The sequence below is a fragment of the Saccharopolyspora sp. ASAGF58 genome (genome assembly GCF_012277335.1).
Lineage (GTDB): Bacteria > Actinomycetota > Actinomycetes > Mycobacteriales > Pseudonocardiaceae > Saccharopolyspora > Saccharopolyspora hattusasensis.
Genome location: NZ_CP040605.1, coordinates 6,645,284 through 6,758,919, shown reverse-complemented (window position 1 = coordinate 6,758,919; position 113,636 = coordinate 6,645,284). Strand labels below are relative to the sequence as shown.

General features: G+C 69.4%; 103 protein-coding genes and 6 pseudogenes (1 of these 109 cut by a window edge). 67 read left to right on the top strand and 42 right to left on the bottom strand.

Annotated elements, in window-relative coordinates:
• Nucleotides 1-401, bottom strand: the start of a protein-coding gene (gene acnA / locus FDZ84_RS31750; protein WP_168588861.1) for an aconitate hydratase AcnA. It extends 2,416 nt beyond the left edge of the window; only the first 401 of its 2,817 coding nucleotides appear in the window; its start codon is at nt 399-401; the stop codon falls past the left edge of the window.
• 250 nt (nt 402-651) lie between these two features.
• On the opposite strand from acnA, the gene FDZ84_RS31745 reads away from it, so the two are divergent.
• The gene (locus tag FDZ84_RS31745; RefSeq protein ID WP_168588860.1) at nt 652-1,584 is read left to right on the top strand and encodes a DMT family transporter; all 933 of its coding nucleotides are present in this window, start codon (nt 652-654) and stop codon (nt 1,582-1,584) included.
• 723 nt (nt 1,585-2,307) lie between these two features.
• On the opposite strand, the gene FDZ84_RS39600 is transcribed toward FDZ84_RS31745, so the two are convergent.
• The 5 genes from FDZ84_RS39600 to nirB all read right to left on the bottom strand — a co-directional run bounded on the left by FDZ84_RS39600 (nt 2,308) and on the right by nirB (nt 7,440).
• Nucleotides 2,308-2,676 (bottom strand): hypothetical protein, encoded by a 369-nt coding sequence (locus FDZ84_RS39600; RefSeq protein WP_246868572.1) that lies wholly within the window; start codon nt 2,674-2,676, stop codon nt 2,308-2,310.
• Nucleotides 2,677-2,799: 123 nt separating this feature from the next.
• A complete protein-coding gene (locus FDZ84_RS31735) occupies nt 2,800-3,489 on the bottom strand; it encodes a sirohydrochlorin chelatase (protein WP_168588859.1) in 690 nt (229 codons plus the stop codon).
• Complete coding sequence (locus FDZ84_RS31730) at nt 3,468-4,610, bottom strand: uroporphyrinogen-III synthase (protein WP_168588858.1); 1,143 nt, start codon at nt 4,608-4,610, stop codon at nt 3,468-3,470. The genes FDZ84_RS31735 and FDZ84_RS31730 overlap by 22 nt, the downstream gene beginning before the upstream one ends.
• Nucleotides 4,607-4,930, bottom strand: coding sequence for a nitrite reductase small subunit NirD (gene nirD, locus FDZ84_RS31725; RefSeq protein WP_168588857.1), 324 nt, complete (start codon nt 4,928-4,930; stop codon nt 4,607-4,609). The genes FDZ84_RS31730 and nirD overlap by 4 nt, the downstream gene beginning before the upstream one ends.
• Nucleotides 4,927-7,440 (bottom strand): nitrite reductase large subunit NirB, encoded by a 2,514-nt coding sequence (nirB, locus tag FDZ84_RS31720; RefSeq protein WP_168588856.1) that lies wholly within the window; start codon nt 7,438-7,440, stop codon nt 4,927-4,929. The genes nirD and nirB overlap by 4 nt, the downstream gene beginning before the upstream one ends.
• Nucleotides 7,441-7,538: 98 nt before the next feature.
• Here nirB and FDZ84_RS31715 point away from each other — a divergent pair, with 98 nt between their 5' ends.
• Nucleotides 7,539-8,735: an RNA-guided endonuclease InsQ/TnpB family protein gene (locus FDZ84_RS31715; RefSeq protein ID WP_371812716.1), complete on the top strand. Its 1,197-nt coding sequence runs from the start codon at nt 7,539-7,541 to the stop codon at nt 8,733-8,735.
• Between the two features lie 47 nt (nt 8,736-8,782).
• Here FDZ84_RS31715 and FDZ84_RS31710 read toward each other — a convergent pair whose 3' ends face one another.
• The 3 genes from FDZ84_RS31710 to FDZ84_RS31700 are packed head-to-tail and all read right to left on the bottom strand — an operon-like array spanning nt 8,783 to nt 13,633.
• Complete coding sequence (locus tag FDZ84_RS31710) at nt 8,783-10,168, bottom strand: FAD-dependent oxidoreductase (protein WP_168588855.1); 1,386 nt, start codon at nt 10,166-10,168, stop codon at nt 8,783-8,785.
• A complete protein-coding gene (locus FDZ84_RS31705) occupies nt 10,165-12,240 on the bottom strand; it encodes a molybdopterin oxidoreductase family protein (RefSeq protein WP_168588854.1) in 2,076 nt (691 codons plus the stop codon). Before FDZ84_RS31705 ends, FDZ84_RS31710 begins: the two co-directional genes overlap by 4 nt.
• Nucleotides 12,233-13,633: a NarK/NasA family nitrate transporter gene (locus tag FDZ84_RS31700; protein ID WP_210435250.1), complete on the bottom strand. Its 1,401-nt coding sequence runs from the start codon at nt 13,631-13,633 to the stop codon at nt 12,233-12,235. The genes FDZ84_RS31705 and FDZ84_RS31700 overlap by 8 nt, the downstream gene beginning before the upstream one ends.
• A gap of 175 nt (nt 13,634-13,808) precedes the next feature.
• Here FDZ84_RS31700 and FDZ84_RS31695 point away from each other — a divergent pair, with 175 nt between their 5' ends.
• The 8 genes from FDZ84_RS31695 to FDZ84_RS31660 all read left to right on the top strand — a co-directional run bounded on the left by FDZ84_RS31695 (nt 13,809) and on the right by FDZ84_RS31660 (nt 21,475).
• The gene (locus FDZ84_RS31695; protein WP_210435249.1) at nt 13,809-14,636 is read left to right on the top strand and encodes a Sir2 family NAD-dependent protein deacetylase; all 828 of its coding nucleotides are present in this window, start codon (nt 13,809-13,811) and stop codon (nt 14,634-14,636) included.
• Nucleotides 14,637-14,807: 171 nt separating this feature from the next.
• Nucleotides 14,808-16,136: an NlpC/P60 family protein gene (locus FDZ84_RS31690; protein ID WP_168588853.1), complete on the top strand. Its 1,329-nt coding sequence runs from the start codon at nt 14,808-14,810 to the stop codon at nt 16,134-16,136.
• 57 nt (nt 16,137-16,193) lie between these two features.
• Nucleotides 16,194-16,778: a molybdenum cofactor guanylyltransferase gene (locus tag FDZ84_RS31685; protein ID WP_168588852.1), complete on the top strand. Its 585-nt coding sequence runs from the start codon at nt 16,194-16,196 to the stop codon at nt 16,776-16,778.
• A 232-nt stretch (nt 16,779-17,010) separates the two neighbouring features.
• A complete protein-coding gene (locus FDZ84_RS31680) occupies nt 17,011-18,150 on the top strand; it encodes a MoxR family ATPase (RefSeq protein WP_168588851.1) in 1,140 nt (379 codons plus the stop codon).
• A gap of 14 nt (nt 18,151-18,164) precedes the next feature.
• Entirely contained in the window at nt 18,165-19,118 is a 954-nt protein-coding gene (locus FDZ84_RS31675) for a DUF58 domain-containing protein (protein ID WP_168588850.1), read from the top strand.
• 2 nt (nt 19,119-19,120) lie between these two features.
• Entirely contained in the window at nt 19,121-20,101 is a 981-nt protein-coding gene (locus FDZ84_RS31670) for a VWA domain-containing protein (RefSeq protein WP_210435788.1), read from the top strand.
• A gap of 14 nt (nt 20,102-20,115) precedes the next feature.
• The gene (locus tag FDZ84_RS31665; protein WP_168588848.1) at nt 20,116-20,715 is read left to right on the top strand and encodes a class I SAM-dependent methyltransferase; all 600 of its coding nucleotides are present in this window, start codon (nt 20,116-20,118) and stop codon (nt 20,713-20,715) included.
• Between the two features lie 37 nt (nt 20,716-20,752).
• Nucleotides 20,753-21,475, top strand: coding sequence for an MgtC/SapB family protein (locus tag FDZ84_RS31660; protein ID WP_168588847.1), 723 nt, complete (start codon nt 20,753-20,755; stop codon nt 21,473-21,475).
• A gap of 211 nt (nt 21,476-21,686) precedes the next feature.
• On the opposite strand, the gene trxA is transcribed toward FDZ84_RS31660, so the two are convergent.
• A complete protein-coding gene (gene trxA, locus FDZ84_RS31655) occupies nt 21,687-22,037 on the bottom strand; it encodes a thioredoxin (RefSeq protein ID WP_168588846.1) in 351 nt (116 codons plus the stop codon).
• Nucleotides 22,038-22,130: 93 nt separating this feature from the next.
• Nucleotides 22,131-24,992 (bottom strand): FAD-binding and (Fe-S)-binding domain-containing protein, encoded by a 2,862-nt coding sequence (locus FDZ84_RS31650; RefSeq protein WP_168588845.1) that lies wholly within the window; start codon nt 24,990-24,992, stop codon nt 22,131-22,133.
• 176 nt (nt 24,993-25,168) lie between these two features.
• Here FDZ84_RS31650 and fabG point away from each other — a divergent pair, with 176 nt between their 5' ends.
• The 4 genes from fabG (at nt 25,169) to FDZ84_RS31630 (ending at nt 28,258) form a co-directional block, all read left to right on the top strand.
• On the top strand, nt 25,169-25,873 hold the full coding sequence (gene fabG / locus FDZ84_RS31645; protein WP_168588844.1) for a 3-oxoacyl-ACP reductase FabG: 705 nt from the start codon (nt 25,169-25,171) through the stop codon (nt 25,871-25,873).
• Nucleotides 25,848-26,369, top strand: a complete 522-nt coding sequence (locus tag FDZ84_RS41190) for a zinc ribbon domain-containing protein (RefSeq protein WP_168588843.1) — start codon at nt 25,848-25,850, stop codon at nt 26,367-26,369. The genes fabG and FDZ84_RS41190 overlap by 26 nt, the downstream gene beginning before the upstream one ends.
• 35 nt (nt 26,370-26,404) lie before the next feature.
• Entirely contained in the window at nt 26,405-27,172 is a 768-nt protein-coding gene (gene fabI, locus FDZ84_RS31635; RefSeq protein WP_168588842.1) for an enoyl-ACP reductase FabI, read from the top strand.
• 66 nt (nt 27,173-27,238) lie between these two features.
• On the top strand, nt 27,239-28,258 hold the full coding sequence (locus tag FDZ84_RS31630) for a ferrochelatase (protein WP_210435247.1): 1,020 nt from the start codon (nt 27,239-27,241) through the stop codon (nt 28,256-28,258).
• A gap of 227 nt (nt 28,259-28,485) precedes the next feature.
• Here the strand turns inward: FDZ84_RS31630 and FDZ84_RS31625 are convergent, their stop codons facing one another.
• A complete protein-coding gene (locus tag FDZ84_RS31625) occupies nt 28,486-29,259 on the bottom strand; it encodes a hypothetical protein (RefSeq protein ID WP_210435246.1) in 774 nt (257 codons plus the stop codon).
• 140 nt (nt 29,260-29,399) lie between these two features.
• On the opposite strand from FDZ84_RS31625, the gene FDZ84_RS31620 reads away from it, so the two are divergent.
• The 3 genes from FDZ84_RS31620 to FDZ84_RS31610 all read left to right on the top strand — a co-directional run bounded on the left by FDZ84_RS31620 (nt 29,400) and on the right by FDZ84_RS31610 (nt 31,878).
• Nucleotides 29,400-30,206, top strand: a complete 807-nt coding sequence (locus FDZ84_RS31620; RefSeq protein ID WP_168588840.1) for a DUF3097 domain-containing protein — start codon at nt 29,400-29,402, stop codon at nt 30,204-30,206.
• 75 nt (nt 30,207-30,281) lie between these two features.
• On the top strand, nt 30,282-30,713 hold the full coding sequence (locus FDZ84_RS31615; RefSeq protein WP_168588839.1) for an NfeD family protein: 432 nt from the start codon (nt 30,282-30,284) through the stop codon (nt 30,711-30,713).
• 16 nt (nt 30,714-30,729) lie between these two features.
• Complete coding sequence (locus FDZ84_RS31610) at nt 30,730-31,878, top strand: SPFH domain-containing protein (protein WP_168588838.1); 1,149 nt, start codon at nt 30,730-30,732, stop codon at nt 31,876-31,878.
• A gap of 265 nt (nt 31,879-32,143) precedes the next feature.
• Here FDZ84_RS31610 and FDZ84_RS31605 read toward each other — a convergent pair whose 3' ends face one another.
• The 4 genes from FDZ84_RS31605 to FDZ84_RS31590 form a co-directional block, all read right to left on the bottom strand.
• Nucleotides 32,144-33,385 carry an RNA polymerase sigma factor gene (locus tag FDZ84_RS31605; RefSeq protein WP_168588837.1) on the bottom strand — a complete coding sequence of 414 codons (1,242 nt, stop codon included), beginning with the start codon at nt 33,383-33,385 and terminating at the stop codon, nt 32,144-32,146.
• Complete coding sequence (locus FDZ84_RS31600; protein WP_168588836.1) at nt 33,382-33,705, bottom strand: YciI family protein; 324 nt, start codon at nt 33,703-33,705, stop codon at nt 33,382-33,384. The genes FDZ84_RS31605 and FDZ84_RS31600 overlap by 4 nt, the downstream gene beginning before the upstream one ends.
• Nucleotides 33,706-33,760: 55 nt before the next feature.
• A complete protein-coding gene (locus tag FDZ84_RS31595; protein WP_168588835.1) occupies nt 33,761-34,381 on the bottom strand; it encodes a dihydrofolate reductase family protein in 621 nt (206 codons plus the stop codon).
• Nucleotides 34,382-34,879: 498 nt separating this feature from the next.
• On the bottom strand, nt 34,880-35,590 hold the full coding sequence (locus FDZ84_RS31590; RefSeq protein WP_246868571.1) for a GntR family transcriptional regulator: 711 nt from the start codon (nt 35,588-35,590) through the stop codon (nt 34,880-34,882).
• An 83-nt stretch (nt 35,591-35,673) separates the two neighbouring features.
• On the opposite strand from FDZ84_RS31590, the pseudogene FDZ84_RS38235 reads away from it, so the two are divergent.
• From FDZ84_RS38235 to FDZ84_RS31580, 3 genes and pseudogenes are all read left to right on the top strand, one after another.
• Nucleotides 35,674-35,988: pseudogene (locus tag FDZ84_RS38235) on the top strand (MFS transporter); the annotation flags it as partial.
• Nucleotides 35,945-36,397 carry a hypothetical protein gene (locus tag FDZ84_RS31585; RefSeq protein WP_168584136.1) on the top strand — a complete coding sequence of 151 codons (453 nt, stop codon included), beginning with the start codon at nt 35,945-35,947 and terminating at the stop codon, nt 36,395-36,397. The pseudogene FDZ84_RS38235 and the gene FDZ84_RS31585, both read left to right, overlap by 44 nt.
• Nucleotides 36,398-36,472: 75 nt before the next feature.
• Nucleotides 36,473-37,903, top strand: coding sequence for an aldehyde dehydrogenase family protein (locus tag FDZ84_RS31580; protein ID WP_168590491.1), 1,431 nt, complete (start codon nt 36,473-36,475; stop codon nt 37,901-37,903).
• 6 nt (nt 37,904-37,909) lie between these two features.
• On the opposite strand, the gene FDZ84_RS31575 is transcribed toward FDZ84_RS31580, so the two are convergent.
• Nucleotides 37,910-38,824, bottom strand: coding sequence for a LysR family transcriptional regulator (locus FDZ84_RS31575; RefSeq protein ID WP_168590490.1), 915 nt, complete (start codon nt 38,822-38,824; stop codon nt 37,910-37,912).
• 181 nt (nt 38,825-39,005) lie between these two features.
• Between FDZ84_RS31575 and FDZ84_RS31570 the strand changes: the two genes are divergently transcribed.
• Nucleotides 39,006-39,971 (top strand): YeiH family protein, encoded by a 966-nt coding sequence (locus FDZ84_RS31570; RefSeq protein WP_168590489.1) that lies wholly within the window; start codon nt 39,006-39,008, stop codon nt 39,969-39,971.
• Nucleotides 39,972-39,982: 11 nt separating this feature from the next.
• Here the strand turns inward: FDZ84_RS31570 and FDZ84_RS31565 are convergent.
• Together FDZ84_RS31565 and FDZ84_RS31560 are read right to left on the bottom strand one after the other, a co-directional pair.
• Nucleotides 39,983-41,400, bottom strand: a pseudogene (locus FDZ84_RS31565) (amidase).
• On the bottom strand, nt 41,400-42,377 hold the full coding sequence (locus FDZ84_RS31560) for a D-2-hydroxyacid dehydrogenase (protein WP_168588834.1): 978 nt from the start codon (nt 42,375-42,377) through the stop codon (nt 41,400-41,402). The pseudogene FDZ84_RS31565 and the gene FDZ84_RS31560 overlap by 1 nt, the downstream one beginning before the upstream one ends.
• 268 nt (nt 42,378-42,645) lie before the next feature.
• On the opposite strand from FDZ84_RS31560, the gene FDZ84_RS31555 reads away from it, so the two are divergent.
• From FDZ84_RS31555 to FDZ84_RS31540, 4 genes are all read left to right on the top strand, one after another.
• Entirely contained in the window at nt 42,646-43,140 is a 495-nt protein-coding gene (locus FDZ84_RS31555) for a DUF3830 family protein (RefSeq protein ID WP_029535028.1), read from the top strand.
• A 4-nt stretch (nt 43,141-43,144) separates the two neighbouring features.
• The gene (locus tag FDZ84_RS31550) at nt 43,145-43,903 is read left to right on the top strand and encodes an Asp/Glu racemase (protein ID WP_168588833.1); all 759 of its coding nucleotides are present in this window, start codon (nt 43,145-43,147) and stop codon (nt 43,901-43,903) included.
• A gap of 138 nt (nt 43,904-44,041) precedes the next feature.
• Nucleotides 44,042-44,791 (top strand): maleate cis-trans isomerase, encoded by a 750-nt coding sequence (locus tag FDZ84_RS31545; protein WP_168588832.1) that lies wholly within the window; start codon nt 44,042-44,044, stop codon nt 44,789-44,791.
• Between the two features lie 14 nt (nt 44,792-44,805).
• The gene (locus tag FDZ84_RS31540; protein WP_246868570.1) at nt 44,806-45,498 is read left to right on the top strand and encodes a GntR family transcriptional regulator; all 693 of its coding nucleotides are present in this window, start codon (nt 44,806-44,808) and stop codon (nt 45,496-45,498) included.
• A gap of 63 nt (nt 45,499-45,561) precedes the next feature.
• Here FDZ84_RS31540 and FDZ84_RS31535 read toward each other — a convergent pair whose 3' ends face one another.
• Nucleotides 45,562-47,043, bottom strand: a complete 1,482-nt coding sequence (locus tag FDZ84_RS31535; protein ID WP_168588830.1) for an NAD-dependent succinate-semialdehyde dehydrogenase — start codon at nt 47,041-47,043, stop codon at nt 45,562-45,564.
• 116 nt (nt 47,044-47,159) lie between these two features.
• Between FDZ84_RS31535 and FDZ84_RS31530 the strand changes: the two genes are divergently transcribed.
• Together FDZ84_RS31530 and FDZ84_RS31525 are read left to right on the top strand one after the other, a co-directional pair.
• The gene (locus FDZ84_RS31530) at nt 47,160-48,416 is read left to right on the top strand and encodes an aspartate aminotransferase family protein (RefSeq protein WP_168588829.1); all 1,257 of its coding nucleotides are present in this window, start codon (nt 47,160-47,162) and stop codon (nt 48,414-48,416) included.
• Between the two features lie 175 nt (nt 48,417-48,591).
• Nucleotides 48,592-49,725 (top strand): LCP family protein, encoded by a 1,134-nt coding sequence (locus FDZ84_RS31525; protein WP_168588828.1) that lies wholly within the window; start codon nt 48,592-48,594, stop codon nt 49,723-49,725.
• Between the two features lie 68 nt (nt 49,726-49,793).
• On the opposite strand, the gene FDZ84_RS31520 is transcribed toward FDZ84_RS31525, so the two are convergent.
• Nucleotides 49,794-50,567, bottom strand: coding sequence for a lysozyme (locus FDZ84_RS31520; RefSeq protein ID WP_168590488.1), 774 nt, complete (start codon nt 50,565-50,567; stop codon nt 49,794-49,796).
• A gap of 375 nt (nt 50,568-50,942) precedes the next feature.
• On the opposite strand from FDZ84_RS31520, the gene FDZ84_RS31515 reads away from it, so the two are divergent.
• The 7 genes and pseudogenes from FDZ84_RS31515 to FDZ84_RS31485 all read left to right on the top strand — a co-directional run bounded on the left by FDZ84_RS31515 (nt 50,943) and on the right by FDZ84_RS31485 (nt 61,179).
• The gene (locus FDZ84_RS31515) at nt 50,943-52,700 is read left to right on the top strand and encodes an ABC-ATPase domain-containing protein (RefSeq protein WP_168588827.1); all 1,758 of its coding nucleotides are present in this window, start codon (nt 50,943-50,945) and stop codon (nt 52,698-52,700) included.
• A 104-nt stretch (nt 52,701-52,804) separates the two neighbouring features.
• Entirely contained in the window at nt 52,805-53,458 is a 654-nt protein-coding gene (locus FDZ84_RS31510) for a phosphoribosyltransferase (protein WP_168588826.1), read from the top strand.
• 397 nt (nt 53,459-53,855) lie between these two features.
• A complete protein-coding gene (locus tag FDZ84_RS31505) occupies nt 53,856-54,131 on the top strand; it encodes a hypothetical protein (RefSeq protein WP_246868569.1) in 276 nt (91 codons plus the stop codon).
• A 163-nt stretch (nt 54,132-54,294) separates the two neighbouring features.
• A pseudogene (locus FDZ84_RS31500) lies at nt 54,295-54,490 on the top strand (Tn3 family transposase); the annotation flags it as partial.
• Nucleotides 54,491-54,678: 188 nt separating this feature from the next.
• A complete protein-coding gene (locus tag FDZ84_RS31495) occupies nt 54,679-58,290 on the top strand; it encodes a DUF4132 domain-containing protein (protein WP_210435244.1) in 3,612 nt (1,203 codons plus the stop codon).
• 147 nt (nt 58,291-58,437) lie between these two features.
• A complete protein-coding gene (locus FDZ84_RS31490) occupies nt 58,438-58,680 on the top strand; it encodes a hypothetical protein (protein WP_246868568.1) in 243 nt (80 codons plus the stop codon).
• A gap of 111 nt (nt 58,681-58,791) precedes the next feature.
• Complete coding sequence (locus tag FDZ84_RS31485; protein ID WP_371812715.1) at nt 58,792-61,179, top strand: ATP-dependent Clp protease ATP-binding subunit; 2,388 nt, start codon at nt 58,792-58,794, stop codon at nt 61,177-61,179.
• 46 nt (nt 61,180-61,225) lie between these two features.
• Here the strand turns inward: FDZ84_RS31485 and FDZ84_RS31480 are convergent, their stop codons facing one another.
• The gene (locus FDZ84_RS31480) at nt 61,226-62,113 is read right to left on the bottom strand and encodes a nitroreductase/quinone reductase family protein (protein ID WP_168588824.1); all 888 of its coding nucleotides are present in this window, start codon (nt 62,111-62,113) and stop codon (nt 61,226-61,228) included.
• A gap of 414 nt (nt 62,114-62,527) precedes the next feature.
• On the opposite strand from FDZ84_RS31480, the gene FDZ84_RS38230 reads away from it, so the two are divergent.
• The 3 genes from FDZ84_RS38230 (at nt 62,528) to FDZ84_RS31460 (ending at nt 64,570) form a co-directional block, all read left to right on the top strand.
• The gene (locus FDZ84_RS38230; RefSeq protein ID WP_371812714.1) at nt 62,528-62,848 is read left to right on the top strand and encodes a transketolase C-terminal domain-containing protein; all 321 of its coding nucleotides are present in this window, start codon (nt 62,528-62,530) and stop codon (nt 62,846-62,848) included.
• Nucleotides 62,849-63,185: 337 nt separating this feature from the next.
• A complete protein-coding gene (locus FDZ84_RS31465; protein ID WP_168588823.1) occupies nt 63,186-63,647 on the top strand; it encodes an STAS domain-containing protein in 462 nt (153 codons plus the stop codon).
• Between the two features lie 377 nt (nt 63,648-64,024).
• The gene (locus tag FDZ84_RS31460; protein WP_168588822.1) at nt 64,025-64,570 is read left to right on the top strand and encodes a DUF1697 domain-containing protein; all 546 of its coding nucleotides are present in this window, start codon (nt 64,025-64,027) and stop codon (nt 64,568-64,570) included.
• 57 nt (nt 64,571-64,627) lie between these two features.
• On the opposite strand, the pseudogene FDZ84_RS31455 reads toward FDZ84_RS31460, so the two are convergent.
• Nucleotides 64,628-65,543, bottom strand: a pseudogene (locus tag FDZ84_RS31455) (aminoglycoside phosphotransferase family protein).
• Between the two features lie 160 nt (nt 65,544-65,703).
• Here FDZ84_RS31455 and FDZ84_RS31450 point away from each other — a divergent pair.
• On the top strand, nt 65,704-67,236 hold the full coding sequence (locus tag FDZ84_RS31450) for a Curculin domain-containing protein (mannose-binding) lectin (protein WP_168588821.1): 1,533 nt from the start codon (nt 65,704-65,706) through the stop codon (nt 67,234-67,236).
• Between the two features lie 80 nt (nt 67,237-67,316).
• Here FDZ84_RS31450 and FDZ84_RS31445 read toward each other — a convergent pair whose 3' ends face one another.
• Nucleotides 67,317-68,486 carry an NADH:flavin oxidoreductase/NADH oxidase gene (locus FDZ84_RS31445; RefSeq protein ID WP_168590485.1) on the bottom strand — a complete coding sequence of 390 codons (1,170 nt, stop codon included), beginning with the start codon at nt 68,484-68,486 and terminating at the stop codon, nt 67,317-67,319.
• A gap of 109 nt (nt 68,487-68,595) precedes the next feature.
• On the opposite strand from FDZ84_RS31445, the gene FDZ84_RS31440 reads away from it, so the two are divergent.
• The 3 genes from FDZ84_RS31440 (at nt 68,596) to FDZ84_RS31430 (ending at nt 70,358) form a co-directional block, all read left to right on the top strand.
• Entirely contained in the window at nt 68,596-69,249 is a 654-nt protein-coding gene (locus FDZ84_RS31440; protein ID WP_168588820.1) for a helix-turn-helix domain-containing protein, read from the top strand.
• Nucleotides 69,250-69,708: 459 nt separating this feature from the next.
• Entirely contained in the window at nt 69,709-69,831 is a 123-nt protein-coding gene (locus FDZ84_RS39595; protein WP_371812931.1) for a hypothetical protein, read from the top strand.
• Entirely contained in the window at nt 69,828-70,358 is a 531-nt protein-coding gene (locus FDZ84_RS31430) for a gamma carbonic anhydrase family protein (protein ID WP_168588819.1), read from the top strand. Before FDZ84_RS39595 ends, FDZ84_RS31430 begins: the two co-directional genes overlap by 4 nt.
• Before the next feature lie 61 nt (nt 70,359-70,419).
• On the opposite strand, the gene FDZ84_RS31425 is transcribed toward FDZ84_RS31430, so the two are convergent.
• Nucleotides 70,420-71,658 carry a DUF4241 domain-containing protein gene (locus FDZ84_RS31425; RefSeq protein ID WP_168588818.1) on the bottom strand — a complete coding sequence of 413 codons (1,239 nt, stop codon included), beginning with the start codon at nt 71,656-71,658 and terminating at the stop codon, nt 70,420-70,422.
• A 172-nt stretch (nt 71,659-71,830) separates the two neighbouring features.
• Here FDZ84_RS31425 and FDZ84_RS31420 point away from each other — a divergent pair, with 172 nt between their 5' ends.
• Entirely contained in the window at nt 71,831-71,989 is a 159-nt protein-coding gene (locus FDZ84_RS31420; protein ID WP_246868565.1) for a hypothetical protein, read from the top strand.
• 10 nt (nt 71,990-71,999) lie between these two features.
• Here FDZ84_RS31420 and FDZ84_RS31415 read toward each other — a convergent pair whose 3' ends face one another.
• From FDZ84_RS31415 to FDZ84_RS31405, 3 genes are all read right to left on the bottom strand, one after another.
• Complete coding sequence (locus tag FDZ84_RS31415) at nt 72,000-72,770, bottom strand: putative protein N(5)-glutamine methyltransferase (protein WP_168588817.1); 771 nt, start codon at nt 72,768-72,770, stop codon at nt 72,000-72,002.
• Between the two features lie 271 nt (nt 72,771-73,041).
• Nucleotides 73,042-73,503 carry a cupin domain-containing protein gene (locus tag FDZ84_RS31410; protein ID WP_246868564.1) on the bottom strand — a complete coding sequence of 154 codons (462 nt, stop codon included), beginning with the start codon at nt 73,501-73,503 and terminating at the stop codon, nt 73,042-73,044.
• Nucleotides 73,504-73,991: 488 nt separating this feature from the next.
• Nucleotides 73,992-74,252: a Prokaryotic metallothionein gene (locus tag FDZ84_RS31405; protein ID WP_168588816.1), complete on the bottom strand. Its 261-nt coding sequence runs from the start codon at nt 74,250-74,252 to the stop codon at nt 73,992-73,994.
• A 177-nt stretch (nt 74,253-74,429) separates the two neighbouring features.
• On the opposite strand from FDZ84_RS31405, the gene FDZ84_RS31400 reads away from it, so the two are divergent.
• Nucleotides 74,430-77,426 carry a glycoside hydrolase family 38 C-terminal domain-containing protein gene (locus FDZ84_RS31400; RefSeq protein ID WP_168588815.1) on the top strand — a complete coding sequence of 999 codons (2,997 nt, stop codon included), beginning with the start codon at nt 74,430-74,432 and terminating at the stop codon, nt 77,424-77,426.
• Nucleotides 77,423-78,388, top strand: coding sequence for a leucine-rich repeat domain-containing protein (locus FDZ84_RS31395; protein WP_246868563.1), 966 nt, complete (start codon nt 77,423-77,425; stop codon nt 78,386-78,388). Before FDZ84_RS31400 ends, FDZ84_RS31395 begins: the two co-directional genes overlap by 4 nt.
• 60 nt (nt 78,389-78,448) lie before the next feature.
• Here FDZ84_RS31395 and FDZ84_RS41185 read toward each other — a convergent pair.
• Nucleotides 78,449-78,538, bottom strand: a pseudogene (locus FDZ84_RS41185) (hypothetical protein); the annotation flags it as partial.
• A 542-nt stretch (nt 78,539-79,080) separates the two neighbouring features.
• On the opposite strand from FDZ84_RS41185, the gene FDZ84_RS31390 reads away from it, so the two are divergent.
• The 4 genes from FDZ84_RS31390 (at nt 79,081) to FDZ84_RS31375 (ending at nt 83,752) form a co-directional block, all read left to right on the top strand.
• Entirely contained in the window at nt 79,081-79,389 is a 309-nt protein-coding gene (locus tag FDZ84_RS31390; protein ID WP_168588814.1) for a DUF6221 family protein, read from the top strand.
• Between the two features lie 1,501 nt (nt 79,390-80,890).
• Nucleotides 80,891-81,997, top strand: a complete 1,107-nt coding sequence (locus FDZ84_RS31385; protein WP_168588813.1) for a type III polyketide synthase — start codon at nt 80,891-80,893, stop codon at nt 81,995-81,997.
• Nucleotides 81,997-83,205, top strand: coding sequence for a cytochrome P450 (locus tag FDZ84_RS31380; RefSeq protein WP_168588812.1), 1,209 nt, complete (start codon nt 81,997-81,999; stop codon nt 83,203-83,205). The genes FDZ84_RS31385 and FDZ84_RS31380 overlap by 1 nt, the downstream gene beginning before the upstream one ends.
• Nucleotides 83,206-83,236: 31 nt before the next feature.
• Nucleotides 83,237-83,752 (top strand): cupin domain-containing protein, encoded by a 516-nt coding sequence (locus FDZ84_RS31375; protein WP_168588811.1) that lies wholly within the window; start codon nt 83,237-83,239, stop codon nt 83,750-83,752.
• 203 nt (nt 83,753-83,955) lie between these two features.
• Here FDZ84_RS31375 and FDZ84_RS31370 read toward each other — a convergent pair whose 3' ends face one another.
• Both FDZ84_RS31370 and FDZ84_RS31365 read right to left on the bottom strand, forming a co-directional pair.
• Nucleotides 83,956-84,342: a VOC family protein gene (locus FDZ84_RS31370; protein ID WP_168588810.1), complete on the bottom strand. Its 387-nt coding sequence runs from the start codon at nt 84,340-84,342 to the stop codon at nt 83,956-83,958.
• Nucleotides 84,308-84,631 (bottom strand): helix-turn-helix transcriptional regulator, encoded by a 324-nt coding sequence (locus FDZ84_RS31365; protein WP_168588809.1) that lies wholly within the window; start codon nt 84,629-84,631, stop codon nt 84,308-84,310. The genes FDZ84_RS31370 and FDZ84_RS31365 overlap by 35 nt, the downstream gene beginning before the upstream one ends.
• 138 nt (nt 84,632-84,769) lie before the next feature.
• Between FDZ84_RS31365 and FDZ84_RS40205 the strand changes: the two genes are divergently transcribed.
• Nucleotides 84,770-84,892, top strand: a complete 123-nt coding sequence (locus tag FDZ84_RS40205; protein ID WP_256413592.1) for a hypothetical protein — start codon at nt 84,770-84,772, stop codon at nt 84,890-84,892.
• A 50-nt stretch (nt 84,893-84,942) separates the two neighbouring features.
• On the opposite strand, the gene FDZ84_RS31360 is transcribed toward FDZ84_RS40205, so the two are convergent.
• Nucleotides 84,943-85,272: a putative quinol monooxygenase gene (locus tag FDZ84_RS31360; RefSeq protein WP_168588808.1), complete on the bottom strand. Its 330-nt coding sequence runs from the start codon at nt 85,270-85,272 to the stop codon at nt 84,943-84,945.
• 864 nt (nt 85,273-86,136) lie between these two features.
• Here FDZ84_RS31360 and FDZ84_RS31355 point away from each other — a divergent pair.
• Together FDZ84_RS31355 and FDZ84_RS31350 are read left to right on the top strand one after the other, a co-directional pair.
• Entirely contained in the window at nt 86,137-87,819 is a 1,683-nt protein-coding gene (locus FDZ84_RS31355) for a DEAD/DEAH box helicase (RefSeq protein ID WP_168588807.1), read from the top strand.
• An 84-nt stretch (nt 87,820-87,903) separates the two neighbouring features.
• The gene (locus FDZ84_RS31350; protein WP_168588806.1) at nt 87,904-88,164 is read left to right on the top strand and encodes a hypothetical protein; all 261 of its coding nucleotides are present in this window, start codon (nt 87,904-87,906) and stop codon (nt 88,162-88,164) included.
• 83 nt (nt 88,165-88,247) lie between these two features.
• On the opposite strand, the gene FDZ84_RS31345 is transcribed toward FDZ84_RS31350, so the two are convergent.
• From FDZ84_RS31345 to FDZ84_RS31330, 4 genes are read right to left on the bottom strand one after another with little or no spacing between them, the layout of a single operon-like run.
• Nucleotides 88,248-89,189, bottom strand: a complete 942-nt coding sequence (locus FDZ84_RS31345; protein WP_168588805.1) for an SRPBCC family protein — start codon at nt 89,187-89,189, stop codon at nt 88,248-88,250.
• Nucleotides 89,186-89,512, bottom strand: a complete 327-nt coding sequence (locus tag FDZ84_RS31340) for a helix-turn-helix transcriptional regulator (RefSeq protein ID WP_168588804.1) — start codon at nt 89,510-89,512, stop codon at nt 89,186-89,188. Before FDZ84_RS31340 ends, FDZ84_RS31345 begins: the two co-directional genes overlap by 4 nt.
• A gap of 44 nt (nt 89,513-89,556) precedes the next feature.
• On the bottom strand, nt 89,557-89,922 hold the full coding sequence (locus FDZ84_RS31335) for a PaaI family thioesterase (RefSeq protein ID WP_168590482.1): 366 nt from the start codon (nt 89,920-89,922) through the stop codon (nt 89,557-89,559).
• A 32-nt stretch (nt 89,923-89,954) separates the two neighbouring features.
• Nucleotides 89,955-90,677 carry a 3-keto-5-aminohexanoate cleavage protein gene (locus FDZ84_RS31330; protein WP_168588803.1) on the bottom strand — a complete coding sequence of 241 codons (723 nt, stop codon included), beginning with the start codon at nt 90,675-90,677 and terminating at the stop codon, nt 89,955-89,957.
• A gap of 268 nt (nt 90,678-90,945) precedes the next feature.
• Between FDZ84_RS31330 and FDZ84_RS31325 the strand changes: the two genes are divergently transcribed.
• Nucleotides 90,946-91,401 (top strand): hypothetical protein, encoded by a 456-nt coding sequence (locus tag FDZ84_RS31325; RefSeq protein ID WP_246868561.1) that lies wholly within the window; start codon nt 90,946-90,948, stop codon nt 91,399-91,401.
• Between the two features lie 12 nt (nt 91,402-91,413).
• Complete coding sequence (locus tag FDZ84_RS31320) at nt 91,414-92,352, top strand: class I SAM-dependent methyltransferase (RefSeq protein WP_168588802.1); 939 nt, start codon at nt 91,414-91,416, stop codon at nt 92,350-92,352.
• On the opposite strand, the gene FDZ84_RS31315 is transcribed toward FDZ84_RS31320, so the two are convergent.
• Complete coding sequence (locus FDZ84_RS31315; RefSeq protein WP_168588801.1) at nt 92,336-92,968, bottom strand: response regulator transcription factor; 633 nt, start codon at nt 92,966-92,968, stop codon at nt 92,336-92,338. The genes FDZ84_RS31320 and FDZ84_RS31315 overlap by 17 nt on opposite strands.
• Nucleotides 92,968-94,185 (bottom strand): sensor histidine kinase, encoded by a 1,218-nt coding sequence (locus FDZ84_RS31310; protein ID WP_210435241.1) that lies wholly within the window; start codon nt 94,183-94,185, stop codon nt 92,968-92,970. Before FDZ84_RS31310 ends, FDZ84_RS31315 begins: the two co-directional genes overlap by 1 nt.
• Nucleotides 94,186-94,392: 207 nt before the next feature.
• Here FDZ84_RS31310 and FDZ84_RS31305 point away from each other — a divergent pair, with 207 nt between their 5' ends.
• Nucleotides 94,393-95,463 (top strand): ABC transporter permease, encoded by a 1,071-nt coding sequence (locus tag FDZ84_RS31305; RefSeq protein WP_168588800.1) that lies wholly within the window; start codon nt 94,393-94,395, stop codon nt 95,461-95,463.
• Complete coding sequence (locus tag FDZ84_RS31300; RefSeq protein WP_168588799.1) at nt 95,460-96,149, top strand: ABC transporter ATP-binding protein; 690 nt, start codon at nt 95,460-95,462, stop codon at nt 96,147-96,149. Before FDZ84_RS31305 ends, FDZ84_RS31300 begins: the two co-directional genes overlap by 4 nt.
• Here the strand turns inward: FDZ84_RS31300 and trpS are convergent.
• A complete protein-coding gene (gene trpS / locus FDZ84_RS31295; RefSeq protein WP_168588798.1) occupies nt 96,126-97,178 on the bottom strand; it encodes a tryptophan--tRNA ligase in 1,053 nt (350 codons plus the stop codon). The genes FDZ84_RS31300 and trpS overlap by 24 nt on opposite strands.
• 223 nt (nt 97,179-97,401) lie before the next feature.
• The gene (locus FDZ84_RS31290) at nt 97,402-98,145 is read right to left on the bottom strand and encodes an N-acetyltransferase (protein WP_168588797.1); all 744 of its coding nucleotides are present in this window, start codon (nt 98,143-98,145) and stop codon (nt 97,402-97,404) included.
• 224 nt (nt 98,146-98,369) lie between these two features.
• Here FDZ84_RS31290 and FDZ84_RS31285 point away from each other — a divergent pair, with 224 nt between their 5' ends.
• The 6 genes from FDZ84_RS31285 (at nt 98,370) to FDZ84_RS31255 (ending at nt 103,763) form a co-directional block, all read left to right on the top strand.
• The gene (locus FDZ84_RS31285; protein ID WP_210435240.1) at nt 98,370-98,786 is read left to right on the top strand and encodes a hypothetical protein; all 417 of its coding nucleotides are present in this window, start codon (nt 98,370-98,372) and stop codon (nt 98,784-98,786) included.
• A 16-nt stretch (nt 98,787-98,802) separates the two neighbouring features.
• The gene (locus tag FDZ84_RS31280; RefSeq protein ID WP_168588796.1) at nt 98,803-99,468 is read left to right on the top strand and encodes a CatB-related O-acetyltransferase; all 666 of its coding nucleotides are present in this window, start codon (nt 98,803-98,805) and stop codon (nt 99,466-99,468) included.
• Nucleotides 99,461-100,357, top strand: a complete 897-nt coding sequence (locus FDZ84_RS31275) for an alpha/beta fold hydrolase (protein WP_168588795.1) — start codon at nt 99,461-99,463, stop codon at nt 100,355-100,357. Before FDZ84_RS31280 ends, FDZ84_RS31275 begins: the two co-directional genes overlap by 8 nt.
• Complete coding sequence (locus FDZ84_RS31270; RefSeq protein WP_168588794.1) at nt 100,354-101,187, top strand: SDR family NAD(P)-dependent oxidoreductase; 834 nt, start codon at nt 100,354-100,356, stop codon at nt 101,185-101,187. The genes FDZ84_RS31275 and FDZ84_RS31270 overlap by 4 nt, the downstream gene beginning before the upstream one ends.
• A 928-nt stretch (nt 101,188-102,115) precedes the next feature.
• On the top strand, nt 102,116-103,102 hold the full coding sequence (locus FDZ84_RS31260) for a malate dehydrogenase (RefSeq protein ID WP_168588793.1): 987 nt from the start codon (nt 102,116-102,118) through the stop codon (nt 103,100-103,102).
• Between the two features lie 112 nt (nt 103,103-103,214).
• Nucleotides 103,215-103,763, top strand: a complete 549-nt coding sequence (locus FDZ84_RS31255; RefSeq protein ID WP_168588792.1) for a GNAT family N-acetyltransferase — start codon at nt 103,215-103,217, stop codon at nt 103,761-103,763.
• Nucleotides 103,764-103,951: 188 nt separating this feature from the next.
• Here FDZ84_RS31255 and FDZ84_RS31250 read toward each other — a convergent pair whose 3' ends face one another.
• Complete coding sequence (locus tag FDZ84_RS31250; RefSeq protein WP_210435239.1) at nt 103,952-105,298, bottom strand: sugar porter family MFS transporter; 1,347 nt, start codon at nt 105,296-105,298, stop codon at nt 103,952-103,954.
• A 20-nt stretch (nt 105,299-105,318) separates the two neighbouring features.
• Here FDZ84_RS31250 and FDZ84_RS31245 point away from each other — a divergent pair, with 20 nt between their 5' ends.
• Complete coding sequence (locus tag FDZ84_RS31245) at nt 105,319-107,184, top strand: LuxR C-terminal-related transcriptional regulator (RefSeq protein WP_210435238.1); 1,866 nt, start codon at nt 105,319-105,321, stop codon at nt 107,182-107,184.
• The gene (locus FDZ84_RS31240; RefSeq protein ID WP_168588790.1) at nt 107,181-107,357 is read left to right on the top strand and encodes a hypothetical protein; all 177 of its coding nucleotides are present in this window, start codon (nt 107,181-107,183) and stop codon (nt 107,355-107,357) included. The genes FDZ84_RS31245 and FDZ84_RS31240 overlap by 4 nt, the downstream gene beginning before the upstream one ends.
• Nucleotides 107,358-107,448: 91 nt before the next feature.
• Here FDZ84_RS31240 and FDZ84_RS31235 read toward each other — a convergent pair whose 3' ends face one another.
• A complete protein-coding gene (locus FDZ84_RS31235) occupies nt 107,449-108,588 on the bottom strand; it encodes a hypothetical protein (RefSeq protein WP_210435237.1) in 1,140 nt (379 codons plus the stop codon).
• A gap of 251 nt (nt 108,589-108,839) precedes the next feature.
• Here FDZ84_RS31235 and FDZ84_RS31230 point away from each other — a divergent pair, with 251 nt between their 5' ends.
• From FDZ84_RS31230 to FDZ84_RS39590, 4 genes and pseudogenes are all read left to right on the top strand, one after another.
• A complete protein-coding gene (locus FDZ84_RS31230; RefSeq protein ID WP_168588789.1) occupies nt 108,840-109,664 on the top strand; it encodes a pentapeptide repeat-containing protein in 825 nt (274 codons plus the stop codon).
• Nucleotides 109,665-109,863: 199 nt separating this feature from the next.
• The gene (locus FDZ84_RS31225; RefSeq protein ID WP_210435236.1) at nt 109,864-112,998 is read left to right on the top strand and encodes a UvrD-helicase domain-containing protein; all 3,135 of its coding nucleotides are present in this window, start codon (nt 109,864-109,866) and stop codon (nt 112,996-112,998) included.
• A gap of 34 nt (nt 112,999-113,032) precedes the next feature.
• Nucleotides 113,033-113,488, top strand: coding sequence for a DUF5753 domain-containing protein (locus FDZ84_RS31220; protein ID WP_168588788.1), 456 nt, complete (start codon nt 113,033-113,035; stop codon nt 113,486-113,488).
• Nucleotides 113,489-113,536: 48 nt separating this feature from the next.
• Nucleotides 113,537-113,593 (top strand): annotated as a pseudogene (locus FDZ84_RS39590) (DUF397 domain-containing protein); the annotation flags it as partial.
• Nucleotides 113,594-113,636: the final 43 nt, after the last annotated feature.

Sequence of the window (113,636 nt, the reverse complement as noted above, 5' to 3'; positions counted from 1 at the left end):
ACCGAGTGGTCGATCACCAGCTCGGCCGGGGCCAGCGGGTTGACCTTGGAGGTGTCGCCGCCGAGGTCGGACACCGCCTCGCGCATGGTGGCCAGGTCGACCACGCAGGGCACGCCGGTGAAGTCCTGCATGATCACCCGGGCCGGGGTGAACTGGATTTCGGTGGCGGGCTCGGCCTTGGCGTCCCAGTTGGCGAGGGCGCGCACGTGGTCGGCGGTGATGTTCGCGCCGTCCTCGGTGCGCAGTAGGTTTTCCAGGAGGATCTTGAGGCTGTAGGGCAGCCGCTGCGCGCCGTCGACCGCGCTGAGCCGGAACACCTCGTAAGAGGCGTCACCGACGTTCAGCGTGCCGCGGGCGCCGAAGCTGTCCTTGCTCGCAGGTGCAGTCACGTTCAACTCCATCTCGCGACGGGCGCAAGTTCGGGAACGATTGCGAGTCTCGCGCACGTCGGCCGAGCGTGCGCGAGAACCCGCTCTCTTCGTCGCTAACAGTACGCTTGTCCTGTATTCTCCCTCAACTAAGGGTCGGCAAACTCTCGATCACATGTACCACTGCATGCAAAACCGCGGAATTTCCGTGCTTCCCATGGACTGGAACGGTGGTACCGAAACTGGCTTCAGGGCCGACGGGGTGGCGTGATTCGATTGACGGATGCGCAAACCGACCGACAACGCGAAGTCCGCCGGCGTGGCGATCGCGATCGTCTCCGCGTTCTGCTTCGGCGGTTCCGGGCCGTTCGCGAAGCCGCTGATCACCACGGGGTTCACCCCGTTGCAGGTGGCTTGGTTGAGGTTGGCCGGGGGCGCGCTGCTGATGATCCCGTTCGTGATCCGCTACGCGCCGGCCGTGCGCCGGGTGCCGAAGCTGCTCGTCGGGTACGGCCTGTTCGCCATCGCCGGGGTGCAGGTCTGCTACTTCGCCGCGATCGCCACCGTGCCGGTCGGGGTGGCGCTGCTGATCGAATTCCTCGGCCCGGTGATGGTGCTGGGCTGGATCCGGTTCGTCCGCCGGAAGCCGGTGACCCGCTCGGCGGCCATCGGCGTGGCCGTCGCGATGGTCGGCCTGGGCTGCGTGGTGGAGCTGTGGTCGGGATTGAGCTTCGACCCGATCGGCCTGCTGCTCGCGCTGGGCGCGGCGGGCTGCCAGGCCACCTACTTCCTGTTGTCGGACAGCGGGCCCGAGGTCAACCCGCTCGCCCTCGCGGGCTTCGGGCTGCTGCTGGGTGCCATGATCGTCACGCTGCTCGCGCAGCCGTGGGAGCTGGACTGGGCGCTGCTGCTCGGCCAGGTCCAGCTGGCCGGGCACGAGTTCCCCGCGCTGTTCGCGGTCGGCTGGATCGTGGTGCTGAGCACGGTCCTGGCGTACCTGACCGGGATCATCGCGGTGCGCCGCCTGTCGCCGCAGGTGGCCGGTGCGGTCGCGTTCCTGGAGCCGGTGGTCGCCACGGTGCTGGCGTGGGCGCTGCTCGCCGAGGCGTTGGGGCCGATCCAGCTGGTTGGTGGGGCGCTGATCCTCGCCGGCGCGTTCATCGCGCAGCGTGCGGCACCGGCGAAGACCCAGGGGTCCGAGCTCGCGGGAGTTTAGGTCGGGGTGCGTTGCGGGTCAGGCCGTGCGGATGGCCGACTTCACCAGGTGGATCAACAAGGTCTCGATGAGGGCGATGGCCACGCTGGTGAGGATGGTGGTGAGGAACTGGGGCATCGGTCTGCTTTCTCCAACGTTGCTCCGGTGTTACGCCCCGACTGTGCGCCGACAGGGTTAGCCGTTGTTGCGCGGAAGATGACGCGTAGGTGAATCGAGCCAGAACAGTGCAGGTCAGAAGGTTGTTGTTGGCCACTTCTACCACAGCAGTTGACGGGCGTTGAGCGAGGCGCTGGCGCTGACACGTGATTTCGCCAGGTGGTGCACCGGCCGAGCACGACCTCGGGCGCCCCTTTGACCGACAGCAGGCGGCGGATCTGCACTGTGTGGAAACCGCGCGAGGGTTCGGACGGCAACTCGGCCAGCACAGTTCCATCCGCCGCCACGCCTGCCGCGCGGGCTCTGTCGATTGCCCGGTCGGTGAGGTCAGCGGTTGCTCGTCGTTCTGGCGAGGCGTGGCCCGCACCCCGGCGGCCACGATCTCCCAGGCTCCTCAGTCGTGTGTCCTCTTTGGACAGTCCAATGCCGACGTCCGCGGTGGCGGCCAACCCACACCCGGCGATAGACCGGGGAGGCGGCCACCGTGCGGGCCGCGCGAACCACCGGCGCAACGACCTCCGCAGCCCTCAAAAGGAGCCAACCCAGCGGCATCGGGATCCTTCGCGATCAGGCCTCGCTGATCTCTTTGTGCATGCTGCGCTGGACGAGTGCGTTCCCGATGCCGATCGCCGCGGCTACCGGCCACTCGATCAGGCTGAACGCGGCGGCTGCGGTCAGCCCACCGTAGAACAACGCCTGGTCGCGGGAGGGCAGCTGACCGCGCACGGTCTCGACAGCGGACGCCAGTTCCTTGCGGCCGGGCATCCCCTGGAGCCCGGGCAGCTGGACCTTGGTGGTGTGGAGCTCCGCCGTGACGTAGGGCAGGGTGATCGCCGTGCCGCCACGCTCCCGGCTGGGCTTGGTCGCGGGCTGCCTGCGAGTGCGCTGCGAACCCGAGCTCGTCGATGAGGTGCTCGAGCTTGTAGTGGTGGCCATTGGGACCCCCCTCTTCCGAGACTGCAACCAATTAAGGTTACGCCGAACGTCAGATTCCTACTAAGCTGTTCGATCCTGTTGAAGTACCCCGACCGGCGCAGATTAATCTCGGAGGCCGTGCGCTCAGGCGGCGGAAACGTGGTCGCGCACCGCCAGCCGGTAGCGGCGGGCGATCAGGTCGATCACGTCCGGGTGCGCGCCGATCGGCTCCGCGACGCCGGCCGTCGGCAGTTCCGCGAGCCGGCGGTGGAACAGCCCCGGTGCCAGCAGGTACGGAGCGATGTAGTCCGCCGGGCCGCAGACGTCGGCGGTCGCGGGCGAGGCGGTAGTGACGTAGCTCGGGGTCAACCACCGGCCGACGCGGCGGCCGAGCATCCGCGCTGCGGCGCGCACGTCGGACAGCGCTCGCTCGTCCGACGACCCGGCCGCCGCGAACACGACCCGGTCCCAGGGTTGCCAACCGGCGGCGACCAGCCGCCGCAGCATCGCCTCGATGATCTCCGGGGCCGGCCCGAGCGGGGCGCTGACCACCACGTCCTCGCGCCCGCTGGCGGCGATCTGCTCCGGCAGGTCGGTGCGCACGTGGTAACCGGCCGCGAGGAACGCGGGCAGCGCGACCACCGGTCCGTCGACCTCACTCAGGGCCGCCGCGACGGTCGGGCCGATGACGTCCACGTACGCAACGTGCACCGGCACTCGTAGGCGGTCGGCCGCAGCGCCGGCGAGGCGTTCGACCACCCGCGGCCCGGCGGGATCGCGGGTGCCATGGGCGACCAACAGCAGCGGGGGAGTCAGGGTTGCGGATCGACGCATCGCGGGGCATCCCTCATCGGTTCCAGCGGAAGTCGGTATCCGCGCTTGATCACGGTCTGCACCAGCTCGGGCGCACCCAGCGCGGCCCGCAACCGGGCGACGGCCTGTTCCACGGCGTGCTCATCGGGCACATTCCCGGCGCCGCTGAGCGCCTCGGCCAGGCTGCGCCGCGAGACCACCCGACCAGGCCGCTCCGCGAGCGTCTGCAGCAGCGTTTTGCCCTGCGGAGAAAGCGGTTTCACCACTCCGTCGACGACCGCGGCGTGCCCGCGGACCTGGAGTTCCCGGCCGCTGACCGGCAACATCGGCGAGCGGCTCGGCAGCGCGTCGCACAGTGAGCGCACCAGCGCGCCGATGCGGAACCGCTGCGGGATCACCGCGGGCACGCCGTGATCGGCCAGCGGCGCATGCGTCACCGGCCCGACGCAGGCGACCAGCACTGGCCCGCGAAGGGCGGCGAGCAGCTCGTCCCGGCAGCGCCGCTGGGCGGCAAGCGACAGCATGCTGGCCGCCGCGGGCGCGCTGGTGAACGTCACCGCGTCGATCTCCCCAGCGCACACCAAGGTCAGCAGGCCGTCCAGCGCGGTGATGTCGGCGGGCGCGGTCCACCGGTACACCGGGATCTCGATGACCTTCGCACCCGCGCAGTGCAGCGCCTCGACGAAGTCCGGCAGCGGCTGGCCGTGCAGCTGCACCGCGACCCGAACACCGGCCAGCGGCCGGTCGAGCAGGTGTTCCAGCAGCTCCGCGGAGGATTCCGAGGTAGGCGACCACGGGTCGGGCAACCCGGCGGCGCGGACCGCACCGCGCGCCTTCGGCCCGCGGGCCAGCAGCTGCGCGGGGCGCAACGCCTCGAGCAGTTCGGTGCCCATGCCCCAGCCTTCGGCCGCCTCGATCCAGCCGCGGAAGCCGATGCCGGTGGTCGCCACGACGACGTCCGGCGGGTCGGTGATGCAGTCGTGGCTCGCCCGGCGCAGCTCGGTATCGTCGGCCAGCGGGAGGATCCGCAGCGCGGGGCCGTGCACGACCCGCGCGCCGCGGCGCTCCAGCAGGGAACCGAGCTCGTCGGCCCGCCGCGCCGCGGTCACGGCGACGGTGTAACCAGCGAGTTCGTCGGTCAAGGGACAGCGACCTCCACCACGTCGGCCCGGCGGCGCACCGGATACACCGGCAGCCGCGCGTCCGGGTCGTCCAGGCACTGCCCGGTCCGCAACGAGAAGACCTGCTTGAGCATCGGCGAGGCGACCGTGGGCTCGCCGTCGCGGTCGCCGACGATCCCGCGGCTCATCACTCCCGCTCCGCAGAACGGGTCCACGTTGCCGACCGCGAACAGCTCGTCGTCGCGGGTGCGGAACAGCGCCACCGGGTGGTCCCGGACCAGCGCGGGCAGCCCGTACTCGGGCCGCAGCAGGTCGAGTCCGCAGATCTGTTGCCAGTTCATGTGAGCACCTTCTGGTTCGGGATGGCGGGCATCGGCAGGGCGACCGGGCCCGGCCGGATCTGGCCGCGCTCCTGGACGAAGCGGATCGTCGGGTCCGGCGCGTCGGGGGCGTTGACGAAGGACACGAAGCGGGCGAGCTTGCCGGGATCGGCCAGCACCCCGGCCCACTCGTCGGCGTAGTTGTCGACGTGGCGCCGCATCGCGGCCTCCAGTTCGGCGCCGATGCCCAGGGAATCCTCGACGACCACCTCCCGCAGGTGGTCCAGCCCGCCGTCCAGCGACTCCAGCCATGCCGAGGTGCGCTGCAGCCGGTCGGCGGTGCGCACGTAGAACATCAGGAACCGGTCCACGAGCCTGATCAGCTGCTCGTCGTCGAGGTCAGCGGCCAGCAGCTCGGCGTGCCGTGGGGTGAAGCCGCCGTTGCCGCCGACGTAGAGGTTCCATCCCTTGTCGGTGGCGATCACGCCGAAGTCCTTGCCGCGCGCCTCGGCGCATTCGCGGGCGCAGCCGGACACCCCGGCCTTGATCTTGTGCGGCGCCCGCAGGCCCCGGTAGCGCAGCTCCAGCCGGATGGCCATGCTCACCGAGTCCTGCACGCCGTAGCGGCACCAGTCGTTGCCGACGCAGGACTTAACGGTGCGCAGCGCCTTGCCGTAGGCGTGGCCGGATTCGAACCCGGCGTCGACCAGCCGTCGCCAGATCAGCGGCAGCTGCTCCACCCGGGCCCCGAACAGGTCGATGCGCTGCCCGCCGGTGATCTTGGTGTAGAGGCCGAACTCCTTGGCGACCTCGCCGAGCACGATCAGCTTGTCCGGGGTGATCTCGCCACCGGGCACCCGGGGCACCACCGAGTACGTGCCGTTGCGCTGCATGTTGGCCAGGAACCGGTCGTTGGTGTCCTGCAGCCCGGCCTGCTCGCCGTCGAGGATGTGGCCGTGGCCGAGGCTGGCGAGGATGGACGCGACGGCGGGCTTGCAGATGTCGCAGCCGCGGCCGGTGCCGTGCTTGCCGATCAGATCGGAGAACGAGCCGATCGCGGTCGCCTGGACGATCTCGAACAGTTCCGTGCGGGACTGGGGGAAGTGCTCGCACAGCGCCTTGGAGGTGCTGACACCGCACTCGGCGAGCAGGTTCTTCAGCATCGGCACGCACGATCCACAGCTGGTGCCGGCCTTGGTGCAGCCCTTGATGCCGGGCACGTCGGTGAGCCCCTGCTCGGCGATCGCCGTGGTGATGTCCTCTTTGGACACGTTGTTGCACGAGCAGACCGTGGCGTCGGCGGGTAGCGCGCCGGCGTCGACACCGGAGCCGGCGGGCAGCAGGAGTTGTTCCGGCGGGGCGGGCAGTTCTCGGTCGATCAGTGGCCGCAGCACCGAATACGCGCTGGCGTCGCCGACCAGCACGCCACCGAGCAGGATCCGCGCGTCGTCGCTGAGCACGAGCTTGGCGTAGGTCCCGGCGGCGTTGTTGGCGTAGACGACCTCCAGCGCCCCTTCCGTCTGCCCGTGGGCGTCGCCGAAGCTGGCGACGTCGACGCCGAGCAGCTTGAGCTTGGTGGACAGGTCCGCGCCGGGGAAGGTCCCCTCGCCGAGGGAGAGCAGTTGCTCGGCGACGCCCTCGGCCATGCTGTAGCCGGGCGCGACGAGGCCGTAGCAGCGGCCGTCCACCGCGGCGCATTCGCCGATGGCCCAGATGTTCTCGTCGCTGGTGCGACAACCTTCGTCGACCAGGAAACCACCGCGTTCCGCACGCTCGAGCCCAGCGAGTTCGGCGAGCTCGTCGCGCGGCCGGACCCCGGCGGAGAACACCACCACATCGGTGTCGATCACGGTGCCGTCGGCCAGCGTGACGCTGCGGACGCGGTCCTCGCCGTCGATGGACTTCGTGGCGGCGCCGCAGTGGATCGCCAAGCCGAGGTCGCCGACCAACCGGCTGAGGACCTGACCGCCGCCCTCGTCGACCTGCAACGGCATCAGCCGCGGCGCCATCTCCACGACGTGCGCGCGCATGCCCAGCAGCCGCAGGGCGTTGGCGGCCTCCAGACCGAGCAGACCGCCGCCGATGACCACCCCGGGCTTGCCCTCGATCGCGGCGGAGCGGAGGGCGTCGAGATCCTCGATGGTGCGGTAGACGAAGCAGCCGTCGAGGTCGTGGCCGCGCACCGGCGGCACGAACGGCCGCGAGCCGGTGGCCAGCACCAGCGCGTCGTAGGGGAGCTCTGAACCGTCCGATGTGGACACCGTGCGGGTGGCCCGGTCGATGCCGGTCGCGGCCGTGCTCAGCCGCAGGTCGACCATCGGGTCGTCCAGCAGCTCGTGGCTGGCCAGGCTGAGGTCCTCGGCGCTCTTGCCGTCCAGGTAGGACGACAGCGCCACCCGGTCGTAGGCGGCCCGGGGCTCCTCGCCGAGGACGACGATCCGCCAGGTGTTGTCCGCGTCGCGCTCCCGGAGCGTTTCGACGAGCCGGTGTCCGACCATCCCGTGGCCGACGACGACGAGCGTGCGGGTCATAGGTACTCCAATCGTCGGGGGAGGCTTTTGTCGAAGGTGGCGGGCAAGCTCTGTTCAGTATTCGAGCCGCGCGCGCAGCATTGTCGGTTGCGGCCGGTATGTTGATCGCGATGTCTCGGTATCGGTTGTTGCCTACAGGCGCCCAAGAAGCTGTGCTGTTGACGCATTGCGCGCACGCGAGATTCGTTTGGAACCTCGCGGTTGAGCAGCATGCCCACTGGCGGCCAGGGCGGCTTTCGGCACCTGGTTACAACGAACAAGCTCGTCAACTGACGGAGGCGCGAGCGGAGTTCGCGTGGCTGCGCGCCGGTTCGGTGACGGTGCAGCAACAGGCGTTGCGAGATTTTCATCAAGCGCTGGCCAACTTCTGCGCCGGCACCCACCGTCGTCCGATGTGGCGCAAGGCTGGGCGGAATGAAGGTTTCCGTCAGGTAGGCGTTAGACCTGAGCACGTCCAGAAACTGAACCGCCGTCTCGGGCAGGTGTGGGTTCCGAAAATTGGTTGGGTGAGATTCAGAAGGTCCCGAAATGTTCCGGACAGCGTAAGGTCCTACCGGGTCACCAAGGACGTATCGGGGCGGTGGCATATCGCCTTTGCCGCCAAGCCGGATCCAATTCCTTCGCCCGGTAACGGGCGAGTGGTTGGAGTGGATCGTGGAGTGATGGTATCGGCGGCGTTGTCCACCGGGGAGATGCTTCGGTGTCCCGGGTCGACGATCGGGGAAGAGCGGCGACTTCGGGCGCTCCAAAGACGTCTGGCTCGGTGTGTGCCTGGTTCGAACCGGCGTAAGCGGGTCAAGGCCGAGATCGCGAAGCTCAAAGCGCGCGAAGCAGACCGAAGGAAGGTTTGGGTCGAGAAGACCAGCACTGATCTTGCACGTAGGTTCGACGTTCTCCGAGTTGAAGAGCTCAACATCCAGAACATGACGCGTTCCGCCAAGGGCACGGCCGATCGGCCCGGTTCCAAGGTCCGGCAGAAGGCAGGGCTGAACCGCGGTATCCTCGCCCACGGGTGGGGGATGCTGGTTGCTCGTTTGGCTGAAAAAGCTGTCGGTCGGGTGGAGAAGGTCAAAGCCGGGTACACATCGCAGCAGTGTTCGGACTGTGGCCATGTCGCATCGGAAAGCCGCAAGAGCCAAGCGGTGTTTCGGTGCGTGAGCTGCGGGTTCAGCTGCAATGCCGATGTGAACGCGGCATGCAACATCGCCGCCGGGCGGGCGGTGACAGCACGGGGAGACCTCGCCGTTGGGCGGTCTGCGAACCGTGAACCTCAACTCGCTACCTCCACTGCTTAGCTTGGTTGGTTGGGTTGGAATCCCCGGAATTCATTGCGGGGAGGACGTCAAGCCGCGCCCTCCTTCTGGTGTTCGATGCGGTCGGCCAGCGCGCCGCAGATGCGGCCGACGTCGTCGACGCAGCCTCCGCAGCCGGTGGTCGCCCGCGTTGCCCTGGCCAGCTCGGGCACCGAGCGGGCGCCGCCTTGCCAGGCGACGGTCAGGGACTTCTTGGTGACGTTGTTGCAGCGGCAGATCACCGCGTCGTCGGGCAGTTCGACACGTCTGCCGGACACCGCGGCCGGGGTGCCCAGCAGCAGCGCGAGGCGGTCGCTGGGCACCGGCAGGTCGCGGTCGTGCAGCTGGCTGACCGACGCGATCGCCTCCGGGAAGCCGAACAGCACCGCGCCGGTGATCCGCTCGTCCCGCAGCGCGAGCTTCGCGTAGCGACCGCGGGCCGGGTCCGACAGCGTCACGACCTCGGCGTCCGCGCTCTTGAGGCAGTCGACCGAGCCGATCGAGACGAGGTCGATGCCGCGGGCCTTGAGCCGGGTGATGCTGCGGGTGCCGCGGTAGCGGGCGTCGCCGCCGGTGAGCAGCACTGCCAGCGCGTCGGCCTGTTCCCAGGCCGAAGAGATCAGGCCGGGCGTGTCGCCGTCATGCTCGGCGCAGTCGCCGATGGCGTGAATCCGCGGATCGCTGGTGCGCAACTGGTCGTCGACGACGATCCCGCGCTGCACCGGCAACCCGGCCCGCACCGCCAGTCCGGTCTCAGCGGTCACCCCGGTGCACGCCACGACCAGGCTGGCCGGCACGACGTCGCTGCTGTCCAGGATGAGCCGACCGCGCCGGTAGGCGATCGCCCGGCGGCCCAGGTGCAGGTCCACGCCGAGCTTTCCGAGCCGCTCGGCGAGCAACCGCCCACCGGACTCGTCGAGCTGCCGGTGCATCAGGTGCGGATTCGGGTGCACCAGCGGCACGTCGTGGCCACGGGCCAGCAGGGCCCGCGCCGCCTCGACACCGAGGATTCCACCGCCCAGCACCGCGACCGGGCCCGCGGCGGAGCCGATACGTGCGCAGTCGGCGAGCGTGCGCAACGGCTGGAGGCGATCTCCGCCCAACCCGGGGATTTCCGGCATCCTCGGCCGCGAGCCAGTGGCCAGCACAAGGACGTCGTACGGGTGTTCGTCACCGGCGTCGGTGCGCACCACGCGCCGGGCGCGGTCGATGTCGGTGGCGGTGACCCGCAGGCGCACCTCGGCGTCCAAAGCGGGCAGTGCCACAGTGGACGGAGTAAGCGTGCGGTCCAGCACCGCGCCGAGCAGGACCCGGTTGTAGGCGGGGTGTTCCTCGCGGCCCAGCACCGTGATCGGACCGGTGTGGTCGTGTGCGCGCAGCCGCTCGACCAGCCGGTGCGCGGCGGGCCCGTTGCCGACGATAACGATGCGGCTCATCGGGCGTGAACCTCCTCGGCGGGTTCGATCCGGACGGCGCTGACCTTGAACTCCGGCATCCGGCTGCGCGGGTCCAGTGCGTCGCCGGTGAGCAGGTTCGCCCGCGCCGCGCCGGGGAAGTGGAACGGCAGGAACACGGTGTCGGTGCGCATCGTGGCGACCACCCGCACGCGCGCCAGCGCGCTGCCGCGCGGGGACGTCACCTTGGCCATGGCCCCGTCGGCGAGACCGGCGCGGTCGGCGGTGTCCGGGTGAATCTCGACGAATGCCTCGGGCGACGCCTCGTTGAGCTCGGCGACCCGACGCGTCTGCGCCCCGGACTGGTACTGGGCCAGCACGCGACCGGTGGTGGCGGTCAGCGGGAACGCTTCCTGCGGCGTTTCGGCCGGATCGCGGTGGTCCACGGCGGCGAACCGGGCCAGCCCCCCGGGATGCGCGAACCCGTCGAGGAACAACCGCGGCGTGCCGGGATGTTCCGGGTGCGGGCACGGCCAGTGCAGGGCCTCGCCGGCGTCGAGGCGGTCGTAGGTGATCCCGGCGTAGTCGGCCTTGCCGCCGGCCGATGCACGGCGCAGCTCTTCGAAGACCTCGCGAGGCGAGGTGGGGTAGCGGTGGCCGGGCTCGCCGAGCCGGACCGCCAGGCCGTGCAGCACTTCGAGATCGCTGCGCGCATGGCCGGGCGGGACCTGCAATCGGCGGCGCCGCAGGATGCGGCCTTCGAGGTTGGTCATGGTGCCGTCCTCTTCGGCCCACTGCGTCACAGGCAGCACCACATCGGCCAGGCTGGTGGTCTCCGACGGCACGAAATCGGCCACCACCAGCAAGTCCAAAGCGGACAGGCGCTTCCCGATATGGTCGGCGTTCGGGGCCGAAACCACCGGGTTGGAGCCGAAGACCAGCAGCGCCCGGGGACCCTCGGCGGTGCCCAGCGCGTCGAGCAGCTCGTATGCGCTGCGCCCCGGGCCTGGCAGCACGTCCGGCAGCACGCCCCAGGTCTCGGCCACGTGCGCTCGCGCTGCCGGATCGGTGATCATCCGGTAACCGGGCAGCTGGTCGGCCTTCTGGCCGTGCTCGCGCCCGCCCTGCCCGTTGCCCTGCCCGGTCAGGCAGCCGTAGCCGCGACCGGGGCGGCCCGGCAGGCCGAGCGCGAGGGCGAGGTTGATGAACCCGGCCACGGTGTCGACGCCCTTGCTGTGCTGCTCGGCGCCGCGACCGGTGAGCACGTAAGCACTTTCGGCCTCGGCGAGCATCCGCACCGCCTGTCGCTGTGCGGTCACCGGAACCCCGGTGACGCGCTCGACGCGCTCCGGCCACCAGGCCGTCGCTCGCTGCCACGCGGCGTCGAAACCGGTGGTCCGGTCCTGGATGTAGGCGGCGTCGGTCCAGCCGTCGACCACCGCGATGTGCAGCAGCCCCAGCACGAGGGCCAGGTCGGTGCCGGGAGCGGGCCGCAGGTGCAGCGCGGCGCTTTCGGCGGTCGCGGTCCGGCGCGGGTCGATGACCACCAGCTGCGCGTCGCGCAGGTGCTGCATCAACGGCGGCATGGTCTCGGCCGGGTTCGCCCCGGCCAGCAGCACCACGTCGGCTCCGCCGAGATCGGTGACCGGGAACGGCAGCCCCCGGTCGACCCCGAAGGCGGCGTTGCCCGCGGCCGCGGCCGAGGACATGCAGAACCGGCCGTTGTAGTCGATCTGGCTGGTGCCCAGCGCCAGCCGGGCGAACTTGCCGAGCAGGTAGGCTTTCTCGTTGGTCAGCCCGCCGCCGCCGAACACGCCAACCGCGTCCGGTCCGTGCTCGCGCCGGATCCGGTCGATGCCGGCGGCGATGGTGCCCAGCGCGGTGTCCCAGTCGACCGGCGTGAGCTCGCCGCCACGGCGCACCAGCGGGTGCCGCAACCGGTCCGGGACGTCCAGCAGGGCCGGCGCGGTCCAGCCCTTCTGGCACAACCCGCCCCGGTTGACCGGGAAATCCGTCGGCCGCACCGACACCCCGCGCCGTTCCCGCGTGAGCTGGGTACCGCACTGCAGGGCGCAGTAGGGGCAGTGCGTGGCCACGGTCCGAATGTCAGGCACGACCGGCCTCGGCCTTCGACGACTGCTGGGCCGGGAGCGGCCGCGGCGCGGCGGTGTTCTTGAGCGCCCCGCGCAGGTACACCGCCCAGGTGACGATGCCGCAAACCACGTAGTAGACGAGAAACGTGATCAGGGCGGCGTCGCCGTTGGCGGCCTCGCCGCCGTAGGAGGAGCGGAAGGCAAGGTTGATGCCCACGCCGCCGAGCGCGCCGATCGCACCGGCGATGCCGATCACCGCACCGGACATCCGCCGGGCCCGGGCGAAGGCCGCGACGGCCTCACCGCCGTCGGTCACGTCGTCCTCGGCCTCCTTGGCGAAGATCGCCGGGATCATCTTGTAGGTCGAGCCGTTGCCGATGCCGGTCAGCACGAACAGCACGATGAACGCCGCGACGTAGAGCGCGAAGGAGCCCTGCGACGACGCGAACAGCAGAGCCCCGGTGCCCGCGGTCATGCCGGCGAAGGCCCAGAGCGTGACCCGGGCACCGCCCAGGCGGTCGGAGAGCCAGCCCCCGAAAGGCCGGGCGATCGAGCCCATCAACGGGCCGAGGAACGTCCAGCTCGCGGCCTGCAGCGGGGTGAAGTCGAACTCGGTCTGCAGCACTAGGCCGAAGGCGAAGCTGTAGCCGATGAACGAGCCGAACGTCCCGATGTAGAGGAACGAGATCCACCACGTGTGCTTGTTCGCGGCGGCCTCCGGCAACGCACCGGGGCGGGCCCGCACCGCGTCCACGTTGTCCATGAACAGCGCCGCGCACAGGGCGGCGACCACGATCAGCGGCAGGTAGATCGCCGCCACGTAGGACGGGTGGGTGTTGCCGGCGGTGGCGATCACCAGCAGGCCGGCCAACTGGATCGCCGCCACGCCGAGGTTGCCGCCGCCGGCGTTGAGCCCCAGCGCCCAGCCTTGGTGGCGCTGCGGGTAGAAGGTCGTGATGTTCGTCATCGACGAGGCGAAGTTGCCGCCACCGACCCCGGCCGCGGCGCCGATCAGCATGAACACCCACAGCGGCGTGCCCGGCTGCTGCACGAAGTAGAACGCCAGCGCGGCCGGCACCAGCAGGACCGCCGAGCTGAAGATCGTCCAGTTGCGGCCGCCGAAGCGGGTCACCGCCGCGGCGTAGGGCAGCCGCAGCACCGCGCCCATCAGGTTCGGGGTGACGACCAGCAGGAACTTCTCCGCCGCGGTGAACGGCAGGCCGATGCTCGGGGACATGAACAGCACCAGCACCGACCAGATGCTCCAGATGGAGAAGCCGATGTGCTCCGACAGGATCGAGAAGATCAGGTTCCGGCGCGCCACCCGCTTGCCGGTGGACTCCCAGAACCGCTCGTCCTCCGGGTCCCAGCCCTCGATCCAGTGGCCTCTGCCGGCCAGAGCTCTCGTGGTCAACTCGGCTCCTCTCGTCGGGTTCCCCCGAAGGTAGGAACCGGGTGTTTCATGCGGGCTCGTCGATCGTTACCACGATGCAAACAGGCGTTCACCTGCCCTGGTCCAGGCGGTGTGAGCAGCGGAACGGCGCCCGAGGGCACTCCCGGCGGGCGGTCCGTGGCACCGTGGAGTCGTGATGCAGCGAGGCACGGGCCACGGCGCGGACTGGCAGCGCGCTCGCGACTTGTTCGGCGGCGCGCGCCGGATCACCGCCCTCACCGGCGCAGGGGTGTCCACGGCCTCCGGGATCCCGGACTTCCGCGGCCCCAACGGGGTGTGGACCAAGAACCCGGCGGCCCAGCGGCTCAGCGACATCGACAGCTACGTCGCCGACCCGCAGGTCCGCGAGCAGGCGTGGCGCAGCCGCGCCGAGCACCCGGCGTGGCGCGCCGAACCCAACGCCGCCCACCGCGCGTTCGTCGACCTCGACCGCTCCGGGCGGCTGGGTGCGCTGCTGACCCAGAACATCGACGAGTTGCACCAACGAGCTGGCCTGGACCCGGACCGGGTCCTGGAGTTGCACGGCACGATCTTCCGCACGGTGTGCCTGGACTGCGGCGCGACCGGCCCGATGAGCGCCGCGCTGGAGCGGGTGGCCGCCGGCGAGGCGGACCCGCCCTGCCGTTCCTGCGGCGGAATCCTGAAGTCGGCCACCGTCTCCTTCGGACAGTCTCTGGACCCCGGCGTCCTGCGCAGCGCCCAGCGCGCGGCGCTGAACTGCGACCTGTTCGTCGCGGCCGGCACCTCGCTGACGGTGCACCCGGCGGCGGATTTCGCGGAGCTGGCTGTCAGGGCGGGTGCAGAGCTGATCATCTGCAACGCCGAGCCGACCCCGTACGACGACGCGGCGGCCGCGGTGCTGCGCGAGCCGCTGGTCGAGGTGCTGTCGGCCCTGGTCGCCGCGCCGCTGATCGACCCGCCGCGCCCGCTGAGCACCTGGGGCGACCCCGGCACCTGGAGCTGACCGGTCCGAAAGCGGACTTCCATGGTGTGACACTAGTGGTTGATGATGCGCGTGTCGTAGTCGTTTCGAGTGGTGCATTCGGGACAGGAGCGGCAAGGTTCCTACCGTCGTGTGACTCCATTCGGCCGATCGATTACCTCCGATCGGGCGCAGCAGCTGGAGGTGACGGTCGTGTCGCGATCCCGAGGGGTGCTCCGCACGCAAAGCATTGCCACGATCACGCTGCTGACCGCCGTAGGACTGGCGGTGTCCGGCACCGCCCTGGCCGTGCCGCCCCCGCCGCCCAACCCCAGCGACGTCGAGCTGAACGCCGGCCGAGCGACGGAGCAGTACACGGCGGGCCAGGTGGGGGAGCTGGCCAACCGGCTGGCCGAGGCCGAGTCACAGCTGGTCGGCCTGCAGTCCCAGATCGAGATCAAGATGGAGGACGCGAACAAGGCGCGAGTCGATCTCGGCCGCGCAGAGCGCGCCTACGACGACGCGCGGAAGGCCGCCGAAGCGGCCGGTGCCGAGGCGGATGCGGCCGCCAGGCAGATCGAAGAGCAGCGCAAGCGGCTCGACCAGTTCGCGGCCAGCAGCTACCGGCAGGGCAGCCGGGTCGGCTCGGTCACGGCCTACATCGGTTCGAAGAACCCGCAGGACGTGCTCGACAGGGCGGTCCTGCTGGACGCGATCAGCGCATCCCAGCTCGACGCCCTAGACGACCTGGAGCGCGCACGGGTCGAGAAGGTCAACAAGGACTCGCTGACCCGCGCGGCCCTGCAGGACGCGGAAGCGAAGCGCATCGCGGCTGACCAGGCGCGCAGCGCCGCCGAATCCGCGGAGCAGGTGGCGATCACGGCGCAGGCGACGCAGGTGGAGCAGGCGCGCCGGCTGGAGACCGATAAGGCGGGCGTCGAGGCGCAGCTCGCCCTGGCGCGCTCCCGCGTAGCGGGTCTGGAAGCGCAGCGCGGCCGGTACGAGAGCTGGCAGGCTGCGAAGCAGCGCGAGGAGGAGGCCGCCGCGCAAGCGGCGCTGCAGGCCGCAGCGAGCGGCGAAGCCGCGTCGGCGGCGGTCGTGGACACGCGGCCTTCGAACAGCCGGTCGGTGGAGGTGGTCGTCGGGCGGGCGCTGTCCCAGCTGGGGGTGCAGTACGCCTGGGGTGGCGGGACTTCGCAGGGCCCGTCGCGGGGCATCCGGGATGGGGGAGTGGCCGACTCGTACGGCGACTACCGCAAGGTCGGTTTCGACTGCTCCGGGTTGATGATCTACGCCTTCGCCGGTGCGGGCGTCGACCTCGACCACTACAGCGGCTACCAGTACCAGTCCGACCGGCGGGTGCCGCTGTCGCAGATGCGGCGCGGCGACATGCTGTTCTGGCAGGACGGCGGCAGGATCCATCACGTGGCGCTCTACCTCGGCAGCGGCAAGATGGTCGAAGCGCCGTACTCGGGCTCGCGGGTCCGGGTCACCGCCGTCCGCTACGGCGGCATCGCCCCGTACGCGGTCCGGAAGCTCTGAGTCGCCGAACGCGGACCGGCTGTCCGTGCGGTTCGGTCTGCTGGAAGCATTGCGCTCGTGGCAGCGGACTTCGCGGCAGTGGTGCTGGCCGGTGGCAGCGCACGTCGGCTCGGCGGCGTGGACAAGGTCCTGCTTCCGGTCGAGGGCAGGAGCCTGCTTGACCGCACGCTCGATGCGGTCGTGGACGCCGAACCGGTAGTGGTGGTAGGGCCTCCGCGCACGACGTCCAGGCCGGTCGAGTGGACGCTGGAAAACCCGCCGGGTGGAGGTCCGCTCGCCGCTGTGCACGCCGGCTTGCTGAAGGTGCCCGCTTCGATGCTGTTGGTGGCGGTGCTCGCTGGAGACCACCCGCATCTGACTTCGGCGACGATCTCGCGCTTGCTGCAGGCGTTGCGCGCCGATCCCGAAGCCTCTGGCGCGGTGCTGACGGACGATGGTGGAAATCCGCAATGGCTGGTGGGGGTGTGGCGGACAGCTGCTCTTCGGGTGTCGATGCCCGCGGAAATCCGCAACGTTTCTCTCCGCTCCGTCTTCGCGCCGCTCGCCCCGCTACGGGTTCCGGCCGCCGGGGCAGAGGCGTCCGATGTGGACACACCCGAAGACCTCCGTCAGGCCCGTCAGGCCCGAGAAGGCGATGGGTGAGAAGTAACCGCTGACGACCAACTCGGCAAAAGAACACTCCTCGCGAAGTTTGTGGCATCTGTAGTTTCAGTATTGAATGAAATTAATGGTTCCGGTTGGGCTTCACAGCGGTCATACCGCCGGTGGGGTTGGGTGTGCGTGGGACATTGCCCCCGCGCGGGTGTGCGACGCGCGCGTGCCAGGATCTTGATCGGCCGGGGACGGCCGCATCGACGACAGGAGGCTGGGAGAAGTGACCGAGGTCGGCAACGGTGAGAGCGGGGGCGCCGGAGCCGCGGCGGCGCGCCCGGCGGACCAGGTGAGCACCCCGGCGCGGGACGCGCAGCTGTTGGAGCGCACCGTCTTCGAAGTCAAGCGGGTGATCGTCGGCCAGGACCGGCTCGTCGAGCGAATGCTGACCGGGTTGCTGGCCAAGGGTCACATCCTGCTGGAGGGCGTGCCCGGCGTGGCCAAGACGCTGGCCGTGGAGACCTTCGCGCGGGTGGTCGGCGGTTCATTCTCACGCCTGCAGTTCACCCCCGACCTGGTGCCCGCCGACATCCTCGGCACCCGGATCTACCGGCAGGGCAGCGAACGCTTCGACGTCGAGCTCGGCCCGGTGCTGGCCAACTTTGTGCTCGCCGACGAGATCAACCGCGCGCCCGCGAAGGTCCAGTCGGCGCTGCTGGAAGTGATGGCCGAGCGGCACGTCTCCATCGGCGGCCGGAGCTTCCCGATGCCCGCCCCGTTCCTGGTGCTTGCCACGCAGAACCCGATCGAGAACGAGGGCGTCTACCCGCTGCCGGAAGCGCAGCGGGACCGGTTCTTGTTCAAGCTGCCCGTCGAATACCCGTCGGCGGAGGAAGAGCGCGAGATCATCTACCGAATGGGCGTGGCCGCTCCGGAACCCAACCCGGTGCTCAACCCCGATGAGCTGATCCGCCTGCAGAACGTGGCGGCCGGGGTGTTCGTGCACCACGCGCTGGTCGACTACACCGTGCGGCTGGTGGTGGCAACCCGGCTGCCCAACGACCACGGCCTGTCCGACATCGCCGGCTGGGTGTCCTACGGCGCCTCACCGCGCGCCAGCCTGGGCATCATCGCCGCCTCGCGGGCGCTGGCGCTGGTTCGCGGCCGGGACTACGTGCTGCCGCAGGACGTGGTCGACGTGGTCCCGGATGTGCTGCGGCACCGCCTGGTGCTGTCCTACGACGCGCTGGCCGACGGAATCCCGGTCGAGCACATCGTCAGCCGGGTGCTGCAAACCGTGCCGCTGCCGCAGGTGTCGGCGCGGCCGCAGGCGGGCCCGCCTGCTCCGGTCGGCCCCGGTGGTCCTGGTGGTCCCGGTGGTTACGGGCAGCAGCCGCACCTCGGGCCCAACCCGCACCAGTGAGGAGTGACGCAGCGGTGTCGGCAGCACCCCATTCAGGCCGCGACGATCGTCCGTCCTGGGCACCGCCCGCCCTGGACTCCGGACGGCTGGAGGTCGCCCTGCGGTCGCTGGAGCTGAACGTGCGTGGCCGGCTCGACGGCCTCCTGCAAGGCAACCACCTGGGGCTGGTGCCCGGTCCGGGCACCGAGCCGGGCGAGGCGCGGTTCTACCAGCCAGGCGACGACGTGCGGCGGATGGACTGGGCGGTCACCGCCCGCACCGCCGAACCGCACATCCGGCAGACGGTCGCGGACCGCGAGCTGGAGACCTGGGTGGCGGTGGACCTGTCGCCGAGCCTGGACTTCGGCTCGGCGGCCTGCGACAAGCGGGAGCTGGCCGTCGCCGCGCTGGCCGCAGTGATGTTCCTGACCAGCGGCGGCGGCAACCGGATCGGCGCGGTGGTGGACAACGGCGCCAGCCCGGTCCGGCTGCCGGCGCGCGGTGGCGCGGCGTATGCGCGGGCGTTGCTGAAGAAGGTGGCCGAGACGCCGCGCGCCGAGGAAGGCACGCGGGGTGATCTAGCGAAGTTGCTGGAGTCGCTGCGTCGACCGCCTCGGCGGCGCGGGCTGGCGGTGGTCATCTCGGATTTCCTGGGGCCGACGGATTGGCAACGCGCGCTGCGCGGGCTGGGGGCCCGCCATTCGCTGCTGGCGATCGAGGTGCTGGATCCGCGAGACCTGGAATTGCCCGATGTCGGCACCGTCCTGCTGTCGGACCCGGAAACGGGCAAGCAGCGGGAGGTGCACACGACCCCGGTGCTGCGCAAGGAGTTCGCCGCCGCCGCTGCGGCGCACCGCGACCAGGTCGCGGCCGTGCTGCGGCGAGCCGGATGCGCGCACCTGTCGTTGCGGACGGACTCGGACTGGATCGCCGACGTGGTGCGGTTCGTGGTGGCGCGCAAACGGGGTTGGTCCGGAGGAGCTGCTTGATGTTGAGTTTGTCGGGATTCACCACACCGTGGTGGTTCCTGCTGCTGTTCGTGGTCGCGGCGTTGGTCGCCGGCTACCTGTGGGCGTTGCGCCGCCGCCGCCGGGACACGCTGCGGTTCAGCAACATGGAGGTGCTCGACCGGGTCGCATCGACCCGGCAGGGCTGGTGGAAGCACGTGCCTCCGGCGCTGCTCGGAGTGGCGCTGGTCCTGCTCACCGTGGCACTGACCGGACCGACCGCCGAGCAGCGGATCCCGCGCAACCGGGCCACCGTGATGCTCACCATCGACGTGTCGCTGTCGATGAAGGCCACCGACGTCGAACCCAGCCGCTTGGAGGCGGCGAAGGCCGCCGCGAAGGAGTTCGCGGACAAGCTGACGCCGGGCATCAACCTCGGGCTGGTGTCGTTCGCGGGCACCGCGACGGTGCTCGTGATGCCGACGACCGACCGGCCCAGCGTCAAGCAGGCCATCGACAGCCTGAAGCTGGCGGAAGCGACCGCCACCGGCGACGGGATCAACGCCTCGCTGCAGGCCATCGACTCGTTCGGGAAGATGGTCGGCGGCCCGGCCGGGGCGCCACCGGCTCGGATCGTGCTGATGGCCGACGGAGGGCAGACGATCCCGCGCGAGATGGACGCGCCGCGCGGTGCCTACACCAAGGCCAAGGAAGCCAAGCAGGCCGGGATCCCGATCTCCACGATCTCCTTCGGCACCAAGCACGGCAGCATCGAGATCGAGGGCGAGCAGGAGTGGGTCGAGGTCGACGACGAGGCGATGCAGGAGATCGCTCGGCTCTCCGGCGGTGAGTTCCACAAGGCTGCCAGCGCCGAGCAGTTGCGCGAGGTGTACGCGACGCTCGGCGAGCAGATCGGGTACGAGACCAAGCACACAGACGCCAGCAAGCCGTGGCTGGTGCTGGGTACGCTCGCCGCGATCATCGCGGCCGGAATCTCGCTGTTCGCCGGCCGAAGGTTGCCTTAGCGACGGGAGCGCCGGTGGGCACAGCAGCGGGTTTTCTGTGGGAGTTCGTGAAATCGCCGACCACGACCGCTGCCGTCGGTCCCAGCTCGCGGTCGCTGGCCGAGCAGATGGTGGCGCCCATCCCGCACCGGGGTGATCCGGTGGTGGTCGAGCTGGGACCGGGCACCGGCGCGTTCACCGAGGCGATCCAGCGCCGGCTCGGCGGCCGCGGACGGCACCTGGCGCTGGAGCTCAACCCGCGGTGGGCGGCCGAGCTGGGGGAGCGGTTCCCGGCGGTGGAGTCGGTGTGCGCGAACGCCAGGGAGCTGCCGGAGCTGCTGCGGCAGCGCGAGTCGCGGGCCGATGTCGTGGTCAGCGGCCTGCCATGGGTGGCGCACGCGCCGGTGGACGGGGTACCGCTGATCCGGCTGATCGCCCGGTCGCTGGTCCCCGGCGGCGCGTTCACGCAGTTCGCCTACACCTGGACGAGGTGGGCCCCGCCAGCCCGTCGGCAGCTGGCCGACCTGCGGGCCGAATTCGAGGAGACGGTGATCAGCCGGACGGTTTGGCGCAATCTGCCGCCTGCCGTGGCCTACTTGGCCAGGCGGCCACGGCAGGCGGGCCGAGCGCACTGATGGTGACCGAACCGGGGCGGTGCGTTACGTTCCAGGGATGTCGGGTGCGGTTGTAGCCGGGTTGGGCGAGGTTCCACTGCTCGTCGAGTTGGGTACCGCGCTGCTGTTCTCCAGCTTGATCGGGCTGGAGCGGGAGATCCGGGCCAAGAGCGCCGGACTCCGCACGCACGCCCTGGTGGGCGTCGGCGCGGCGCTGTTCATGCTGGTGTCCAAGTACGGCTTCGGCGATCTGCTGGTGCTCGACCGGGTCTCGTTCGACCCGTCGCGGGTGGCGGCGCAGATCGTCTCGGGCATCGGGTTCATCGGCGGTGGCTTGATCTTCGTACGCCGCGACGCGGTGCGCGGCCTGACCACCGCGGCCACGGTGTGGGTGGTTGCCGCGGTCGGCATGGCCTGCGGCAGCGGCCTGGTGGTGCTGGCCGCGGCGGTGACGGCGGTGCACTTCTTCGTGGCGATGGGATATCCGCGGTTGCTGCGGTTGATGCGCAAGTCGCTGCGGGAGCCGCAGGTGCTGCGCATCGGTTACCTCGACGGGTACGGCGTGCTGCGCAGCGTGCTGACGCTGTGTACCAGCCGCGGGTGGACCGTGATGGATCTAGAAGTGGAACGCGAGGACACCGACGACGAGCAGCAGCGGACCGCCGTGGTCGCGCTGAGGCTGCGAGGCAAAGCCCCGGCAGCGGCGCTGGTCGAAGAGATCAGCGCGCTGCCAGGCGTCCTGCACACCGCGGTCGGGGAGGCCTTCGAACCGGGCTTCTAGAGCGCCTGTGTCGAAAGTGGTTTGCGTAGCGGTGCGGGTAGCGGAACCTCAGAGGCCTTCTCGCGCATGTGTTCCCCGACATCATGAATGCCAATTCACCGCGTCGGGGACTGGCCTCGCCGAGAGCCCTTCGGCGGGCACAGCCCCCGCGGTGGTGCCAGTTGAGTCCCACACCGCAAGCGGCTGCCGCCGCTTATAAAACACGTCCTACTCACTTCGCGCTATTGCGGACTTCTTCCATGTCGAGTTCGCGGGCCTGGCGGATGAGGTCTTCGAAGACGTTCTCCGGGAGGGCGCCGGGCTGTTGGAAGACGAGGACGTCGTCGCGGACGATCGCCAGTGTAGGGATGGAGCGGACCTCGAAGGCTCCGGCCAGCTGCGGCTGGGCCTCGGTGTCCACCTTGGCGAAGACGATGTCGTCGTGCTTCTCGGCGCTGCGTTCGAAGACCGGCGCGAACATCTTGCACGGGCCGCACCAATCGGCCCAGAAGTCGATGATCACGAATTCGTTGCCGGAGACGACCTCGTCGAAGTTCTCGGTGGTCAGCTCGACCGTTGCCATCTGATTTCCTCCTGGCTGGTTGCGGGCGTACCCGGGGGAACACGGGGCACCGGCCTCGCATTCCCGGCCCGTTATCGCATCCATCCCACCGCGTCAAGACCCGCTGACGTCGAGAGCGCGGGCGACGAGGGTGGCGAGGTGGACCGGCTCGGTTTCGCTGGTCTGGCGGAGTTGGGTTCGGCAGCTGAAGCCGTCGGCGACGATCTCAGTGCCCGGGTCGGCCGCTCGCACGGCCGGGAGCAGGGCTTGTTCGGCGCAAGCGATCGAGACGTCGTAGTGGCCGCGTTCGAAGCCGAAGTTCCCCGCCAGGCCGCAGCAGCCCGAATCCAGCACCCGCGTGCGGGTTCCGGTGGCGTCCAATGTGGCCTGATCGGCGGCGAAGCCCAGTTCCGCGTGCTGGTGACAGTGGACCTGCACCAGCGCCTCTGGCCCGGATTCTGCTCGCCGCCACTGCGGGCGGGTCGGTTCGACCCATTCGGCGAATGTCTTGGTCGCCGCGGCTAGCGCCGCGACGTCCGGGTCGTGCGGCGCGAGTTCCAGCGCGTCGTTGCGCAGAAAGGCGGTGCAACTGGGTTCCAGGCCGACGACGGGCAGGCCCTGGTCGACTCGGGGGCGCAGCAGGCGGGCCGTGCGGCGGGCCATCGAGCGGGCGATGCCGAGCTGCCCGGTCGAATGCCAGGTCAGCCCGCAGCAGACCGGCTCGCGCGGCATCGCCACAGCGTGGCCGAGCGCTTCGAGGGCCGCGACCGCGTCCCGGCCGATCTGCGGATCGAAGTGGTTGGTGAAGGTGTCCGGGAACAGCACTACGCGGGTGGTGGCGTCGGCGATCGGGCGCCGCCCCGACCACCACGCCTGTAGTGTCTGCGGCGCCAGCTCCGGGACCGCGCGCCGGGCGTCGATGCCGCCGAGCCACTTGAGCACTGGGGCCAGCGGTCCGGCGAGCACCCGGTTCGCCAGCTTCGGAACGCGCTGCCCCAAGCGCAACCACAGCGGCAGGAAACCCATCGAGTAGTGCGAGGCTGGGCGGACGCGGTGCCGGTAGTGGTGGTGCAGGAACTCGGCCTTGTACGTCGCCATGTCGACATCGACCGGGCAGTCCGACTTGCAGCCCTTGCACGACAAGCACAGGTCCAGCGCGTCCCGGACCTCCGGCGAACGCCAGCCGCGGCGGATGACACGACCGGCCAGCATCTCGAACAGCAGGTGCGCCCTACCCCGGGTGGAGTGCTTCTCCTCCTTCGTGGCCCGGTAGCTCGGGCACATCACCCCGCCTGTGGTGTTCAGGCATTTGCCCATCCCGACGCAGCGCCGGGTCGCGGCCGCGAGATCGCCGGAGTCGGCGTGCAGCGCCAGCGTGGTCCGGCTCGGCAGCCGGGGCGGGGCCACCAGCAGCCGCAGGTCGGCGTCGACCGGGCGCGGGCGCACGATCTGGCCTGGGTTGAGCAGGTCGTCGGGGTCGAAGGCGGTCTTGAACCGCTCGAACGCATCGATCACCTCGGGCGGGTACATCCGGGTCAGCAGCGCCGACCGGGCCTGGCCGTCGCCGTGCTCGCCGGAGACCGAACCGCCGTGCGCGACGACCAGGTCCGCCGCCGCCTCCAGGAAGGCCCGGTATTCGGTCGCGCCGGGGGAGGACAGCAGGTCGAAGTCGATCCGGACGTGGATGCAGCCGTCCCCGTAGTGGCCGTAGGTCACCCCGCGGCGGCCGAACCTGGCCAGCAGCGCGTCGAATTCCCGCAGGTAGGAGCCCAGGCGCTCGGGCGGTACGGCGGCGTCTTCCCACCCGGACCACCGCTCGGAACCGGCCATCCGCGTCGAGTAGCCGGAGCCTTCCTCGCGGATCTTCCACAGCGCGGCCATCCGGGCCGGGGCGGTGTGGATCACGCTCTCCGCCCGTTCACCCATCGCCTCCGCGATGCGCTTCGCAGCCGCCTCGGCCCCGCCCTGGTCGGCTCCGCCGGATTCCACCAGCAGCCAGCTCCGACCGCCGGGCAGCAGCGGCAATGCGGGCGAGCCGGGGTTGCGCTGGCGCACGACGCCCACTAGCTCGGCGCTGAGCCCCTCGATCGCCAGCGCGTCCAACCCGCGCAGCCGGGGCACCTCGTCGGCCGCGGCGTAGGTGTCGGGGAAGCCGAGCACCGTCATCGCCCGGACCGGCGGTGAGGGCACCAGCTGGACCGTCGCGCCCAGCACAATGGCGCAGCTGCCCTCGGTGCCGACCAGGGCCCGGGCCAGGTGGAACCCGTTCTCCGGCAGCAGTTGGTCCAGGTTGTAGCCGGACACCCGCCGGGTCAGGTCCGGGAACGAGCGGCGAACCAGGTCGCCGGCGTCATCGCGCAGCGCCCGCAGCTCCCGGTAGAGGCGCCCCGTCCGGTCGCCGCGCGTGCACAGCCGGTCCAGTTCGGCCGGCGAGGTCGCGCCGAGCTGCAGTCGGGTGCCGTCGGCGAGCAGCACGTCCAGCGAATGCACGTTGTCGACGGTCTTGCCCCAGGCGACCGAATGCGTGCCGCACGAGTTGTTGCCGATCATGCCGCCGAGCGTGCAGCGGCTGTGGGTGGAGGGATCCGGCCCGAAGGTCAGGCCGTGACCGGCGACCGCGGACCGCAGCGAATCCAGCACGACGCCCGGCTGCACGCGGGCCAGCCGCCGCTCGGGGTCGATGTCCAGGATTCGGTTGAGGTACCTGGAGAAGTCGAGCACCAGGCCGGGACCGACGGCGTTCCCGGCGATGCTGGTGCCCGCGCCGCGGCCGGTGATCGGCACGCCGTGCCGCCGGGCGATTGCGACCGCCGCGGCCACGTCGTCCTCGGTGCGGGGGAGCACCACGCCGATCGGGACCTGGCGGTAGTTGGACGCATCGGTGGAGTACAGCGCGCGGGTGCCGGGGTCGAAACGAACCGGGCAGGACAGCGCGCCGCGCAGCTCGGCGGCGAGGTTGTCGAACGAGGTGGCCATGAAAGCGCCTCCTGGGTCGGGGCTCCTGTAGCGCAGTCTGCCTGCCCCGGTCGCTGTAGGGGGACCACGACACGGTGCAGGTATTTCTGTATGGAGGCGACGAGCGGCCGGGGATCGTGAGCGGATAATGTCGCGGCTGAAACGAATCTTGGGCATCGTTCGAGGGGAGATCCACAGTGGCACGGTCCGTACTGGTGACCGGCGGCAACCGCGGCATCGGGTTGGCCATCGCGAAGGCCTTCCAGGCCGCCGGGGACAAGGTCGCGGTCACGCACCGCGGATCGGGCACCCCGGAGGGGTTGTTCGGGGTGCAGTGCGACGTCACCGACCCGGAGCAGGTGGCCGCGGCCTTCGACGAGGTGGAAGCCGCGCACGGCCGGGTCGAGGTGCTGGTGGCCAACGCGGGCATCACCGACGACACGCTGCTGCTGCGAATGAGCGAGGACCAGTTCACCCGGGTCATCGACGCCAACCTGGCCGGTTCATACCGGGTGGCCAAGCGGGCGGCCAGCAGCATGCTGCGCAACCGCAAGGGCCGGATGGTCTTCATCTCATCGGTAGTCGGGCTCTCCGGGGGCGCCGGGCAGGCCAACTACGCGGCGAGCAAGGCGGGCCTGGTGGGCCTGGCGCGCTCGATCGCCCGGGAGCTCGGCTCGCGCAGCATCACGGCCAACGTGGTGGCGCCCGGCTTCGTCACCACGGACATGACCGACGCGCTGCCCGAGGACCGCAAGAAGGAGATCCTCGGCCAGATCCCGCTGGCCAGGTTCGCCGCAGCCGAGGAGATCGCGGCCACTGTGGAGTGGTTGGCCTCCGACGCCGCGGCCTACGTCACCGGCGCGGTGATCCCGGTCGATGGCGGCCTCGGGATGGGCCACTGAGTCCGGTCCGGTTGGACGGACGCAGTGGCCTGACACAAGGCATTCCTTGGTCCGATGCTCATTGGCAATGATGGCGGCGTTGGTGGGGCCAGCTGCCCAACACCCGGCGGCAGCGCAGGACAGCCGCGACCGGACTCGGCGTCGATCGTGCAGGTATTCTCGTCTCGGTTGCGGTGAGCGCAGAGGTTCTGCGTTGCGGCTGGTCAATGCTGCCTACACGGCACAAGTCGTGCCCTGGACGAGTTTCGTTGGGGACCGTCGCGGGGACCGCCTTTATTGCACTCGGTGCGGGGTCGTGTGGCACGCGGATCATGCTGCCGCGATCAATGTCCTGCTGAGGGTAGGTGACCCCGGCATCACCTTGTTTACGCCACACATGCGGGTGAGACAAACCTTGCGGGAACGTGACGATCGCCAACGGTCCAGACTGCCGGACCAGGATTCCAGCGCAACGCCTTTATGCGTGTGCGCGGAGGGCGAACCCATCCATCAGTGATCCACCGTGGTCAATGAATAGGAAGCAGGAAACACGTGAGCGGATTGCTCGAAGGCAAGCGGATTCTGATCACCGGCGTGATCACGGACGCCTCGATCGCGTTCCACGCGGCCAAGGTCGCCCAGGAGCAGGGCGCCGAGGTGGTGCTCACCGGGTTCGGCCGGATGAGCCTGGTGCAGCGCATCGCCGGCCGGTTGCCCAAGCCCGCGCCGGTGCTGGAGCTGGATGTGACCAGCGACGAGCACCTCGACAGCCTCGCCGACCGGGTGCGCGAGCACGTCGACGGCCTCGACGGCGTGCTGCACTCCATCGGCTTCGCCCCGGCGTCCTGCCTGGGCGGGGACTTCCTGGCGGCGCCGTGGTCGGACGTCTCGACCGCGCTAGAGGTCTCGGCGTACTCGTTCAAGTCGCTGAGCACCGCCACGCTGCCGCTGCTGAGCGACGGCGCCTCGATCGTCGGCATGGACTTCGACGCCCGCGTCGCCTGGCCCGCCTACGACTGGATGGGCGTGGCCAAGGCCGCACTGGAGTCGACCTCCCGCTACCTGGCGCGCGAGCTGGGGCCGAAGGGCGTCCGGGTCAACCTGGTGTCGGCCGGTCCGGTGCGGACGATGGCGGCCAAGTCGATCCCGGGCTTCGCCGATCTGGAGGCCGGCTGGGGCGACCGCGCTCCGCTGGGCTGGGACGTCAACGACCCCACCCCGGTGGCCAAGTCGGTGTGCGCGGTGCTGTCGGACTGGCTGCCCAAGACCACCGGTTCGATGATCATGGTCGATGGCGGCGTGCACGCCCTCGGCATCTGAGTTGCGACGCGCCCGCGGCCGGTGCCCCGGCTGCGGGCGCTCGTCGGGCGGCGGCATCATGGTCGGGTGAGCTTTGATGCGTTGCTGTTCCTGTCGTTCGGGGGCCCCGAAGGCCCGGATGAAGTCCGGCCGTTCCTGGAGAACGTGACCAGAGGCAGGGGAGTGCCGTTGGAACGCCTCGACGAGGTCGCCGAGCACTACCACCACTTCGGCGGGGTGTCGCCGATCAACCGGCTCAACAAGGACATCATGGCGGCCCTGGAGGCGGAACTCGCCGCGCAGGGCCGGGAGCTGCCGGTCTACTTCGGCAACCGTAACTGGCACCCGATGGTCGAGAAAACCGTCGCGAAGATGGCCGACGACGGGGTGCGCCGCGCACTGGTGTTCGCCACCTCCGCCTGGGGCGGGTACTCGGGTTGCAAGCAGTACCACGAGGACATCGCGCGGGCCCGCGCCGCGGTCGGTGACCGGGCCCCGGAACTGGTGAAGCTGCGGCAGTTCTTCGACCACCCGCTGTTCGTCGGGGCCAACGCCGACGCGGTGCGCCGCGCGTTCGCCGAGCTGGACCCGGCGCAGCGCGAGCAGGCGCGCCTGGTGTTCACCGCGCACTCGATCCCGCTGAGGGCCGATAGGCAGGAGGGACCGGACGGTGCGCCGCAGTGGTATTCCCGTCAGGTCGCCGAGGCGTCGCGGCTGGTCGCCGAGGCGGCCGGGGAGGCTGACTACGACGTGGTTTGGCAGTCGCGGTCCGGACCGGCGCAGGTGCCGTGGCTGGAGCCGGACATCTGCGACCACATCGAAGACCTGCACGCCAAGGGCGTCCAGGCGGTGGTGGTCAGCCCGATCGGCTTCGTCTCCGACCACCTGGAAGTGATCTGGGACCTGGACAACGAGGCCAAGGACAAGGCCGCAGAGCTGGGCATGGGCTTCGCCCGCGCGGCGACGGCCGGTCCGGACCCGCGGTTCGCGAAGCTGATCGTCGAACTCATCGCCGAGCACACCGACGGCGTCGAGCCGCGGAAGCTCTCCGCGATGCCAGCAGCAGGTTCCACCACCAACGGTGAACCCTGCGCCCCCGGTTGCTGACGGGCCGGTTCCGCGTGGGGACACCTGTTCCGCCTTGAGGGGCGCGGTGAGGCCGAGAACATCACCCGGAGCGCGTCCTCGGCCCCGCCCAGTTGGTCATTCGGGACGCGCGACGGCTTGAAGGACCGGTTCTAACGCATGCGGTCGCCGCATCTGGCTGTCCAGGTGATTTGGCTGTCCAGGTGATTTGGCGAAAGGAGTCCGTCACGTTTCCAGGAACGGGTGGATCAGGACTTCTCCGCTCGGTCGGCGAGGATACGGACCATCTCGGCGACCGACGCCCGGCGGGCGGCGCGGACCGCGTCGAACAGCGGGCGCAGGGCCTCCGTGCGGCCGCGGATCGCCGAGGCGGACATGGCAGCGCCGGGCGCGTCCTCGGTGGCCACCCACAGGATCGCCTCGACCTCGGTGGCTCGCTGCAGGATCCGGAGGGTGCGCTGCGGCACGCCTTCCGGCCACGGCGGCGCAGGGCGGGACGCGACGGTTTTGCCGATCTCCTCCCGCACCCCGGGGCGGTGCTTGGCCACGCCGAGATCGATCAGCGCGCTGGCCGCTTCCCGCATCGCCGAGGCCATGCCGTGTTCGGCCTCGCCGATCGGCAAATGTTCGGTTGGCGGCAGATCGCCGATTTCGAACGCCGTCCAGCGCAGGATGCCCTCGGCGATGCGCTGCGGGACCAGCCCGATCCCGGCCTGCGGCAGCACGACGGCTTCGCCGACGCGCATCGCCAGCTTCGCGAACGGGCTCGAGCCGCCGAGGCCGCGGGCGTCGCCGGGCACCGGCAGCACCAGCTCGCTGTTGCCGGCCCCGGCTTTGCGCAGCGCTGCCAGCAGCAGCGCCGGACCGGCCGGGGTCTCCTGCGGGCCGGGAAGGTCCAGCAGCGCGGCCAGATCCGCGTCGGCGGCTTGCACCTCCTGCGACTCGGCCCAGGTCTGCAGGGCATCGAGCACGTCGTCCGAAGCGGCTGCACCGTGCAGCCAGGCGGACGTCCAGACAACCATCGTGGCGCTTGGGCAAGGCACGTCGAAAGAGGGTACGGATCGGACCGCCGCCTTGTCGTCCGGGGGCGTTCCACTGTGATCTGCGCTTCGGCGGCGCGCCGCACACAAAGTTGTCCACGATCGGATTACCGTGATGCCTCGTGCGTTCGGTCAACTACGGCAAGGACATCCTCGCGGGCCCGCGACGGCGGAAGGTGCCCGAGATCCCCGCCGAACCCGGCCTGGTGGTCGAAGACCCGGCGAGCGGTTTCTGCGGCGCGGTGCTGAGGGTGGAGAAGGGCACCGTCGTGCTGGAGGACCGGCACGGCAAGCAGCGGCTGTTCCCGATGCGCCCGGCCGCGTTCCTGTTCGAGGGCAAGCCCGCGACGCTGGTGCCGGTGCGCGGCGCTGCCCAGGCGAAGCCGACGCGCTCGGCGTCCGGATCGGTGCGGGTCGAGGGCCTGCGGGCGCGCACCGCGCGGGGCAGCCGGATCTGGGTGGAGGGCCAGCACGACGCCGAGCTGGTCGAGCGCATCTGGGGGCACGACCTGCGGGTGGCGGGCGTGGTCGTGGAGCCGCTGCATGGCGTCGACGACCTGCCCGGGCTACTGGCGGAGTTCGCCCCCGAGCCGGGGCGGCGGGTCGGGGTGCTGGTGGACCACCTGGTGCCCGGCAGCAAGGAGTCCCGCCTCGTGGCGGGCATCGACGACCCGCACGTGCTGATCACCGGCCACCCGTTCGTCGACATCTGGGAGGCGGTCAAGCCGCAGGCACTGGGCATCGTGGGCTGGCCGCGGGTGCCGCGCGGGAAGGACTGGAAGCAGGGGGTCTGCGCGGAGCTGGGCTGGCCCGAGCCGGCCGACGGCTGGCGGCGGGTCCTCTCGTCGGTGTCGAATTTCCGCGACGTGGAGACCCCGTTGCTGACCGCGGTCGAGCGGCTGATCGACTTCGTCACCGAGGACGGCTGAGCCCGACATCACGCGTTGATCACGCCCGGTGAATCGGCCAGCCGGGGCCTGTTCGCGTCTGCCACCATGGGAGACATGACACCCGCGCTGCTGTGGCTCATCGCTGGGGTGCTGCTCGTTGGTGCCGAGGTGCTCTCCGGGGACTTCGTTTTGGTGATGCTGGGCGCCGCGGCTCTGGGCGCGGCGGGTGCTTCGGCGCTGGGCGCTCCGCTGCCAGTAGACGCCGTGGTGTTCGCGGTGCTGGGGCTGGGGCTGATCTTCCTGGCGCGACCGGCGCTGAAGCGACGGATGCACCACCCCGGTGAACTCAAGACCAATGTGGACGCGCTAGTCGGCAGGCATGCACTGGTGGAATCCACTGTGGATGCGCACGGCGGTCAGGTTCGCATCAACGGCGAGCTTTGGTCGGCTCGGGCGTTCGACGAAACCCAGGTTATCGAGGTCGGCCAGACGGTCATCGTCGTGGAGATCGCGGGCGCGACCGCCGTCGTGGGGACCGAGTTGTGAGGAGATGGATGTACGCATGACCGGACTGATCGTGCTAGTGGTCGTGGTGCTGCTGGTGCTGATCATCGCCGTGAAGTCGGTGATGGTGGTGCCGCAGGCCCAATCGGCGGTGATCGAACGGCTCGGGAAGTTCCGGTCGGTGGCCGAGCCCGGGCTGAACTTCCTGGTGCCGTTCTTCGACCGGGTGCGGGCCCGGATCGACCTGCGCGAGCAGGTCGTCTCGTTCCCGCCGCAGCCGGTGATCACCCAGGACAACCTGACGGTGTCTATAGACACGGTGGTGTACTTCCAGGTCACCGATTCGCGCTCTGCGGTGTACGAGATCTCCAACTACATCATCGCGGTGGAGCAGCTGACCACCACGACGCTGCGCAACGTGGTCGGCGCGATGAGCCTCGAGGAGACGCTGACCTCCCGCGACAAGATCAACACGCAGCTGCGCGGGGTGCTGGACCAGGAGACCGGTCGCTGGGGCATCCGGGTCGCGCGGGTCGAGCTCAAGGCCATCGATCCGCCGCCGTCCATCCAGGACTCGATGGAGAAGCAGATGCGCGCCGACCGGGAGAAGCGCGCGATGATCCTCAACGCCGAGGGCACCCGGGAATCGGCGATCAAGACCGCGGAGGGGCAGAAGCAGGCGGCGATCCTCGCGGCAGAGGGCCAGAAGCAGGCGGCGATCCTAACCGCCGAGGCCGACCGGCAGTCCAGCATCCTGCGGGCGCAGGGTGAGCGGGCCAGCCGGTACCTGCAGGCGCAGGGGCAGGCCAAGGCCATCGAGAAGGTCTTCGCGGCGGTCAAGCGCGGCAAGCCGACCCCGGAGCTGCTGGCCTACCAGTACCTGCAGACCCTGCCGCAGATGGCGCAGGGCGACGCGAACAAGGTCTGGGTGGTGCCCAGCGACTTCGGCAAGTCCCTGGAGGGCTTCGCGCGGATGCTCGGCGCTCCCGGCGAGGACGGCGTGTTCCGTTACGAGCCGCCGAAGGAGGAGCCGCCGACCGCCGCTCCGGAGGAGGAAGAGGAGTCGGTGAAGTCCTGGTTCGACACCTCGACGACCCCGGAGGTCGCGGAAGCGGTGCGGGCGGCTGAGGCGGTGGCGCGCAAGGAGGTGCCCAGCCCGGGCATTCCCCCCACCGCGCTGCCGGAGCCGCCGCAGCAGCAGGGCTGAGCGGAGTTCGTCCGAGGCTCGGCTGGACCGAACGTCCCGCCGAGCCTTTTCGTTGCCGCATCGAAGGGGTTAGGGCGTCAGCTGCCCGCGTATGTCCCGAAGCTCCAGCTGTCGCCTTCCGGATCCCGGACAGAGAACTCCCGCGAGCATTCGAAGCTCGGACGAAGCGCAATCTGTCGCTGGCGCGACAGATTGCGGAATGCATCGGCAGGGCCCCGGGGTCGGCCGCCGTTGCCTGCGGGGTTTCGATCGGGATCGGTGGGCGCTACCGCAGTTGGTCGCGGCGGCGGGTCAGGGCGGCGGCCTCGGCGGTGTTGCCGGCCAGTTCGATGGCTTTGGCGTAGGCCGCGCGCGACTCCTGGCTGCGGCCCAGCCGGCGCAGCAGATCGGCACGGGTCGCATGGTAGGCGTGATAGCCGGCCAACCTGTCCTCAAGACGGTCGACAGCCGCCAGGGCCACCTCTGGGCCGTCGAGCTCGGCGACGGCGATGGCCCGGTTGAGGGCCACGATCGGCGAGGGGTCGATGCGGACGAGCTGGTCGTAGAGGGCGACGACCTGCGACCAGTCGGTGTCGCGCATGTTGCGGGCGGCGGTGTGCACGGCGTTGATCGCGGCGAGGATCTGGTAGCGACCAGGAGCCGCCCCGCCGGCGGCAGCGGCCAGGCGTTCGCGCACCAGTCGATGTCCCTCGGCGATCAGCGCCGCGTCCCAGACACCACGGTCCTGCTCGCCGAGCGGGACCAGTTCGCCGCCGGCGGAGACCCGGGCGGTGCGGCGGGCCTCGGTGAGCAGCATCAGCGCGAGTAGCCCGGCCACCTCGCCGTCCGCCGGCAGCAGGGCACGGATCAGCCGGGTGAGCCGGATCGCCTCGGCGGTCAGGTCGTCCCGCACCGGATCGGTGTCCGGGCCGGTCGCCAGGTAGCCCTCGTTGAACACCAGGAACAGGACGGCCAGCACGCCGGACACGCGGGCCGGGAGATCCTCGCCGGACGGCATCCGATAGGGGACGCGCGCCGCCTTGATCTTGGCCTTCGCGCGGGTGATCCGCTGCCCCATGGCACTCTCGGCGACCAGGAAGGCGCGGGCGATCTCGGGCACGGTCAGACCGCCGACCATGCGCAGCGTCAGCGCCACGCGGGCTTCCGTCGCCAGCGCCGGGTGACAGCAGGTGAAGATCAGCCGGAGCCGGTCATCGTCGATGGCGCCGAGAGGCTCGGGCGGGTCGTCGTCGTACACCATCTGAGCCTCCTTCTGCTTGTCGTCGCGCTTGTTCTCGCGCCGGATGCGGTCGATGGCCTTGTGGTTGGCGGTGGTGGTCAGCCAGGCGCCGGGGTTGGGCGGCACGCCGTCGGCCGGCCACCGCTCGACGGCGGTCGCGAAGGCCTCGGCCGCCGCTTCCTCCGCGATGTCGAGGTCACCGAAACGCCTGGTCAGGGCAGCGACCACCCGGGCCCACTCCTCGTGGTAGGCCCGGGTGACCACCTCGCGGACGTCGACCCTGTTCACTGGAACGGTCGCACCTCGATCTTCCGATCGCAGACCTTCGACGCCTCGGTGGCGAGCTTGAGCGCCACATCCAGATCGGGGGCCTCCCACACCCAGACGCCGGCAAGGTACTCCTTCGACTCCACGAAAGGCCCGTCGCTGAACACCGCCTGCTCGCCCCGGTTGTCGATGACCGTGGCCGCGGTGGTGTCTGCGAGTCCGCCCGCGAAAACCCAGTAGCCCTCGGCGATCAGCCGTTCGTTGAACGCGCTGATGGCAGGCTGCCTGTCCGTGCTGCCGGGATTGCTCTTGTCATCGATCACGGAAACCAGGTACCGCATCTGAAGATCATCTCCTGTGGTGTGTCAAGACTGTGTAGTGTGCCGGTCAGGCGCGTCAGTTTCCTGCGTACTGCGGGCGCCCGGCTGGCCGGTAGGCCTGGACCGTCACGCCCTTCGAGTCCACTCGCGACTCGACCAGGTCGAGCGCGAGATCCGGGCCGGTCTCCGGGAACAACCGCGCGCCCTGGCCGAGAATCACCGGGACCACGATCAGAGTCATCTCGTCGACCAGATCGTTGGCCAGCAGCCACCGGGTCAGAGTGCCACTGCCGTGCACCTGTAGCTCACCCCCCGGCTTGGCCTTCAGGTCCGCGATGGCGGTCGCAAGATCGTCGGACAGGACGGTGGTGCCCGACCACGCCGGATCAGTGAGTGTGGTCGATGCCACGTACTTGGGCCGTGTGTTCAAGGCCCGCATGACGGGCTCCCAGCCAGGGACATCCTGGACCGTCCAGGATCCCCACGAGCCGGCGAACAGCTCGTAGGTCCGCCGGCCGAACAGGAACGAGTCGGCGCGCTGATAGGTCTCGTTGATGAACACGTCGGTCTCGTTGTCGCCCTGCCCGCGAGCCCATCCGCCGCGCTCGAATCCGTTCCTGCGGTCCTCCTCCGACGCGCCGCCGTTTCCCTGCATCACTCCATCGAGGGTGACCTGAGTCATGGTCGTCAGCTTCATGATCGCGGTTCCTTTACCTTGGCGCCGCCCCCTTGCGGGCGGCCTCACCCCTGCTACGAACACCTCCGCCCCGATCCGACACCGCCTCCCGGATTTCTTTCGGAGAACTTTCCGCCGACGCCGGTCGTCAGCGATCCGACAACACGACAGTTTCGCGGCGACCGCGCTCCACTTCCTCAAGCGCGCCCAGTGCGGACAAGCTCTTTGGACCAGATCGATCGCGAAGATCCTGACCAGTAGTGGCGGGCGTCGAACGGCTCGGGCGCGAGCGCGACCAGCCCCCTGTCGTGTCACCGACGGCCCCCAACAACCCCGCTTCCGCGCACGCATTGTCCACAACGGACACGATGATGATCATTATTCGTTGCGCTGATGAGCGACGACGAAGCCAAGCGGCCCCGCAGCCCGTCAGTTTTGCAATCACGATTATTTCAGTTTTGACCGAAATTAATCGCCCTTTGCGACGTCGCAAAGGCTTGAGAGGAGAGCCGAACGGCTTCATAGGTCCGATTCCGGGTCGAGATAGGGGCCGCCGGCGACCCCGAAAGCGCGGACCGTGCCGAGCAGGTGCTTGCGCAGCCGGGCCTTGGCCAGCTCCGGGTCGCCGTCCCGGATCGCCGACGCGAGGTGTGCGTGTTGCTGGGTGATGCGAGGGCGCACGGCGTGGGTTCGGGCCGTGGCGGTGATCCGCATCTGCTTGTCGCGCAGGGCGTTGTAGAGGTCGGCGACCACCGGGTTTCCTGCCGCGGCCACCAGGGTCGCGTGGAATGCGCGGTCGGCCTCGTGCATCCCGGCGTCGCTGAGCTCGGCGGCATCGCACGCGGGGTGCGCGGCGAGCTGCTCGCCGACGGCGGCCATCGCGTCCCGGCCCTGCATGGCGAGCTTTTCTATGGCGAAAGTCTCCAGCGCGAGCCGGGCTTCCACGACCGCCCGGGCCTCGGTGGGGGTCACCGGCACGACCAGCGCACCCCGCTTCGGGTAGAGGCGCAGGAACCCCTCGGTCTGGAGGCGCAGGAACGCCTCGCGCACCGGTGTGCGCGACATCTGCAGCGCGTTCGCCACCTCGCCCTCGGACAGCAGGTCGCCGTCGGGGTAGCTGCCGTCCAGCAGGCCGGCTTTGACGTGCTGATACGCCCGGTCCGCGGCGGGCGGCCCGGGTACGGCGGGAGTGGCGGAGGACACGGGGTCGCGTGGTGTTGCGCTCGACACGAGGTCATCCTACTTCCGCCCATCTTGTATCTATCTTGAATACAAGATTCTCCAGGGAGGAGTTTCCGGTGTCCAAGACCGTCATGACCGCGTCACCCATCGGGGAGCAGGGCGATCGCCCCAGATCGTCGAAGGTGGCGTGGCTGATGTGGGGAGTCGGCGCGCCCTGCTGTTGCGCGGCGCTTTTCCACCGGGCCGGCCTCGGCGTGGCGGCACCGGAGGCGTTGCGGCGCTTCGACACCGGCCCGGCGGTCCTGGCGCTGTTCTCCGCGCTGCAGCTGGGTGTCTACTTGGTCCTGCAGGTGCCGTCGGGGCTGCTGGCCGACCGGCTCGGGCCGCGGAGGGTGATCACCGGTGGCATGGTCGCGATGGCCGTCGGGCCGCCCGCAGCGGCGGGACCGCTACACCCTGGGGTTGTCTACGGCTGTGGAGCTGGTGTGGGCGGTGCTGGTTCTCTGGCCGGGGACGTTGCCGATGCCGCTGCTGGTGGTGGCGCTGGTGTTCATCGGCGCTGGCGGTGGCGGGGCCATGCTGGCCTTCGACGGGGCGCGGATGGCCAACGCGACGCACCGCTGCGGAACCGCCCCGGATGTGGTGAACATGGGCGGGCTCAGCGCGGCGGTGCTGATCCAGCTGGTGGTCGGCGCGGTGCAGTCGGTATCGGACCTGCCGGCGGCGCAGGCCTACCGGTGGGCGTTCGCGCCAGTGCTGGTCCTCATGGCGGTGGGCACCCTGGCGCAGTGGCTGCGGCGGCCGAAGACGAGCCGCCCCGGCGAGCCGCCTTCACACGCTCGGCCGTGGGGATAGGGTCGGTTGGCGGACGTAGCACCTGGTCGGCCAACGGCGGTCGGCCCGGCGATGGAGGCCTATCTTTTGACCACGGTGTTGGAACTACACAACTTCGTCGACGGCGAGCCCGCCGACACCCTGGCCGGCGAGACGCTACCGCTGGTGGATCCGAGTACCGGCGAGGAGTACGGCACCGCTCCGCTGACGCGCTGGATGGACGTCGACGCGGTGATGGCGGTGGCCGCGTCGGCGTTCGAATCCTGGTCGCAGACGACGCCCAGGCAGCGGCAGCAGGTGCTGCTGGACGTCGCCGATGCCGTCGAGGAGAGGGCCGATGAGCTGGTGGTGGCAGAGTGCCGCAACACCGGAAAGCCCTGGTCGGTGGTGCGCGACGACGAGCTGCCGATGGCGGTGGACCTGATCCGCTTCTACGCCGGGGCGGCGCGGGTCCAGGAGGACGGGGCCGGCGGCGAATACCGGCCGGGGCACACGTCGTTCTCGCGGCGCGAACCGATCGGGGTGTGCGCGCAGGTCACGTCGTGGACGCATCCGCTGCTGCTGGCCGCGGCGAAGTTCGCGCCGGCTCTGGCTGCGGGCAACACGGTGGTGATCAAGCCCGCGGAGACGACGCCGGTGAGCACTGCGCTGCTGGTGGAGATCGCGGGCCAGTTCTTGCCCGCGGGCGCGTTGAACCTGATTTGCGGGGACCGTGACAGCGGCCGGGCGATGGTGGCGCACGAAGTGCCCGGGATGTTCTCGATCACCGGCACGGTCCGGTCCGGGATGGAGGTCGCGGGTTCCGCGGCCGCCGACCTCAAGCGGGCGCACCTGCAACTCGGTGGCAAGGCCCCGGCGGTGGTGTTCGACGACGCGGACGTGCCGCGGGCGGCCCGGCGGATCGCGGCTGCGGCGTTCGGCAACGCGGGGCAGAGCTGCACGGCGGCAAGCCGTGTGCTGGCGGGTCCGGCGGTGTTCGACGAGCTCGTGGTGGCGTTGGCCGAGTGGGCCGAGGCGATGCGTCCGGGGCCGCCGCAGGATCTGGACGCGGCGTTCGGGCCGTTGAACAGCCTGGGGCAGCTGGAGATCGTGCAGGCGCATCTGGAGCGGTTGCCGGAGCACGCGCGGATCGTCGTCGGTGGGCGGCGCAAGGGGGAGCGGGGCTTCTTCTACGAGGCGACGGTGGTCGCCGGTGTGGAGCAGGACGACGAGCTGGTGCAGAACGAGGTGCTTGGGCCGGTGCTGACGGTGCAGCGCTTCGACAGCGAGCAGGGGGCTGTCGAGCTGGCCAACGGCGTGCGCTACGGGTTGGTGTCGAGCATCTGGACGCGCGACCATGCGCGGGCGATGAGGGTGTCGCGGCGGTTGCAGGCCGGCACGGTGTGGATCAACACGCACCACCCGTTCACGGCGGAGATGCCGCACAGCGGGTTCAAGCATTCGGCGTCTGCGCGCGACTTCGGCCGCTACGGCCTGGAGGAGTACAGCCGGATCAAGCACGTGATGTCAGCCTGGGACGAGGAATAGCGGTCCTTACTCGGTGGGGCTCGCCTCCGGCGTGCGCATGGCGGTGGCCAGCAGGGCCGCGGCGGAGCCGGTGAGCTGGAGGCCGCAGCGCCAGACCGCGTGCAGCGGGCGGTGCAGGTCGAGCGCTGCGACGGGGACGTCGACGAGGCGTTGCTCGGCGAGGTCGGTGGCGACCGCGAGGACGCTGAGGACTGCGGGCCCGGCGCCGGCAACGACGGCGTTGCGGGCAGCTGTGGTGGAGCGAAGCTCGAGCAGCGGGGTGACCGGGTCGGCACCGACTCCGGCGAGCGCGCGGTAGAGGGTTTCGCGGGTGCCGGAGCCGTGTTCGCGCACGATCAGCGGGGTCGCGGCGAGTTCGGTGGCGGTCAGCGGGCGGCGAAGCCTGGCCCACGGGTGCTCTGGCGGTGCGACGACGACCATGCGGTCGCGGGTCACGAACCGCACCGAGACGCCTTCGGGTGGCACCGGGGTTTCGATGAAGCCGAGGTCGGCGTGTCCGTGGCGGACGGCTTCGGCCACGGATAAGGAGTTGGCCACGTCGAGCTCCAGGTGCACGTCGGGCAGCGTGCGGCGCAGCTGGCTGATCCAGCGGGGAACGAGGTATTCGGCGACGGTCATGCTGGCGGCGACGCGGAGCTTGGCCTCGTGCTGGGCACGCAGCGCCCGCACGCCGTTCATCAGGCCGTCGACGTGCGCCAGGACCTGCTTGGCCCAGTCGCAGACCATGACCCCGGCAGGGGTGAGCGTGCAGCCCTGGCGGGTGCGTTCCACCAGCGGTAGGGCGAGTTGGCGCTCCAGTCGGCTGAGGCGCTTGCTCGCCGAGGGCTGGCTGACCCGCAGCTCGGCCGCTGCGGCTCCGATGCTGCCGAGCTCGCCGACGAGGACCAGGAGCCGGAGCGATTCGGGGTCGGGCGGGGTCATGCGCTCAGGGTAGGTCAGCAGCCAAGTGAGTCTGGCTGCTTGCCGCCCGTTTCGCTGGTCGGGCATGCACTTTGGCTATGACCTCCTGTGCAGATCATGGCTACTGCGCGGGCGGCGTCGTGGCGAGCCTGAACGGGTGACGAAAACATTCAGCTCGCAGCAGTCAGGTGCAGGCGTTGCGGTGTTGTGGCCGGGTCTCGCGGTCACCGCCGTGGCGATCGCGGTGTCCATGGCGATCTCTGGGCGGTTTCCGGCGGTGAGCGCGTTGACCGTCGCGGTGGTCGTGGGCATCGTGGCCGGCAACGTGCCGGGTTTTCCGGCGTCGGCGCGGCCGGGCATCGCGTGGTCGACGAACAAGTTGCTGCGCGTCGGGGTGGTGCTGCTGGGTTTGCAGCTGTCGGTGACGCAGGTGCTGGGGCTCGGTGCGGGCACTGTGGTGGCGGTGCTGTTGATCGTGGCCCTGACTTTCGTGGGGACGTTGCTGATCGGTCGGTTGATGGGGGTTCCGCGCGGGTTGTCGATGCTGGTGGCGACGGGTTTTTCGATCTGCGGTGCGTCGGCGGTGGCGGCGATGGAGAGCGTGGTCGAGCGCGATGACGAGGACGTGGCCACGAGCGTGGCGATGGTGACGGTCTTCGGGACTATCTCGATGCTTGCGTTGCCCGCGGTGGCCGTCGGGTATGGGTTGTCGGGCGATGAGATCGGCCGTGTCGCCGGCGGCAGCGTGCATGAGGTGGCGCAGGTGGTGGCGGCCGCGTCGCCGGCCGGCGCGGCCGCGGTGGCGGTCGCAGTGGTCATTAAGCTCAGCCGGGTTGTCCTGCTTGCGCCGATGGTGATTGCGGTCAGCGTGGTGGAACGCCGCCACAGCGCCGCCGACAGTGGCAAGCGGCCACCGATCATGCCGCTGTTCGTGCTCGGATTCCTGGTCGCGGTGGCGGTTCGCAGCGGGGGTGTGCTGCCGGAGGCCGTGCTGGACGGCGCGAAGCAGCTGACCACCCTGCTGCTGACGGGTGCGCTGTTCGCGCTGGGGTTCGGGGTGCGGATCAAGGCGCTGCTGCGAAACGGCGCCAAGGCTTTCGCGCTCGGCGCCTGCTCCACGATTCTGGTGACGGGCCTCGGCTTCGCCACCATGCTCACCCTGGCGTGAAGTCGCTCCGATCAGGAGGTTCTGGCGCGCTGCCAGGGGTGTGCCCGCTCGTAGGCGCGGGCCGCGCGGAGGACCTTCGCGTCGCCGTGGCGGGGGCCGACGATCTGCAGGCCGATCGGCAACCCGTCAGCGGTAAGTCCACAGGGGATGCTCGCGGCGGGCTGCTGGGTCATGTTGAACGGGTAGGTGAACGGGGTCCAGCTCGTCCAGCGCGGGCTGGGGGACCCGGCCGGGACCTCCGGGCCCGCTGCGAACGCCGGGATCGGCACGGTCGGGGTGAGCAGCAGGTCGTAGGTCTGGTGGAACGCTCCCATGCGCTGTCCCATGAGCATCCGCGTGTTGGTCGCCTCCAGGTAGTCCTGGGCGGAGTAGGTCAGCCCGAGTCGGCAGATCTCGTGCAGGCCCGGGTCCAGCAGCTCCCGCTGCTCGGCGGTGAGGTGCTCGACGGACTTCGCGGCACCGGCGAACCACAGCACGTGGAAGTCCTCTACCGGATCGGTGATGCCGGGATCGACTTCCTCGACGACGGCCCCGAGCTCCTCGAAGGCCCGGGCGGCCGCGGTGACCGCGCGCGACACCTCGGGATCGACGAAGGTGCCGAAGCCGAGGTCGAGGCTGACGGCGATGCGCAGGCCCCACACCCCGGAGTCGAGCCGGTCCACGAAGGACCCGCTCGGCGGTTCCAGCGCGGACCAGTCCCGGCTGTCCGGTTCGGACAGCACGTCGAGCATCAGCGCGGTCTCGGTGACCGTGGCGGTCATCGGCCCGGCGTGGGCCAGGGTGCCGTAGGGGCTGGCGGGGTAGTGCGGGATCCGGCCGTAGGTCGCCTTGAGCGCGACGATGCCGCAGAACGCAGCAGGGATGCGCACCGAGCCGCCGCCGTCGGTGCCGATGGCCAGGGGGCCATGCCCAGCGCTACGGCCGCAGCTGCACCACCGCTGGACCCGCCGGCGGTGCGAGTCGGGTCCCACGGGTTGCGGGTGATGCCGTGCAGCGGGCTGTCGGTGACGCCCTTCCACGCCAGCTCCGGTGTGGTGGTCTTGCCGATGAACACCGCGTTGTGCTCCCGCAACCGTGCCACCGCTGGGGCGTCGACGGTCCACTGCTGGTGTGGGTCGATGGTTCGGGAGCCGCGCAGCGTCGGCCAGTCCTTGGTCAGGAAGATGTCCTTGATCGAGGTCGGCACGCCGTCCAGCCGCCCGGCGGGTTCGCCGCGCTGCCAGCGTTGTTCGGATGCCCTGGCCTGTTCCAACGCCCGATCGGCGTCGACCAGGCAGTAGGCGTTGACCGCTTCGTCCGCGTCCGCGATGCGGCGCAGCGCCGCTTCGGTCGCCTCCACCGGGGACAGCTCGCCGGCGGCGTATCCGGCGAGGAGTTCGGTGGCGGTGAGGTCGGCTGCCGTTCGGGCGGCCGGCTGGGTGTTGCCCATCAGTGCTCCGTTCCGCTGACGTAACCCCGGTGTTTGTCGACCACGTTGCGCAGCTGCGTGCCGTCGGTGTAGCTGCGCAGGTTGGTGAGGAAGAGGTTGACGAGTTCGTCGACCCAGCCGACGGTGTCGCCGGACATGTGCGGGGAGACGAGCACGTTGGGCAGCTCCCACAGTGGCGAGGTCTCCGGCAGCGGCTCGGTCTCAAACACGTCCAGCGCCGCACCGGCCAGCTTCCCGGCGCGCAGGGCGGCGATCAGGTCGGTCTCGGCGACGAGTTCGCCGCGGCCGACGTTGATCAGCCTCGCGCCTGGGCGGCAGTGGGCGAGGACCTCGGCGTCGACGAGCCCCTTGGTCTGCTCGGTCAGCGGGGCGGCGAGCACGACGTAGTCGAAGGCGCCGATGACGTGGGCGAGGTCGCTGGAGGCGTGCACGTCGCCGAAGTCCGGGTCGCCGCTGCGTCCGACGCGCCCGGCACCGGACACGGACAGCCCGGCGGCGGTGAGCTGGCGGGCGATGGCCCGGCCGATCGGGCCGGTGCCCACGACCAGCGCGTTCTTGCCTTCGATGCGTTCGGTCACGCGGTGCCGCCACTGCTTGCGGTCTTGCAGCCGCAGGGTGGTGTGCAGGTCCTTGGCGAAGGTGAGCACGGCGCCGAGCACGTATTCGGCCATCGGCCGGTCGAAGACGCCGCGGGAGTTGGTCAGCAGCACCTCGGAGTCGCGCAGGGCGGGGAACAGCAGGTGATCGACCCCGGCGCTGGCCGCGTGCAACCAGCGCAGCGCGTCGGCGTGCGGCCATGCCGAGGTGATCGCGTCGGAGCGGAAGTCCCAGACGAACAGCACGTCGGCACCGGGCAGCGCGGTGGCTAGCTCGTCGGCGTCGGCGTAGCGGAGCTCGGCGTAATCCTGGATGCGGGCCATCTCTGCGGGCGGGTTCCCGTCGTGCAGGACGACGACGGTGGGGGTGCGGCTGATCATGACCTGACCTTAGGGGCTGTTGCGTGCGGGGCCGGGCAGCAGTGATCGTCGGGCGCGCCGGTTAAGAGTTTGTTTCCCCCGCACTGAACGGGAAAACGCGTTCGGCTTGGGGCATTGACACGCTAAGAAGCGTTCGTAGGATTGTCAACAATCCACGGGTACCCTCGGCCGACGAGGCGAATCCCGACCTCGCCGGCCGGGCCGGGGTGGAGGCCGGGACCGGAGGAGATGAGTCAACAGTCCCCACTCCTGCGAACGGAAGATCACGATGCCCAGGTACCTGTCGATCGCCCTGGAAAAGCGCGGTGTGTCCTGTGTGGCGGAACTGCTCGACAAGGACGCCCCCCGCACCTGCGAAGCCGTGTGGCAGGCGCTGCCCCAGGTCGGGCCGGTGCACCACGCCAAGTACGCGCGCAACGAGATCTACACGATGGTGCCTCGGTTCGCGGCCGAGGAACCAGGTCAGGAGAACCCGACGGTCACTCCGATCCCCGGCGACGTCGTGTACTTCTCATTCCCGGGCGGCATGCTCGACCGCCAGTTCAAGGAGGAGAAGAACATCCACGAACTGCCTGGCGTGATCGACCTGGCGATCTTCTACGGACGCAACAATTTGTTGCTCAACGGCGACGTGGGCTGGGTGCCGGGCAACGTCTACGCCACCATCGTCGAGGGGTTGGACCGGATGGCCGAGGCGTGCAACGACGTGTGGCGCTCCGGCAGCGTCGGCGAAACCCTCCGCTACGACCGTTACCAGGGTTGACGGCATGCCGCCTGACTTCCTCGGGGCGGTATCGGGCCCGGAGCCGCAACGCGGCATGGGAGTGATCGCCCCGTTCGACCTGGCGCTGGACCGCGAATTGTGGCGGTGGACCCCAGCGGGCGTCTCGCTGTACCTGACGCGCACGGCGTTCGTACCGGTGCCGGTGACCGTCGAACAGGCCAGTCTGGTCAGCGACGAGGCGGCGGTGCACGGCGCGACCCGCGACCTGCTGGTTCCGGAGCCGGAGGTGGTCGCTTACGCGTGCACCTCCGGCAGTTTCGTCAACGGGGCCACCGGCGAGCGGGCGCTGGTCGAGGTGATGCTGCAGGCGGGTGCGCCCGCCGCGGTCACCGCCTCCGGCGCGCTGGTGCGGGCCCTGCAGATGCTGGGCATCGGCCGGATTTCGATCGCCACGCCGTACGTGGAGAGCGTGACCGAGCGGTTGCACGGCTTCCTCGACGAGCACGGGGTCGAGGTGGTCACGAGCGTCGGCCTGGGTCTGCTCGGGCAGATCTGGAAGGTCAACTACCGGCAGGTGGTGGACATCGTCCGATCGGCGGACCGGCCGGAGGCTGAGGCGATGTTCATCAGCTGCACCAACCTGCCGACCTACGACATCATCGGGCCGCTGGAGCAGGAGCTGGGCAAGCCGGTGTTGACGGCCAACCAGGTCACGATCTGGGCTGCGCTGCGCGAGATGGGCCTGCAGGCGATGGCCCCGGAACAGCGGTTGATGCAGTTGGTGGACGCCCCGGCCGCGTGACGATCGCATCAAGACCTGAGTTAGCCGTGGCGACTCGTGCGGTAACATTGTCAACAATCGACCGGTCGTCCGGTGTTGGCGTCCGGAACCGCCGCGGTGGTGTCGGAAACCGATGTCGACGAAAGGACGGAGCTCCCGGTGTCGTACACCGCAGGAATTCTCTACCCCGGCTACAGCGCCGAAGACGACTACCCCACCCTCGAACGACTGCTCGGCGACGGCATCCGCCTGCCGTTGGTGCACACCCTGATGCGCGAGGACGCGCACCGGGTCGACGCGCTGCTGGACATCGGCTCGGACGAGGTGCTCGCCGACGGTGCCCGGCAGTTGCTGGAGCACCGCGTGCAGTCGGTGATCTGGGCGTGCACCAGCGGCAGCTTCGTCTTCGGCTGGCAGGGTGCTCGTGAGCAGGTGGAGAAGTTGCAGGCGGTCACTGGCCTGCCGACCTCCAGCACATCGTTCGCGTTCGTGAACGCCGCGGCGGGCCTGGGGCTGCGGCGGGTGGCGGTCGCCGCGACCTACCCGCACGACGTGGCGGCGAAGTTCGTGGAGTTCCTGCAGGCCGCCGGCCTGGAGGTGGTGCAGTTGTCCAGCCGGGGCATCATCACCGCCGCCGAGGTCGGCACACTCGAGCGCGGCGAGGTGCTGGATTTCGCCGCGGCCAACGACGACGACCGGGCCGATGCGCTGCTGATGCCGGACACCGCGCTGCACACCGCGGCGTGGCTGAGCGACCTGGAGGACCGGCTGGGCAAGCCGGTGCTCACGGCCAACCAGGTCAGCGTCTGGGAAGCGCTGAGGCTAGCCGGTGATCGCGCGGTGCACGACGGATTGGGAACGCTGTTCCGCGAGGGAACAGGAGGGGAGCGCAATGCCTCCCCGGAATGAGGAGATGGTGTCAGGTGCTGGGGACCGACGAGCAGAACCCGCAGCCGGGTGAATTAGAGCCGGTGCAGCGCAAGTCGACCGCGGCGATCGTGGCCGACCAGCTGCGGGCGGCGATCATGTACGGGTCGCTGCCACCTGGTAATCAGCTTGGCGAAGCCGAGCTCGCCGCCCGGCTGGGCGTCAGCCGCGGACCGCTGCGGGAGGCCATGCAGAGGCTGGTCGCCGAAGGGCTGCTGCGCAGCGAACCGCACCGCGGGCTGTTCGTGATGACGTTGGACGCCGAGGACGTCCACGACATCTACCTGGCCCGCCTGGCGGTGGAGCGCGCCGCGTGCGAGCAGATCGTGCGACACCACCGGGTGGAGGCGGTGGCGGAGCTGACCGCCGCGCAGAGCCGGATGGTAGCGGCAGCCGGGAAGGGCGATTCGATCGAGCTGGCCGACGCCGACCAGGAGTTCCACGAGACGCTGGTGCGGGTGTCGGGCAGCCCCCGGCTGCAGCGGATGGCGCAGACGCTGCTGGTGGAGAAGCGGATGTGCCTGACCGCTCTGCAGGACAAGTACCACGCGGACGTGCAGGCGCTGGTCGATGAGCACAAGGGCCTCGTCGACGCGATCGAGGCCGGCGACGAGCAGTTGCTGCTGGGGCGGCTGACAGAGCACATGAACGACGCCCTGGACCGCCTCAACGGCTCCATGGCGAGCTGATGCCAGAGAAGGGGGCGGGCTCCCTCCACCGCGGAGGGAGCCCGCCCCCTTCGTGCGAACTTCTCAGAGGCCGCCGACGGCGACGTACTTCGTCTCGAGGAACTCGTCGATGCCGAACTTGCCGCCTTCGCGGCCGAGGCCGGAGTGCTTCACCCCGCCGAACGGCGCCGCCGGGTTGGACACGATCCCCTGGTTGAGCCCGACCATGCCGCTCTCCAGCGCCTCGGACACCCGCAGGCCACGCTGCAGATCGCGGGTGTAGAGATAGCTGACCAAGCCGTACTCGGTGTCGTTGGCCTGGGTGATGACCGCCTGCTCGTCGGTGAAGGTGGTGATCGGGGCGACCGGCCCGAAGATCTCCTCCCGCCCCATCCGGGCCTCCAGCGGCACGTTGGTCAGCACGGTCGGCTGGTAGAAGTACCCGTCACCGTCGCGGGCGCCGCCGCCGGTGACGACCTCCGCGCCGAGCCGCACGGCGTCGGCGACCAGGTCGGTGACCTTGCCCAGCTGGGCGTCGTCGATTAGCGGCCCCACCTGGATCTCGTCGGTGACGCCGCGGCCCACCCGCAGGCCGCTCATCCGCTCGGCCAGCCGCCGGGAGAACTCCGCGGCGACGTCGGCGTGCACGTAGAACCGGTTGGCCGCCGTGCAGGCCTCGCCGATGTTGCGCATCTTGGCCAGCATCGCGCCGTCGACCGCGGCGTCCAGGTCGGCGTCGTCGAACACGATGAACGGAGCGTTGCCGCCCAGCTCCAGCGACACCTTGAGCACCTGGTCGGCGGACTGCTCGATGAGCTTGCGGCCCACCGCGGTGGAACCGGTGAACGACAGCTTGCGGGCACGGCCGTCGCGGATCATCGGTTCCATCAGCTCGCCGGCGTGGCGCGAGGTCACCACGTTGAGGACGCCGTCCGGCAGCCCGGCTTCGACGAGGATCTCGGCCAGAGCCAGCATCGACAGCGGCGTCTGGTGCGCCGGCTTGATCACCGAGGTGCAGCCCGCGGCGATGGCCGGGCCGATCTTGCGGGTGCCCATCGCCATCGGGAAGTTCCACGGGGTGATCAGCAGCGCCGGTCCGACCGGCTGGCGCATCACCAGGAACCGGCCGCTGCCGTTGGGCGCCACCGCGTAGTCGCCGCCGATGCGCACGGCTTCTTCGGAGAACCAGCGGAAAAATTCAGCCGCGTAGGTGACCTCGGCGCGCGACTCGGCCAGCGGTTTGCCCATCTCCAGCGTCATCAGCAGCGCGAGGTCCTCGTGCCGCTGCATGATCAGATCGAAGCCGCGCCGCAGGATCTCGCCGCGCTCGCGCGGCGGGTGCTTGGCCCACTGGGGCTGGGCGTCGGCCGCGGCCGCCAGCGCGGCCAGCCCGTCGTGCGGGGAGGCGTCGGCGACCGAGCACAGCGCGCGGCCGGTGGAGGGGTCTTCGACCTCGTAGCTGCGGTCCCCGTCGGCGTTGCGCCATTTGCCGCCGATGAGCAGTTGCTTCGGCGCGGCGTCGACGACGACTGCCTCTCGGGGGTGCTGTTCGGTTGAGGTTGTCATGGCAACGGCGAACCCTTCTGCCTCGGTGGTGGACAGCGACGCTCGGTGATGGTTGCATGTCAGCGGAGATTGTCAACAATCCTACATTTTGCACGCTTCGAAGCTTGGAGTCGATCATGGCTGAGCTCTCGCCGGTGCTGAAGCAGGCCACGCCGGTCCTAGCCGCCCGCGGGGAAGGCGTCTACCTCTACGACGAGCAGGATCGCCGATACCTGGATTTCACCGCCGGGATCGGGGTCACCAGCACGGGCCACTGCCACCCGCGCGTGGTCGAGGCGGCCCAGCGCCAGGTGGGTACCCTCATCCACGGCCAGTACACGACCGTCATGCACCGGCCGCTACTGCGGCTGACCGAACGACTCGGCGAGGTACTGCCGACCGGCCTGGACCGGCTGTTCTACGTCAACTCCGGCAGCGAAGCGGTCGAGGCGGCGGTGCGGCTGGCCCGCCAGGCCACCGGGCGGCAGAACATCGTGGCCTTCCAGGGTGGCTTCCACGGTCGCACGATGGGCGCGGGCGCGCTGACCAGCTCCGGGGTCAAAGTGCGGGCCGGGATCGGCCCGATGATGCCCGGCGTGGTGTTCACCCCGTTCCCGGAGGCTTACCGGCACCGCACCAGCGAGGCCGAGGCGGTGCGCTACGCGCTGGCCGAGTTCGACCAGTTGCTGGTCACCGTCAGCTCGCCGCGTGACACCGCCGCGATCATCATCGAACCGGTGCTCGGCGAGGGCGGCTACATCCCCGCACCGCCGGCGTTCCTCGCTGGCCTGCGGGAACGCGCCGACCGGCACGGAATCCTGCTCATCGTCGACGAGGTGCAGACCGGTGTCGGTCGAACCGGCCGATTCTGGGGCCACGACCACGCCGGGATCCGGCCCGACATCCTGATCACCGCCAAGGGGCTGGCCAGCGGTTTCCCGCTGTCGGCCATCGCCGCGCCGGAGGACCTGATGAGCCAGGCATGGCCTGGCTCGCAGGGCGGCACATACGGAGGCAACGCGGTGGCCGCCGCGGCGGCGCTGGCCACCCTCGACGTGGTTCGCGACGAGCACCTCGTCGAAAACGCCGCCGAGCAGGGCGCCCGGCTACAGGAGGGCCTGCGCAAGGTCGCCGCCGAGCACCCGGTGATCGGCGACGTGCGCGGGCTGGGCCTGATGGTCGGCAACGAGTTCAGCACGCCCGATGGCACGCCGGACACCGCGACGGCCACCCGGGCACACCAGGCCGCCGCCGAGCGCGGGCTGCTGCTGCTGACCTGCGGCCCGCACGGCAACGTGGTGCGGATGATCCCGCCGCTGATCGTCACCGCAGAGCAGGTCGACGACGCGGTCGGGCTGTGGGCGGAGGCGGTGCGGGACGCCGTCAACGCCTGACGACCTCGGCTGGTGGCGGGTGTGAGCTTGCGCTCGCGCCCGCCACCAGCCAAAACGGGTGGTTGTCGATCACTGTTCGGTAGGGGTGGGTGCTTCCGGCACAGCCGTCTGGAATGCTTCACGCCAAACCCGGAGCGTGCGGGGCGCGCCGGATCGAACCGACGCAGGTGTGCGCATGAGCGACTGGTCGGCGGGGCAACCGCCGAGGAGCCGGAGACCGCAAGGCGGCGGCGAGAGGTACGACTACTACCGAGAGGCCCCAGACGGGCCGCCGCCAGGACGGCGACCACCGCCTCCGTACCGCGGCCCCCGGCGGCCGGTGGACGAGCCACCGCCGCTGCCGCCACGCCGCAAGAAGAAGCGGTGGGGCCGGCGCATCGGCATCACGCTGGTCGTGCTGGTCCTGCTCCTGGCCGGGTTGGTGATCTACTTCGACAGCATGCTGCAGCGTACCGACGCGCTGGGCTTCGGCGGGCAGGCCCCGGACTCGGCGGGCACCAACTGGCTGCTGGTCGGCTCCGACAGCCGCGATGGCCTCGACGAGGCGCAGCGGGAACAACTGTCGGCCGGTGACGCCGCCGGACGCCGCACCGACACCGTGATGCTGGTGCATATCCCCAGCGGCGGCGGCCAGCCGGCGCTGATCAGCCTGCCCCGCGACTCCTACGTCGCGATCCCGGGGCACGGCAAGACGAAGCTCAACGCGGCGTTCTCCTTCGGTGGACCCCAGTTGCTGGCGCAGACCGTCGAACAGGCAACTGGCGTGCACATCGACCACTACGCGGAGATCGGTTTCGGCGGGTTCTCGGACCTGGTCGACGCCGTCGGCGGCGTGGACATCTGCCTGGACCAGCCGATGGACGACGAGATGGCCAACGCGCACCTGCAGGCCGGTTGCCAGGAGCTCGACGGGCCGCAGGCCCTGGGCTTCGTGCGGGCCCGCTACTCGCTCAAGGGCGGTGACCTGGAGCGTGCGGAGAACCAGCGCAAGCTGCTGGCCGCGCTGGTCGACAAGGCCACCAGCCCGGCAACGCTGCTCAACCCGTTCCGGCTGTTCCCGCTGGCCTCCGGGGCCAGCAAGACGTTCCTGGTCAACGACGGCGACCACCTGTGGCACCTGGCGTCGCTGGCGCTGGCGATGGGCGACATCAGCAGCGGTCAGGGCGTCACCACCAGCGCGCCGTTCGGCCGCTTCGGCAAGGACTCCGACGGCGGCTCGGTGATCATCTGGGACTCCGACGGCGCCAAGCGGATGTTCGAGGCGATCGCCAATGACCAGCCCATCCCGCCGGACCTGGTGGCGAAGTAGATCGCGAACGATGCGGGCCGCCCCGGAAGATTCCGGAGCGGCCCGCATCGCCGTTGGGAGGGACGGTCTCAGGAGGTGAATCGCTTGAGCTGCTTGTTGCTGCCGTTGAAGACGTCCTGCCCACCAGGGAACGAGCCCTTGTCGCTGTTCTGCCAGATCGTCTGGTAGTCCCAGCCGGCCGGCAGCGGGCCCGTATTGGGGGCGTAGCGGGCTATCCACAACGGATTGTTCGGCGCGAAGTCCGGATTGGACGCCGTGCAGCGGTTCCACCAGTTGGTGGTGGTGTAGATGATCGGGAAGCGCCCGGTCCGGGCGTGGTACGTGTTGCTGAAGTCGGCGATCCACCACGACATCGCGGCCGGGTCCAGGCCGTAGCAGGCCTCCCCGTAGGGGTTGTACTCGATGTCCAGCGCCCCCGGCAGGGTGCGCCCATCATGCCTCCAGGCCCCGCCGTTGTCGACGAAGAAGTTGGCCTGGTCCGCTCCGTTGGAGCGGTCCGGCAGGCCGAAGTGGTAGGAGCCGCGGATCATGCCGACGGCGTGCGAGCCGTCGTACTGCTGTCCGAAGCGGTCGTTGCGGAACTCGGTGCCCTCGGTGGCCTTGACGTAGGCGAACCTGGCGCCGTCGGCCCAGGCCTTCGGCCAGTCGACATCGCCCTGATGACCGCTGACGTCCATTCCGGACACCGCGCCTGCGGGGCGGTAGCGCGGCTGCGCGTCGCGCGAGCCTTCGACGCTGTAGCCCGCCCAAGCCCCGTTGGGGTCGTTGGGGTTGAGCCGCGGGGCCGTGGGCGCCGGGTCGGCGTGGGCGATGCCGCCGGCCAGGCCCGCCGCGGCGATCACAGCCGCGAGCAGCGCGGAAGTCCTACGTGGACGGCGGGAACCGCTGCGGCCCAGACCTTGCCGGTGACTGCTGTCGACCGGACCGCCGAATCTGCGAAGCACTACACTCGCCTCCTCACCAACACAGGCAGCGTCGTCGAGTGGAACCGGCCGTTCGGGGTGTCGGACCGGGTGGTGCTCTGGATCTTGCGCGTTCGGAGGATAACCCGGCATGTGGGAGCGCGCCGGGTTCCGACGCGCCGTTTCGCCGGTTTTGCCCCGAGTGGACACTCGGCCGTCCACTGTGGTGTCAGCGGCCTCGAGCCTCGCGGACGATCTGGAGTGACCTACGTCTCCCGATTGGAGAATCGGCGGCCGGTCAGGTAGGTCTCGGGCATGGCACAGCGAACGGGCGGTCCCGGAGCGGGGCGATACAGGGATCGGCGGCCGAGCGATCGCGGGCGTGACGACCGGCCACGCGGCGACCGTGGCGGCGAGCAGGCGCTGCGGCAGGAACTGCGCGCCATGCACGGCGCCAGCTACGGCCGCTACAAGTCGTTGAGCGGCCGCTGGTCATTCGGCGGGTTCATCTTGGAGGTCCAGCGGGTGCAGCCGGACCCGTACGCGCCGGCCAGCCGCTGCGAGGTCCGGGTGGATCCGGTGGTCGCGGGCTTCCCAGCGGAGTTGTGGTCCACGCCGGTGCGGGCGCGCGCGCTGGCCGGTTACCTGGTGCGAGCGGCGCACCGCAGGCTCCGCGACAGCCGGTTGCGGGTGGACGCCGGTCGGCAGCAGGTGCTGGACCGAAGTGCCTGCCAGATCGCGGGCGGGGCGGTGGTGCTCCGGCTGGGCATCGACCTGCCGGGGCGGGGCCGGACGATCGATGGCAGGCAGGCGGAGCAGGCGTTGTGCGACGAGCTGCCCGACGTGGTGGAGGCGGCGCTTCGCTGGGCGAGCGCCGATCAGCGCCGGCTGCGGGAGTTCGTGGACTCCATTGAGGACACCGACGCGCTGCGCCGGATGCTGCCGCGGTTGGGCCTGGTGGCCTTCGTCGCCGACGGCTCGATGCTGCCCCGGCGCAGTGGCGTCGACGAGCGGCCGCTGCCCGACGGGGTGCCGTTCGCCTCCCCGGAGTCGATGCGGGTCGAGGTGGAGCTGCCCAACCGCGGCCGGGTACGTGGCATGGGGGTGCCCGAGGGGATCACGCTGATCGTCGGGGGCGGTTTCCACGGCAAGTCCACGCTGCTGCGGGCGCTGGAGTTCGGCGTCTACGACCACATCCCCGGCGACGGCCGGGAACTGGTGGTGTGCCGGGAGGACACCGTCAAGGTGCGCGCGGAGGACGGGCGGCGGGTGCACCGTGTGGACGTCAGCCCGTTCGTCAGCCACCTGCCCAGCGGCGCCGACACCGCAGACTTCTCCACCGACAACGCCTCCGGCTCCACCTCCCAGGCTGCGGCGATCGTGGAGGCGGTGGAGGCCGGGGCGAAGGTGCTGCTGGTCGACGAGGACACCGCGGCGACGAACCTGATGATCCGCGACGCCCGGATGCAGGCCCTGGTGGCCAAGGAGTCCGAGCCGCTGACGCCGTTCGTGGACCTGATCCGGCCGCTGCGGGCCGCGCACGAGGTGTCGACGGTGCTGGTGATGGGCGGCTCCGGGGACTACATGGACGTCGCCGACCAGGTGCTGATGCTGGACGCCTACCACGCCCGCGACGTCACCGAACGCGCCAAGCAGCTGGCCGCGGCGCCCACCGGTCGCCACTCTGAGGCCCAGGCCTTCCCGCCGGTTCGGCACCGCGTGGTGGATCCGCGCTCGATCGCCACCGACCGCCCGAAGATCCGCGCCCGGGGGGTGGACGCGCTGACCCTGGGAGAGTCCACTGTGGAACTACGCGGGGTGGAGCAGGTGGTCGACCCCGCGCAGGTCACCGGGATCGGGCTGGCGCTGGTCAGCTGCGCACGGCGCGGGGTGCTGGACGGCACCCGCACCATCGCCGAGGTGCTGGACGCCTTCGCCGCGGACGTCGCCAAGCGCGGTGTCACGGCTGTCGACGAGCACTACGTGGGGGACTTCGCCGTGCCGCGACGCTTCGAGCTGGCGGCCGCGCTGAACCGGCTCCGGGTGCTGCAGGTCGCTGGTTTCCGAACCTGAGGAGGTTTGCCCATCGGCTGCGGGCGGGCATCATCGAGGCGAGTGGTTTCCCCGATGTGCTGTCGTGCGCACGCGCGGCGGACGGGAGGCGAGCGATGCCTCGCATGAGTTTCCCGGAACGAACCACCACCGGTTACGCCGACCGCCGGCACGCCGGCCAGGTCCTGGCCCAGCGGATGACCGGGCTTGAGCTGGTCGACCCCGTCGTGCTCGGGTTGGCCAGGGGAGGGGTGCCGGTGGCCGCCGAGGTGGCCCGGATGTTGAAGGCGCCGTTGCGGGTCTGCGTTGCCCGCAAGATCGGCGCGCCGAGCCAGCCGGAGCTGGCGGTCGGCGCGGTGACCGCGGACGGGCCGGCGAGCTACGACCTGCAGCTGGTGCGCTCGTTCCACCTCGACGAACGGACCCTGCAGACGGCCTGTGAGCGGGAGCGGGCCGAGGCGCGGCGCCGGGAACGGTTGTTCCACCGCGGCGAGCCGCTGCCGTTGGCCGGGCGTGACGTGGTGCTGGTCGACGACGGACTGGCCACCGGGGCGACGGCCCGCGCGGCGGTGCGGATGCTGCGCGAGTCGTCCCCGCGGAACGTGGTGCTGGCCGTCCCGGTGGGCGCGCCGGACGCTGTCACCGCGTTGCGCGCGGAGGCGGATGTGGTGGTGTGCGTGCTGCAACCGGCCGGTTTCGCGGCGGTGGGGCAGTGGTACCGCAACTTCAGCGCCACCACCGACGAGGAGATCTACGAGATCCTGCACGACTTCGACTGACCGTGCGGAACTTGCCGAGCTGGAGTTCTCGGCCTTCGCGGGTACCTCCAGCACCCACCAATATTTTGATGTTCTTGTGATTTCAGTGTTGATCAAAACCAATCCTACAAACCAACCCTCACCAATACGAGCCACGACGCGATAGCCTCGCCTCACCTACTCCTGCGCTGGGGAGAACTGGGAATCGGGTGGACTTGGGCCACCGGTCGGGGGGCTTCTCGCGCGTCGGGGTGGAGATGGGTGTCCGTCTCGGGTTGATTGGTTCGTTATGACTGCCGCTGGACCTTCCGACAACACGCCGCCGCAGGCGGGTAGGCACACGCCACCTCGGCGGTCGGGTACGAGACGGAGCGCCGATTCCGGCGAGTCGGGTTACTCGGCCGAGGTCTCGTGGCAGGTGGGAGAGGCTGCGTCGGCGCTGGGTGATCGCCTGCGCGACCCGGCGGTGGCGCACACCGTCGAGGAGATCGAGCAGGTCATGCGCGGGTTCTCGCTGACCGCGGACGGCATGTCCGTCGGTTGCGCTGGGGTGACAGAGTGGCTGCGTGCGGCGGGGCACGCCGGCCCGCTGTCCGGGCACGCCAGCGTAATGGCGGAGCGGCTGTCGCACATCGGCAAAGAGTTGGCCCGGTTGGCTGAGGCGATCGAGAAGGCGCAGAAGCGCGCGAGCTGAGGTCGGGTTTCCGGTCAGACCTTTGAAGTTAGTTACGCTAACAACATAGGCTGGCCGGGTGACTGCTGCTGATCTGTCCCGCGTCCCGGCCGACGAATGTGGTGGCGTGGGCGGTTGTCGCGGCCCATGATGCTCCCGATCGCCTTCGATGCGGTGCTGTGTCGACCTGATCGCGGCGCACAATGACGACCTGCTCCGTCTCGCGGGTTCGTTGAAGTTCGGGCATGCGACCGCCTCGCTGTTGGTCGGGAAACTGTCAGCCTCGGGCCGGCAGAACCAGCTCGCGGCCGCCCTAGCTGCGGAGAACGATCTACGCGGCCCGCTATCTGTCCGACCCGGCGTATCGGCGCAAGATCTCTTGGCTGGACCCCGGTGCAGGGCCGCCAGCGGCCGTTGTCAGTGACCGGATCTACTGTGAGGCCCGTCGATCGCCCCTGTCGCGGGCGGGTTCATCACAGGAGCGCTGACCTGGGGTCGGCGTGGGTCCGAAGAAGGGGCGGCCGTGCGGCGCTGGGAGCTGGCTGACGGGAGAGAAGACAGCCCAACCATGTTCTGGGAGGTTGGGGCGGACGGCGCGATGGTGAGGGTCCGTCACGGAGAGGCCGGTGCACCGGGGCGTACGCGGGTCGAGGACTGCGGCTCGGCGACGGCCGCGGAGGCGTACGTAGCCGAGGCCGTGCGAGAGAAGGAACGCGAGGGGTACGCGCCCGTGGGCGCCGGCCACACGCCGGACGCCGGGGGCACCGGAAATGCCAAAGATGCTGCGGCGGCACCCGACGAGGACTCCTTCGTGATGCCCGTCGCCTGGCGGCACAGGGTCCGCCCGCGCTGGGGCGGCATCGAGCGGTTCACGCACGTCCCCCACGGGGCGGCTCTCGACCACTGGGACAGGCGGCTCGCGGCGGCGACGGAGCAGTGGACCGGCACGGTTCTCGACGGGGACGTCCCGGGCGTCGACCCCGAACTCGCGGCCGCCGCACGCCGCTACCTGAAGGGGACGGCGGATCCGGTCGGCGCCGCGGTCCTGGCCGTGATCACCGACCGCGGGAAGCTGCTGTACGAAGAGGTCGTCGACGCCTGGGATCTGCGGCACGGAACGGCCTTCGCGGCCCGTGCCACGGTGGAGCTGTTCGAGCTCGACCACGAGAGCGGCCAGGACCGGACCACCAGGCTGGCCGTCCTGCCCGAGGGCTACTCGCCGCCGCGGCAACGGCTGTGGTTGCGCCGGAGCGCCGCCGACCGGGTGCGGATGCTGCTGGCGAGGGACTGCGAGGACCAGTACCGCGAGGTGGTGGCGGCTCTGGCGGCGCACCGCGGTGGTGCCCGGCGCCGCATCGTGGTGTCGTACCTGGTGCCGAGCGAAACCGACTGGGTCGCGGAGTGCTGCGCCGACCCGGGGGAGAGCGGCCGGGAAAACCGCGTCGTACGCGCCATGCTGTTCGAGTCGCTGAACGACGAGGAGCAGTTGCGGGCTCTGCTGCGCGCGGGCGGCGTGCCCGCCTATGACGGCACGCTCTCCGCCGCGGCCACCGTCGCCGAGGGCGTCGGCCCGGCCGTCGCCGCGCTGATCGCGGAGATCTGGCGGCACCGGACGCTTTCCGACGCTGGGTCGGCGGAGGAACAGGCAGGCGTCCTGGCGGAGTTGCCGACGGACGAGGCGTTCGAGCTGCTGATGTCCCACGCGGACGACAAACGGGTACGTCCGGCGTTGCTGGAGGCGGTGCGCCGGTATCCGGTGCGCGCGGCCCGCCTGCTGGCAGGCCGGGCGGCGCCTGCCCCGGGCCGCAACTCTTTCCTGCTGGGCCAGTTGCTGACCGCGCATGTCGCCACGCACGGTGAGTTGCTGGAGTCGCGGCTCGCACAGTTCCCGCCTCGGGCCGCCGGGGTGGTGCGGGGGCTGCTGCACCCGGCCGTCGCCGACGCCTCCGCCGACGCGCTGCCGGAGCTGCTGGTGAGCCCGCCGTGGACCAGCGGGCGGACGGCGCCGAAGCCGAGAACCGTCAAGGGACTCGTAGCCGGGGAGGAGACCCACGTGCTGTGGCAGCCCGGCGAGCGCGAGACGTGGGCGGGCGCCGTCGAGGAGCCGGAGCGGCGGGCGCGACGCCGCCGTAACGAGCCGTATCCCGACGTGGCGACCTTGCGGGAGCGCTTCACCGACCTCGACAACTACCAGCTGGCCGACCTGTTCGCCGACGGCCCGGACGCGTACCGCCCGCTGCTGGCGCAGTGGACTCCCGAGTACATGTGGCAGCCGGTCGAGAAGTTGAAGCCGGTGGCCGCCCGGTGGGAGAAGGACGCGCTGCCGCCGCTGCTGCGTGCCGCGGCGCGGGAGCCCGCCGTGGCCGGGGAACTGCTCCTGCCGTACCGGCAGCTGGAGGTCGCGCGGCTGATGGCCGACTGGTTCGTGCGGCTGAAGTCCGCCGCGGTCACGGCCCGCGCCTGGTTCGCCCGGCACGGCGCGGACGCTGCCGTGCTGCTGGTGCCCGACGCGGCCGGTCCGGCGGGCGCCGCCCGCCACGGCGCCGAGCACGCGCTGCGGGCCATTGCCGCCACGCACGGCAAGGACGCGGTTCTCGACGCGGTGGCCGGTCACGGCCCCAAGGCGGTCGATGCTGTCCGTGACCTGCTGTCGGCCGACGGTCTGGAGCTGGCGCTGCCGTCGAAGATGCCGCGGCCCGCGGCCTGGGCGGACCCCCGGTTGCTGCCGCGCGTGCTGCTGCGCGACCGGGCCTCGGTGCTGCCGTCGGAGTCCGTGCGCCATCTGTTGACGATGCTGGCGATCTCCCGGCCGGGCGCGGTCTATACGGGCGTGGAGATGGTGAAGGAGTCGTGCGATCCCGAGTCGCTGGCCGCCTTCGCCTGGTCGCTGTTCGAGCAGTGGCGGCTGTCCGGGATGCCGCCCGAGGAGAGCTGGGCGCTGCATGCCCTGGGGTGGGTCGGCGACGACGACACGGTGCGCCGGCTGGCGCCGGTGCTGCGGAACTGGCCCGGCGAGGGAGCGCACCAGCGGGCCGTGCAGGGCCTGGACGTGCTGGCCACCATCGGCAGCGACGTGGCCTTGATGCATCTGCACGGGGTGTCCCAGCGGGTGAGATTCAAGGCGCTCAAGACGCGCGCCAAGGAGAAGATCGAGCAGGTGGCGGCCGATCTGGGGCTGTCCGGCGAGGAACTCGCCGACCGGCTGGTGCCGGACTTCGGGCTGGACGCGGACGGCTCGACCGTCGTCGACTACGGGCCCCGGCGCTTCACCGTGGGCTTCGACGAGCAGTTGCGGCCGTATGTCCTGGGCCAGGACGGCAAGCGGCGCAAGGACCTGCCCAAACCGGGTGCCCGCGACGACGCCGAGCTGGCGCTGGCGGAACGCAAGCGGTTCCTGGCGCTGAAGAAAGACGTGCGGACGGTGGCCGCGGACCAGGTGCGTCGGCTGGAGGGCGCGATGGTCGCGGGCCGCAGCTGGACGACCGGTGAGTTCCGCGAGCTCTTCGTCTCCCATCCCCTGCTGTGGCATCTGGTGCGGCGGCTGGTGTGGCTGTGCGTCCCGGCCGGGGTTTCGGAGAGGGCTTTGTACGGGACCGTGGCCACCAGCGGCGCTGGTGCGGTGACGGCGTTCCGTGTGGCGGAGGACCGCACCTTCGCCGACGTACGGGACGAGGAGTTCACGTTGCCGGAGGGCGCCTCGGTGCGGCTGGCGCACCCGCTCCATCTCGGCGAGGAGCTGACGGAGTGGGAGGAGCTGTTCGCCGACCACGAGATCCTGCAGCCTTTCCCGCAGCTCGGCCGCGCCGTGCACCGGCTCACCGACGACGAGGCGGCCGGCGACCGGTTGGAGCGGTTCGAGAACATCACCGTGCCGACCGGCAAGCTGCTCGGCCTGCAACGGCGCGGCTGGGAGCGCGACGAGCCGATGTTCGCGGGTGTGCAGTGCTGGCTGTCCAAGCGGGTCGCGAAGGACCGCTGGATCATCGTCAGTCCGTCGGAGGGGTTCACGATCGGCGCTGTCGACGTTTCCACCGAGCAGACGCTGGAATTCATAGGGCTGTCGGAGCAGCCCAGTGCGTGGAACCCGCCCGGGGAGCTGTCCAGGCTCGCCTTCGCCGAACTCGACCCGGTGACCGCGTCCGAGCTGCTCGCCGACCTTACGGAGCTGGTGGCGCGGTGACGACGCACCACACCGCACGGCACAGGTCGAGGACGACACGGCGGGCGCGTGACACCGCAAAACGGCAGGTCACGGGCGTAGCGGGCCATATGCGCCCGAAATTTCCCGGATACTACGGCGACCCGGCACCACGGGGTGGTGGCGTTGGTGGCCGTGGCGGCGGTGCTGGGGGTGCCGAACGGGTTCTACAACATCGGGAGCCAGTCGGCGTTGTGCCGGCAGGCGTCGGCGCGTGATGCCGGGATAGCTGCGGGGCTGTTCCGGACGTCTCAGTATGTTGGTGCCAACATCGCGGCTGCGGTGATCGAGTTGTGCTTCGCGGGTCCGGCCAGTGATCCGGGGTTGCACCGCTCGGTGGCGTGGTCGTGGGGATCAGCGCGGTGCTGCTGATGGGGTTGGTGGTCGGGGGCCGGTCCCGCTGAGTGGGTGGTGTTGCGCGCTGGTCTGGTGTTGGAGTTCGGTTTGCAGGCGGGGCCTGCGTGTGTTGTGGAGGTGGCCCCTTTGGTTCGCGGCAGTGTCGGTGATTCCTCTGCCGCCTTTGATTCGCTGTTCAGCGAGGTGTTCTCGGGGGCGTCGGGGGGTGCTTCGGCGTCGGAGCGCGGCTTGGCGTTGGGCACGTTGCTGGATGCGCAGGCGCATGAGGTGGTGTCGAGGGCGGTTCGGGCAACTGTGGACTGGGGCAGCCGGGAGTTGGACGGTGCGCATCTGCTGTGGGCGGTGACTCAGGTGCCGGCGACGGCGGAGTTGCTGGTTTCTTCCGGGGTGCGGGTGGAGGAGTTGGCGGCTGCCGTGCGGTCGGCGGTGGTGGCGCAGGATTCGGGGGTGGTGGGGCGGCCGGTGTTGTCGTCGGCGGCTCGGCGGGCGTTGCTGGGGGCGTATCAGCAGGCGTTGGGTGAGGGTGCCCATGTGGTGGGGGCGCGGCATCTGGTGTTGGGGTTGGCCGTGGATGCGGATTCGGTGGCCGGGCGGGCGTTGGCGCGGGCGATCGAGTTGGGTGATCGGGGTGGGGCTCGGTCGGTGTTGAGCGTGACGCCGCGGTTGGACGAGTTCGGGTTGGATCTGACGGAGTTGGCGCGGGCCGGGAAGTTGGATCCGGTGGTGGGCCGGGATGCCGAGATCGAGCAGGCGATCGAGGTGTTGGGGCGGCGGTCGAAGAACAACCCGGTGTTCGTGGGGGATCCGGGGGTTGGGAAGACCGCGATCGTGGAGGGTTTGGCGCGGCGGATCGTTGAGGGTGCGGTGCCGTGGTCGTTGGCGGACATGCGGGTGGTGTCGCTGGATCTGGCGGGGATGGTGGCCGGGGCGAAGTACCGGGGGGAGTTCGAGCAGCGGTTCCGGGATGTGCTGTCGGAGATCCGGGCGCATCGGGAGAGCGTGTTGGTGTTCGTTGATGAGATTCACAGCATCGTGGGGGCCGGTGCGGGTGAGGGGTCGATGGATGCGGGCACGATGCTCAAGCCGGCGTTGGCGCGGGGTGAGGTGCGGTTGATCGGGGCGACGACCGTGGAGGAGTACCGGCGGCACGTGGAGAAGGATCCGGCGTTGGAGCGGCGGTTCGCGCCGATCATGGTAGCGGAGCCGTCGGTGGCCGAGGCGGTGGTGGTGTTGGAGGGGTTGCGGGAGAAGTACCAGCGGCATCATCGGGTGCGCATCGATGATTCGGCGTTGTCGGCGGCGGCGGAGTTGTCGCAGCGTTACATCGCGGATCGGTTCTTGCCGGACAAGGCGGTGGATCTGCTGGATCAGGCTTGTTCGCGGGTGCGGTTGCGGCGTGGTGGTGAGGTGCGGGAGTCGGCGGTGTTCGAGCCGACGGTGGTCGCTGACGACGTGGCGGATGTGGTGGCGTCGTGGACCGGGATTCCGGTGGCGGATGTGAGTGCGCAGGACGTGCAGCGGTTGTTGGAGTTGGAGCAGCAGTTGCGGTCGCGGGTGGTCGGTCAGGATGCGGCGGCGGCGTCGGTGGCGGAGGCGGTGCGTCGGGCGCGGGCAGGGTTGGCGGATCCGGATCGGCCGATCGGGAGTTTCTTGTTCCTGGGGCCCACTGGAGTGGGCAAGACGGAGTTGGCGCGGGCGTTGGCGCATGCGTTGTTCGGGGATGTGCAGCGGTTGTTGCGGTTGGACATGGGGGAGTTCCAGGAGAAGCACACGGTGTCCCGGCTGGTGGGTGCGCCGCCTGGGTATGTGGGTTATGGCGAGGCGGGGCAGTTGACTGATCGGGTGCGGCGGCAGCCGTATTCGGTGGTGTTGCTGGATGAGGTGGAGAAGGCGCATCCGGATGTGTTCAACACGTTGTTGCAGGTGTTGGATGCGGGGCGGTTGACGGATTCGCAGGGCAGGTTGGTGGATTTCCGCAACGTGGTGGTGATCATGACCTCGAACATCGGGGCTGATCGGGTGCTGGATGCGGGGGCGGATGCTGGGGAGTCGGCGTTGGTGGTGCTGGAGGAGTTGCGGGCGTTCTTCCGGCCGGAGTTCATCAACCGGATCGATGATGTGGTGGTGTTCCGGCCGTTGGGGGCGGAGCAGTTGCGGCGGATCGCTTTGTTGTTGTTGGAGCGCACGGGGGCGCAGTTGGCGGCCAAGGGGATTCGGTTGGTCGTGGGGGATGCCGGTCTGGATTGGTTGGTGGACCGGGGGTATCAGCCGGAGTTCGGGGCGCGGCCGTTGCGTCGGGTGATCGCGCGGGAGTTGGACAACCGGTTGGCGTCGATGGTGTTGGGGGGCGCGGTGTCGGCGGGTGATCAGGTGTCGGTGGATGTGGTGGATGGTGAGTTGTCGTTGGTGGTGACGTCGGTGTGGGAGCCGGTGTCGGGTGGGCGGCATGCGGCGCCGGTGGAGGGTGCGGTGGAGCGTTCGCAGCCGGTTGCGCGGCACGGCGTGTTCGGGTGAGGCTTTCCCGGTCAACCGGCGGGGTGGCCGGGAAAGTGTTTCCTGGTCAGGTCGCTGGTGTTGGGGGCCAGGGGATTTCGGTCAGGGCGGGGATGAGGGTTCGCTCTTCGTAGTCGAGGTGTGCGTGTAGTTCTCGGGCGAGGCGGTCGAGTTCGGTGCGGAACTGGTGGGGGTCGGCGTTGGTGATGTCGGCCAGCAGGGCGAGGATTTCGTCTTTGATATGCGCGACGGTGCGGTGTTCGGTGCGGAGGCGGTCGAGGGCGTCGCGCAGGTGCGGGTGGTGGTGGGCGAGGGCGGGGAAGATGTGGTCGTCTTCGCTGGTGTGGTGGAAGGTCAGGAATTCGCAAAAGGCCAGGCAGTGCTGGCGGATCTGCATGCCGAGGCTAGGTGGTTGGTGGTCGCTGCTGGTTCGGGCAGTGATGTGGGTGTGGGCTTCGGTGCGGACGTGCTGGAGTTGGGCGCGTAGCCAGGCGTGGACCTGCAGGAGTTTGTCGGCGAGGTTGGTGATCTCGCGTGTGGCGTCTGCGGGGTTTTCGGTGCGTTGGAGTGCGATCACGGGCAGGGTTCGGTTGGTGCGGGTTTGGTAGTCGGCGTAGCCGGGTGCTGTACGGGTGATGTGTTCGAAGAGTTGGTCGCGGTGGGGTCCTTCGGCGGGGACGGCGATGGCTTCGAAGGTTTCGGTGCCGATTTCGACCTGGACCAGCGGGTGGGCGAGGAGGTTGTGGTACCAGCCGGGGTGGTGGGGTGCGCCGAGGTTGGAGCCGGTGATCAGCAGCTGGTCGCCGTTGCGGACGTAGCCGAGTGGGACGGTGTGCGGGCGTTGGGTTTTCGCGCCGGTGGTGGTGAGCAGGAGGAGGTCGTTGCCTGCGAAGGGGCCGCCGACTTTGCCCGCGCTGGTGCGGAATTCTTCGATGATGGTGTGGTTGAAGGACATGTTGTGCTGGTGTCTCCAGGAGTGTTGGGGCGCGCGGGATCCCGTGGTCTGGAGCTCGATCGAGCAGGGGGCAGCTGCTGGCGGGAGGGTGCCGGGTGCTGCGGGAGACAGGGGCTGCGCGCGGAATTGGTATGGGTCAGGCGCGGGGTGCGGAGTGCCTGTTCATGGCGTGATCCCCTTGGTGAAGGTGCTCGCCCGGTTGTCGATCTGCCCACTGCTCTCTAATCGGCGCCACGCGGCACGCCGGTATTCAACCATGCGTTCGCCGAGCACCGGCAGGGGCACGCCGATCGGGTGATGTTTGTCGGCTGTGGGTGCACGAGGCCGCGGGGGAGGCGGTCGCGCGGGCCCGGGAGGGTGGTGGGCCGACGTTGATCGAGGTGAAGTTGACCCACTGCTACGGGCATTTCGAGGGTGTTCAGCAGGCCTACCCGGGGCGAGGAGGTTTCGCGGGCGCGGCGGGATCTGGACTGCTTGCGTCGGTTCCGGGCTCGGGTGACCGGGGCCGGGCAGGTGTCGGCGGAGCGGTTGGCCGCTACTGGGGTGCGGCTGGTGGTCGTGGATGAGGCTACGCCGCGGTGCTGCATGACCACTGGCATCTCGGCGCTGGTGGCGGGGGCGGGTTTCGCGTCGCTGCGGGCCCCGGTGGAGATGGTCACCGCCCCGCACACCCCGGTGCCGTTCAGCGACGCGTTGGGGGTGGCCCTGGCTCGGGGAGCAGTTGGCCAGCGGTGAGGTCGCCGAGGAGGCCGGGTCTGAGGTGGCTGGGGTGCTGTTGTTCCCGGGTTTTGCCACCTCCACAGTGCTGTCACTCTGCGCGACAACACGCCCCGTTGAGGGACGGTGGATCGTCGCCCAACTAGGCAGATCCCGGCGCGCCACCACCTCACTGCCACCTGATCGAGACCAAATACCACACGAACGTGGCGAGCCTTGTTGGCTCGGCCGGTGGCTCCTACGGTGGTAGGTGCGGTTGAGCAGCCGCCACGGCGTACCTCTTGCGTTGAGCGCAGCGGCGAGTTCCCGGGCCCGTGGCCAACCGAACCGTCGATACGCAACCAGGGGAGGTAGCGTGATCGTCTCCAGATCCGGCATGCCACCGGCCGCGTGGGCTCGCGGCGGCCACGCGATCGTCGCGCCACACACCGCCGAGGATCCCGTCGCCGCGCACGCGACCTGCGCTTCCGCGCTGCGGCTGGCCGTGGAATGGCCCGCTTCGGGTGTGGTGGTGGTCCGCATCGGTGGCGAGATAGACCTGGCCACGGTGCCCAGACTCACCGAGCTGATCCGCCAGCGCCTGACCGCCGCGGCCCTGCAGGCCATCGTCCTGGACCTCTCGGAGGTGTCCTTCGCCAGCAGCGCCGCCATCGAACTACTGCTGCATACCCAGCGCCGCGCCGACCACCGCAGCACCAAGCTGTTCGTGGTCCCCGGTCACGGAGCGATGTTGCGGCTGTTGACGATCACCCGGCTGCGCGAACGGTTCGTGTGCCGGGAATCCGCCGCCCAAGCCGTCGCCGAAGCGCGCTTGTGACACCCGGGCTCCGCCCTGCTCAGCTGTCGGTGCCGTGGGCGAGGTGAATCGGTAGGCGACGCCCACCCGCCGTCGGCGGCGTACGGTCTCCAGCTGCTCGGGTCGTTGGATCAGTACCATCAGCTCGCGCTCGCATGGTCGGCTTCGGCGAGCACGTCGTCGACGTAGTCCAGCGCCCGGCTTGGTGGCGTCCAGCCCGAACTCACCGACGATCAGCGGCGCGGCCAGGCGGCGCGCGGTGTCGGCGTTGCTGGCGAACCCGCACGGTGGCCAGGGTCAGCGGGGTCAGCCCCGCGTAGGGCAGGCCCTGGCCTGCTGCGCTCCCAGGACCGGGAGCGGGGCACCGCGCTCCGCCGGAGGATGGCAGGATTTCCGCCATGAGCACGTACGTCGCGCTGCTGCGCGCGGTCAACCTCGGTAGCCACGGCCGCCTCGCCATGGCCGACCTGCGCGCCCTCGTCGTCGCCGCAGGACACGGCGACGTGGCAACCTACCTGCAAAGCGGCAACGTAATCTTCACCTCCGAACACGACGACCCCGAGGCACTGGCCGCGGACCTGGGCAAACGGCTGGCCGACGAACTAGGCGTGGACACCCCGGTCATGGTGCGCACCGGCACCGAGATCACCGGCATCGCTGCGCACCACCCGTTCCAGGACCGGCAAAGCGACCACGCCAGACTGCATGTGGCATTCCTGGCCACCGAACCCGACGCCGACCGCGCCGCGCAGTTGAGCGTGCCTGAAGGCTCGCCCGAAGAACTCCAGCTGACCGGGCGGCAGCTGTACCTGCACTACCCGGCCGGGGCGGGCCGCTCCAAAACCACCGCCGCCTACCTGGAAAAGCGGCTCGGGGTCGCCATCACCGCCCGCAACTGGAAGACCGTCACCGCACTGGCCGACCTCGCCCAGCAACGATCATGACCAAGCTCTCGGCGGCCTGCCCTAGGCCACCGGCCCGGTGAACCGGCGCTGACCCGCTCACGGCCCCCACGCGATCAGGGCCTCCGCCACGGCGACCTGTACCTCGCTCAGCCCGGCATCGCCGTCTGCGACGTCCCACAGGCAGTTCTGCAGCACCCGCCCCAGAGTCCAGCCCGGCGAGCGCTGCCGGTCCAGGCCCAGCACCTCTACCATCGCCTCGAACCGGCGCCGCACCGCCCCTGCCACATCACCAGAGGCCACCACCTCGTCCCAGCGGTTGTGCAACGCCGGCATCAGCTCGAAACCGGGGTCACCGGCCAGCGGCTGCGGATCGATGGCCAACCACGGTTCCCGCTGCCCCGCCAGCACGTTGTCGTAATGCAGATCCCAGTGCAGCAGCCGGTCACCCGCCTCGCCGCGCAACTCCGCGACCACGCCCGCACAATGCTCCAGCAGCCGTCGCTGCGCCGGATCGGCCAGCCGCGCGCACGCGCCCGGAACGCCGGTGAGCATCCCGGCTGCCACATCGGACAGTTTCCGCAGCCCAGCAGGAGCGGGCACCGAGCTCAACCGTGCGAGCAGCCCGGCCAGGACCCGCGCCGCCGCCACATCATCGTCCACACTGGACAAAGAACGCGTCGCGAGCCGCTCCAACAGCATGCTGCCCGAGACCGGGTCGTGCTCCAGCAACCGCACCGCACCCCGCCCGTCCCACACCCGCAACCCCACCGGCTCCCCGGCGGTGTCGGTGGTGACCGGCTGCAACTTCAGCACCGCAGCGCTACCGTCGTCGCGCACGACGGGCAGCACCAGCGCCACCATGCCGTGCCGGGCGGCGCCATCTGGGCACAGCCGCCACGCCGCCAGCTGCTTCTCGGCCAGTTCGGGAAGCTCATCGATCCACGGGGAAGCACCGAAGAACTTGCGATGGGGTGGCCGCCAACTCGGCCGGAACCACCACAGCAGGAGACATCGTGCCCTCCCGGGCATCTGCGTGGGTCTGTCTGACCAGTTGTCGCTGGATGCGGCGAGGCGTGATTGGAAGGTGACTATGGTCGTCTCACCGTGTGTCGGCGGGGACCCGTCGCCGGTTGTCGTAGTTGATGAGAGGGACCGTGCAGGAATCATCGAATATGCAGCCGGCGTTCAAGGGCTTCGCGCCGGCCGCCGAGATCACTGTCAAACGCTACCTGTACCGCAACCGCTCCAAGGGCGTGGAGACCGACACTGTCATACGTGAACCGGATGGTTCGCTTCGTGTCAGCACCTCGTGGGGGCATTTCTTCCTCAGTCCACCGCTGGCACGGTGGCTGGAGCAGGACAACACGGTGCTGACCTGGCAGCGAGTTCCGACGAAACAGGGCACGGCCCTTCATCTCTGCTTGGTCGACGAGGCCGGGAACATGCTGTGGCGCGAGAGCTCGGCCAGCACGACCGTGGCGCCCCCACCGGCTGTGTCATACGACTACGGCGGACCTGCCATGGGCTTGGGGTCGCGTCTACGTCTTCAGTCCCTGACCTCCCCATCCGGCTCGCACACGCTGCTTCACCACGACGACGGAAACCTGGTGCTCTACTGCAACGCCACCCACACCCCGGTTTGGGCGACCGACACGAGCTGGCTCGACGACAGTTGGGTCGACCTGACCCTGCGTGGCGACCTTGTACTGCGCACCTCGTGCGGCGCGCCGGTCTGGCAGTCAGACACCGCCGATGCGGGCGTGGAGCGGCTCGCCGTCCGCGACGACGGCAGCCTTGCCCTTCTGGACGCCGCAGGAACAGCCGTCTGGCGGATTCACCACCACGCACCCTGCACAGCAGCCGGGCACAGCCCGCCGCGCGGCGCCGTCCTCCGACGCGGACAGACACTCCGCAACCAATCCCTGACCTCCGCCGACGGTGGCACCGTCCTGTACCACCGAGCCGGTGAAGGCAACGGTGAAGGAACGAGACTGATCCGCGCCGACGGAATACAACTGTGGTATGCGCCCAACTCCCGCGCCGCAGACGCCAGCCTGACCCTCGACAACGAAGGATTCCTTCAGGTCCGGGCCGACGACGGCAGCGTTGTCGAACAACTGGCCGGTCCGGGAGACCACCTCATCGTGGTACCTGGCGGCGAAGTCCGGCTCTGTGCCTTTGACGGCACCGTGTTGTGGCGCGAAGGCCAGCACGTGATCGACCATGGCGACGAAGTCATGACCGCCTCCCCACGCACGGTCACACCCGCCGCCCTGAAGACACTGCTCAATGCAGACGCCACCCCGATCGTGCGCACCGACTTCTCTGACGACCACGCCTGGGACACCGCCTGGCGCGACCTCACCACGCCCCGCGAATACTGGGATGACGACGTCGTCCTCGACACCACTCTGGTTGCCATACCCGAGTTCGAAGGCTGGACGGGCGAAGAGCTCGCCACCCTGCTGTCACACACCAAGCACGAGCGGCTCCTAGCCGTGGATGCGGTCACACTCGCCTCCCCAGAGCATCCCGTCCTCGTCGTGGAGATCGACCCAGAACGCAACCAGCCGCGATCCTTCCGCGCCACTCCGCATGCCCTGCTGGACGTTGAAATCCAACTCTCGATCGCCAACATGGGCTGGGAAGACTTCAGCCGCTCCGCCGACCCCGACGGAGTGCTCCGAACCTCCACCGCGGACTAAGTTCACGGACCGACACCACCCGCTTGAACCGCGGATAGGCGGTGCGATCTGAGCTCGCTGACTGAGCTCGCTCGGTGAGCTCAGTCAGCGACGCCGGTGCGCTCGCGCAGATGCAACCACCACCCGTAAGACGGCGGCCACATCCCCCACCCAGGGTCGACACCGAGCGCCTGCGCCGCGTGCACGGCCCAGTGCGGATCGGTGAGCGCCTCGCGGCCGATGGCGACCAGGTCGGACTGGTCGGCTTCCAGGATGGCCTCGGCCTGCGGACCGTCGAGGATGACGCCGACCGCCATCGTCGGGATACCGGTCGCGTTCCTGATCGTCTCCGCATACGGCACCTGGTGGCCGCGTCGCATCTTCTTCCTCTTCTTCGCGAAATCCAGCAGCGAGTTCTCCGCTCGGATGCCGCCGGACGAGCAGTCGATCAGGTCGATCCCGCGGCTGTGCAACTCGCGTGCGAGGACGCAGCTGTCGTCGATGCTCCAGCCGTCGTTCCTGTCGTCGAGGTCGCTCCGCCAGTCCACGCAGGAGATCCGGAAGAAGATCGGCTTCTCGGTCGGCCACACCGACCGTACGGCTTCGGCGATCTCAAGCGCCAGCCGCATCCGCCCGTCGCGGTCACCGCCGTATTCGTCAGTCCTGTGGTTCGCCACGGGGGAGAGGAAGGAGTGGATGAGGTACCCGTGCGCCGCGTGGATGTCCAGCACGTCGAAGCCGGCGGCGTCGACCCGCTGGGCGGCGTCCGCGTACTTGGTCACCAGCTCCCTGATCTCGGCGACCGTCATGGCCCGCGGCTGGTGCCAGCCTTCGATGGTGCGGCTATCGCTCGAGCTTACCGGCTGCCACGGCGGCTCGCCCCGTGCCGCTTCCGCTTCGCCCAACGGGCCGAGCCCCTCCCATGGGCGCTGGCGCGCAGACTTCGGACCCGCATGGTGCAGCTGCGCTGCGGCCACCGTCCCTTGCTGGTGCAGGAAGTCGGCGATCCGCCGCAACGGCGGGACGTGGTCGTCGGACCAGATGCCGCAGTCTCCGTAAGTGTTCCGCCCGATGGGATCGACGATGAGCCCCTCCGTCATGACGGTTCCCGCGCCGCCGATCGCGTACTTTGCCAGGTGCTGGAAATGCCAGTCGGTCGCCAGGCCGTCGGGACCTGTCTTGTACATCTGCATCGGGGCGATGACTATCCGATTCGGGAACGTCACGCCGCGCAGTGTGAACGGGCTGAAGAGCAACGATCGACCATCCATCACACTCAAGGGGACTCCATCACGACAGTTGAGACTCGGCCGAGGAAAGCGTGCACTATAGTGAATGGTTCCGCAACATACTGATGCTGCCGACCCTGAAGGGTGTCCCTTGAGTCCGACGACATCGACGTCCGTCCCGAATAGCCGCGAGGCGGAACTTGCACTGGCCGACGCCGCGGTGCTGGGCCAGCTACTGCGCGATGCGCGGCGCGACCGCGGACTGTCGCTGAAGGCGTTCGCCGCGCAGTCGGGCATCAGCGAGGGCCTGCTCAGCAAGTTCGAACGCGGCAGTGGCAACCCGTCACTGCTCACCTTGCAGAAGATCGCCGCCGCGCTCGGCATCAGGCTCAGCGACCTGTTTCACCAGGTGCCGTCGGCGGGCCACGACCGCGGCGAGGCCGAACACAGTGAATTGCGCCCGGACCAGTGCGCCGTCGTGCGACCCGACGACCGCAAGCGACTAGTGATTCCCTTCGAGGGCCTCGTCTACGAGCTGCTCTCCCCCGATCTGCAGCGCGGCCTGGCGATGCTGTATTGCGAGATACCCGTGGGCTTCGAGGGCAGCGCCCGGCCGTTCCAACACAAGGGCGAAGACACCGTGCACGTCCTCACCGGCAGGTTCGAGGTACACGTCGCCCACGCGTCGCACGTTCTCGAGCCGGGTGACACCGTCACGTTCCAGTCATCGCTCCCGCACTGGTGGAAGAACATCGGCGACGTTCCGGCGACCGTGATCTGCGTCAACTCACCGCCCTCGTTCTGAACGTTCAGTCGACGCGACCACGTCGCGGCCGGATAGCCGAAGCCCAGCCCGGTCAGCGCACCCGGCCGCAGGTTTTCCACCAGCACATCGGTGGTGCCCAACAAGAACTCCAGCAGCGGCTTGCCCTCGGGGTCTTCAAATCCAGCGCCACCGACCGCTTGTTGCGGTTCAGCCGCACGACAGCAGACAGGAGGAAGCCGACAAGCTCGTCCATCGAGGTTGTGCCAAGCGGGCCAGCGCCCGGCCGCTGAAGCAAAACCGCTCCGGCACCGGGCCCTGGAGGAGAGACTGCTGGTCGTGACCGGATCAGTTGAAGACAGCCCCGCCACCCGCCGGGCCCCGAGTATCGTCGGCCCGCCGGCCTGGTGGAACTGGCCGCCGCGACGCCGCGACGCATGATCATCGGCGGCGACCTGCTGTGCGGGCAGCGCGTCGTGGAGAACCGGCTGACCCCACGAGCTGGGGATCAGCCGGCCGCCGCTGCGGGAAGCGCTACGGGTGCTGGAACGCGAAGGCCTGGTGCGGCTGCACTGGCTGCGGCGGCAACGGGATACGCGCGGCGAAAAACAGGAGGACAAGTGAGTTCAGGGCTCCCGGTCACGTTGACCATCGACGGGATCACCCCGCAGGTCGACGTGAATGCCTTCGTCGCGCCCGGCGCCGCGCTCATCGGCCGCGTGCGGCTTTCCGCCGGTGCCAGCGTCTGGTACAACGCCGTGCTGCGCGGCGATCAGGAGAACATCAGCATCGGCACCGGCAGCAACATCCAGGACGGCTGCGTCGTGCACGCCGACCCCGGCTTCCCGGCCGAGATCCGCGCCGGCGTCACCGTCGGCCACAAAGCCGTGCTGCACGGCTGCACCGTCGAGGACAACTGCCTGATCGGGATGGGCGCGGTCGTGCTCAACGGAGCACACATCGGTGCCGGTTCCCTCATCGCCGCCGGTGCGGTGGTGCTGGAGGGCACCGGGATCCCGCCGGGCTCGATGGTCACCGGCACCCCAGGCAAGGTCCGCCGCGAACTGACCGACGAGGAACAGGCCGGTCTGAAGCTCTCCGCCGAGCACTACATCGCCCTGGCCGCCAAACACCGCGAAGCCCTGAGCTGACATCGCCAAGCGGGCCACTGGAGTTCCGATCACCCGCGCAGGCCGCGCTTGCCCTTTCCGGTTAGGCGTCGGCCCCGTCGGCGGCAATAGCCGGCTTCACCGGGGACTTCTCGAGCGGGGACTTCTCGAGCGGGGACTTCTCGACGAGCCGACGGGAGAGGGTGTGACCCGAGGTCAGGTGCTGTCCCGGAGACAGCGGCCGTGCCACGGTCGCACTCTCCGGACGCGGTGGCGTGGCCGCTGTGCCGAGGGCGGTCCGCACGCTCCAGAGCACGCTGCCGTCGGGGGCGCGCAGTTCGAGGCCGTCGTCGCGTACGGCAAGCACACTGCCCGGGTTGCCCGCCGTGTCGGTGGACCATACGACACGGGCCTGGCCGTCGTAGATGACGAAGTCGCCGTCGGCCTGCAGCACGCAACGGGCGGGCCCGTGCCCTTGAGTGCCGGTGGACCACACTGCTCCCCGTCCCTCGTTGTTGTAAAGCACGAGGTTTCCATCGTTTTGGTGGACGAGCGTGCAGGTGCCGGACGGGGAGGTGAGCGCTTGCTGGCGCAGCGTCTGCCCGGCCCGCATCTCGTGGCCCTGCGCCACCTCGCTCAGCGCGTCACCCGCCCCATCAGCTGAGGGCGGCTCATCGTCTCTCTTGTCCTCGCCGTACTCGTCGTCGGTCAGGACGAAGAAGTCGGTGAGGTAGCAGGCCACCTCACCGTCGGCGGTACGTCCGACCCAGGTCGGGTAGTCCCCGTCCCCGTCGCCGGAAGAGAACGCCACCAGCAGCGGCCTGCCCTCGTCATCAGTCAGCGTCCCGGGCGCGGTGCCGTCGGACCCCGTGACGTTGCGAGCCGTCATCAACCGGTCGTAGTAGTCGTCGTGGTCCTCGCGCAGCGGCGCGATGTTCGCCGCGTCGGCGAAGCCGCCGGTGCCGCCGTCGACCGGGTAGCCGAAGAACTCGTCGTCGCCCAGTTCGGAGACGTCCTGGCCTTCGCACACGGCCATCTCCCAGGAGACGACGGGCTCGTCCCGGATCACCAGCCGGGCCGCCGCGATCATCTCGTGCGCAGGCAGGTAGCCCCGCTTGGCGAACATGGCGATCACCAGCACCAGCGGGTACTGGCCCGGCGGCACCTGCTGGACAAACCCGTCATCGGAATCGTCAAACCCGAACGGCTCGCCGGCGACAACCCGCCCCGATGGCAGCCAGAGCGAGGTGTCCTGCCGCAGCCGGACGGTGGCGACATCGCCGCGGGACAGCGTGTGACACGTTCCAGCAGCGAAGAGCCGTTCGAAGTCGGGGGCGGGCACTGGCAAAAGCGCTCCTTCGGGGAGTTCCTTCACTAACCCCGGTTGCCGGAGACGGACGCCCCTTGGCAACACCGGGTGAGGCGACCGTAGCCGCCGACCTATTCCTGGCTCGCCACCATCCACCGATGAATGTCCCGGCAGACCCGAGCGGACGGTCCGGAAGGGCAGCGGTGTGACACGGCATCCGGTGACATCGGCGGCGTTCGCGGCCCTCTCCGGCGGAGTGCTCTGCGTCGTCGGCATCCTGGTGCTCGCGCTGACGAACACGTCCCATCGCCGGTTCGAGACCGCCGCCGGTGGGGAGCTGCCCGGCCGACAACCAGGCCGGTAGCGGGAAAGCGCTACGGCGTCGCGGGTCTGGCCCCCACCACGACCGTGGCATCCAGTTCCACACAACTGGCCACCCGCGGTACCAGCCCGGCGTAGGAGAAGAGCTCCGCGGTGTGCGGCGCCTGGCGGCGGCTGGTCTCGATCAGCAGGTGCCCGCCCGGCGCGAGCCACCGCGGCGCCGCGGTCACCACCCGGCGTTGGACGTCCAGCCCATCGGCACCGCCGTCCAGCGCCACCTGCGGTTCATGCAGCCTCGCTTCCGGTGGCATCAGATCGACCTCGCCGGAAGGCACGTAGGGGGCGTTGACCACCAGGACCCCGACGCGGCCCCGCAACGCCACCGGAAGCGGCGTGTAGAGGTCACCTTCGAATACCTCACCGGCACCGGCGAGGTTGCGGCGCGCGCAGCGCACCGCAACGGGATCGACGTCGGCGGCGTACAACTCCACCTGCTGCCCGGCGGCCAGGGCGGCGCCAACCGCACCTGAGCCGCAGCACAGGTCGACCACGACCGAGTGCGGACGGGCCAGCGCAGCGGCCTGCCGGACGAGGAACTCGGTGCGGCGGCGAGGCACGAACACCCCGGGCGTTACGGCGATGTGCAGACCACAGAACTCCGCCCAGCCCAGCACCTGCTCCAGCGGCAGACCATCGACACGACGCTGCAGCATCTCGGCCAGCTCACCCGGGCCGGCGGCGGCAGACAGCAGCAACCGCGCCTCGTCCTCAGCGAACACGCAACCAGCGGCACGCAGGCTGGTCACGACGGCCGGATACGACAACGACGACGGTAAAGCAGAAATCGGGAGCGCCTTTCGATCCGACGAGCGCTCTCACCGACGCGGATCACGGCCGCGGGAGGGAAGCGCCCGACCTGCAACAACGGTAATGGGGCCCACCTCCTCGGTCGCGCACGGTGCGGCAACACTACATCAGCGCCACCGGCCCGGGCTCGGGCGGCCGCACCAGCGGGACCCGGACCGCCGTCCACACCGGACGAACCGCGCATCACTGCTCGTAGGTGAAGCTGTACTTCGCGGCGATGGTGCCGAGCTAGGCGGGGTCCAGCAGGCCGGCGGCACTCACCTGGGCCCGGTCCTCGATCAGGTCCTCGGCGAAGCGGTCCCACCCGCCGGGCGAGGAAATCTGCAGCACGCGCGGCGGCGGTGTGGATCCAGGCCGCAGGGCATGCGCAACACCGTGCGGCAGCAGCACGAACCGGCCCCGTGTCGCGGTGTGGCTCCGCCCGCCGAACTCGACGGTGAGCGCTCCTTCGAGCACATGGATGCACTCGTCGGCTTCGTGGTGGACGTGCCGGGGGATCTCCTGGGCGGCGACCTCCAGCAGCGAGAACGCGCCGCCCGTGTCGCTGCGGTTGCGCATGGCGTGGGTGACACCGCGCGGGAGCAGGGCGCACATCCCGGCGGTCAGCCAGTGGGTGCGGCCGCGAAGTCGATGCGATTGCCACGGTGGCCGGGAAAACGCACTGGTGCCGTGGCAGGCCTGCCACGGCACCAGTGTCTCCAGCAGGTTCTGGCATCAGTCGCCCGGTTGTTGGTTGCCCCGGTGTTGCGTCGCGGCGCGTGACCGCCGGACTGATGCCTCGACCGCGCCCGGCCGAGCGGCCGGGCAGGGTTGGGTACTGACGAAGGTCAGCGCCGGGCGTGGCTGCTCGACGCAGGTTTCCGCATCACCATGCGGGCCCGCTGCATCTCGCGCGCCATGCCGCCCAGCCAGCGAACCAGACCTGCCATCGGGGCGTCCTCCACTAACTACGAGGGATGAGTCGACGGTCCTTCATCCCGTTGTCAATCCCGTTCACGACAACCGGCGCGAACCGGGCGGGACGAAGCCGTCTCACCCGCCATGTCGTCGCAGGTAGTTCCCGCGTTTCTGGCAATTAATAACGTATTGGTAACGAAGATTCGGATGGGGTGCTCAACCGCCGACAGGGGCAAGCCCGAGGGTCTTCGCGGACGCTGCGCGCATCCCCGGGCGGACCATCAGCCCGGGTGGGCGCCGACGGTATCGCGCAGTTCCCCGGCCATGGCCAGGTCCGACTGGCGTGCGCAGTGCGCGCAGCAGAAGAACCGGCCGCTGGCTTCCACGCCATGCCCCAGAATCCGGGTCCCGCAGTGCTCGCACTGCGGTGCGAGCCGCTGCGTGGCGCATTCGAAGCAGTCGAAGGTGTGCACTCCGCCGCCGACGGTGTGCACTTCGAAGGTCATCCAGTATTCGTTGCCGCAGACTTCGCAGGTCCCCATGGTGTCGCCTTTCTGCGGAAAAGAAGGGGAGTGGACACCCGCAGCATGCGGCCCTACTTATGGGTCAGCAACCGCGCCGCCGGAGGATTCCGGTCACCGCCCACGCCACAGCCACCCGCCGGCCGCCGTGATGTGCCAGCATGATCACGACCACGCCGAAGGAAACCAGGGGAGCACATGCACGACGACCGCCACATCGTCGAACAGCGCCTCGACCGGGCACTGGCCGAACGCCTACGCCCTGCCTACTACTCCGAAACACTGCCCTGCGAGGTCGCCGTCTGGCACGCGCCCGGCGAACCGGTGCCGGTCGCGGAGGCACTGCACGCCGATTACGCGCCCGCCGCCATCGGCGAGGCCTGGGGACCGGCGTGGGGCACCAGCTGGTTCCGGCTGACCGCGACCGTGCCGCCGCAGTGGGACGGCCGCGTCATCGAAGCTGTCGTCGACCTCGGTTTCGACGACGACCGCCCCGGCTTCCAATGCGAAGGCCTCGCCTACAGCCCCGACGGCACCCCGATCAAGGGACTGCACCCCCGCAACACCCACCTGCCCGCCGGGCGGAACTCCGCCGGACGCGAACGCACCTGGTACATCGAGGCCGCCGCCAACCCCATCATCCTCGGCCCCAACGGATTCCAACCCACCGAACTCGGCGGCCAACCCACCACCAAGACCACGCCGCTGTACCGGCTGCGCCGCGCCGAACTCGCCGTGCTCGACGAACCGGTGTGGCAACTGGTCCAGGACACCGAGGTCCTCGACCAGCTGATGCGGCAACTGCCAGTGGACTCCCCACGCCGCCACGAGATCCTGCGCGCCCTGGAACGCATGCTCGACCGCCTCGACCTGCACGACATCTCCGCCACCGCGCCCGCCGCCCGCGCCGAACTCGCCGACACCCTGGCCCGGCCCGCCCACGCCAGCGCGCACGTGATCTCCGCCGTCGGCCACGCCCACATCGACTCCGCCTGGCTGTGGCCGCTGCGCGAAACCATCCGCAAAGTCGCCCGCACCACCGCCAACGTCGCCGCCCTGATGGCCGAACACCCCGACTTCCACTTCGCAATGTCGCAGGCCCAGCAGCTGGCCTGGATCAAGCAGCACCACCCGCAGTTGTTCGACCGCGTCCGCACCTTCGCCGACACCGGGCAGTTCGTGCCGGTCGGCGGGATGTGGGTGGAAGCCGACACCAACATGCCCGGCGGCGAGGCCATGGCCCGCCAGTTCGTCCACGGCAAACGCTTCTACCTCGACGAGTTCGGCATCGAGACCCGCGAGGTGTGGCTGCCGGACTCCTTCGGCTACAGCGCCGCCCTCCCGCAACTGGTCGCACTGTCGGGCTCGCGATGGTTCCTGACCCAGAAGATCTCCTGGAACCAGACCAACAAGTTCCCCCACCACACCTTCTGGTGGGAAGGCATCGACGGAACCCGGGTGTTCACCCACTTCCCGCCCGCCGACACCTACAACTCCGAGATCAGCGGCAGCGAACTCGCCCACGCCGCCGCCAACTTCTCCGAACGCGGCTACGCCACCCGCTCCCTGCTGCCCTTCGGACACGGCGACGGCGGGGGAGGACCCACCCGCGAAATGCTCGCCCGCGCCTACCGCACCGCCGACCTGGAAGGCTCCCCGCGAGTACGCCTGGACACCCCCGAGGAGTTCTTCACCGACGCAGAAACCGACCACGCCCGCCCCGCGGTGTGGTCCGGCGAACTGTACCTGGAGATGCACCGCGGCACCTACACCTCGCAGGCCAAGACCAAGCAGGGCAACCGCCACAGCGAACACCTGCTGCGCGAAGCCGAGCTGTGGTGCACCACCGCCACCGTCACCACCGGCCGCGACTACCCACACGAGGCCCTGGACCGGCTGTGGAAGCAGGTGCTGCTGCACCAGTTCCACGACATCCTGCCGGGCTCCTCGATCGCCTGGGTGCACCGCGAAGCCGAGGCCACCTACGCCCGCATCGCCACCGAACTCGAAACGATCATCGACGGTGCGCTGCAAGCCCTCGCCGGCGAACCCACCCGGCCGCTGACCTTCAACGCCGCCCCGCACACCCGCCACGGCGTCCCCGCGCTGGGCGCCGCCACCAACACCAACACCGCGGCACCCACCGCCACCCGCCACCCCGACGGCGCCATCACCCTCGACAACGGGCTGCTACGCGTCACCATCGACCACCGCGGGCTGCTGACCTCGGTCTACGACCACGCCGCCGAACGCGAAGCACTGGCCGGCCCGGCGAACCTGCTGCAACTGCACGCCGACCACCCCAACGCCTGGGACGCCTGGGACCTCGACGCGTTCTACCGCCACCACACCCGCGACCTCACCGACCTCGACGAGCTCGACCTCGCCGGCGACACCGTCCGAGTTCGCCGCAGCTTCGGCAAGTCCGCACTGGTCCAGCACATCAGCCTCGCCGCAAACTCCCGCCGCGTCGACATCGACACCGACATCGACTGGCACGAAACCGAGAAGCTACTCAAGGCCGCCTTCCCGCTGGACGTGCACGCCGACCGCTCCGCCGCAGAAACCCAGTTCGGGCACGTCATGCGCCCGACCCACACCAACACCTCGTGGGACGCGGCCAAGTTCGAGATCTGCGCACACCGCTTCCTGCACGTCGCCGAACCCGGCTACGGCCACGCCCTGGTCAACGACTCCACCTACGGCCACGACGTCACCCGCGACACCCGCCCCGACGGCGGCACGACCACCACCGTACGGCTGTCGCTACTGCGCGCGCCCCGCTTCCCAGACCCCGACACCGACCACGGCCACCACCGGCTGCGCTACGCCCTGGTCGCCGGCGCCAACATCGGCGAAGCCATCCGCGAGGGCTACCACATCAACCTGCCCGAACGCACCATCAGCGGCTCCCACCCAGTAGAGCCGCTGATGGCCGTGGACAACGACGCGGTGGTCGTCGAAGCGGTCAAACTCGCCGACGACCGCAGCGGCGACCTCGTGGTGCGACTTTACGAGTCACGCGGCGGCCGGGCCCGGGCACGGTTGACCATCTCCTTCCCAGCCACCTCGGTGACCCGCACCGACCTGCTCGAACGTCCCCTGGCCGAACCGAATGCCACCACCCAAGCATTGGACCTGAGGCTGCGACCCTTCGAGATCCGCACCCTGCGCTTCGCCCGCCCCACCCAATGACCACACAACTCCCCGACGACGCGGTCCGCCGCGAAGACGGCCAACCAGTCGCGGTACTGGCCGCCGGTGCTGGGCTGACCGCGGTCCCCGGCGCGATCGCACGCATGCGGCAGCTGCGGCACGTCGACCTCGACGGCAACACCATCCGCGACATACCCGCATCGGTCGCGACGCTGCCGCAGCTGCACACCCTGCTGCTCTACGACAACGACCTCACCAGCCTGCCCGGTGAATTCGGCCCCGCACTGCGGCATCTCAGCGTCGGCCGCAACCACCTGACCGCACTACCCGACGCCCTGTGGCAGACCACGACCCTGCACGCCCTCAACCTCGCCGAGAACAACCTGGTGGAAATCCCCGAAACCATCCGGGCGCTGTCGCAGCTGCGGATGCTCGACCTCGGCCACAACCAGCTGAAAGAAATCCCCGCCGCCGTCGGCGACCTACCGCAGCTCAGCGATTACCTCTACCTCAGCAATAACCAGCCGCGTCACGTTCCCGCCGCACTCGGCGACCTGCAAGCCCTGGACTACCTCAACCTCTCCGACAACCAGCTCACCGAACTGCCCGCATCCCTGAGCGGCATGAAAAACCTGCGCGAACTGCGGCTCTACAACAACGCGCTGACCGAACTGCCGTCCACGCTGGGCGGTTTGCGCCGGCTGCGAGAACTGCACGCACGCAACAACCGGATCACCGCGCTGCCGGACTCCCTGCCCGGTCTGCGCCAGTTGCAACACCTGGAACTGCGCAACAACCCACTGCAGCGCCTGCCGGAATCCATCGGCGCGCTGACCGAACTGACCCACCTCGACCTGCGCGCCACCGCACTTCGCGAACTACCCGAAAGCGTCGCTGCCCTGCCCCGGCAAACCAAACTCGACCTGCGCTGGACAAAACTCGACCAGCGCCCCGGCTGGCTCCACGAACTGCGCCACCGGGGATGCGCGGTCCTGCTCTGAAACGCCGCGGCCTAAGCCGATCGCGCAGGTCGCCCGGGAGCTGGGCATCAAGGCAGGGTCCACCACACCCGTGGTTTCCAGTCCGTCCGAGGCCTGGAATTCCCGCACCACAGTGCCCATCCGGTCCCCGCAACGCGCATCTGCGGCCACGTAACGGGCATCTGCGGCCACGTAACGCGCAGGAGGTCAACAGCACCTGCGCCGCGCGCGAGCGCTACCTGCGACGTGTCGTCGCCATGTGGTGCACGATGATCTTCCCGGCTTGCTGTCGAGCACGCCAACCGCCGCCGAACAGGGTTCCCGCGCCTGCCAATCGACGCGATCTCCGGCGCAACCGACGACCCGCGCGACCGCGCAGCCAACGCCGCCATCCCGCACACCCCGACCGCCAGCCAGCAACATCCGACGAGCCACCCGCACACCCCGCAGCACCATAGACACTCCCAAACCGGACGAACCATCGTGATCAGGGCCGAGCCTGGAAAACCGGACCGTACGCAGCAGCGCCGCGACCCCGGGATTGTTGGCTACAACCCGCCAACATTCGGTCAACAAGCCACCACATGAGATGGCCCGGATGGCTCGATCACGTCATCCACCGCCATCACGTCGTCCACCGCCATCACGACCGAACCGCCATCGCGTCCCTGTCTGTGACCGACCAACCACCGCAGACAAGGGGAGTGCGCCAGATGGACCGGTTCGTCCAGTTCCTGCTCCGGCAGCTCGACATCGACCTCGAACTACTGCGCGTCGCTAGGGAAGACGCCGAAACCGGCTCCACCCATGCATGCCTGATCACCCCGATCCGGGGATTCCGCGAATGCGAACTCAAGACCCGCCTGCTGACCACCCACCACCACTGCGGCAGCGGCCAGGGCCCGTGCGACACGCTGGGGGAGAGCTATCCGCCGGAAGACGAGCGCGGCTGCCCCACCCGGGCCCTGCTCGGCCTGCCCTATTCCGACCGCCCCGGTTACAGCGCCCGCTGGCGACCCTGATGCCCGCTCACCGTGCCGGTCGTGCCGATCCGGTCCCACAGGTAATCCGCGAAAGCGATCGGCTCGAGGTTGAGCATCACCCGATCTCGGCCAAGTTGGACTGCAATAGCGTCACCTCGTGGTCAACGTCAGCCGGCCGATACCTGCCTGGTTCAGGATCCGCCGGCGCCTCCGCAAGATCGCGATGAGCTGGCGGCAGGTTCAGGCGGCACGACATCGTGTTCGGCAACGGCCCGGTGGAAACGGTGTCCGCGCCGCCGCGGAAAGCCCGCGTGGTGGCACGCGCCGGCAGGGGACCGCAGACTGGTGGGCTGCGGGGGAAAGGAGCACTCTCAGCACGGCATGAGGGGGACTCTAGGGCTACCCGCCGCGGTCAGGGACAACCAACGCGCCAAACCGCATGCGGCGCGAGGAAGGGAGCCTTTGGGCTTCATTAGACAGTGCAACGGAAATATTCTCCATTTGATGGATAATGTTGATTATCCATCAAATGGAGAAGGGCCTACAGGAGTAGACCCAGGGGCCTTCACAGGGGATGGAGGGTGCCCGCCCATCTTGATCAACTTCTGTCACAAATGCATGCACAGCGAGCTTCTCTGGCGACGGCGCATCGCGCGCCTGTCGGTTGATCATGCCGCCAAGTCGCCCCGACGGCGTGGGCGTCCTGGGAATCAAGATCGGTCTGCTACAGACCATTTGGATCATCATGGACCGAGTCGGCTCCATCGATGTTGCAGATGAGCGCTCCGGGGGTTTTACCCGCCTATTTTTGTCACTGTGACGTTAATAGGTTGCGGAAGGAAGCCTGCTTGGCTGCATGAGAGCTTGGTCGTCATGTCGCGCCGTCGGCTGGCTCGTCGAGCTCGGCCATCCGCGCGACGACTGCGAGAACGAAGCGCCACGAGTGTTGACTCATTGCGACGCGGCTTCAGGGTTCGCGTCCGGCGCCGAATGCGTCACCGGCCGGTCCTGTCGGCGCCCAGCATGAAGTCACGCAAGTCGACGTCCGATGCGGCGAGGTGGCCAGGGCCGACGGGGCGCAGCAAAGGCCCTTCTGGGGCCCGTCGCCGCAGGTCGATCAAACGCCGATAATGTACATTATGTTAAGTAATGCGGAACGGACAGAAGCCCTCCTCCAGCCGGACACTCCATGGGTTTCGGGTCGAGGCCGTGAAGGCGTGCAACATCGACGAGCACCACCGCGCCCGCCGCCGGCGGTCCTCTTGACGGTTGTGTTGCGTCGGCACCCGTTCGACCAGCGCGTCGAGATCAGCTGGTCTGCACACCGCGTTGTTCGTGCCCATCGCCGCCCAGCGATCGGCCGCCGATCTCGACGCCACTCCCCTTGCTTCCAAGGCTGAAATCCCTCCATCAGTGGTTATGCCGGGGGAAACGGTGCTCCGGGCGGTCGCAGCGATGCCGCCCCCGCCGGATGATGAATGGCGAACCCATTCCACTCCACGACAGCAAGACCTGTGCGCTCTTACTTCTGGAGGCATTGGTGGCAGTCCTGTGCAGACCGGCGGTTGCAGTTCCCGAACACGTCATCACGGCGGAGGAAACCCTCGAACTCGCCCGACGTGTCCACGCCGACCATCCACAACTTCCCCTGGTCCTGCGGTTGATCAGCAACACCGGGGTCCGCAAGCGCCACCTCATCCGCCCCATCTCCGAAACGCTGCTGCACCCGGGGTTCGAGGCGCGCAACAGGATCTACGAGGAGCACGCCAAGCAGCGCGTACCCGCCGTCGTGGCCCGGGCCCTGGCCAACTCCGGGTTGCGCGCGGAGGACATCGACCTGCTGGTGTACGTGTCGTGCACCGGGTTCATGATGCCGTCGCTGACGTCGTGGCTGATCAACTCGATGGGGTTCCGCCACGACACCCGGCAGTTGCCGATCGCCCAGTTGGGGTGCGCCGCGGGCGGTGCGGCGATCAACCGCGCTCACGACTTCTGCACCGCCTACCCCGAATCGAACGCCCTGATCATCGCTTGTGAGTTCTGCTCGTTGTGCTATCAGCCCGACGACCACGACATCGGTTCGTTGTTGTCCAACGGGCTGTTCGGTGACGCGGTCGCCGCTGCTGTTGTGCGTGGTGCCGGTGGTAGCGGGGTTCTCCTGGAGCGCAACGCCTCGGCGATCATCGCGGACACCGAGGAGTGGATTTCCTACCAGGTCAAGGACACGGGTTTCCACTTCCGGTTGGACAAGCGGGTGCCGACGACGATGGAGCCGCTGGCGCCCGCGCTGCGCGCATTGGTGGATCGTCATCGGTGGGATGTCGCCGGGCTGGACTTCTACATCGTCCACGCCGGTGGGCCGCGGATCCTCGATGACCTCACGAAGTTCCTGGGGGTGCCTCCGGTGGCGTTCCGGTTCAGCCGGGCGACGCTTACCGAGTACGGCAACATCGCCAGCGGTGTCGTGCTCGATGCGTTGTTGCGGATGTTCGACGAGGATTCGCTGACTGCTCGGGCGCGTGGGCTGATCGCGGGTTTCGGTCCTGGTATCAGCGCGGAGATGGCGGTCGGCAGTTGGTTGCCGGATCCGCAGGTGACGTTCGTCCGTCCTCGGAGTGAGTCCGTCCCGTCGTTGGGAGGTCGTTGATGTCGGATGGGTGCCCTCTTCGGTCCTACGATCCGCCGAACATTTCCGGGGTGGGTTTCGACCCGGATCTGGCCGGGTTCCTCCGGGACGAGCCGGTGGCCCGGATCCGGATGCGCTTCGGTGAGGGCGAGGCGTGGCTGGTGACGCGGTACGAGGACGTCAAGTTCGTCACCTCGGATCCGAGGTTCAGCCGGGCGGCGATCGCGGGTCGTCCGTTTCCGCGGATGACCAAGCACGTTATCCCGTTGGATCGGGCGGTGAGCTATTCGGATCCGCCTGAGCATGCGCGGATCCGGCGGGTGGCGGCGAAGGTGTTCGCGCAGCGCAACGTCGAGCGGTTGCGGGTGCATGCCGAGCAGGTGGTGGCCGAGCGGGTGGATGCGCTAGTGGCTGCGGGGCGGCCTGCTGACCTGGTCGAGCACGTGGTGGCGCCGTTTCCGATGACGATGATCGGTGAGGTGGTGGGCATTCCGGTGGCTGACCGGTCCTGGTTGATGTGGTGCGCGGAGACGTTGTTCAGCATGGCTCGTGATGAGGCGGAGGTTGCCCGCAACGGTCGGATCAAGGAGGAGTTGTACGCGTACTTCCAGAAGTTGGTGGCGCGGCGTCGTGCGTGGCCGCGTGATGATCTGGTGACGGTGCTGGCGGATGCCCGTGATCGTGGCGAGATCGGTGATGAGGAACTGGGTGCGTTGGTTGTGCTGGTGTCGCTGAACGGGTGGCATGCGGTGCGCTACAACAGTTCGAGCATGCTGTATGTGCTGTTGACCGAGCCGGGTTTGTGGGAGCGGTTGGTGGCTGAGCCGGGGCTGATTCCGCATGCGGTGGAGGAACTGCTGCGCTTTGTTCCGCATAAGCGCGGTGTGGGGCAGCCGCGGGTTGCCACCGAGGATGTCGTGATTCGGGGTGTTCGGATCCGGGCTGGGGATGTCGTGCACATCTCTTATGTGGCGGCGAATTGGGATGCGGAGGTGTTCCCGCATCCGGAGCGGGTTGATCTGGATCGTGCGGAGGTTCCGCATCTGGCTTTCGGGCATGGTCCGCATTACTGCGTGGGGCCGTTGTTGGCGCGGATGGAGGCGCAGGTTCTGCTGGGGGTGTTGTTGGATCGTCTCCCCCGGCTTCGGTTGGCGGTTTCTCCGGATGAGGTGCGGTGGCGGCGGGACGTCATGATCCGTGGTCCGGTTGATCTGCCGGTGTCCTGGTGATCGTTGTTGGTTCGGGGAAGGTGGTGGGTTGATGCAGGGTTTCGTCGTTCCGCCTGGCGGTGGGAAGCGCATCGTCACGGGTGCGCAGGATGTGACGTTCAAGGTCACCGGGGTGCATTCGATGGCGGCGTCAAGTTTCGAGGTGGTGGTGCCGCCGGGTTTCGATGTCGGTGCGCATGTGCATGCCCGCAGCGAGGAGTTGTTCTACGTGCTGGAGGGTGAGCTGGAGGTGTTGGCGTTCGAACCGGTCGTTCGCGGCGGGGATGGTTGGTCGGAGTGGGAGGGGGAATCGGGTCAGCGGGTGTGTCGTGCTGGTCCGGGCAGTGTCATGTTCGTTCCGCCTGGTTGTCCGCATGCTTTCGCCAATCGGGGTGATGTGGTGGCGCGGATGTTCTTCCAGTCTTCGCCGCCTTCGCATCATGAGCGGTATTTCGAGGAGTTGTTGGAGATTCTGGAGGCGCCGGGTGGTGTGGATCGTGCTGCGGTGGCTGAGCTGCGGTTGCGTCATGACATCGAGCAGTTGACGCCGTTGCGGTTCGAGGCTTGAGGTGGCGCTACGACAAGGAGCGTGCGAGATCTCGGTGTTCGCCCTGCACCTGCGCTAGTCCAGCGCTAGTCCCGTGCTCGTTCATGTCAGCATCGTGCTGGTTGGGCCGGTCTTCGCCGGACTCGGGTGGGATCGAGGGTCTTGGGCGGGGTCCGGCGCGACCGACCGCGGATGCGGTTGTGGCTGGCATCGGCGCGGGTTTCTTACTTGCTGTGCACGATTTGGATCAGGTTGCCGCAGGTGTCGTCTAGGACCGCTGTGGTGACCGGGCCCATTTCCAGCGGCTCTTGGGTGAAGCGGACCCCGAGTTCGCGCAGTCGGTTGAACTCGGCGGTTACGTCCTCCACGGCGAAGGAGGCTGCTGGAATGCCGTCCTTGACCAGCGCCTCTTTGTATGGCTTCACGGCGGGATGGCTGTCGGGTTCCAGCAGCAGTTCGGTTCCGTCGAGGTCTTCTGGTGAGACCACGGTGAGCCAGCGGTCCTTGCCCAGCGGGATCTCGTGTTTCTTCGCGAAGCCGAGCATGTCGGTGTAGAAGCGCAGGGCCTTGTCCTGGTCATCGACGAAGACGCTGGTGAGGTGGATCTTCATGGGGTTCCTCCGTTGTGTCGGGCTTGAGCCAGCGGGTGATGATGCGCTCAAGGGGTTTGGTGTTCAGGTCGTGGAATTTGTAGCGGCCTTGGCGCCGTGAACGGACCAGACCTGCGGATTCCAGTACTGCCAGGTGTTGACTGATCGCCTGGCGGGATAGTCCGAGTCCGTGTTTGGTCACGAGCCGCGTGCAGATCTCGAATAGGGTCTGGCCGTCCCGTTCCACCAGCTCATCGAGGATGCGTCGGCGGGTGGAGTCGGCGAGGGCCTTGAAGACATCCTCCGCCATGCGCACAGCATAGGCAAGTCATGACTTGCCTATCAAGTTGGGTTCGCTTCGCCCGAAGGCCCGGTCTGTGTTTCGCAGGCGGTGGTCAGCGCGGGGTGAACAGCGTGGGCTCGGCGAGTTCTTGCCTAGGCTTCGGGCATGGCAGCGACGGTGGGGCTGGTGCACGGCAGCTTCCTGGGGCCGTGGTCGTGGCGTGACGTCGTCGCCGGCCCTGACCTGTTCGCTGCGCTACTGGCGGGTCTGGCGCGGTCGTCGGGCTGATGGGCGCTGGGGGTCGGGTGCGGTGGTATCGCACTCGACCCCCAGGCGGTTCAGTTCTCCGGCACGGCCATTTCGCCGAGCAGGGACCAGTCCTGCTGAGCCAGGGTCGTGTTGATGATCCGCGGGGTTTCGGCGAGGTGCGGGGGCAGTGTCTGCTGCGCCTTCTTGAAGTGTTCGGACTGGACGTGCGCGGTGCCTGCTTCGTCGTCGCGGAAGGCTTCGACCAGGACGTATTCGTTGGGGTTGTCGAGGCTGCGGGACCAGTCGAACCACAGGCAGCCGGGTTCGGCGCGGGTCGCCTGGGTGAATTCGGCGGCGATCTGTGGCCACTGGTCGGCGTGTTCGGGGCGGATTCGGAACTTGGCGGTGATGAAGATCATCGCGGGTACTCCTCCAACCGGTTGGGTTGCTCGGGTTTCGGGAACGCCGAAGATCCTAGGTGTCCTTTCGCAGGGTCGTTGGGGCTGGTCGGCGATTCAGCAGCTGCGGTCTCAGCTAGGTCCATGACCAAGTTCTTGGCGGCCTGCACGACCCACGAGGCGGACGGGTGCGGGTCACGCCGAGGATGAGGATACGGCGGCTTGAGTGTCAATTACCGCGAGTATGTACAGGACAAGGTAATCGTCTCGAAGACGTCGCACGCGAGGAGTGCGTCTGCTTGGGAGCGCGGGAAGTCCGCCCAGGTGCTGGAGACGCGTTCGGGTTGCGGGTGGGATCCCGGCGTCTTTGAGGATTTCCCGGAATGTTGACGCGGCTACCTTCACTCCGAGGACGAGCAGCTCACCGTGCGGGCGACGATATCCCCAGTTCGGGTTCTCGCTGGCTAGGCGCAGCACCAGGGCTCGGACGGAGTGTATGGTGCGCGGCCGACCCCCGCGCTTGGACCGGGACTGGGCGGCGTGACGACGGGCTACCAGGTCGCGGTGCCACCGGAGCACCGTGTCCGGCCGCACCAGCAACCGCATCCGGTGCAGCACGTGCGTCGGCATTTGGTGTAGTAGCGCGGCCGGGAAGGCACGGTCGCCTGATTCGAACCGTACTCGCTGCCCGCTCAGAGGTCGACCGGCAGGGGCAACCCTGCCGGTCGATGCGCAGCTGAATGCCGCAACATCTCACCGCGCCACACGAAGCAAGTCGAATGTGCAATGTGGTGAGCGCTGTCAGCTGGCAAATACTCCAAGATCTCTACTCCGTTCGGGTATTCACGATATTAGCTTCACCCGCGCCGGTTGCTGCCACGTAGCGTGTGCCTGCCAGTTCTTGCTAACAACCTGCCGAAGAACGTTCTACCTTTCCTGGACGCGACACCGCTGGAGGAGTTCCACTTCGTGGGGCTCTCCGACTATCTGCTCGGCCGGTGGCGGAGACAGGAGCATCGAGCTTCGAACTGGGGACTCTTCGGCTTCCTGGACCGATGGATGCTCCGCCGGCACTTGAACATCGAAATGGATCAACTGCCCACCTGGCGGGACCTGATCAGCGCCGAGCTGGATGTCCGACGCTGCAAGCAACATCTGCAGAGCCTCCCTGATGAGCGCAGCGTCCTTGGCGCGTTGCGTACGGCGCAGGACAGCCACAGGCAGGCGAGTGCCGAGTTGTTGCGCTCGACGCTGCGGTTGAAAGTCGAGGCTGGTGAAGATGTCATCCTTGATCGGGCCACTGCCCTCTCCGGCCAGGAGGCGAAGCCCTGGGCCGGCTTCCAACGCTTGCTTAAGTTCGTTCCTGCCTGGGCGACCACAACGCTCGCGACACGGCCCAGCATCGTGCCGAAGCCGGGCCTGTTTGACCTGGTGATCATCGACGAGGCGAGCCAGTGCCCCGTGGCGCAGGTGCTCCCGCTGCTCTTCCGGGCCAAGCGGGCGTTGATCATCGGCGATCCGCACCAACTCAGCCACATCACCAAGCTGGAGTTGGGGCACCTTGACCGAGCCGCGGCGGAAGCCGGGCTGACCGACGAGTGGTTGCAAAGTCGGCAGTTCGACCACGGCCGGTTCTCCGCCTATCACGCTGCTGCCGCCGCGACCGGCGAAGTGTTCTGGCTCGACGAGCACTACCGGTGCCACCCGGAAATCGTCCAGACGGTGAACGAACGGGTCTACGGGAACAGGCTCCGGGTGCTCACGAATCCGGCGAATCTCATGACAGGCGACGACAAGCCTGTGCGGTGGGATCACCTCAGCAGCAACTGCGAAAGGACTCCGGACGGGTCGTGGGTCAATGACGACGAGGCTGCGCGGGTGCTGGCCGTCGTGAACGAGATCCGCGCCGGGAACGCAACCAAATCCATCGGTGTTGTCAGCCCGTATGCAGCACAGCGGGCGAGGATCCGCGACCTCCTTCGCGGTGTCCCTGAGGTGCAAGTAGGCACGGTCCACACCTTCCAAGGCCGGGAGCGTGACGTGATCTTGCTTTCTCCTACCCTCTCGCAGGGCGCCGTGCCGAAGTCCGTCAAATGGCTCGCGAGCCACCAGAATCTCTGGAACGTGGCTTTCACGCGCGCGATATCCCGGCTGATCGTGGTAGGCGATGCGAACCTGTGGCGGAAAACCAGTGGCTTGCTGCGGAGTCTGCTCGCCCAAGCAGAGAACGCCGAGATCCAAGACGACTCCGTTCCCGACATGGACGAACCGCTCGCCAAGCTGTACCAACGCCTCATCGTGGCGGGCGTACCGGTCGAAACAGGTGCCGACGTCGGCGGCCACCGCGCCGACTTGATGATCCGCTCAGCCAACGGGCCAGTCGCGGTGCTTCTCGACCGAAGCGGAACCGGCACCGATTCCACCGGTACGTTGGGGAGAAATCTCCGCCAGCTCTGCACCGCCCAAGAGCTCATGGACGACGCCACCAACGGCAAGGTCGTCCGGATACCGATCTGGCGCTGCTTCGACGACCTGCCCGGACTTGTCGAAGAGCTGCGCACAAGCTGATCGCTACTGAAACAGAGGTACACCGGCACGAGCAGGCCGAACTCGGAAGCACGCGACGAGCAGGACCACCGTGCACTGGTGGCGGTGTCGTTTGTCGACACGACCAGCCCGGGTGTCGTCGCCGACCTCAAGAACCTGGTCGATACCCCCGGATCCGGCAACGTCGACGACCTTGCGAAGAACTCGCTGCGCTATGCGGGCACTGAGTTCACTGGGGAGCACTACAACTCCGGCTTGCAGCGGTCGACGGCCGCCATCGCGGAAGCTCAGCCGCTGGACGGTAGCGATCTCAGCTCGGATCAGCTGGAGGCCATCGCACGAGAGGCGCTGAACGCGCGCACCTAACGCGAACTGGCACTTCGTTGGGGCACGACCGATCGGGGGTCTGTAACGGGAACGATGTTTCCGTTACAGTCGTCCGCCTCAGCTCATGGGGTGTCGCGCAGGTGTTGTGCGTAGTGCTCGCGCAGTTGCTCGGTGCGGTCGGTGGGCCATGGGCAGCGGATATCGCTGTGCAGGGCTGCGAACACGATCTCGAGGTGGACCTGCCATGCCGCCAGCAGGGTGGCCCGTTCGGTGGCTTGGGTGGCGGGCAGGGTATGGGTCAGTGTCAGTCGGGTGCCGATGGGGTTCTGGTCGCGGAGCTGGAATCGCACGGTGCCGCCTGGTTGCCAGGCGTATTCCAGGATGTTGAGGGCTTGGATGTTGGTGAGCGCGCCGGCCTGGCCGAATCCGTGGGTGCTCTGCAGTGGTGGTTCGTCGCCTGTGGTGGGGTGGGTGTCGCCGGTGATGAGGGCCCAGACCTGTTGGGGTGGTTGGACGAAGTCGCGTTCGAAGTGGATCGTCCAGCCGTTGTCGGTCGGGTGGAGTTTTCCTTCGCCGAGCCCGAATTGCTCGGTGTAGGCCTCGGCGCGTTCGAACCAGGTTTGCATGGAGAATTCGGCGGTCGTGCCCTCGAGGCGGGCGGTCAGGCTATCGAGGCAGGCGTCCCAGCCGGCGGCGTGGCGGGCGGTGGACGGACGGTCGCTGTCGGGTCCGCGCAGGGTGTGGCTGAACACTAGTAGGCAGCCTTCGGGGTGCGGGTGCAGTTCGCAGCGGATGACGTCGGTGTTCCAGCGGAAGGCGAAGACCTTCGGTGGGTCGGCTTCGAGGATCTCCCCGTCGTCGGAGGTGTCCGGTTCTTCGAAGGTGAAGCGCATCGGTGTGCCGGGGGTCGGCTGGTCGAAGTCGATGCGGGCTGGGAACCAGTGGGTCAGTTCGGTCGGGTCGGTGATGGCGCGCCAGACCTTCTCCGGTGGGTGGTGCAGCAGGCGTTGCAGGCGCAGCACCGGGTGGTCGCCGATCATGGTGAGGGTCGTGTCGGTGTTCATGGCTGGGTGTCCTCTGGGTCGGGCATGTTGTCGAGGTGGTGTTGCAGGGCGTCGAGCCGGTCGTGCCACATTTGCCGGTAGGGCGCCAGCCAGGCGTCGATCTCGGCCAGCGGTTCGGGGCGCAGCCGGTACCAGCGGCGTTGGGCGTCTTGGCGGACTTCGACCAGCCCGGCCTCGCGTAGCACCTTGAGATGTTTGGACACTGTGGGTTGGCTCAGCGGCAGGCGGTCGACGAGGTCGCCGACGGCTCGTTCCCCGGTGCGCAGCAGGTCGAGGATGTCCCGGCGGTGTGGTTCGGCCAGGATTTCGAAGGTACTTGCCACCTGGTCAATATAGCCGACCGGAAATATGTTTTCTGGTGGGTGGCTCAGGCGGTGAGCACGGCCTGGGTCTGGGTGGTGTGCCCGATGCGGCGCCCGGAGTCGTCCAGCAGCTCGGTCTGCACCGCGATGCTCGTGCGGCCGATGTGCAGCGGACGGCTGACCGCGTGCAAAGCGCCCTCGCGCAGCGCGCGGAAGAAGTTCGTCTTCGACTCGATCGTGGCCGTGTGCGCGCCCTCGGGCAGGTTCAGGAACGCGCAGACCGCGCCGATCGAGTCGGCCAGCGCCATGACCGCACCCCCGTGCAGCACTCCCCCTGATGTGCAGTGCTGCGGCGACCAGTCCAGGTGCCCGCGGACCTCTTCGGCGCTCGCGGCGTCGATCTGCACGCCCAGCGACACCGCGAACGGCATGAGCGCGGCGAGCTGCTGGTGGTCGACGGCGGTCACGGGGCCTCCTTGGTGAGAATCCGGGTTGCGGCGGTGACGAGTTCGGCGTTGTCGGCGGCGACCTGCCCGTCGGGCAGCAGCAGCGTGTCCTCCAGGCCGATGCGGGTGGCCAAGCCGCGGCGGGCGGCGACGGTGAGCACCGGCCACGCCCCGGCGGCCTCGCCGTGCAGCAGGATCGGCGTCGCCGCCGGGCGCAGCCGCTCCAGCAGCGCTTCGGCGGTGGTCGCCGCGCCCCGGGCGGTCAGGTCGGTGACCTCGGCCAGCACTCTCAGCACCCGGGCGCGGTGCGGGGAACGCAGGAACTGGCGGTCGCCGTCGGTGCCGGAGAAGATGCCCGCCTCTATGCCTACACCGCGCTCCAGCAGCACGGCTGCGACGTCGTCGGCGCCGGGTTCGTGCCAGTTGACCGAGGCGTGGTCAGGCAGCACCGTCCACGCCCGGATGGCCCGGATCCGGTCCGCCGGGTCCGGTGCGGTCCACGCGCCGGTGGTGACCCCGACGGGGACTGCGGGGGCGGCGGCCCGCACCGCGCGCAACGTGGCTGCGACCAGGTGCGGATCGAGGCTGTCGGTGCCGTCGGGCGCCTTGGGGTGCAAATGGATGTCGTTGGCGCCGGCTGCGATGCTGTCCGCGGCGGCCTTGGCCAGCTCCTCCGGGCGCACGGGCAAGTGGAAGTGCTCGCGCGGGGAGCGCGCGCCGTTGAGGCAGACCTGCAACATGCGCCGATTCTCCCCTGATCCGGCGGGCGCGCGGAAGTTGGCGACCCCGATTCGTGATCATCGACAGCGACTTCGCCTCGCCCGGATGGGCGACCCCACGGGCACCTGGTGGTGTGGCGGGGGTACTAGCGTGGTGGTGTGGTGTTGAGCAACCGGATCTTGCGGGGCGTGGCCAGCGGCGAGATCACCTTGGCGTTCCAGCGCTGGCCCAGCCCGCTGGCGCAGGCCGCTGGCGCAGGCCGGATCGTGGCTGGGCACCGCGGTTGGGTTGATCGGCATCGGCGAGGTCACCGAGGTCGATCCGGGCCGGATCACCGACGCCGACGCCCAGCGCGCGGGCTTCACCTCCGCCGCGGGACTGCGGTCCTCTTTGGACAAGCACGGCCGCGGCGTGGTCTACCGCCTCGTCCTCAGCTACGGCGGCCCCGCACCCGAGCTGCGGCCGCAACCGGTGGATCTGCGTCCGCGCGAACGGGCCGCGATCGACCGGCAGCTGGCGCAGCTGGATGTCTCCGCCCCGCGCGGACCGTGGACGAGGACCGTCCTGGAAGCACTGCGGCGGTGCCCTGGCCTGCGCGCCGCCGAACTCGCAGCCGACCATGGACGGCCGGTGTCGCGCTGCAAATCCGATGTGTGGCAGCTGCGCGAGCTTGGCCTCGTCGAACCCCATGAGGCCGGATTCCGGTTGTCCCCGCGCGGAAAGTCCTACCTCGGCAGTCCCTAGAAACGGAGCCCTGTGACGGTCGATCAGGTCCACAACGCCCACCGCAACGGGGCCGCGCCCACCGACCTCTCCCCTGACGACGCCGAATCCGCGCTGTACGTGGCGATCTGGGCGTACAGCAGCGGCGACGCCGCCACCGCGCACCGCGCCGCCGAAGCAGCCCGGGCCTTCACCCCGGACAGCGAGCTGGCCCGGCTGCTGTCGGCGATCACCGCCAACGGCGATGCCACCGCGGTCTACGACTCGCCCGCGGCGTTCCGGGCGTTCATCCGGGGCGGCGGCAACATCGGCCTCTACGAGGCGACATCCACGGCGCTGCGCAGGCTCTACCGGCAGCAGAGGCCCCAGCGGCTGCTGGACATCGGCGCCGGGGACGGGCTGGCGCTGCTGCCCGCGCTCACCGAGCACCAGCCCGTCGTCGGGGTCGTCGAACCCAGCAGTGCGCTGCTGGCCGAGACCACCGCCGGACTCACCCGCCGCGGCATCACCCACCACGCCTGGCAGGACACCGCGCAGGATTTCACCGCCACCCACACCCAGCGCTGGGACCTGATCCAGTCCACCTTCGCGCTGCAATCCCTGCCCGCCGGCGACAAGACCCGGGTGCTGCGCTGGATCGCCGCGCACACCGGCCGGTTCGCGCTGGTGGAGTTCGACGACGTCGAGGTCGCCTCGGTGTGGGAGCCCGCGTGGTTCCGCGACTGCCTGGCCCGGGTGGAACGCGGCCTGCGCGAATACCACGCCGACCGCGATCTCGTCGGCGCCGGGTTCATCCTGCCGGTGATCCTCGGCAAGTTCGGCACCACCGCGCCCACCAACTACGAGCTGGCCGTCGACAGCTGGGTGGCGCTGCTGCGCGAGACCGGATTCGCCGAGATCACCACGCGGCGGCTGACCGACTACTGGTGGCGCCCGGCATACCTGCTCGAGGCGGTCACTGCGGCCGGATGATGCCGCGCTGCAACGCCGTGGTGATCGCCGCGGTGCGGTTGTCCACGCCGAGCTTGTCGTAGATGTGCACCAGGTGCGTTTTCACCGTCGCCTCGCTGATGAACAGCGCTTTCGACAGTGCCCGGTTGGACAGGCCCTGCGCCAGCAGCTGCAGGATTTCCATCTCCCGGGGGCTCAGGGCCTGCTGCGGTCGCCGCAGATGCCCCAGCAGCCGCGCCGCCACCCCGGGTGCCAGCGCCGTCTGGCCCTTCGCGGCCAGCTGCACCGCCTGGCACAGCTGCCCCGGTGGGGCGTCCTTGAGCATGTAGCCGGTCGCGCCGGCCTCGACCGCGGCGAGGATGTCGGCGTCGGAGTCGTAGGTGGTCAGTACCAGTACCGGCGGCCCGCCGTCGGCGCTGATGCGGCGGGTGGCGGTGACCCCGTCCATGCCGGTGGGCATCTGCAGGTCCATCAGCACGATGTCCACCGTGGTGCCCGCCAGCGCCTCCAGCGCGGCCTGCCCGTCGGCGGCCTCGGCGACCACCGTCATGTCCGGGCGGTCGTCGAACATCGCCCGGAGCCCGCGCCGCACGACCGGGTGGTCGTCGACGAGCAGGATGCGCAACGCTTCGGCCATCACCGGATCTCCTCGTCGGTCAGCGGCAGCCGGATAGCCACCGCGGTGCCATCGCCAGGCGTGGTCTCCACCGTGAGTCGCCCGCCCAACGCGCCGATGCGTTCCCGCAGTGCGGTCAGCCCGTAGCCGCTGCCATCCGCAGCGGGCCGGGCCGCGGCCGGATCGAAACCGACGCCGTCGTCGTAGATGTCGAGGGTGACCTCGGTGTCGAGGAGCCCGAGCGTGACCACTGTGGTGCGGGCGCGGGCGTGGCGGACGACGTTGCCGAGGCTGGCCTGCGCTGCGCGAAGTAGCGCGACTTCGTAACCCGAGGGCAGCTCCACCGGCACGCCATCGGTTTGGAAGCGGCAGTCGATCCCCGATTCTCGCGCGGTGTCCTCGCACAACCGGCGTAGCGCCTGCGGCAGTCCCGCGCCGGTCAGCGACGGCGGCCGCAGGTCGCGCACGAACCGGCGGGCTTCGTCGAGGTTGTCCGCCGCGGTGCGCTGCGCCTCGGCGATCCGGGCGCGTGCTTTGTCCGCCTCCGCCGGCAGCGCCGACTCCGCCGCGCGCAGCAGCAGCACGATGCTCGACAAGCCCTGGGCCAGGGTGTCGTGGATCTCGCGGGCCAGGCGTTCCCGCTCGGCGGCCACGCCCGCCTGGTGCTGGGTGGACGCCAACTGCTCGCGGGTGCGGGTGAGGTCGTCGATGAGGGCCTGCCGGCGCTGGCTCTCGGCGTAGATCGCCGCATACCCCCAGGTGATCACCACCGCCACCCCGGCGCCGATGACCGGGCCCAGCACCATGCCCACGCTCCAGGCCCCGGCGTGCCAGCGCTGCGCGGTCACGACCAGGGTGGTCACCACCACGACCGCCACGAGCGCGTGCCGGCCCCGCAGCAGATGCAGGTGCAGGAAGAACAGCGGGAACGCCAGCCACGAGAAGTCCGGGCTGATCACCAGCAGTCCCGCCCACACCGCGGTGACCGCCGCCAGCCACGTCATCGCCAGCCACCGCCGGTGCAGGGCGTGGCGCACCACCGCGCCCGCCGCGTAGACCGCGGTCAGCAGCACGGCCATCGCGACCGCCAGCCAGCTCGTGGGCCCCGCGGCGTGGGTGAGGAACACCCGCGCGGTCGCGATGCCCAGCAACAGCAGGAATCCGGTGTGGAACGCCAGCCGCATCAACCGCGGGATCGCCCCCGGACCGGGGCTGGACGGGGACAACGTTTCGGACACTGCGCACACCTTAGAACCATGACTGGGGGACGGTGCTCACCAGGACCTTTCTAGACACTGCGGGCAGGGCGCGGCATCGATCGTTCGGTTGAGTTCGGGATGCACCCCGCGGCGGCGGCGGGATCAATCGGTGCTGCGATGGCAACGGCGCCGATCGCGGCGAGGCTGGATGCCGGAATTCGACCACGACCGGAAAGCAGACCACCCGTGTTCCTCGCCATTCGCGACATCCGCTTCGCCAAGGGGCGGTTCGCACTCATGGGCTCGGTGGTCGGGCTGATCACGTTGCTGATCGTGTTGCTGTCGGGACTGACCGCGGGCCTGGCCCACCAGTCCACCTCGGCGATCACGCAGCTGCCCGCCACCCACATCGCCTTCGGCAGCACCAGCGCCGAAGCCCCCGAGCAGTCTTTCGCCGACTCCTCGATCACCCAAGCCCAGCTCGACGCCTACCGCGGCACGCCCGGGGTGCAGTGGGCCGCGCCGCTGGGCATCATCCAGACCCGCCTGGAAACCGCCGCCGGCGGCACGGCGGCCACCATCTTCGGCGTGCGCCCCACCGACGGCCTGGCACCGGCCCCGGTCACCCCGGGCTCCCTGGTCGTCAGCCGTGACCTCGCCGAGGACAACGGCCTGACCATCGGCCAGAGCGTGCTGGCGGGCACCCAGCGGCTGACCGTCAGCGGCATCGCCGGCAACGCCTACTACAGCCACACGCCCGTGGCGTGGACGGCGCTGGAGACCTGGTCGGCGTTGCGTCCGCCACGCGCCGATGCGCCCCTGGCCACCGTCATCGCCGCGGGCATGACCGCCGACCCCGCGCAGCCCGACGCCGCTGCCGGCACCACCACGGCCACCGCCGGCGCCAGCCTGACTGCCATCGGCTCCTACTCCTCGGAGAACGGGTCGCTGCTGATGATGCAAGGCTTCCTGTACGCGATCTCCGCGCTGGTCATCGGCGCGTTCATGACTGTGTGGACCATCCAGCGCAGTGGCGACATCGCCATCCTCAAGGCTCTCGGCGGCGCCACCGGATACCTGCTGCGCGACGCGCTGGCCCAGTCGGCGATCGTGCTGGTGCTCGGCGCCGGGGTCGGTGGGGCCGCCGGGGCGGGGCTGGGTGCGCTGGCGATGCAGGCCGTGCCGTTCCAGCTCACCGCCGCCACCACCGTGGCGCCCATCGCCGCCATGATCGTCCTGGGCATGATCGGCGCCGCCCTGGCGATCCGGCGCATCACCTCCGTCGACCCGCTGACCGCGCTGGGAGCCGTCCGATGAGCCTCACCCTGAGCGACGTCCACCTGACCTACCCCGATGGCGATCGCACCCTCACCGCGCTCGACGAGGTGTCCCTGCACGTCGGAGCCGGCGAGCTGCTGGCCGTCGTCGGTCCTTCCGGGTCCGGCAAGTCGAGCCTGCTCGCCGTCGCCGCGACCCTGCTGCGCCCCGACTCCGGCAGCGTGGTTGTCGACGGCGTCGACACCGGCGGGCTGTCCGCGGCGCAGCGCGCCCGGTTGCGGCTGGAGAAGATCGGCATCGTCTTCCAGCAGCCCAACCTGCTCGGCTCGCTGACGGCCGCCGAACAGCTCCAGGCCACCCAGCACATGCGTGGCCGATCCGTTCGGCGGCAGCGCCGCGCTGCCGCCGAACTGCTGGCCACCGTCGGCCTCGACGGCAAGCAGCACCGCCGCCCGCATCAGCTTTCCGGTGGTGAGCGCCAGCGGGTCAACATCGCCCGCGCGCTCACCGGCGAGCCCGCGGTGCTGCTGGTCGACGAGCCCACCGCCGCGCTCGACCACGACCGTGGGAGCCAGATCGTCGAGCTGCTGGCCGAGGTCACCCGTGAGCACCAGGTCGCCACCGTCATGGTCACCCACGACACCGAGTACCTCGACCACGTCGACGAGGTGGCCGTGATGCGCGATGGGCGCCTGACCCCCTCAGTAGTGGGTGCCCATCGCTGAGCGCACCTCGGCCAGGGTCGTCTCGGCGATGGCGTTGGCCCGCTCGTTGCCTTCGCGCAGGATCCGGTGCAGATAGCCGCGATCCTGTGCGAAGGCGGCGCGGCGTTCCCGCATCGGTGCCAGGTGCTCGTTGACCGCGTCGGTGACGGTGCGCTTCAACGCCGCCGCGCCCCCTGAGCCGATGTCCTCGGCGACCTCGTGCGGATTCCGGTCGGTGCACAACGCCGCCAGCAGCACGAGGCTGGAAACCTCCGGGCGGGACCGCGGGTCGTAGGTGATGTGGCGCTGCGCATCGGTCTTCGCGCCCCGGATCAGCCGCGCGGTCTCGTCGGCCGTGGCCGCCAGCGTGATCGCGTTGCCGCGGCTCTTGCTCATCTTGGTGCCGTCGGTGCCCAGCAGCAGCGGGGCCGGCGACAGCAGCGCATCCGGCTCGGGCAGCAGCCGCCCGTAGCGGTCGTTGAATCGGCGCGCGATCGTGCGGGTCAGTTCCAGGTGCGGCAGCTGGTCCTGACCCACCGGCACCAGATTGGCCTTGCAGAACAGGATGTCGGCGGCCTGGTGCGCCGGGTAGGTGAACATCAGGCCGCTGACCGCCGACTGCCGCGAATAGTTGATCTCGTCTTTGACCGTGGGGTTGCGGCTCAGCTCCGCCACCGACACCAGGCTCAGGAACGGCAGCAGCAGCTGGTTGAGCGCCGCGACGGCGCTGTGGGTGAAGATCGTGGCGCGCTGCGGGTCGATCCCGGCCGCCAGGTAGTCCAGCACCAGGTTCTGCACGTGCTCGTCGAGGCGTTCTGCGACATCGCGGTCGGTGAGCACCTGGTAGTCGGCGACGATCACCAGCAGCTCCACGCCCAGGCGCTGCAACCGGACCCGGTTGTGCAGGGTGCCGAAGTAGTGGCCCAGGTGCAGCAGCCCGGTCGGACGATCCCCGGTAAGCACCCGGAAATCGTTCGGGCGCAACGAGATCAGCTCCTCCAGCTCGACGCTGCGGCGCGCGGCGGTGGACGTCTCGATCACGGTGGTCATGAATGGTTCTCCTCATCCGGTGGCGGGTGTCCGGCCGACGTCCCGGACGTGCGGAGAACACGAAGAAGGGCCGTCCATCCGAACGGCCCGAGGTGTGCGCAAGTTGAGTGGCCGCTCCTAGCCGGAGCGCCACCACGCGAGGCACGAACTGCGAATCACGCCGCCATCCTAACCCGACCCGCAGCGCGGTGTGGTGCGCGGCTGCGGCGGCGTGACGGTGTGGTCAGGGCAGCTCAAGCGTCATCTTGGTCCCGGTGATGGTGAACCCCAGCCGCTCGTACAGCTGTTGCGCGGGATTGCCGACCGTGACGGCCAGCCCCACCTCGTTCCAGCCCCGCTCGCTCAACCACGCCATGGCGCGCCGCAGCAGCAGTCCGCCCAGCCCGGCGAACTCGGTGGCCGGGCGGCGGAACACATCACCGACCCACGCAACGCCGTCGCGGTCGTTGACCATTAGACCCGCCACGACCCGGTCCTCGGCATCGACGACCAGAGCGCTGCACGCCAGCAGCGGCCCCAGCACCCGGCCGGTCAGCAGCGGCTGCAGCAACTCCGTCAGCACCTGCTGATCGCTGCCGGAAACCCGCTCCGGATGGTCCGGCGGGAACGCCTCCCGCCACGCGCCGAGCAGTTCCGACGCCGGGCGATCACAGGCCACCACCCGCAGCGGCTGCGCCGGGACCAACCGCGCCCACTCCCGTGGCGGTGGATCGGACCGCAGATCGCGCCGCATCGCGTGCGCATGCCGCTTCAGCCGCGCACCTGACCGCCGCAGGGCCTCGCCATCGGCGGGAGCGGTCAGCACGCTCCATCCCGCCAACTCCGCGCGCAGCAGCTCCAGCGCGTCCGGCCCGTCGATGGCCAGCACCTGGATGGTGTGTGACGCACCGGTCACCGGCGCGTAGGACACCGTCGTGGTCTCGTTCGACAGCACCGAAGTCTCACCGGCGGGGACCTCTTGCAGCATTCGACAAGGCCTACACCCGAGCACCGATCCAGGCAAACGATTTAGCACGCCCACTGTCATTTCGGCCAAGAGCCGAGGCCCGTTCCAGGTGGAACAAATGCGTTGACAGCCACTGCGGGCGTACCGCGAACATCATCGGCACTATGAAGAACTGACTTCGAGCCAGGCCCGCGTCCGAGGCTTCCGCGGCCCCTTCCAACGAACTGGCCGCCCTGCGCCACGCAGTGGACGTCACCGCCCGCCAGGTCAGCCACCACGGCATGCGCCGTGACAACGCCAAGATGGCCTACGACTACTCCGGCGGCCGGGCGAATCCACCCTGCTGCGCCTGGCCGCCGGCCGGCTGGAACCCGACACCGGCAGCGTGCAGCGCCGCCGGGGCCTCCGCGTTGGCCTGCTCGAACAGGACGTCACCTTCGCAGACCCCGCAGAAGCTCCCGGCCCTGCTGCTCGCCGACCCACCACAGGTGTTGTTGCTGGTCGAACCCACCAGCCACCTGTCGCTGACCCTTGTCAGCGCACTCGAAGACGCCCTGCACACCGCTTGCGGCGCCATCGTCGTCGCCAGCCATGACCGCTGGCTGCGGCAGCGCTGGAACGGGCCCACCCTGAACCTGCACGACGGCTGCCGCAGCGCCTGAAGGGGGAGCCACCGCCATGCCCGACACACCAGACCCCACCCGCGTGCACCCCAGCACCCGGCCAGAGCTGACCAACGTGGCCTTCCTGTCCACAGTGGTCACCTCCCCTTTGATCGAGATCGGCGAGTACACCTACTACGACGACCCCGGCGGCGCCGCCGAATTCGAAACCCGCAACGTGCTCTACAACTACGGGCCCGCGAAGCTGCGCATCGGCCGGTTCTGCGCGCTGGCCACCGGGGCGCGGTTCATCATGCCCGCCGCCAACCACCCCATGATCGGCTGCTCCACCTACCCGTTCACCATGTTCGGCGGAGCCTGGACCGAGGCCACCCTCGACATCGCCGCCGGCCTGCCCACCAAGGGCGACACCGTGATCGGCAACGACGTCTGGATCGGCCGCGGCGCCACTATCATGCCCGGCGTGCACATCGGCGACGGCGCGATCATCGCCACCGGCGCCGTCGTCACCGGCGACATCCCTGCCTACGGCGTCGCCGGCGGCAACCCCGCCCGGGAGATCCATCGCCGCTTCTACGACGCCGACGTCGAACTGCTGCAACGCATCGCCTGGTGGAACTGGCCCATTGAGACCATCACCGCGCACGTCCGAACCATCATGGCCGGCCAGCCCAAAGACCTGGCCGCACTGGCCCGCAGGGAAGGACTGCTCGATGCCTGAACTTCACGTCACCACTCCCGACGGGCTGGGGCTGTGGACCGAATCCCGCGGCGACCCCGCAGACCCGCCGGTACTGCTGATCATGGGCGGCACCGCCAACGCACTGGGCTGGCCCGACGAGTTCGTCGACGCCCTCGCAGCCAGCCACCTGCACATCCTGCGCTACGACCACCGCGACACCGGCCGCTCCACCCACCTGGACATCACCGGCTACACGCTGGACGACCTCGCCCGCGACGCCGTGGCAGTCCTCGACGGGCACGGCATCGCGGGCGCCCACGTCGTGGGCCTGTCCATGGGCGGCACCCTCGGTCAACTGCTCGCCCTGGACCACCGCGACCGGCTGCGCACCGTGACCCTGCTGGCCACCGCCGCCCTCGACGTCGACTTCGCCGAAGCCCTGCGCCGCGCTGTCGAAGGCGAACCCACCGAGCTGCCCGCGCCCACCCCGCAGATCGTCACCGCCCTGGCCCACCGCAGCGACCCCGCACCCGACCGTGACACCGCTCTGCAGCGGCGGTTGGCCGAATGGCGGCTGCTGGCCGGCGACGAAATCCCCTTCAACGAAGCGGAATTCCGTCGCTGGGAGAACGCCGCGATGGACGACGCCGGCAGCTACCAGCCACCCAGCGCACACGCCTTCGCCACCCCCGTGCCCACCGAACGCGGCGCCGAACTGCGCCACGTCACCACCCCGACCCTGGTCATCCAGGGCCCGCAAGACCCCATCAACCCAGCCCCGCACGGACGGCACCTCGCCGACCTCATCCCTGGCGCCCACTGCGAGACCATCCCCGGGCTCGGCCACGCCCTGCCCGGCGCCCTGCACCAGACGCTCATCACCGCCATCACCGACCACATCGGACGATTCGAGAGGACCACCGCGTGATCGAACCCCGCCTGCGCGACCGCGTCGCCGTGATCACCGGCGCCAACAGCCCGCTGGGCATCGGCGCCGGCATCGCCCGCGCCCTGGCCCGCCAGGGCGTCAAGGTCGTGCTCGCCTCACTTCCCGAAACACCCCCGGCCGGCACCACCACCTGCGCCGACCGCACCTACAGCGCGGCCAAGGCCACCGGCACCGACCACGTGCGCGACGCCTTGCGCGCCGACGGCGCCGACGCGGAATCCCTGGCCGTCGACCTCGCCGACCCAGCCGCCGCACCGGCGATCTTCGACCACGCCGAAACCCACCTCGGGCCCGTGGAAATCCTCGTCAACAACGCCGCGCACTGCGTGCCCGACACCTTCCGGCCCGACCCCGCACGCGGTGCCACCACCGTCGCCGCGGCCAGCCTGGACGCCCACCACGCGGTCAACACCCGCGCCCCGGCACTGCTGATCGCCGAATTCCACCGCCGCCACCTGCGCCGCAAGGCGCGCTGGGGCCGCATCGTCAACATCTCCACCGATGCCGCCCCCGGCGCACCCGACCAGATTTCATACTGGGCGACCAAGAACGCCCTGGAATCGCTGAGCCGCTCCGCGGCCGTCGAACTCGGCCCTGCGGGCATCACCGTCAACACCATCTCGCCCGGCCCGGTACAGACCGGCTGGATCAGCGACGACATGAACACCCGCTTCGCCGAGTTCAGCCCGCTGGGCCGCGTCGGCCGCCCCGACGACATCGCCGACCTCGCGGTCTTCCTCGCCTCCCACCAAGCCCGCTGGATCACCGGCCAGACCATCTACGCAGGCGGCGGCAAACGCATGATCTAGCGCCCCGGAACCATCCACTGTGGTCGGCCCGGTCCACGGCCGTGCGTGTTTTGCGGTGCTCCAGCGCCCAAAAGCACGCACGGGCGCGGACCAGACTGAACCACCGGCAGCTCTCACCGCGCCGAACACCGCGCCGCCCGGTCGCACCGCCCGCCACGCCACCCCCAGCAGCGACACCAGCCCGGCCCGCCGCCCCTGCGTCAGCGACCGAGACACCAGGTAGAACATGTTCGGCCCGGGCGTGAGCACCAGGCCCAGCGCCCCCACCGCGATCCCCACCACTGCCGGAAACTCGACCACCACTCCGCCTTCTGCCGCAAACAGAACCCGTCGTGACCGCACACTAAGCACTCGCGGCGGCGGCACAAACGGCCAATCCGGCAGCACTGGCCTCGCTCGAACTACCCGTCCAACCCGGCCAGGTCGTCCCGCCCGAGCCGAAGACCGGCCGCTGACAGTTCTCCTCCAGATGCCGGCATCCCATCAGCTATCAACTCTCCCGGCCCACCGGCAGGGGCACGCTCTTTCATCAGGACTCAGACTCCAGGACCAACAAGTGCTCACCTGCCGACGGCTACCCGACCCGGGTCTGCCGGATGGCCGACTTCGGCAGGTACTGCTTTATCGCGTTCTCCTCACACTCGCGAAACCGCTCCGCCCGGCTTCTCACCCACTACACGAACGGCCCCCGCCCGCATCGACAGCACCGAAGAATTTTCCGTGCCGCCGACCGCAACGCCGATGGGGTGAAAGTGCCGCTGATCACGTCGGCGGCCGGCAGGTGTGTCCTGCCTCTCCCGGGCGGGGCGCGGCTGAATCGGTCCGGCACGCCGTCCACTGTGATCCGTGGCGGGCCTGCAACGGCACCGTCGCGCTGGGGATAGCATCCGGCTAGGCAATCACCCGGCGAGCAGGAGAACGAAACCTCATGACCCAAGCTCCCGTCACCGTGACCGTTACCGGTGCGGCCGGTCAGATCGGCTACGCGTTGCTGTTCCGGATCGCATCCGGACAGCTCATCGGGCCCGACACCCCGATCAAGCTCCGCTTGCTGGAGATCCCGCAGGCGGTCAAGGCGGCCGAGGGCACCGCGATGGAGCTCAACGACTGCGCCTTCCCGCTGCTGCAGAGCATCGACATCACCGACGATGCCCGCACCGCTTTCGACGGCACCAACGTCGCGCTGCTGGTAGGCGCCCGCCCACGCACCAAGGGCATGGAGCGCGGCGACCTGCTGGAAGCCAACGGCGGCATCTTCAAACCGCAGGGCGAGGCGATCAACGCCGGTGCCGCCGACGACGTGCGCGTCCTGGTGGTCGGCAACCCGGCCAACACCAACGCACTCATCGCGCAGGCCCACGCCCCGGACGTGCCCGCGGAGCGGTTCACCGCGATGACCCGCCTGGACCACAACCGGGCGCTGAGCCAGCTGGCGCAGAAGCTGGACGTGTCGGTCACCGACATCAAGAAGCTGACTATCTGGGGCAACCACTCCGCCACCCAGTACCCGGACCTGTTCCACACCGAGGTCGGCGGCAAGATCGCCGCAGAGCAGGTCGAGCAGGCCTGGCTGGCCGACGAGTTCATCCCCACAGTCGCCAAGCGCGGCGCGGCCATCATCGAGGCCCGCGGCGCGTCGTCGGCGGCTTCGGCTGCCAACGCCGCCATCGACCACGTGCACACCTGGGTCAACGGCACGCCCGAGGGCGACTGGACCTCGGCGGCCGTGGTCTCCGACGGCTCCTACGGGGTGCCCGAGGGCCTGATCTCGTCGTTCCCGGTCACCGCCCGCGACGGCAAGTTCGAGATCGTGCAGGGCCTGGAGATCGACGAGTTCTCCCGCGAGCGCATCGACGCCTCGGTCAGCGAACTCGTCGAGGAGCGCGACGCCGTCCGCAAGCTCGGCCTGATCTGAGCCTCGGCGACAACTGCGGGTGGGGCCGTCCCGGCTGTCGGGGCGGCCCCACCCGCGTTCGCCACCGGTAATCCGGTTGCCCGGATCGACCGCCGGGCAGCATCATCGGCGCATGGCGCACCCCGCGGAAGTGATCATCCTCGAATCGGCGGTGCTGCGACGCTGGCGCGGCGACGACCTCACCGAGATGCACCAAGTGGTCACCGAGGCACTGCCGCACCTGCGGCCGTGGATGCCGTGGGCCGCCGGCGACTACCCGCTCGAGGCCGCCACCGAATTCCTCGACCTCTGCGACCGCAACTGGCGCAGCGGCGACGCCTACACCTACGCCATCACCGTCGACGGTGCGATCGCCGACTGCATCGCCATGGAACGCCGCATCGACCCCGGCGGCCTGGAGATCGGATACTGGCTGCACCCCGGCCACACCGGCCGCGGACTGGCGACCACCAGCGCCGCCGCGCTGGTCGATGAGGCGTTCGCGCTGCCGGGCGTGGACCACGTGGAGATCTGGCATGACGCGGCCAACACCGCCAGCCAGGGCGTGCCGCAGCGCCTCGGTTTCACCTGCGTCGACCGCCGCAGCCCCACCCGCGACCCGAGAACCTCCGGGGAGGACGGCATCGACGTCGTCTGGCGGCTGACCCGCCCGGCCCGGTGACGCCCGAGCTCACGACCAGCGCAGGCCGCATCCGAGGCCACGACGGCGCGGTCCGCGCCTTCCTCAATACCCGACGCGGCCACGCCATTCGGGCCGAACCGATTCCAGTCGCCCCGGCCACAGCGGCCTGGCGAGGAGTGCGCGACTGCTTCGGCTTCGGGCCCATCGCACCTCAACGCCTTCCGCGGTCAACGGGCCCCGGAATGGCGCTCGCGGAATTCATCTTCCAATTGTTCCAGCGTACGGCCGCGGGTCTCGGGTACGAACAGTATCGTGAAAACGGTCGCGGCGGCGTTGATGAGCGCGAACGCCGCGAACGTCCATGTCGGCCCGGCCGAGCCCACGGCAAGGGGGAAAACGAAGGAGACGAGCGTATTGGCGGCCCAGAGCGCGAAAACGGCGACCCCCATTGCCAGCCCACGTATCGCCAACGGGAAAATTTCCGACAGCAGCAGCCATATCCCGATGCCCAGGAAGCACGTAGCGATCGCGACGAAGAGGACCATCGCGAGCAGGACCAGATAACTGCTTGCCGCCGAGTGCGGCAGCAGGAAGGATACGGCGAGAATGACAAGGGTAGCCGTGACGCCGGCGAAACCCGTAATGAGTAGCCGGCGCCTGCTCATGAATCCCAGCAGCCAGATTCCGAAAGCGGTCGATGACACCGAGGTGACACCCACGGCGATAATGGAGACCAGTGCGGCACCCGCTGTCAGCCCGGTGGATTCGAGAATCGTCGGCCCGTAGTACTCGACCGTGTTGATTCCGGTTGTCTGCCCGGCGGCGGCAAGGCCCACCCCGACCCACAGCATTCGCCGCATCCACGGTTGTTCCCGCAGCATGCGCAGCGAAGACGCGCGATACTCCGCGGCGCTTCGCCGGGCATGTCCGGCGACGATCTCGAACTCCTCCTCAGCAGTTGCCGGGTCCCGGGTCAGCAGGAGAACCCGCTTGCTGTCCTCGTACCGCCCCTTCATCGCGTACCAACGTGGCGTGTCGGGCAGCAGGAGCATGCCGAGGAACAAGCCGACGGCTGGCAGGGCGCTGACCGCGAGCATCCAGCGCCACGCGGCTTCACCCGCGTACCAGTTACCCAGACCGGCGTTGAAGACGTAAGCGGTCAGGATGCCTGTCGCGATCATGAGCTCGTTGATGGTGACCATCCGGCCCCGACGATCGGCCGGTGCCATCTCGGACAGGTAGATCGGCACCGTGGCCGAGGCGGTTCCGACCGCCAGGCCGAGAACGAACCTGGCCACGATCACGAAACCCGCGTTCGGCGCCAACCCGCTGCTCACGGAACCGACGGCGAACAGGACAGCGCAGCTGAGCAACCCGCGGCGGCGGCCTACCAGGTCCGCGACCCGGCCACCGAGGAGTGCACCGAACATCGCACCGAACAACAGCGCACTGACGACGGCCGCCGTCGTGAACGCGTTGAGGTGGAGAGCCTCCTGCATGTACAGGAGGGCACCCGAGATGACGCCGGTGTCGTAGCCGAAGAGGAATCCGCCGAGCGTGACGATCGCGGTCACCTTGACGAGCGGTCTGGCCAGTGCCAGCCCTGTCCGTACCGCCCCCGGAATGGTCGGACCTGCCGCCTGGATCAGCGGCGAAGACGCCTGCCAAGCAATACGAGGCACTGACGCTGTTCGAACAACGCGGTGCGGCCGTGTCGCCAGGTTTCAGGCTCGGACCGGAAAACGAAGCGTATGTGGCCCGGCTGTGCCAGCAGCTCGACGGCATCCCGCTGGCCATCGAACTCGCAGCCGCCTGCATGCGCATGCTCACGGTGGAGCAGATCCTGGAGCGATTGACGAAACGCTTCTCGCTTCTCACCGCCGGCGACCGGGCCGGGCAGATGAGGCACCACACGCTGCGTGCCGCCGTCGACTGGAGCTTCGAGTTGTGCACCGAACAGGAGAGCTTGCTCTGGGCCCGCTGCTCGGTGTTCGTAGGCGAATTCGACCTGGACGCCGTGGAGTACATCTGCGCCGACGAGATGTTCCCGCCCGAGGAGGTTTTCACCGCTCTCATGGGTCTGATCGCGAAATCGATCGTATCCCGGATCGTAGATGATCAAGACTACCATTACCGGATGCTGGAGACTATCCGGCAGTACGGGCACGAGCGGCTTGCCGAATCCGGCGATGAGGACAACCTGCGCTGCCGGCACCGGGATTACTATCTGCGGCTGGCCGAACAGTGCGACAGCGAATGCTCCGGCTCGAACCAGGCACACTGGATCCGGCGGTTGCGTACCGAACGTTTCAACATCTGGGTCGCGCTGGATTTGTGCGCCACGACTCCGGGTGAAGCGAGAACCGGCCTGCACATGGCTTCCGCGCTGTGTTTCATGTGGACCGCGGGCGGCCTCCTCCGGAGCGGGCGGCACTGGCTGGACCGCATGCTCAGCCTGAACACCGAACCCACGCACGAACGAATCCGGGCACTGTGGATCAACGGATGGCTCGCGCACCTGCAAGGGGACTATGCCTCCAGTGTCGCGTTGCTCGACGAAAGCCGCGAGCTGGCTCTTCTGTGCAATGACGACGTGGGGCTGACCTACGCGATCCAGTTCCTCGGCGATACCGAGAACTGGCACAACAACGCGGAACGCGCGCTGCCATTGCTGGAGGAGGCACTGGAACGCCATCGTGCGTCGGGCCAATGGAACGCCATCGCGCTGCAGATCTTTCCGCTGCGGATTCACACCGCCCACCTGCTCGGCAGGACGGACTTGGCCACGGAGCTCCTACGCGAGTGTCGAACCCTGTGTGCGCCACTGGGCGAGCGCTGGGCGCTGTCGTGGACGGAGTGGAGCGCCGCCATCGCGCGGTGGGCAGCGGGCGATCTGGAGAAGGCGTCCGAGTATCTGCGCGAGTCCCTGCGGAAGAAGGGCGAACTCAACGAGTGGTTGGGCATCGCATGCTGCCTTTCGTTACTGGCGTGCGTCGCAGCGGCCGGTGGTGACGCACACCGGGCGGCAGTGCTCTTCGGCGCGTCGGACACGATGTGGGAACTAGCCGATCGCATGCTGTACGGAATCGAGAAGCTGCTCGACTGGGTCCGGCAAAGCACACAACTGAGCCGCAAGGCCCTCGGCAAGAAGGCGTTTGAGGCCGCCTACCAGCAAGGCGAGCGGATGACACAGGAAGAGGTCATCGCCTATGCGCTGGGTGACAAGCTTCCGCAGCAAGCCTCTACCGCCGCGGCGGCGCCCGCGCCCCTGCTGACCAAACGGGAACTGGAGGTCGTGGCACTGATCGCCGCCGGGATGTCGAACAAGCAGATCGCGGCGAGTCTGGTCATCTCCCAACGTACTGCCGAAAGCCATGTCGAAAATATCCTTACCAAGATGGGGCTCACCTCACGCACCCAAATCGTGGCATGGCACAGCCGGCAAGAAGATAGTCCATGAGGTCCTGGCCTGCGGTAATAGGGGGCGATGGCGGTGTCTCGACTGGCCTGGCCGCCGGTGGTCGACGCGGGTTCCCCGATCTCGCCGACAGCGGCCGCCGGATCGCCAGGCCGCTGTCCTTCGCCGATGCCGCCGACGCCCGCACGTGGTTGCGGCAGGTGTACCGGGCGTGACCTCCCGGCGTAACCCGCACTGCCGGCCAACCCGTAGCGATCTACCTGGGCGTGCGCAGTGACCAGCCCTCCAGCCCTTACCGGAGGATCGCTACGCACGTCCCGGGTCCACCGGCGGGTCCGCCGGCGGCTGCGCGGCCGCCCGCAGGGTCCGCAGCTCCTCCATCGCCGCGTCCAGCTGCCCTTCGGCGCGCTCCGCGCGTGCCACGGATTGCGCCTGCGCGTCCTGCATCGCCGCCATCCGCTGCGCGGCGGCGTCGCGCTCGGCCTGCATCCGCTCCGCGGATTCCGTCCGCAGCCGCTGCAGCTCCGCAGCCTGCTGCTCGCGCAACGCCACGAGCTCATCGCGCTGGCGCCGCGCCTCCGCACGCGCTTCCTCGGCTGCGCGGGTGAGCTCATCCAGGCGCCCCTGCGACGTCTCCGCCGCCTGCTCGGCTCTCGCCGCGCGCTCCACCGCCGCCGCCTGCTGCTGCGCCGCCGCGTCCATCTGCCGCCGCGCTTCTTCTTGCGCCGCTTGGATTTCCGCCGCCGCGTCCCGCTTGGCCTGCTCGATGGTCTTGCGCGCGTCGGTGATCTGCCGGTCGGCTTCGCGACGGGCTGCCGCGATGGCGACCTCGGCTTCGTTGCGCGCGGCTTCGATGTCCAGCCGCGCCTGCTGTTCGGCCCGGCGAGCCTGTTCCACGGCGTCATCCCGTTCCTTGCGGGCGCCTTCGGCGTCCTGCCCGGCGGCTTCCGCGGCCGCGGTGGCATCCTCGGCCGCGGCCTCGGCGGCACTGCGGGCCTGCTCGGCGTCGCGGCGCTGCCGCTGGGCGGTGGCCAGCGCTTGCTCGGCTTGCGCGATGCGGTGTGCGGCTTCGGCTTGGGCGGCCTGGATCTGCGCCTCGGCGGCACTGGGATCAGCGATCGTAGCGAGTTCGGCGATGCCGGCGCGCAGGTTGCGGGTCAGTTGCTCCGAAAGGAGCCGGTACTGGCGCAACAACTCCTCGGCCCGCAGCCGCGCCCCGTCGTACTCCACGACAGCGACCGGCGACGCCTGGGCCTGTTCCTGCGCGGTCTGCAGGCGCTGCCGCTCCTTCCAGGCCCGCCACCGGGTGTGTTCGGGGAGGTCGCAGTACTCCGAGGGACGTCCCGGACCGCCGGTGCGCACGACTTCCCGCGTGCAGCCGGGAAACCGGCACACCCCCTCCGCCTGCTCGTCGGACACCGCATCGCGCACCGGCTGATCACCCATGGCCCGGGACGCTACCAACTGGCGGCGGGCATTCCGGTGAACGCCATCACTCGCGGCGTTCGGGCACTGCCAGCCCCGGCGATCACACCGGTGAAGAGAACTTCGCCCAGCCGCCGCTTATCGCCGAGCGGGTCCCGGAGGCCTCCAGTTCGCCCCGCCCTGCCCAGCGCCACGAACTGCACCGGCCGCGACCGGGCCCGACCGGTCGGGGAGAATGCGGGCACAACACCTCGCGCCAGGAGATCAGCACGTTGTCCCACCAGCACCAGGCCCTCCCCACCGACGGCAGTCTGCACGCCGACTGCGCGAACTGTTTCGGGCTGTGCTGCGTCGCACTGCCGTTCGCCGCTTCTGCCGATTTCGCGGTCGACAAGGACGCCGGGCAACCATGCACGAACCTGCTGGCGGACTTCCGGTGCGGCATCCATTCCCAGTTGCGCGAGCGCGGCTTCCCCGGTTGCACCGTCTTCGACTGCTTCGGTGCCGGGCAGAAGGTCTCCCAGCTCACCTTCGGCGGTAAGGACTGGCGGCAGGCCCCGCGCACCGCGCGGCAGATGTTCGCCGTGTTCCCCGTGATGCGCCAGCTCCACGAACTGCTCTGGTACCTCACCGAAGCCTTGGCGCTGCAGGCCGCCAAGCCCGTGCACGAGGACCTCCGCACGGCGCTGGAAGACACCGAACGACTGACTCGCGGCAGCGCCGACGAGATCACTGAGATCGATGTCGCGGCGCTGCGCCAGGACATCAACACCCTGCTGCTGCGCACCAGTGAACTGGTGCGGTCCAAGGTCGCGGGCCGCAAGAAGAACCACCGGGGAGCCGATCTCATCGGAGCCACGCTGCGCGGCGCCGACCTGCGGGGCGCGAACCTCCGCGGCGCCTATCTCATCGCGGCCGACCTGCGCGGCGCGGACCTGCGTTCGGCGGACGTGATCGGCGCGGACTTCCGGAATACGGATCTGCGCGGCGCCGACCTCACCGGCGCGATCTTCCTCACCCAGGCCCAGCTCAACGCTGCCAAGGGCGACTCCACCACCAAGCTGCCCGTCGCGCTGGCCCGTCCCGCGCACTGGTAGCCCGCAGGGCGTGGCGTTCGGCTTCGGGTCCGGGGGCGGTTTCAGCAGCCGACGGTGAGGTAGTCGGTGCCTCCGAACTGCTTCCGGGCCCGCAGCGGCGGCCGGAACCCGGCTGGCGTGCTCGGATCAGCGCGGACCAGTGCGGACCAGCGAAATCCGCCCGATCTCGGCCAGTGCCCTGCCCGCGGGCGGGGCACTGATGATCTTTTGGCAAGATCGCCGGGTGCGCTTCTACGCCGATCTGCACATCCACTCGAAGTACTCCCGCGCGTGCAGCAAGGACTGCGACATCGAGCACCTGACCTGGTGGGCCCGCCGCAAGGGCATCACGCTGGTCGGGACGGGGGATGTCACCCACCCCGCCTGGTTCGCGCACCTGCGCGAGGTCCTGGAACCAGCCGAGCCCGGCCTGTTCCGGCTGCGCGGAGACCTGGACGCGGAATTCACCCGCGGCATGCCCGCCAATTGCGGCGGGCAGGTGCGTTTCATGCTGTCCGTGGAGGTCTCCACCATCTACAAGCACGGCGAGCGCACCCGCAAGGTGCACCACCTGTGCTACCTGCCGGACTTCGCCGCCGCCGAGAAGTTCAACCAGCGGTTGGGCCGCATCGGCAACCTCGGCTCGGATGGCCGCCCGATCCTCGGCCTGGACTCCCGGGACCTGCTGGAGATCACCCTGGAATCCGGCGACGGCGCCTACCTGGTGCCCGCGCACATCTGGACGCCGTGGTTCGCGGTGCTGGGATCCAAGGCCGGGTTCGACGCGATCGAGGACTGCTACCGGGACCTGGCCGGGCACATCTTTGCGCTGGAGACCGGGCTTTCCAGCGATCCGGAGATGAACTGGCGAGTTTCCGCTCTCGACAAATACACGCTGGTCAGCCATTCCGACGCGCATTCACCGCCGATGCTGGGCCGCGAAGCCAGCGTCTTCGACACGGACCTGGACTACTTCGCGGTCAAGCGGGCGCTGGAGACCGGCGACGGTTTCGCCGGCACCGTGGAGTTCTTCCCCGAGGAAGGCAAGTACCACCTCGACGGGCACCGCAAGTGCCAGGTGCGCTTCGAACCCGGCGACACCCGCGCCCACAGTGGACTATGTCCGGGCTGCGGCAAGCCGCTGACCGTCGGCGTCCTGCACCGCATCGACGCGCTCGCCGACCGGCCCGAGGGCATCCGACCGCCCGGCGCGGCCGGTTTCCGCAACCTGATCCCGCTGCCGGAGATCGTGGGCGAGATCCTCGGGGTGGGCCCCAAGAGCAAGAAGGTGTTCGGCGAGGTCAGCGACCTCACCGCCGCCCACGGCCCGGAACTGGCGATCCTCCAGGACGTGCCGGTGGACGAACTGCACCGCAGCAATGCCGCGATGGCCGAGGCGATCGAGCGGCTGCGGCGCGGACAGGTGCTGCGCGATCCCGGCTACGACGGCGAATACGGCACCATCCGGGTCTTCGAACCCGCCGAACTCACCCGGTTGCGCACCGGCGACGCGCCCGCGCTGTTCGATGACGCGCTGTTCATCCAGCAACCGCAACCCGAACCTGCCGCTTCACCGGTTGCCCGGCCGCTGCCCGAGCCCGGACCGCGGCCCGTCGTCGCCCCCGCCACCGGGGCCGGCGTGCTGGCCGGGCTGGATCCAGACCAGCGGGCCGCGGCCGAAGTCCCGGAAGGTCCGTTGCTGATCGTGGCCGGTCCGGGCACCGGCAAGACCCGCACCGTCACCCACCGGCTGGCGCACCTGGTACTGGAACGCGGTGTCCCGGCCGAGCAGTGCCTGGCGATCACCTTCACCCGCCGCGCCGCCGGGGAGATGACCGAGCGCCTGCACGCGCTCATCGGCGCGCAGGCGCAGCGGATGACCGTGGCGACCTTCCACTCCTTCGGCCTGCAGGTCCTGCGCGAACACCACGAGGAGCTCGGGCTCGGCGCCGATTTCGGGTTGGCCGACGCCGCCCGCCAGCAGGAGATCCTCACCGCCATCACCGGCGATGAACGCAACGCGCGCAAGGCGAAGGCACAGCTTTCGCCGGTGCGCCGCGGTGGCGAGGCGGACCCGGACACCGAAGCGGTGCTCGCGGCCTACCTGGCAGTACTGCGCGAGCAGAACCTGGTCGACTTCGACGACCTTGTCGTGCTGGCGGTGCAGCTGCTCACCGATCACCCCGGCATCGCCGGGCAATACCGGCGGCGGTACCGGTGGATCACCGTCGACGAATACCAGGACGTCGACGAGCTCCAGTACCGTCTGCTGCGGCTGATCGCGCCGGCCGGGGCCAACCTGACCGCCATCGGCGACCCCGACCAGGCGATCTACTCCTTCCGCGGCGCCGACGTCGGTTTCTTCCTGCGCTTCGAGCGTGACTACCCGAGTGCGCCGGTGCTGGCCCTGACCCGTAACTACCGCAGCGGCGCCCACATCCTCGACGGTGCGATCCGCGCCATCGCACCGTCCACATTGGTCGCCGATAGGCGGCTGCAGCCGGCCTCGGGCCGGCAGGCGCACCGCATCACGGCCCACCAAGCCGATGACGAACGCGCGGAGGCGGCGTTCGTGGCGCGCACGATCGACCAGTTGCTCGGCGGCGCGTCGTTCCACTCTCTCGACAGCGGCCGAGTCCTCGGCGACGGTCCCGGTGGCATCGGGTTCAACGACATCGCGGTGCTGTACCGCGCGGACTCGCAGTCGCACGCGATCCTCGACGAGCTGACGCGCTGCGGCCTTCCGGTGCAGAAACGCTCGCACGACCGGCTTTCCGCCCGCCCCGGCGTCGACCTCCTGGTGCGCGAGCTGCTGCACGTCGCCGACCGCACCGGCCCGGTGACCGAACAGCTGCGCATGGCCGCGAAAACGGTCGCCGACACCGTGCCCGAAGACGCCCGGCCCGACGTCCACACGGCGGTGGAACTGCTCGGGCCGCTGGCGCAGCGCTGCGGAGAGGACGTACAGCGGTTCTGCCGGGAGGTGCTGCTCGGTGCCGAGGTCGACACGCTCGACCCGCGCGCCGAGGCGATTTCCCTGCTGACCTTGCACGCCGCCAAGGGCCTGGAGTTCCCGGTGGTGTTCCTGGTCGGCTGCGAGGACGGTCTGCTGCCGCTGCGCTGGCCGGGAACCGAGCCCACCGAGGACGAGGTGGCCGAGGAACGCCGCCTGTTCTTCGTGGGCATGACCCGGGCCCAGGACCACCTCTACCTCACCCGCGCGGCACGCCGAACGATCCGGGGCAGTGCCCAGGACCGAACACGCTCGCCGTTCCTGACGCCCCTCGACGACGCGATCACCAAGACTGAAACCCCCACCCGCCGCCCCCGCCTAGCCCAACTAACCCTCCTGTAGGCCGACCAGGCGACGTGGTGGGGACCATGGGCACATGCTCCAAACCGAGGAATACGCCAGCGCGACCACGTCCAGCACCCCACGAGTGCGCCAGGACCACAGCGAACGATTCGTCAGCTTCCGCATGGCCCGGACCAGGCGCCTGAGCGACGCAGAACGGCCTTTCCACCTGCATGCAGTCGTCACCGAAGCCGCGCTACGCCTCCGGGCCGGAGAGGTCAAGCTGCAAAGCAACCAGCTGCAGCACCTCGTCGATATGGCGAAACGCCCGACCGTCACGATCCAGATCGTCCGCCCCGAAGACTGCCTGCACACCGCGCTGACCGGCCAATTCATCGTGCTGGACTCTGACAATGTCCGCTCCATCGCTTATGCGGAACTACATGACGGTGCAATCTATATCCATGACTCGGAACAGATTCCCTCCTATACGATGACTGCGGAGAGTTTGCAGCGCGTAGCACTGACCCACAGCAGTCGATCGCGCTGATCAAACGCGTGCTGAAGTGAAGGAATAACAAGATCCAGCGGAGCTGCCATGTTGAGTTGGCTAGACACTGCAACGTGGCGGAAGAGCAGCTACAGCGGGAACAACGGCACCTGTGTCGAGGTCGCCGCTATTCCGGCCCGGGATTGGC

Bases quoted from the DNA above. Each gene is read 5' to 3' on its own strand.
- FDZ84_RS40205 (WP_256413592.1), top strand. From the start codon at position 84,770: ATGGCAGCGACGGTGGGGCTGGTGCACGGCAGCTTCCTGGGGCCGTGG.
- FDZ84_RS31735 (WP_168588859.1), bottom strand. From the start codon at position 3,489: ATGCGTCGATCCGCAACCCTGACTCCCCCGCTGCTGTTGGTCGCCCAT.
- FDZ84_RS31235 (WP_210435237.1), bottom strand. From the start codon at position 108,588: ATGGGTGATCAGCCGGTGCGCGATGCGGTGTCCGACGAGCAGGCGGAG.
- FDZ84_RS31650 (WP_168588845.1), bottom strand. From the start codon at position 24,992: ATGGCCACCTCGTTCGACAACCTCGCCGCCGAGCTGCGCGGCGCGCTG.
- FDZ84_RS31370 (WP_168588810.1), bottom strand. From the start codon at position 84,342: ATGAAGATCCACCTCACCAGCGTCTTCGTCGATGACCAGGACAAGGCC.
- FDZ84_RS31555 (WP_029535028.1), top strand. From the start codon at position 42,646: ATGCCCAGGTACCTGTCGATCGCCCTGGAAAAGCGCGGTGTGTCCTGT.
- FDZ84_RS31535 (WP_168588830.1), bottom strand. From the start codon at position 47,043: ATGACAACCTCAACCGAACAGCACCCCCGAGAGGCAGTCGTCGTCGAC.
- FDZ84_RS31515 (WP_168588827.1), top strand. From the start codon at position 50,943: ATGGCACAGCGAACGGGCGGTCCCGGAGCGGGGCGATACAGGGATCGG.
- FDZ84_RS31290 (WP_168588797.1), bottom strand. From the start codon at position 98,145: ATGCTGCAAGAGGTCCCCGCCGGTGAGACTTCGGTGCTGTCGAACGAG.
- FDZ84_RS31510 (WP_168588826.1), top strand. From the start codon at position 52,805: ATGAGTTTCCCGGAACGAACCACCACCGGTTACGCCGACCGCCGGCAC.
- FDZ84_RS31445 (WP_168590485.1), bottom strand. From the start codon at position 68,486: ATGGATGGTCGATCGTTGCTCTTCAGCCCGTTCACACTGCGCGGCGTG.
- FDZ84_RS31560 (WP_168588834.1), bottom strand. From the start codon at position 42,377: ATGATCAGCCGCACCCCCACCGTCGTCGTCCTGCACGACGGGAACCCG.
- FDZ84_RS31255 (WP_168588792.1), top strand. From the start codon at position 103,215: ATGGCGCACCCCGCGGAAGTGATCATCCTCGAATCGGCGGTGCTGCGA.
- FDZ84_RS31600 (WP_168588836.1), bottom strand. From the start codon at position 33,705: ATGCGGTACCTGGTTTCCGTGATCGATGACAAGAGCAATCCCGGCAGC.
- FDZ84_RS31360 (WP_168588808.1), bottom strand. From the start codon at position 85,272: ATGATCTTCATCACCGCCAAGTTCCGAATCCGCCCCGAACACGCCGAC.
- FDZ84_RS31400 (WP_168588815.1), top strand. From the start codon at position 74,430: ATGCACGACGACCGCCACATCGTCGAACAGCGCCTCGACCGGGCACTG.
- trxA (WP_168588846.1), bottom strand. From the start codon at position 22,037: ATGGCAACGGTCGAGCTGACCACCGAGAACTTCGACGAGGTCGTCTCC.
- FDZ84_RS31365 (WP_168588809.1), bottom strand. From the start codon at position 84,631: ATGGCGGAGGATGTCTTCAAGGCCCTCGCCGACTCCACCCGCCGACGC.
- FDZ84_RS31495 (WP_210435244.1), top strand. From the start codon at position 54,679: ATGTTCTGGGAGGTTGGGGCGGACGGCGCGATGGTGAGGGTCCGTCAC.
- FDZ84_RS31715 (WP_371812716.1), top strand. From the start codon at position 7,539: ATGTTGATCGCGATGTCTCGGTATCGGTTGTTGCCTACAGGCGCCCAA.
- FDZ84_RS31660 (WP_168588847.1), top strand. From the start codon at position 20,753: ATGTCGGGTGCGGTTGTAGCCGGGTTGGGCGAGGTTCCACTGCTCGTC.
- FDZ84_RS31220 (WP_168588788.1), top strand. From the start codon at position 113,033: ATGCTCCAAACCGAGGAATACGCCAGCGCGACCACGTCCAGCACCCCA.
- FDZ84_RS31450 (WP_168588821.1), top strand. From the start codon at position 65,704: ATGCAGCCGGCGTTCAAGGGCTTCGCGCCGGCCGCCGAGATCACTGTC.
- FDZ84_RS31405 (WP_168588816.1), bottom strand. From the start codon at position 74,252: ATGGGGACCTGCGAAGTCTGCGGCAACGAATACTGGATGACCTTCGAA.
- FDZ84_RS31315 (WP_168588801.1), bottom strand. From the start codon at position 92,968: ATGGCCGAAGCGTTGCGCATCCTGCTCGTCGACGACCACCCGGTCGTG.
- FDZ84_RS31300 (WP_168588799.1), top strand. From the start codon at position 95,460: ATGAGCCTCACCCTGAGCGACGTCCACCTGACCTACCCCGATGGCGAT.
- FDZ84_RS31240 (WP_168588790.1), top strand. From the start codon at position 107,181: ATGAGGTCCTGGCCTGCGGTAATAGGGGGCGATGGCGGTGTCTCGACT.
- FDZ84_RS31745 (WP_168588860.1), top strand. From the start codon at position 652: ATGCGCAAACCGACCGACAACGCGAAGTCCGCCGGCGTGGCGATCGCG.
- FDZ84_RS31380 (WP_168588812.1), top strand. From the start codon at position 81,997: ATGTCGGATGGGTGCCCTCTTCGGTCCTACGATCCGCCGAACATTTCC.
- FDZ84_RS31395 (WP_246868563.1), top strand. From the start codon at position 77,423: ATGACCACACAACTCCCCGACGACGCGGTCCGCCGCGAAGACGGCCAA.
- FDZ84_RS31575 (WP_168590490.1), bottom strand. From the start codon at position 38,824: ATGACCCCGCCCGACCCCGAATCGCTCCGGCTCCTGGTCCTCGTCGGC.
- FDZ84_RS31345 (WP_168588805.1), bottom strand. From the start codon at position 89,189: ATGAACACCGACACGACCCTCACCATGATCGGCGACCACCCGGTGCTG.
- FDZ84_RS31260 (WP_168588793.1), top strand. From the start codon at position 102,116: ATGACCCAAGCTCCCGTCACCGTGACCGTTACCGGTGCGGCCGGTCAG.
- FDZ84_RS31335 (WP_168590482.1), bottom strand. From the start codon at position 89,922: ATGCCGTTCGCGGTGTCGCTGGGCGTGCAGATCGACGCCGCGAGCGCC.
- FDZ84_RS31330 (WP_168588803.1), bottom strand. From the start codon at position 90,677: ATGTTGCAGGTCTGCCTCAACGGCGCGCGCTCCCCGCGCGAGCACTTC.
- FDZ84_RS31710 (WP_168588855.1), bottom strand. From the start codon at position 10,168: ATGAGCCGCATCGTTATCGTCGGCAACGGGCCCGCCGCGCACCGGCTG.
- trpS (WP_168588798.1), bottom strand. From the start codon at position 97,178: ATGACCACCGTGATCGAGACGTCCACCGCCGCGCGCCGCAGCGTCGAG.
- FDZ84_RS31615 (WP_168588839.1), top strand. From the start codon at position 30,282: ATGACACCCGCGCTGCTGTGGCTCATCGCTGGGGTGCTGCTCGTTGGT.
- FDZ84_RS31550 (WP_168588833.1), top strand. From the start codon at position 43,145: ATGCCGCCTGACTTCCTCGGGGCGGTATCGGGCCCGGAGCCGCAACGC.
- nirB (WP_168588856.1), bottom strand. From the start codon at position 7,440: ATGACCCGCACGCTCGTCGTCGTCGGCCACGGGATGGTCGGACACCGG.
- FDZ84_RS31525 (WP_168588828.1), top strand. From the start codon at position 48,592: ATGAGCGACTGGTCGGCGGGGCAACCGCCGAGGAGCCGGAGACCGCAA.
- FDZ84_RS31625 (WP_210435246.1), bottom strand. From the start codon at position 29,259: ATGGTTGTCTGGACGTCCGCCTGGCTGCACGGTGCAGCCGCTTCGGAC.
- FDZ84_RS31275 (WP_168588795.1), top strand. From the start codon at position 99,461: ATGCCTGAACTTCACGTCACCACTCCCGACGGGCTGGGGCTGTGGACC.
- FDZ84_RS31280 (WP_168588796.1), top strand. From the start codon at position 98,803: ATGCCCGACACACCAGACCCCACCCGCGTGCACCCCAGCACCCGGCCA.
- nirD (WP_168588857.1), bottom strand. From the start codon at position 4,930: ATGAACTGGCAACAGATCTGCGGACTCGACCTGCTGCGGCCCGAGTAC.
- FDZ84_RS31390 (WP_168588814.1), top strand. From the start codon at position 79,081: ATGGACCGGTTCGTCCAGTTCCTGCTCCGGCAGCTCGACATCGACCTC.
- FDZ84_RS31375 (WP_168588811.1), top strand. From the start codon at position 83,237: ATGCAGGGTTTCGTCGTTCCGCCTGGCGGTGGGAAGCGCATCGTCACG.
- FDZ84_RS31530 (WP_168588829.1), top strand. From the start codon at position 47,160: ATGGCTGAGCTCTCGCCGGTGCTGAAGCAGGCCACGCCGGTCCTAGCC.
- FDZ84_RS31595 (WP_168588835.1), bottom strand. From the start codon at position 34,381: ATGAAGCTGACGACCATGACTCAGGTCACCCTCGATGGAGTGATGCAG.
- FDZ84_RS31610 (WP_168588838.1), top strand. From the start codon at position 30,730: ATGACCGGACTGATCGTGCTAGTGGTCGTGGTGCTGCTGGTGCTGATC.
- FDZ84_RS31460 (WP_168588822.1), top strand. From the start codon at position 64,025: ATGAGCACGTACGTCGCGCTGCTGCGCGCGGTCAACCTCGGTAGCCAC.
- FDZ84_RS41190 (WP_168588843.1), top strand. From the start codon at position 25,848: ATGGCGGCCTCGGGATGGGCCACTGAGTCCGGTCCGGTTGGACGGACG.
- FDZ84_RS39600 (WP_246868572.1), bottom strand. From the start codon at position 2,676: ATGGCCACCACTACAAGCTCGAGCACCTCATCGACGAGCTCGGGTTCG.
- FDZ84_RS31225 (WP_210435236.1), top strand. From the start codon at position 109,864: ATGATCTTTTGGCAAGATCGCCGGGTGCGCTTCTACGCCGATCTGCAC.
- FDZ84_RS31480 (WP_168588824.1), bottom strand. From the start codon at position 62,113: ATGTCCTTCAACCACACCATCATCGAAGAATTCCGCACCAGCGCGGGC.
- FDZ84_RS31695 (WP_210435249.1), top strand. From the start codon at position 13,809: ATGCAGCGAGGCACGGGCCACGGCGCGGACTGGCAGCGCGCTCGCGAC.